This window comes from Clostridium algoriphilum (genome assembly GCF_020443705.1).
Classification (GTDB): Bacteria; Bacillota; Clostridia; order Clostridiales; family Clostridiaceae; genus Clostridium_AD; species Clostridium_AD algoriphilum.
Window position 1 is genome coordinate 1 of the sequence record NZ_JAIZZK010000003.1, and the last position, 115,343, is coordinate 115,343.

General features: G+C 30.2%; 117 protein-coding genes, 4 pseudogenes and 1 other annotated feature (1 of these 122 running past the window's edge). Of the genes and pseudogenes, 28 read left to right on the plus strand and 93 right to left on the minus strand.

Features of this window, described 5'->3' with window-relative positions; all coding sequences use genetic code 11:
* The 4 genes from LGK95_RS03590 to LGK95_RS03605 all read right to left on the minus strand — a co-directional run.
* Nucleotides 1–1,435: transposase (locus tag LGK95_RS03590; RefSeq protein WP_226122321.1), on the minus strand; the 1,435-nt coding region annotated here is incomplete at its 3' end.
* An 8-nt stretch (nt 1,436–1,443) separates the two neighbouring features.
* A complete protein-coding gene (gene tnpA, locus LGK95_RS03595; RefSeq protein WP_226122323.1) occupies nt 1,444–1,845 on the minus strand; it encodes an IS200/IS605 family transposase in 402 nt (133 codons plus the stop codon).
* A gap of 52 nt (nt 1,846–1,897) precedes the next feature.
* Complete coding sequence (locus LGK95_RS03600) at nt 1,898–2,473, minus strand: stage II sporulation protein M (protein WP_226122325.1); 576 nt, start codon at nt 2,471–2,473, stop codon at nt 1,898–1,900.
* Nucleotides 2,474–2,747: 274 nt separating this feature from the next.
* Nucleotides 2,748–2,906, minus strand: coding sequence for a hypothetical protein (locus tag LGK95_RS03605; protein ID WP_226122327.1), 159 nt, complete (start codon nt 2,904–2,906; stop codon nt 2,748–2,750).
* Between the two features lie 455 nt (nt 2,907–3,361).
* Here LGK95_RS03605 and LGK95_RS03610 point away from each other — a divergent pair, with 455 nt between their 5' ends.
* On the plus strand, nt 3,362–3,550 hold the full coding sequence (locus LGK95_RS03610) for a hypothetical protein (RefSeq protein WP_226122329.1): 189 nt from the start codon (nt 3,362–3,364) through the stop codon (nt 3,548–3,550).
* Nucleotides 3,551–4,035: 485 nt separating this feature from the next.
* Here LGK95_RS03610 and LGK95_RS03615 read toward each other — a convergent pair whose 3' ends face one another.
* The 5 genes and pseudogenes from LGK95_RS03615 to LGK95_RS03635 all read right to left on the minus strand — a co-directional run bounded on the left by LGK95_RS03615 (nt 4,036) and on the right by LGK95_RS03635 (nt 6,678).
* The gene (locus LGK95_RS03615) at nt 4,036–4,782 is read right to left on the minus strand and encodes a hypothetical protein (RefSeq protein ID WP_226122330.1); all 747 of its coding nucleotides are present in this window, start codon (nt 4,780–4,782) and stop codon (nt 4,036–4,038) included.
* A 15-nt stretch (nt 4,783–4,797) separates the two neighbouring features.
* A pseudogene (locus LGK95_RS03620) lies at nt 4,798–5,012 on the minus strand (helix-turn-helix transcriptional regulator).
* Nucleotides 5,013–5,089: 77 nt separating this feature from the next.
* Nucleotides 5,090–5,290 carry a PF20097 family protein gene (locus LGK95_RS03625; RefSeq protein WP_226122331.1) on the minus strand — a complete coding sequence of 67 codons (201 nt, stop codon included), beginning with the start codon at nt 5,288–5,290 and terminating at the stop codon, nt 5,090–5,092.
* 105 nt (nt 5,291–5,395) lie between these two features.
* Nucleotides 5,396–5,599: a hypothetical protein gene (locus LGK95_RS03630; protein ID WP_226122332.1), complete on the minus strand. Its 204-nt coding sequence runs from the start codon at nt 5,597–5,599 to the stop codon at nt 5,396–5,398.
* Nucleotides 5,600–5,619: 20 nt separating this feature from the next.
* Nucleotides 5,620–6,678 (minus strand): hypothetical protein, encoded by a 1,059-nt coding sequence (locus tag LGK95_RS03635; RefSeq protein WP_226122333.1) that lies wholly within the window; start codon nt 6,676–6,678, stop codon nt 5,620–5,622.
* Between the two features lie 367 nt (nt 6,679–7,045).
* Here LGK95_RS03635 and LGK95_RS03640 point away from each other — a divergent pair, with 367 nt between their 5' ends.
* A complete protein-coding gene (locus LGK95_RS03640; protein ID WP_226122334.1) occupies nt 7,046–7,351 on the plus strand; it encodes a putative quinol monooxygenase in 306 nt (101 codons plus the stop codon).
* A gap of 55 nt (nt 7,352–7,406) precedes the next feature.
* On the opposite strand, the gene pepF is transcribed toward LGK95_RS03640, so the two are convergent.
* The 7 genes from pepF to LGK95_RS03675 all read right to left on the minus strand — a co-directional run bounded on the left by pepF (nt 7,407) and on the right by LGK95_RS03675 (nt 14,113).
* Nucleotides 7,407–9,212 (minus strand): oligoendopeptidase F, encoded by a 1,806-nt coding sequence (gene pepF / locus LGK95_RS03645; protein ID WP_226122335.1) that lies wholly within the window; start codon nt 9,210–9,212, stop codon nt 7,407–7,409.
* A gap of 53 nt (nt 9,213–9,265) precedes the next feature.
* Nucleotides 9,266–10,876, minus strand: coding sequence for a hypothetical protein (locus LGK95_RS03650; protein WP_226122336.1), 1,611 nt, complete (start codon nt 10,874–10,876; stop codon nt 9,266–9,268).
* Complete coding sequence (locus LGK95_RS03655) at nt 10,866–11,036, minus strand: hypothetical protein (RefSeq protein ID WP_226122341.1); 171 nt, start codon at nt 11,034–11,036, stop codon at nt 10,866–10,868. The genes LGK95_RS03650 and LGK95_RS03655 overlap by 11 nt, the downstream gene beginning before the upstream one ends.
* A complete protein-coding gene (locus tag LGK95_RS22780; protein WP_226122827.1) occupies nt 11,020–11,175 on the minus strand; it encodes a GNAT family N-acetyltransferase in 156 nt (51 codons plus the stop codon). Before LGK95_RS22780 ends, LGK95_RS03655 begins: the two co-directional genes overlap by 17 nt.
* A 491-nt stretch (nt 11,176–11,666) precedes the next feature.
* The gene (locus LGK95_RS03665; protein ID WP_226122342.1) at nt 11,667–12,575 is read right to left on the minus strand and encodes a hypothetical protein; all 909 of its coding nucleotides are present in this window, start codon (nt 12,573–12,575) and stop codon (nt 11,667–11,669) included.
* A 971-nt stretch (nt 12,576–13,546) separates the two neighbouring features.
* On the minus strand, nt 13,547–13,774 hold the full coding sequence (locus LGK95_RS03670; protein ID WP_226122343.1) for a hypothetical protein: 228 nt from the start codon (nt 13,772–13,774) through the stop codon (nt 13,547–13,549).
* Between the two features lie 156 nt (nt 13,775–13,930).
* Nucleotides 13,931–14,113 (minus strand): hypothetical protein, encoded by a 183-nt coding sequence (locus tag LGK95_RS03675; protein WP_226122344.1) that lies wholly within the window; start codon nt 14,111–14,113, stop codon nt 13,931–13,933.
* Nucleotides 14,114–14,197: 84 nt separating this feature from the next.
* On the opposite strand from LGK95_RS03675, the pseudogene LGK95_RS03680 reads away from it, so the two are divergent.
* Nucleotides 14,198–14,590 (plus strand): annotated as a pseudogene (locus tag LGK95_RS03680) (asparagine synthase B); the annotation flags it as partial.
* Nucleotides 14,591–14,962: 372 nt separating this feature from the next.
* On the opposite strand, the gene LGK95_RS03685 reads toward LGK95_RS03680, so the two are convergent.
* The 5 genes from LGK95_RS03685 to LGK95_RS03705 form a co-directional block, all read right to left on the minus strand.
* Nucleotides 14,963–15,256, minus strand: a complete 294-nt coding sequence (locus LGK95_RS03685; protein ID WP_226122345.1) for a hypothetical protein — start codon at nt 15,254–15,256, stop codon at nt 14,963–14,965.
* Nucleotides 15,257–15,315: 59 nt separating this feature from the next.
* The gene (locus LGK95_RS03690; protein WP_226122346.1) at nt 15,316–15,456 is read right to left on the minus strand and encodes a hypothetical protein; all 141 of its coding nucleotides are present in this window, start codon (nt 15,454–15,456) and stop codon (nt 15,316–15,318) included.
* A gap of 328 nt (nt 15,457–15,784) precedes the next feature.
* Nucleotides 15,785–17,023 carry a serine/threonine transporter SstT gene (gene sstT / locus LGK95_RS03695; protein WP_226122347.1) on the minus strand — a complete coding sequence of 413 codons (1,239 nt, stop codon included), beginning with the start codon at nt 17,021–17,023 and terminating at the stop codon, nt 15,785–15,787.
* A 117-nt stretch (nt 17,024–17,140) separates the two neighbouring features.
* On the minus strand, nt 17,141–17,344 hold the full coding sequence (locus tag LGK95_RS03700; protein ID WP_226122349.1) for a hypothetical protein: 204 nt from the start codon (nt 17,342–17,344) through the stop codon (nt 17,141–17,143).
* A gap of 60 nt (nt 17,345–17,404) precedes the next feature.
* On the minus strand, nt 17,405–17,878 hold the full coding sequence (locus LGK95_RS03705; protein WP_226122350.1) for a hypothetical protein: 474 nt from the start codon (nt 17,876–17,878) through the stop codon (nt 17,405–17,407).
* A 393-nt stretch (nt 17,879–18,271) separates the two neighbouring features.
* Between LGK95_RS03705 and LGK95_RS03710 the strand changes: the two genes are divergently transcribed.
* From LGK95_RS03710 to LGK95_RS03720, 3 genes are all read left to right on the plus strand, one after another.
* Complete coding sequence (locus tag LGK95_RS03710) at nt 18,272–19,132, plus strand: ABC transporter substrate-binding protein (protein ID WP_226122351.1); 861 nt, start codon at nt 18,272–18,274, stop codon at nt 19,130–19,132.
* Nucleotides 19,133–19,310: 178 nt separating this feature from the next.
* A complete protein-coding gene (locus tag LGK95_RS03715; RefSeq protein ID WP_226122828.1) occupies nt 19,311–19,922 on the plus strand; it encodes an amino acid ABC transporter permease in 612 nt (203 codons plus the stop codon).
* The gene (locus tag LGK95_RS03720; protein WP_226122352.1) at nt 19,922–20,659 is read left to right on the plus strand and encodes an amino acid ABC transporter ATP-binding protein; all 738 of its coding nucleotides are present in this window, start codon (nt 19,922–19,924) and stop codon (nt 20,657–20,659) included. The genes LGK95_RS03715 and LGK95_RS03720 overlap by 1 nt, the downstream gene beginning before the upstream one ends.
* A gap of 129 nt (nt 20,660–20,788) precedes the next feature.
* Nucleotides 20,789–21,062 (plus strand) — a binding site (T-box leader).
* Between the two features lie 43 nt (nt 21,063–21,105).
* Here LGK95_RS03720 and ltrA read toward each other — a convergent pair.
* Nucleotides 21,106–22,512, minus strand: a complete 1,407-nt coding sequence (ltrA, locus tag LGK95_RS03725) for a group II intron reverse transcriptase/maturase (protein WP_226122353.1) — start codon at nt 22,510–22,512, stop codon at nt 21,106–21,108.
* Between the two features lie 494 nt (nt 22,513–23,006).
* Between ltrA and asnB the strand changes: the two genes are divergently transcribed.
* On the plus strand, nt 23,007–24,596 hold the full coding sequence (gene asnB, locus LGK95_RS03730; RefSeq protein WP_226122354.1) for an asparagine synthase B: 1,590 nt from the start codon (nt 23,007–23,009) through the stop codon (nt 24,594–24,596).
* Between the two features lie 281 nt (nt 24,597–24,877).
* Here asnB and LGK95_RS03735 read toward each other — a convergent pair whose 3' ends face one another.
* The 10 genes from LGK95_RS03735 to LGK95_RS03780 form a co-directional block, all read right to left on the minus strand.
* Entirely contained in the window at nt 24,878–25,681 is an 804-nt protein-coding gene (locus tag LGK95_RS03735) for a PHP domain-containing protein (RefSeq protein ID WP_226122355.1), read from the minus strand.
* A 113-nt stretch (nt 25,682–25,794) separates the two neighbouring features.
* Complete coding sequence (locus LGK95_RS03740; protein WP_226122356.1) at nt 25,795–26,679, minus strand: ADP-ribosylglycohydrolase family protein; 885 nt, start codon at nt 26,677–26,679, stop codon at nt 25,795–25,797.
* 19 nt (nt 26,680–26,698) lie between these two features.
* Nucleotides 26,699–27,466 (minus strand): hypothetical protein, encoded by a 768-nt coding sequence (locus LGK95_RS03745; protein WP_226122358.1) that lies wholly within the window; start codon nt 27,464–27,466, stop codon nt 26,699–26,701.
* A 13-nt stretch (nt 27,467–27,479) separates the two neighbouring features.
* Nucleotides 27,480–27,677, minus strand: a complete 198-nt coding sequence (locus LGK95_RS03750; protein WP_226122360.1) for a hypothetical protein — start codon at nt 27,675–27,677, stop codon at nt 27,480–27,482.
* Between the two features lie 33 nt (nt 27,678–27,710).
* On the minus strand, nt 27,711–28,571 hold the full coding sequence (locus tag LGK95_RS03755; RefSeq protein ID WP_226122362.1) for a WG repeat-containing protein: 861 nt from the start codon (nt 28,569–28,571) through the stop codon (nt 27,711–27,713).
* Nucleotides 28,572–28,678: 107 nt separating this feature from the next.
* Nucleotides 28,679–29,224, minus strand: coding sequence for a DeoR family transcriptional regulator (locus LGK95_RS03760; RefSeq protein WP_226122364.1), 546 nt, complete (start codon nt 29,222–29,224; stop codon nt 28,679–28,681).
* A 156-nt stretch (nt 29,225–29,380) separates the two neighbouring features.
* Complete coding sequence (locus LGK95_RS03765; RefSeq protein WP_226122366.1) at nt 29,381–29,905, minus strand: 3'-5' exonuclease; 525 nt, start codon at nt 29,903–29,905, stop codon at nt 29,381–29,383.
* Nucleotides 29,906–29,971: 66 nt separating this feature from the next.
* The gene (locus LGK95_RS03770; protein ID WP_226122368.1) at nt 29,972–30,886 is read right to left on the minus strand and encodes a hypothetical protein; all 915 of its coding nucleotides are present in this window, start codon (nt 30,884–30,886) and stop codon (nt 29,972–29,974) included.
* 224 nt (nt 30,887–31,110) lie between these two features.
* Nucleotides 31,111–32,817, minus strand: coding sequence for a nicotinamide riboside transporter PnuC (pnuC, locus tag LGK95_RS03775; protein ID WP_226122370.1), 1,707 nt, complete (start codon nt 32,815–32,817; stop codon nt 31,111–31,113).
* 130 nt (nt 32,818–32,947) lie between these two features.
* On the minus strand, nt 32,948–33,343 hold the full coding sequence (locus LGK95_RS03780) for a hypothetical protein (RefSeq protein ID WP_226122373.1): 396 nt from the start codon (nt 33,341–33,343) through the stop codon (nt 32,948–32,950).
* A gap of 67 nt (nt 33,344–33,410) precedes the next feature.
* Here LGK95_RS03780 and LGK95_RS03785 point away from each other — a divergent pair, with 67 nt between their 5' ends.
* Nucleotides 33,411–33,941 (plus strand): hypothetical protein, encoded by a 531-nt coding sequence (locus LGK95_RS03785; RefSeq protein WP_226122374.1) that lies wholly within the window; start codon nt 33,411–33,413, stop codon nt 33,939–33,941.
* A 1,635-nt stretch (nt 33,942–35,576) separates the two neighbouring features.
* Here the strand turns inward: LGK95_RS03785 and LGK95_RS03790 are convergent.
* From LGK95_RS03790 to LGK95_RS03815, 6 genes are all read right to left on the minus strand, one after another.
* On the minus strand, nt 35,577–36,743 hold the full coding sequence (locus tag LGK95_RS03790; protein ID WP_226122375.1) for an AI-2E family transporter: 1,167 nt from the start codon (nt 36,741–36,743) through the stop codon (nt 35,577–35,579).
* A gap of 160 nt (nt 36,744–36,903) precedes the next feature.
* Nucleotides 36,904–38,187: an Nramp family divalent metal transporter gene (locus LGK95_RS03795; protein ID WP_226122377.1), complete on the minus strand. Its 1,284-nt coding sequence runs from the start codon at nt 38,185–38,187 to the stop codon at nt 36,904–36,906.
* A gap of 467 nt (nt 38,188–38,654) precedes the next feature.
* Complete coding sequence (locus LGK95_RS03800; protein ID WP_226122380.1) at nt 38,655–39,344, minus strand: hypothetical protein; 690 nt, start codon at nt 39,342–39,344, stop codon at nt 38,655–38,657.
* A gap of 52 nt (nt 39,345–39,396) precedes the next feature.
* A complete protein-coding gene (locus tag LGK95_RS03805; protein ID WP_226122381.1) occupies nt 39,397–39,555 on the minus strand; it encodes a CsbD family protein in 159 nt (52 codons plus the stop codon).
* Nucleotides 39,556–40,149: 594 nt separating this feature from the next.
* Nucleotides 40,150–41,025 carry a PRC-barrel domain containing protein gene (locus LGK95_RS03810; RefSeq protein WP_226122382.1) on the minus strand — a complete coding sequence of 292 codons (876 nt, stop codon included), beginning with the start codon at nt 41,023–41,025 and terminating at the stop codon, nt 40,150–40,152.
* A complete protein-coding gene (locus LGK95_RS03815; protein ID WP_124997758.1) occupies nt 41,006–41,155 on the minus strand; it encodes a lmo0937 family membrane protein in 150 nt (49 codons plus the stop codon). The genes LGK95_RS03810 and LGK95_RS03815 overlap by 20 nt, the downstream gene beginning before the upstream one ends.
* A gap of 427 nt (nt 41,156–41,582) precedes the next feature.
* Between LGK95_RS03815 and LGK95_RS03820 the strand changes: the two genes are divergently transcribed.
* The 3 genes from LGK95_RS03820 (at nt 41,583) to LGK95_RS03830 (ending at nt 44,307) form a co-directional block, all read left to right on the plus strand.
* Entirely contained in the window at nt 41,583–42,272 is a 690-nt protein-coding gene (locus LGK95_RS03820) for a hypothetical protein (protein ID WP_226122383.1), read from the plus strand.
* Between the two features lie 490 nt (nt 42,273–42,762).
* A complete protein-coding gene (locus LGK95_RS03825) occupies nt 42,763–43,911 on the plus strand; it encodes a helix-turn-helix domain-containing protein (protein ID WP_226122388.1) in 1,149 nt (382 codons plus the stop codon).
* 159 nt (nt 43,912–44,070) lie between these two features.
* Complete coding sequence (locus LGK95_RS03830) at nt 44,071–44,307, plus strand: hypothetical protein (RefSeq protein WP_226122389.1); 237 nt, start codon at nt 44,071–44,073, stop codon at nt 44,305–44,307.
* A 312-nt stretch (nt 44,308–44,619) separates the two neighbouring features.
* On the opposite strand, the gene LGK95_RS03835 is transcribed toward LGK95_RS03830, so the two are convergent.
* Nucleotides 44,620–44,772, minus strand: a complete 153-nt coding sequence (locus LGK95_RS03835; protein ID WP_226122391.1) for a lmo0937 family membrane protein — start codon at nt 44,770–44,772, stop codon at nt 44,620–44,622.
* A 966-nt stretch (nt 44,773–45,738) separates the two neighbouring features.
* Nucleotides 45,739–46,446 (minus strand): hypothetical protein, encoded by a 708-nt coding sequence (locus LGK95_RS03840; RefSeq protein WP_226122393.1) that lies wholly within the window; start codon nt 46,444–46,446, stop codon nt 45,739–45,741.
* 362 nt (nt 46,447–46,808) lie between these two features.
* On the opposite strand from LGK95_RS03840, the gene LGK95_RS03845 reads away from it, so the two are divergent.
* Nucleotides 46,809–47,120 carry a nucleoside triphosphate pyrophosphohydrolase gene (locus tag LGK95_RS03845; RefSeq protein ID WP_226122395.1) on the plus strand — a complete coding sequence of 104 codons (312 nt, stop codon included), beginning with the start codon at nt 46,809–46,811 and terminating at the stop codon, nt 47,118–47,120.
* A gap of 45 nt (nt 47,121–47,165) precedes the next feature.
* Here LGK95_RS03845 and LGK95_RS03850 read toward each other — a convergent pair whose 3' ends face one another.
* From LGK95_RS03850 to LGK95_RS03860, 3 genes are read right to left on the minus strand one after another with little or no spacing between them, the layout of a single operon-like run.
* The gene (locus LGK95_RS03850; protein ID WP_404814403.1) at nt 47,166–49,661 is read right to left on the minus strand and encodes a DEAD/DEAH box helicase family protein; all 2,496 of its coding nucleotides are present in this window, start codon (nt 49,659–49,661) and stop codon (nt 47,166–47,168) included.
* Nucleotides 49,662–49,670: 9 nt separating this feature from the next.
* Nucleotides 49,671–49,799, minus strand: a complete 129-nt coding sequence (locus tag LGK95_RS03855; RefSeq protein WP_226122406.1) for an HIT family protein — start codon at nt 49,797–49,799, stop codon at nt 49,671–49,673.
* A 32-nt stretch (nt 49,800–49,831) separates the two neighbouring features.
* Nucleotides 49,832–51,622 (minus strand): PocR ligand-binding domain-containing protein, encoded by a 1,791-nt coding sequence (locus LGK95_RS03860; RefSeq protein ID WP_226122408.1) that lies wholly within the window; start codon nt 51,620–51,622, stop codon nt 49,832–49,834.
* Between the two features lie 502 nt (nt 51,623–52,124).
* On the opposite strand from LGK95_RS03860, the gene LGK95_RS03865 reads away from it, so the two are divergent.
* Nucleotides 52,125–53,405, plus strand: coding sequence for an HD domain-containing phosphohydrolase (locus tag LGK95_RS03865; protein ID WP_226122410.1), 1,281 nt, complete (start codon nt 52,125–52,127; stop codon nt 53,403–53,405).
* 164 nt (nt 53,406–53,569) lie between these two features.
* Here LGK95_RS03865 and LGK95_RS03870 read toward each other — a convergent pair whose 3' ends face one another.
* Genes LGK95_RS03870 through LGK95_RS03880 form a run of 3 tightly spaced genes read right to left on the minus strand, consistent with a single transcriptional unit; the run spans nt 53,570 to nt 55,017 of the window.
* Nucleotides 53,570–53,929, minus strand: coding sequence for an HsmA family protein (locus LGK95_RS03870; RefSeq protein ID WP_226122412.1), 360 nt, complete (start codon nt 53,927–53,929; stop codon nt 53,570–53,572).
* 43 nt (nt 53,930–53,972) lie between these two features.
* Nucleotides 53,973–54,308, minus strand: a complete 336-nt coding sequence (locus LGK95_RS03875) for a branched-chain amino acid transporter permease (protein WP_226122414.1) — start codon at nt 54,306–54,308, stop codon at nt 53,973–53,975.
* The gene (locus LGK95_RS03880; protein WP_226122416.1) at nt 54,298–55,017 is read right to left on the minus strand and encodes an AzlC family ABC transporter permease; all 720 of its coding nucleotides are present in this window, start codon (nt 55,015–55,017) and stop codon (nt 54,298–54,300) included. Before LGK95_RS03880 ends, LGK95_RS03875 begins: the two co-directional genes overlap by 11 nt.
* 317 nt (nt 55,018–55,334) lie before the next feature.
* On the opposite strand from LGK95_RS03880, the gene LGK95_RS03885 reads away from it, so the two are divergent.
* The 4 genes from LGK95_RS03885 (at nt 55,335) to LGK95_RS03900 (ending at nt 57,570) form a co-directional block, all read left to right on the plus strand.
* Nucleotides 55,335–55,634 carry an autorepressor SdpR family transcription factor gene (locus tag LGK95_RS03885; protein WP_226122418.1) on the plus strand — a complete coding sequence of 100 codons (300 nt, stop codon included), beginning with the start codon at nt 55,335–55,337 and terminating at the stop codon, nt 55,632–55,634.
* Nucleotides 55,618–56,283, plus strand: a complete 666-nt coding sequence (locus LGK95_RS03890; RefSeq protein ID WP_226122429.1) for an SdpI family protein — start codon at nt 55,618–55,620, stop codon at nt 56,281–56,283. Before LGK95_RS03885 ends, LGK95_RS03890 begins: the two co-directional genes overlap by 17 nt.
* Before the next feature lie 189 nt (nt 56,284–56,472).
* Complete coding sequence (locus tag LGK95_RS03895; protein WP_226122431.1) at nt 56,473–56,799, plus strand: hypothetical protein; 327 nt, start codon at nt 56,473–56,475, stop codon at nt 56,797–56,799.
* 477 nt (nt 56,800–57,276) lie between these two features.
* Nucleotides 57,277–57,570 carry a hypothetical protein gene (locus LGK95_RS03900; RefSeq protein ID WP_226122433.1) on the plus strand — a complete coding sequence of 98 codons (294 nt, stop codon included), beginning with the start codon at nt 57,277–57,279 and terminating at the stop codon, nt 57,568–57,570.
* A 197-nt stretch (nt 57,571–57,767) separates the two neighbouring features.
* On the opposite strand, the gene LGK95_RS03905 is transcribed toward LGK95_RS03900, so the two are convergent.
* The 4 genes from LGK95_RS03905 to LGK95_RS03920 form a co-directional block, all read right to left on the minus strand.
* Entirely contained in the window at nt 57,768–58,424 is a 657-nt protein-coding gene (locus tag LGK95_RS03905) for an HAD family hydrolase (RefSeq protein WP_226122434.1), read from the minus strand.
* Nucleotides 58,425–58,468: 44 nt separating this feature from the next.
* A complete protein-coding gene (locus LGK95_RS03910; RefSeq protein ID WP_226122436.1) occupies nt 58,469–58,801 on the minus strand; it encodes a hypothetical protein in 333 nt (110 codons plus the stop codon).
* Nucleotides 58,802–59,098: 297 nt separating this feature from the next.
* Nucleotides 59,099–59,254, minus strand: a complete 156-nt coding sequence (locus LGK95_RS03915) for a hypothetical protein (protein ID WP_226122438.1) — start codon at nt 59,252–59,254, stop codon at nt 59,099–59,101.
* Nucleotides 59,255–59,576: 322 nt separating this feature from the next.
* Nucleotides 59,577–60,971, minus strand: a complete 1,395-nt coding sequence (locus LGK95_RS03920; RefSeq protein WP_226122440.1) for a L,D-transpeptidase family protein — start codon at nt 60,969–60,971, stop codon at nt 59,577–59,579.
* Nucleotides 60,972–61,251: 280 nt separating this feature from the next.
* Between LGK95_RS03920 and LGK95_RS03925 the strand changes: the two genes are divergently transcribed.
* Together LGK95_RS03925 and LGK95_RS03930 are read left to right on the plus strand one after the other, a co-directional pair.
* Nucleotides 61,252–62,007 carry a PHP domain-containing protein gene (locus tag LGK95_RS03925; RefSeq protein ID WP_226122442.1) on the plus strand — a complete coding sequence of 252 codons (756 nt, stop codon included), beginning with the start codon at nt 61,252–61,254 and terminating at the stop codon, nt 62,005–62,007.
* A 146-nt stretch (nt 62,008–62,153) separates the two neighbouring features.
* Nucleotides 62,154–62,666, plus strand: coding sequence for a DUF3189 family protein (locus LGK95_RS03930; RefSeq protein ID WP_226122449.1), 513 nt, complete (start codon nt 62,154–62,156; stop codon nt 62,664–62,666).
* 141 nt (nt 62,667–62,807) lie between these two features.
* Here the strand turns inward: LGK95_RS03930 and LGK95_RS03935 are convergent, their stop codons facing one another.
* From LGK95_RS03935 to LGK95_RS03945, 3 genes are all read right to left on the minus strand, one after another.
* Nucleotides 62,808–63,029: a hypothetical protein gene (locus LGK95_RS03935; protein WP_226122450.1), complete on the minus strand. Its 222-nt coding sequence runs from the start codon at nt 63,027–63,029 to the stop codon at nt 62,808–62,810.
* 89 nt (nt 63,030–63,118) lie between these two features.
* Nucleotides 63,119–63,805: an N-acetylmannosamine-6-phosphate 2-epimerase gene (locus LGK95_RS03940; RefSeq protein ID WP_226122830.1), complete on the minus strand. Its 687-nt coding sequence runs from the start codon at nt 63,803–63,805 to the stop codon at nt 63,119–63,121.
* Nucleotides 63,806–63,820: 15 nt separating this feature from the next.
* Entirely contained in the window at nt 63,821–64,249 is a 429-nt protein-coding gene (locus tag LGK95_RS03945) for a hypothetical protein (RefSeq protein WP_226122451.1), read from the minus strand.
* Nucleotides 64,250–64,593: 344 nt separating this feature from the next.
* On the opposite strand from LGK95_RS03945, the gene LGK95_RS03950 reads away from it, so the two are divergent.
* Together LGK95_RS03950 and LGK95_RS03955 are read left to right on the plus strand one after the other, a co-directional pair.
* Nucleotides 64,594–65,079, plus strand: a complete 486-nt coding sequence (locus LGK95_RS03950) for a hypothetical protein (protein WP_226122452.1) — start codon at nt 64,594–64,596, stop codon at nt 65,077–65,079.
* 339 nt (nt 65,080–65,418) lie between these two features.
* Entirely contained in the window at nt 65,419–65,751 is a 333-nt protein-coding gene (locus LGK95_RS03955) for a hypothetical protein (protein WP_226122453.1), read from the plus strand.
* 215 nt (nt 65,752–65,966) lie between these two features.
* On the opposite strand, the pseudogene LGK95_RS03960 reads toward LGK95_RS03955, so the two are convergent.
* The 8 genes and pseudogenes from LGK95_RS03960 to LGK95_RS03995 form a co-directional block, all read right to left on the minus strand.
* Nucleotides 65,967–66,098 (minus strand): annotated as a pseudogene (locus tag LGK95_RS03960) (DUF3231 family protein); the annotation flags it as partial.
* A gap of 58 nt (nt 66,099–66,156) precedes the next feature.
* Nucleotides 66,157–66,285 carry a hypothetical protein gene (locus LGK95_RS03965; RefSeq protein WP_404814399.1) on the minus strand — a complete coding sequence of 43 codons (129 nt, stop codon included), beginning with the start codon at nt 66,283–66,285 and terminating at the stop codon, nt 66,157–66,159.
* Nucleotides 66,286–66,354: 69 nt separating this feature from the next.
* The gene (locus tag LGK95_RS03970; protein WP_226122460.1) at nt 66,355–67,155 is read right to left on the minus strand and encodes a multinuclear nonheme iron-dependent oxidase; all 801 of its coding nucleotides are present in this window, start codon (nt 67,153–67,155) and stop codon (nt 66,355–66,357) included.
* 42 nt (nt 67,156–67,197) lie between these two features.
* A complete protein-coding gene (hemB, locus tag LGK95_RS03975) occupies nt 67,198–68,169 on the minus strand; it encodes a porphobilinogen synthase (protein ID WP_226122464.1) in 972 nt (323 codons plus the stop codon).
* A 104-nt stretch (nt 68,170–68,273) separates the two neighbouring features.
* Complete coding sequence (locus LGK95_RS03980; protein WP_226122466.1) at nt 68,274–69,461, minus strand: pyridoxal phosphate-dependent aminotransferase; 1,188 nt, start codon at nt 69,459–69,461, stop codon at nt 68,274–68,276.
* A gap of 67 nt (nt 69,462–69,528) precedes the next feature.
* The gene (locus LGK95_RS03985; protein ID WP_226122831.1) at nt 69,529–70,764 is read right to left on the minus strand and encodes a peptidase U32 family protein; all 1,236 of its coding nucleotides are present in this window, start codon (nt 70,762–70,764) and stop codon (nt 69,529–69,531) included.
* Between the two features lie 84 nt (nt 70,765–70,848).
* Nucleotides 70,849–72,465, minus strand: coding sequence for a nitrite/sulfite reductase (locus tag LGK95_RS03990; RefSeq protein WP_226122471.1), 1,617 nt, complete (start codon nt 72,463–72,465; stop codon nt 70,849–70,851).
* 63 nt (nt 72,466–72,528) lie between these two features.
* Nucleotides 72,529–73,731, minus strand: coding sequence for an acetylornithine/succinylornithine family transaminase (locus LGK95_RS03995; protein WP_226122475.1), 1,203 nt, complete (start codon nt 73,729–73,731; stop codon nt 72,529–72,531).
* A 123-nt stretch (nt 73,732–73,854) separates the two neighbouring features.
* On the opposite strand from LGK95_RS03995, the gene LGK95_RS04000 reads away from it, so the two are divergent.
* On the plus strand, nt 73,855–75,192 hold the full coding sequence (locus LGK95_RS04000) for an aminotransferase-like domain-containing protein (RefSeq protein ID WP_226122476.1): 1,338 nt from the start codon (nt 73,855–73,857) through the stop codon (nt 75,190–75,192).
* Between the two features lie 47 nt (nt 75,193–75,239).
* Here LGK95_RS04000 and LGK95_RS04005 read toward each other — a convergent pair whose 3' ends face one another.
* Genes LGK95_RS04005 through LGK95_RS04015 form a run of 3 tightly spaced genes read right to left on the minus strand, consistent with a single transcriptional unit; the run spans nt 75,240 to nt 77,337 of the window.
* Nucleotides 75,240–76,055 carry an ABC transporter permease gene (locus LGK95_RS04005; RefSeq protein WP_226122477.1) on the minus strand — a complete coding sequence of 272 codons (816 nt, stop codon included), beginning with the start codon at nt 76,053–76,055 and terminating at the stop codon, nt 75,240–75,242.
* The gene (locus LGK95_RS04010) at nt 76,039–77,010 is read right to left on the minus strand and encodes an ABC transporter ATP-binding protein (protein WP_226122478.1); all 972 of its coding nucleotides are present in this window, start codon (nt 77,008–77,010) and stop codon (nt 76,039–76,041) included. The genes LGK95_RS04005 and LGK95_RS04010 overlap by 17 nt, the downstream gene beginning before the upstream one ends.
* 48 nt (nt 77,011–77,058) lie before the next feature.
* Nucleotides 77,059–77,337 (minus strand): cupin domain-containing protein, encoded by a 279-nt coding sequence (locus LGK95_RS04015; protein WP_226122480.1) that lies wholly within the window; start codon nt 77,335–77,337, stop codon nt 77,059–77,061.
* A 258-nt stretch (nt 77,338–77,595) separates the two neighbouring features.
* Here LGK95_RS04015 and LGK95_RS04020 point away from each other — a divergent pair.
* Together LGK95_RS04020 and LGK95_RS04025 are read left to right on the plus strand one after the other, a co-directional pair.
* Nucleotides 77,596–77,721, plus strand: a pseudogene (locus tag LGK95_RS04020) (4-hydroxy-tetrahydrodipicolinate synthase); the annotation flags it as partial.
* Nucleotides 77,722–78,142: 421 nt separating this feature from the next.
* Nucleotides 78,143–78,994 (plus strand): CPBP family intramembrane glutamic endopeptidase, encoded by an 852-nt coding sequence (locus LGK95_RS04025; RefSeq protein WP_226122482.1) that lies wholly within the window; start codon nt 78,143–78,145, stop codon nt 78,992–78,994.
* A 196-nt stretch (nt 78,995–79,190) separates the two neighbouring features.
* Here the strand turns inward: LGK95_RS04025 and LGK95_RS04030 are convergent, their stop codons facing one another.
* From LGK95_RS04030 to LGK95_RS04055, 6 genes are all read right to left on the minus strand, one after another.
* Nucleotides 79,191–80,195: a DUF3231 family protein gene (locus tag LGK95_RS04030; RefSeq protein ID WP_226122484.1), complete on the minus strand. Its 1,005-nt coding sequence runs from the start codon at nt 80,193–80,195 to the stop codon at nt 79,191–79,193.
* Between the two features lie 87 nt (nt 80,196–80,282).
* The gene (locus LGK95_RS04035; protein WP_226122485.1) at nt 80,283–81,098 is read right to left on the minus strand and encodes a TIGR03943 family putative permease subunit; all 816 of its coding nucleotides are present in this window, start codon (nt 81,096–81,098) and stop codon (nt 80,283–80,285) included.
* Between the two features lie 14 nt (nt 81,099–81,112).
* Entirely contained in the window at nt 81,113–82,672 is a 1,560-nt protein-coding gene (locus LGK95_RS04040) for a permease (protein WP_226122486.1), read from the minus strand.
* Nucleotides 82,673–82,687: 15 nt separating this feature from the next.
* Nucleotides 82,688–83,680, minus strand: coding sequence for a CobW family GTP-binding protein (locus tag LGK95_RS04045; RefSeq protein ID WP_226122492.1), 993 nt, complete (start codon nt 83,678–83,680; stop codon nt 82,688–82,690).
* 209 nt (nt 83,681–83,889) lie between these two features.
* On the minus strand, nt 83,890–84,702 hold the full coding sequence (locus LGK95_RS04050; protein ID WP_226122495.1) for a metal ABC transporter permease: 813 nt from the start codon (nt 84,700–84,702) through the stop codon (nt 83,890–83,892).
* Entirely contained in the window at nt 84,689–85,372 is a 684-nt protein-coding gene (locus LGK95_RS04055) for a metal ABC transporter ATP-binding protein (RefSeq protein ID WP_226122497.1), read from the minus strand. The genes LGK95_RS04050 and LGK95_RS04055 overlap by 14 nt, the downstream gene beginning before the upstream one ends.
* A gap of 161 nt (nt 85,373–85,533) precedes the next feature.
* Between LGK95_RS04055 and LGK95_RS04060 the strand changes: the two genes are divergently transcribed.
* Nucleotides 85,534–86,451, plus strand: a complete 918-nt coding sequence (locus LGK95_RS04060) for a metal ABC transporter substrate-binding protein (protein WP_226122499.1) — start codon at nt 85,534–85,536, stop codon at nt 86,449–86,451.
* A gap of 232 nt (nt 86,452–86,683) precedes the next feature.
* Here the strand turns inward: LGK95_RS04060 and LGK95_RS04065 are convergent, their stop codons facing one another.
* From LGK95_RS04065 to LGK95_RS04095, 7 genes are all read right to left on the minus strand, one after another.
* Complete coding sequence (locus LGK95_RS04065; RefSeq protein WP_226122501.1) at nt 86,684–87,523, minus strand: MBL fold metallo-hydrolase; 840 nt, start codon at nt 87,521–87,523, stop codon at nt 86,684–86,686.
* A gap of 204 nt (nt 87,524–87,727) precedes the next feature.
* Nucleotides 87,728–88,351 carry a DUF1847 domain-containing protein gene (locus tag LGK95_RS04070; RefSeq protein ID WP_226122502.1) on the minus strand — a complete coding sequence of 208 codons (624 nt, stop codon included), beginning with the start codon at nt 88,349–88,351 and terminating at the stop codon, nt 87,728–87,730.
* 63 nt (nt 88,352–88,414) lie between these two features.
* Nucleotides 88,415–89,221: an Mrp/NBP35 family ATP-binding protein gene (locus LGK95_RS04075; protein WP_226122504.1), complete on the minus strand. Its 807-nt coding sequence runs from the start codon at nt 89,219–89,221 to the stop codon at nt 88,415–88,417.
* A gap of 33 nt (nt 89,222–89,254) precedes the next feature.
* Nucleotides 89,255–89,614 (minus strand): C-GCAxxG-C-C family (seleno)protein, encoded by a 360-nt coding sequence (locus LGK95_RS04080; RefSeq protein ID WP_226122509.1) that lies wholly within the window; start codon nt 89,612–89,614, stop codon nt 89,255–89,257.
* Between the two features lie 58 nt (nt 89,615–89,672).
* The gene (locus LGK95_RS04085; protein ID WP_226122510.1) at nt 89,673–90,518 is read right to left on the minus strand and encodes an ATP-binding protein; all 846 of its coding nucleotides are present in this window, start codon (nt 90,516–90,518) and stop codon (nt 89,673–89,675) included.
* The gene (locus LGK95_RS04090; protein WP_226122511.1) at nt 90,509–91,330 is read right to left on the minus strand and encodes an ATP-binding protein; all 822 of its coding nucleotides are present in this window, start codon (nt 91,328–91,330) and stop codon (nt 90,509–90,511) included. Before LGK95_RS04090 ends, LGK95_RS04085 begins: the two co-directional genes overlap by 10 nt.
* Nucleotides 91,331–91,351: 21 nt before the next feature.
* Nucleotides 91,352–91,714 (minus strand): NifB/NifX family molybdenum-iron cluster-binding protein, encoded by a 363-nt coding sequence (locus LGK95_RS04095; protein WP_226122512.1) that lies wholly within the window; start codon nt 91,712–91,714, stop codon nt 91,352–91,354.
* Between the two features lie 151 nt (nt 91,715–91,865).
* Between LGK95_RS04095 and hisC the strand changes: the two genes are divergently transcribed.
* A complete protein-coding gene (gene hisC, locus LGK95_RS04100) occupies nt 91,866–92,942 on the plus strand; it encodes a histidinol-phosphate transaminase (protein ID WP_226122513.1) in 1,077 nt (358 codons plus the stop codon).
* Nucleotides 92,943–93,003: 61 nt separating this feature from the next.
* The gene (locus tag LGK95_RS04105) at nt 93,004–93,471 is read left to right on the plus strand and encodes a beta/alpha barrel domain-containing protein (RefSeq protein WP_319001894.1); all 468 of its coding nucleotides are present in this window, start codon (nt 93,004–93,006) and stop codon (nt 93,469–93,471) included.
* Between the two features lie 210 nt (nt 93,472–93,681).
* Here LGK95_RS04105 and LGK95_RS04110 read toward each other — a convergent pair whose 3' ends face one another.
* The 11 genes from LGK95_RS04110 to LGK95_RS04160 all read right to left on the minus strand — a co-directional run bounded on the left by LGK95_RS04110 (nt 93,682) and on the right by LGK95_RS04160 (nt 109,384).
* Complete coding sequence (locus tag LGK95_RS04110) at nt 93,682–94,779, minus strand: GGDEF domain-containing protein (protein WP_226122528.1); 1,098 nt, start codon at nt 94,777–94,779, stop codon at nt 93,682–93,684.
* 354 nt (nt 94,780–95,133) lie between these two features.
* The gene (locus tag LGK95_RS04115) at nt 95,134–96,381 is read right to left on the minus strand and encodes a hypothetical protein (RefSeq protein WP_226122832.1); all 1,248 of its coding nucleotides are present in this window, start codon (nt 96,379–96,381) and stop codon (nt 95,134–95,136) included.
* 396 nt (nt 96,382–96,777) lie between these two features.
* Nucleotides 96,778–98,358 carry a bifunctional metallophosphatase/5'-nucleotidase gene (locus LGK95_RS04120; RefSeq protein WP_226122530.1) on the minus strand — a complete coding sequence of 527 codons (1,581 nt, stop codon included), beginning with the start codon at nt 98,356–98,358 and terminating at the stop codon, nt 96,778–96,780.
* A gap of 105 nt (nt 98,359–98,463) precedes the next feature.
* Complete coding sequence (locus LGK95_RS04125) at nt 98,464–98,841, minus strand: HIT family protein (protein ID WP_226122532.1); 378 nt, start codon at nt 98,839–98,841, stop codon at nt 98,464–98,466.
* 823 nt (nt 98,842–99,664) lie between these two features.
* Nucleotides 99,665–99,985 (minus strand): hypothetical protein, encoded by a 321-nt coding sequence (locus LGK95_RS04130; protein WP_226122534.1) that lies wholly within the window; start codon nt 99,983–99,985, stop codon nt 99,665–99,667.
* Between the two features lie 196 nt (nt 99,986–100,181).
* Nucleotides 100,182–101,324 (minus strand): CheR family methyltransferase, encoded by a 1,143-nt coding sequence (locus tag LGK95_RS04135; protein WP_449727676.1) that lies wholly within the window; start codon nt 101,322–101,324, stop codon nt 100,182–100,184.
* A gap of 12 nt (nt 101,325–101,336) precedes the next feature.
* Nucleotides 101,337–104,540 carry a response regulator gene (locus tag LGK95_RS04140; RefSeq protein WP_226122537.1) on the minus strand — a complete coding sequence of 1,068 codons (3,204 nt, stop codon included), beginning with the start codon at nt 104,538–104,540 and terminating at the stop codon, nt 101,337–101,339.
* A gap of 60 nt (nt 104,541–104,600) precedes the next feature.
* Nucleotides 104,601–105,569 carry a sugar ABC transporter substrate-binding protein gene (locus tag LGK95_RS04145; protein ID WP_226122538.1) on the minus strand — a complete coding sequence of 323 codons (969 nt, stop codon included), beginning with the start codon at nt 105,567–105,569 and terminating at the stop codon, nt 104,601–104,603.
* A 12-nt stretch (nt 105,570–105,581) separates the two neighbouring features.
* A complete protein-coding gene (locus LGK95_RS04150; RefSeq protein WP_226122539.1) occupies nt 105,582–106,844 on the minus strand; it encodes a hybrid sensor histidine kinase/response regulator in 1,263 nt (420 codons plus the stop codon).
* A 457-nt stretch (nt 106,845–107,301) separates the two neighbouring features.
* Nucleotides 107,302–107,904, minus strand: a complete 603-nt coding sequence (gene nadD, locus LGK95_RS04155; protein WP_226122541.1) for a nicotinate (nicotinamide) nucleotide adenylyltransferase — start codon at nt 107,902–107,904, stop codon at nt 107,302–107,304.
* On the minus strand, nt 107,897–109,384 hold the full coding sequence (locus LGK95_RS04160) for a nicotinate phosphoribosyltransferase (protein ID WP_226122550.1): 1,488 nt from the start codon (nt 109,382–109,384) through the stop codon (nt 107,897–107,899). The genes nadD and LGK95_RS04160 overlap by 8 nt, the downstream gene beginning before the upstream one ends.
* Nucleotides 109,385–109,970: 586 nt before the next feature.
* Between LGK95_RS04160 and LGK95_RS04165 the strand changes: the two genes are divergently transcribed.
* Entirely contained in the window at nt 109,971–110,210 is a 240-nt protein-coding gene (locus LGK95_RS04165) for an aspartyl-phosphate phosphatase Spo0E family protein (protein WP_226122552.1), read from the plus strand.
* 171 nt (nt 110,211–110,381) lie between these two features.
* Here the strand turns inward: LGK95_RS04165 and LGK95_RS04170 are convergent, their stop codons facing one another.
* The 5 genes from LGK95_RS04170 to araD all read right to left on the minus strand — a co-directional run.
* Entirely contained in the window at nt 110,382–112,961 is a 2,580-nt protein-coding gene (locus LGK95_RS04170) for an HD domain-containing phosphohydrolase (RefSeq protein WP_226122554.1), read from the minus strand.
* A 139-nt stretch (nt 112,962–113,100) separates the two neighbouring features.
* Nucleotides 113,101–113,271: a hypothetical protein gene (locus tag LGK95_RS04175; protein ID WP_226122556.1), complete on the minus strand. Its 171-nt coding sequence runs from the start codon at nt 113,269–113,271 to the stop codon at nt 113,101–113,103.
* Nucleotides 113,261–114,310 (minus strand): hypothetical protein, encoded by a 1,050-nt coding sequence (locus LGK95_RS04180; protein WP_226122558.1) that lies wholly within the window; start codon nt 114,308–114,310, stop codon nt 113,261–113,263. The genes LGK95_RS04175 and LGK95_RS04180 overlap by 11 nt, the downstream gene beginning before the upstream one ends.
* 30 nt (nt 114,311–114,340) lie before the next feature.
* Nucleotides 114,341–114,988, minus strand: coding sequence for a fructose-6-phosphate aldolase (gene fsa / locus LGK95_RS04185; protein WP_226122560.1), 648 nt, complete (start codon nt 114,986–114,988; stop codon nt 114,341–114,343).
* Between the two features lie 132 nt (nt 114,989–115,120).
* On the minus strand, nt 115,121–115,343 hold the 3' end of the coding sequence (araD, locus tag LGK95_RS04190; RefSeq protein WP_226122562.1) for an L-ribulose-5-phosphate 4-epimerase. The gene runs 467 nt beyond the window's last position; 223 of the gene's 690 nt are visible here — the last part of the coding sequence; its start codon lies beyond the right edge, outside the window; the stop codon is at nt 115,121–115,123.

Consider the following 115,343-nt stretch of genomic DNA (forward strand, 5'->3'; position numbering starts at 1 on the left):
TTGCTCTATACTCACTACTTTGCAACCTTAATATTTCCTTGTCATGTAGCATTTTAAAATTATCAAATTCCTTAAAACATAACTCTCTATCTATTTCTTTTAAATTACTTTTAACATTCATTATAAGAAAGGCACTATAACAATCTCTTTGCACTTTAAATTCACCAAAGTCATTCCATCTTTCTGACAATCCTTTTTTAATGTATTTATTTTCTATATGATTATATTGAGATGCTTTCACTATATAAGTGTTTATTTTAATTAATTCGGTATTATACCATTTTAGTTTATTATCTAAAATTGTTAAAAAAGAACTTGGAGCTTTATTTGATAAGCTTTTACCAAATCTCTTCTTTTTATTGAATTTACCGTTTTTATTAATGGTAGTTTCTTTTGATCTTAATTGAAGTCCTTTATAATTCATGGTTTCAACTAGTACTCTATTTCCTAGAGTTATTATATAACTCGCTAATTTCTCATGACTTTGCTTTCTTATACATGCTTGTTTTCTTTGTACTTCCCTCAATTCGTTTTGGGTTTTAATATATTTCTTAGACTTAATCCAAATTAATTTAATGCCGTGTTTAATTGTTCCATTATCATTATAATTATTAGGATTATTTGTTCTTCTTTGCCTATCTAGTTTCCTTTGTAACATTAGTTTTCTATGATCTATATTTTCTATCTCAGAGCATAATTCTAATAATTTAACTTCGTTTTTACTTGATATTGCTAGAGTACGTGTTCCAATATCTAGTCCTACATTCCCTTTACCTATAATGTTTTTAACTTCCCCTGTATCTTTATTATATTTAATTGGAGGTACTCCATCCAATATAAGTTGAATATAATATTTATATTTACCTCGAACAAATTTTCTTGTTATTCTGCAATATTTAATCTTATTCAATAAAGATATTTGTGCATATTCATCATTTTCATTTATGTTAGAATTTATTTCTAATCCATTCCACTTTAATTTATTATCTATAAATCTAATGCCGGTTTTATTTGATTTTCCCTCAACACTATTCACCTCGGCATATTTTTTAAAATAAACTTTATAACATTTATGCAACATTAATTGTTGAAAAGCATTAAAACATCTTGTAGCCATTTTTTGAGAAGTGAAACTATCAATATTTTCTTTGAAATGTTTTTGAATAGTCTTTACATATTTATGAAGTGAATATTCTGTCAAACCATATTTCTTATTAAATTTGTTAAAATTTTTATTACGTTCTTTCCCTTTTATCATCTTAACAACTTTAATATATTCTTTGGATTGTTTCATATGATAATATCTTTTATATAATTCGCCTAAACAACTATTATAAATACTTCTACTTATTTCTAATCTTTTACTTAATATATCTTCTTGATATATTTCGGTATTTAATTTTAATGTTAAAATATAATTTGATATGATACTCACCTCACTTTTTAATATCTAGTTCTTTGATTTTCTACATATTTCTTTACCGCTACACTACTTACATTTCCTGCAGTTGATACAAAATAGCCTCTAGTCCATAGGCTAGGCATCTTCCTTAATTCTAAGAACTCGTCTCTCAAAACTCTGCTTGTTACACCTTTTATTTTCTGCATAATATCTGAAGGACTTAATGATGGAGGACAATTTAAAAACATATGCGTATGGTCTTTATCACACTCTAATGCAATAATTTCAATTTCTATCTCCTCGCATACATATTTAACCATATGTTTAAAAGTTTCTTCAACATTAGGTATTAAGAATATTTTTCTACGATATCTTGGGCAAAATATAAAATGATAATTAATTAAAGAAACCGTCGTTTTAGTTGTTTTATATTTGTTTTCCATAATCTTATTGTGCCACGATTTATGTATGTTTATACTATATTTATACACAATATCAAATATAGTTTATGTTTGTTATGCTATTCATCCCACACCTAAAGGAGTGGGCTTTCCGCACAGCCATGATAATATACGATTCTATTATTGCAACTACTAAAATTAACACAGCCCCTATTGCAATAGTCTTTTTTTCATTCTTTAATTTTTTTAGATTTGTTCCTATATATACTGCTACACAAAATCCTATAACTTCTAAAATTCCGTGTGGTACAATTAAAGTAACCGATTTAATTACTCCAATAGTTGATATAGATATACTAAAAATAAAACCAAACTTAATTAAATTTATCACATATAAACAAAGTGGAACAACTTTATGTACATACCCAGTTAAAATAATAAAAATATACATTAATATATTATTTACAAATATTTTCGAAAAATTTATATTGTTATATGCAGTGTTATTATTAGTAGGCTGATACCCCAGAATTAAACTAAATATTATTGTTATAAGTGGAAATAACCAGAAAGAGAAAAAAAGGATTGTTATTGTTTTCATTTTTTCAGACAAAACCACTACTATCACATTTACACCGATATACATAAGAAATTCACTAATATTAGTCATACTATTAATCAGAATAGTTGTAACAATAATAATACAAATCTGTAGCGGTAATAATTTGTATATAATAGATATTATACAATGTTTATAATCATTAACTAATTTGAAATATGAAAAAACTGCTGATTTTAATAAATATCTTTGATTATATTGAGTAAATAAAAAACTCATAAGTATAACCAAAACTATGTTGTTTTTTCAATAACTTCTTTTATTATAAAATCTCTAACAATAAACTTATACTTAGTTTCAATAAAATGAAGTATTATTCTTGACCTTATCTGTGACATATTATTAAATAGACTCCTAATGCTGCTCCAATTAAGAATGTACCAGTAAATGCTACTCCTAATGTTGCTAAAGATACAAGTACAGTCATTATCACCATTTTTTTTACGTCTAATTTGTTGATATTTTTAATTATTAATGTATTCATGTTTGCCCCACCCCTATTTATTACCACATATAATATATTGTATTAGCTTAAGAAATTGGAAACATTTATAACATTATAATATCATAAAAACTACGAAAAAAACTACATAAAATTACAAAACATTACATTTTACTTGTATTTTTTCTATATTTTTATTAATAAAAGGGAATATAATCAATATATATTGTAGTAATTTAGACTTTGTATGTATCGATTATGTTTCTATGTTGCTCATTACAATATATGGTATAATCGTAATGAGCAATTGTTGCACATTTGTAATTTATTAAGAAGCGAGGTTTTATAATAATAGATTGTATGAGAGTAGGTGAAGTAAGATTATAAACTTAAAGTTAATCGTCATAATCATTTTAAGTATCTCTGTGTTTCTTTACATAATTTCTATATATTATATAATTATTACAAATAAACGAAAAAAAGATTTTCTAATAGATATGCAAAAATTTGCTGAGGACAACCCCGATAACGTGGTTTCAGTTGAGGAAGTTGGTAGAATTTTAAATAAATTTAATAAAACATATATTAAACCATTTAATATTTTAATAGTACTTACTATTATTGCGACATCATTTTTAGTATTAACTACATTGTTAATCCTCTTTGCTATTAGCTATCAATCTTAATTGTTTAAATTTTCAATATAGAGAACGAAGGTTAAGTAAAAGTTTAAATAAAATTAGTTTTGAAATTGGAATGATGAAAAAACAACAAATAACTACAATCAAATTATTAAAACCCGCCACTATATGAAACCATTTAATAAAGGAGTTGAGTTCATTGCAAGAAATATTAAAAATTGCTGGTGCTATGATTGTTAATATCATATTGTTGCTCAACATTAACAATAAAAGGAAAATTTCTTATACTTCTTTAAAATAGGTATTAGTTCATAGCATAAAAATCATCTATATTAATTTATAGGTGATTTTTGTGTTCGTTGGTAGTGTCTCAAGAAACTTGAACCTATGCGAATACGATATTATATGGGCTTATAAAAGAAAGAGGGATGAATATATGAGCAGTATTATAACGAGACAGATTACAGCAATTGAATTTGAATTTAATCCTATTCCATTGGGTTTTAATTCCGAAACAATAACGTAGATGATTATCTATGACTCTCTGGACGCCATCTTCTAACACCATGTTTATTTATTATAATAGTTTTTACATCACCACCTACATATTTTTTATCTTCCTCTACACCTCTACAAAAAACTTTGATAAAATTAATTATCGAATCACAAAGTTTTATACCATCCACCTCGTTAAGATTCTTAATATATTTTTGCCCTATATAATTTAGAGTTGCATTCTCACTTTCCCCAAATTGTTTACGTAGAAATGATTTAGCTTCCTCTTCATATGTACCTTTAATATTTATAGCACCTGGATTATCACGATACCAAAGTGATGTTTTATCTAATTTACCATTACAAAATTTTAAGAAACTAAGATTACATCTATTATTATACCCCCCAATAAAAATCCCTAGTTTATCGAAATCTTTATAAATAATTGGAACTCTTAATTTAAAATAATCAACGGTCTGTTGAAATGTTAATGTTTTTGAATATTTACTATTTGTAAGTCCTAAAATGGATTCATTTATATCTACTACTGTATATAATATATCATCTACTTCATTACAAGACTTACTCATGCTTAAATTACCAACAAAAGAAACAACATTATTACTGGGTAAAATATGAATTTTTTCTTTATCATCATTATAGGCTGTTTCTATTGAAATTGTACCATCATTTGTTTTTAGCATTGCTCTTGTAATTGTTTCTCTACTATCAATTGACATAATTAAGTAATCTTTTCCAATAATATTAACTGCTAATGTCATTCAAAATCCTCCAACCTATATTAGTAATATAATATAATATAGTAATGTAGGTTGAAGATTGTTCCTTTTAATACTTACTACAAGTGCAATTTTATATGCCAACATAATAGATGGATTATACTTCTGTTTTTCAAGAGAGATAATAGTTCTATTTGAAACGAAAACCAAGTCAGCTATTGTTGCTGTGTCATATTTTTGCTTATTCGTAATTCTTTAACTTTATTTTTCAACTACTCACCTGCGCAGAGAAATTTTTCTCTGCATTTTTTATTTATAATGAATAATATATTTGAAGTGAGAACTATTCTTATTGAAGCCCTTCAACAGGAATGTTACTTATGAACTTATTGCAGTGAATACATTTGTAAGTTTCTATTTTAGGGCATCCACTTCTAATTAAAGCATGCATTATGCCCTTATGTGCATCTTTTGCTATCCACTTTAATTCTACTCTATTTCCGTAGAGGTCGCCTTTTAACATATCCTTATCACAATATGGACATTTCATATAGTAATCCTCCTTAGTTTTCTTTTTTTTAGTTTACCAATCCTTTTTCAAAAGAGTATGTCGCACTTTGAATAGGCTCGTATTCTGAAGTTGAGCAAAAAAAGTCTACACTTGTATATTAACACAAAGTGTAGTACTCATAGTAAATTTGCTCATTAATGCAACTTGTTCTGGGTTTTTCTCTTTATTCAAATATTTTAACATTGCTTCAGTTTGACTTCCTAGCCCTTCAACCACAGAAAATTGTCCAGATAATGATTGACCCTTAAAAGCTCCACAAACTAAATGAAGTATTCCCCAATCTCCCATTTCACTAATATTAACATTTATTAATCAAACAACATGTCATTAACTTTAGATATCATATCTTTAGCTGCAGTTTCATATCTCTTTGGAAAATGCATATCGTCTTTTTTAATTTTACTTCGATAATATTTGTAATGATTAAGCTTTTCTACTGCTGAGATATCTTTATTAACAATTATATTATTTCTTAAAATCTCTAATATATTTTCTGACAAATTCGGTATGCCAGGATTCTTTTTAGTTATACTTGTTGGTGGCTGTAAATTTAAAATTGTTTGTTCTTTCTTTGTTACTAGTTTATAGTCTGCTGAAGAAATCATGAGACAATCAGGGAATACACCTTCAAGCATAGAGGCAAGCACTCTATGATGACCATCAAGAATTATCGCATAATTAGAAATATGTTCTATTTCATAAACAATACATCCTAATCTTTTTCCATTTCTTATTTGTTGTCTGTAATATTCCACCCGTTCCTCTGAATACGCATCTACTGGCTGAGAAGCTATAAGAGAGATTACCCTTTTGCTGTCAAAAGACATATTCAACTGTGACCATGGACTCGCACCTGGAAGATAATTATGACTTTGATATTTGTCCCAAGTAAAGTCACCACTTAAATCTCCCATAATACCAGTACCCTGTTCGAATTCGTAGAGTTTTTGTGGAAACATTATCTCCATCAAACCCTCCACTTTCTTAATCGCCACATTAATATCACCATCATAATCATCCATACAAGTTCTCATATCTGCCAATTCATTTAAATTAGGTCTTTGACCCTCCCCATATTTCAAAAATATTTGTAAACATGTATCACAATCTCCATCTTCAGCAGTATATAAAATCACAGGTTTATCTTCTGAAATAAATGAATAAAGAGAGGAAAAAAGAGGTAGACTTCCCCAATATTCGTATTTTTTTGCATCAAGATACTGTGATTTTTCCTCCTTTGTAAGGCAATCATCTAATTGTTCATCGGTAAATCTCATTTCTTTAAAAGAAGTTATAGGATGGTTTCCACCTGCAATAGCAAAACTAGTTTTTTTATCCTTAGATGTATATATTATATTCATGCTCATCAATTCCCCTCCAATTATAAAATTATGTTTGGACACACGATAATTTCTAAATCTAGGATTTTACAATTTAATTGATTGTTTTTATTTCACTATCAAACTCTTCATCAATTCTAGATATTAAATCTATCTTCCCCACTCCTTTATCTTCATTGCTATTTTTAAGTGGAATTTGATAGTCAATTATTTTCCCTAATCTATTAGCAAAACAAATTGTGTTTTCAATTTGTTAATGTCCCCCGGGGAATTATTCGAAGAAGCCTGTGACTGAGGTTGCTAAATAGTCTCGAATAAAAAAGTCTTTTAGGATTGTCTTTAACTTGTCTATGCTATATTATTAGCTTATTAGAATTTACTGGAGGGATGTATAATGATAATTAAAAGCGTAAAAATGTTTATAAAAGAGGAGCGCATAGACGCATTTATAGAGGCAACAATAGAAAATCAAAAGAATTCGATTAAAGAACATGGAGTTATACGTTTTGATGTGTTGCAATGTAAAGATGATCCAAGCAGTTTTATGTTCTATGAGGTCTATAAGAATGAAGAAGCTGTTGATGAACATACAAAAACTAAACACTTTAATATATGGAATGATGAAGTAACACCTTGGTTCGCAAAACCAAGAGATCGTATTCTTTATAGTGCTATAGTTCCAGATGAAAGTGATTTTTAAATACAATAAAAATGCATTTTTTAAGGGATTCCCTATTCAGAAATCCCTTTTAGTTTTACTCCATATCTTCTGTAAGTTTTATTAATTCATCAATTATATTTCCTATATGCTCTATAGTATCTAATATCGGTTTTTCTGTTGTTATATCTACTCCTGCCATTTTAGCAAGTTCTACCGGTGTTTTAGTTCCTCCTGCTTTTAATACTTTTCTCCAGTCATCTACAGCTGGTTGCCCTTCTTTTAAAATTCTGTTACTTACCTGCGTAGCTATTGTAAGTCCAGCACTATATGTATATGGATAAAGTCCCATATAATAATGTGGCTGTCTCATCCATGTAAGTTCTGCACCATCAACAATTTTCACAGAATCTCCCCAGAATTTTTCTAGCACGCCTTTTTTTATTTCATTAAGATTTGTGGCTTGCACACTTCCACCTGCATCTATTATTTTATAAACTTCTCTTTGATAAGCAGCCTCTAATAAATGCGTTACAAAGTTATGGTAGTAAGTTTGGCTAATCATAGAAGATAAAACCCATCTCTTAAATCTAGGCTCATCATTTGTTTTCATAAGATAATTTGACATAAGCATTTCATTCATAGTGGATGGTGCTTCTATAAAATATAATGACGGCTGCGCATTAAAAATATTTTGATTCTCATTAATTAACTGAAAGTGACCTGCATGGCCTAATTCATGAGCAAGTACAAATACTTCTTTCATTTTCTCAGACCAGGATATTAAAATTAGAGGATGACTACCATAAGGAGTCGCACAAAAGGCACCTGTTGATTTTCCTTTGTTTTTAACAAAGTCGATCCATTTTTCATCATAAGCTTTTTTTATCATTTCTACATAATCTTCACCTAATACTGATAATGCTCCCTCAACATATTTCTTTGATTCCTCGACAGATATAGTTGGCTCATAGGTTGGGTCTACTTCAAGCTTTAAATCTGCAAAGGTCATTTCATCAATTTTATGAATTTTTTGGAGCAATTTCACATATTTTCTCATATGCGGTGCTAGCTTTTCCATGATTATATCTATTTGTCTATCATATAATTTTCTCTCTACCTGTTGAGGAAATAATAAACTATCTATAACAGAATCAAATCCTCTAAGTGTTGCTAATGTTTTTTCCTTTTGAACCTGCGTCTGATAAAGTGCTGATACTGTATGTTTATATTCTCCCAGTTTTGAAGAAAAAGCTTTAAAAGCTGCTCTTCTAATTTTAGTATCTGTCTCATATTCCCATTCATCTTCAAAAAGTACAAAACTAAGAGGATATTCAGTGCCATCTACAGTGAAATTTTCAAAATCCATATCACTTAATTTAGTTGTATCATATGTGGAATAAGCAGAATCTAGTGTTCCAGATAAAGCGGATAATACTTTTTCAACTTCTGGGTGTAATGAATGTTTTTTAACTCTTTTTATTTCCCCCAAATAATTGCTGTTTTCTTTCGATTCTTCAATTGCTTCATCAATTATTTTTTCATCTACTTCATTAATTTCGCTTTCTACAAAGCTTAGTCTGCTTTCTAAATCAGATAATATGTTAATAGACTTCATATATCTAGCTTGATTTTCTACATTAGATTGATCTGTAGAAACTGCAAGACTCGCATAATTTGCTACAAGATCTTCACTTTCCATTACCAATCTCATTTTATCCAAGCACTCATTTATAATACTAGCTGAATTTAATTTTTCTTTATAGTTTTTTTCTATCTCTACCGTAAGTTCTTCTAAACCTTGTATAGCTAAATTATATTGCTTTTCTGTTTGGTATAGTGAAGATAAATCCCAAGTAAGCGATTTATCTACATCGTTTCTTTCTTTTAGGGCTGTTTTCATTATAAATCCTCCTTATTTAGTTAGATAGTTTTTTCAATTGTATTAGTATATATTTATGCAATAGCCATATTGTCTGATATATCTTCAAGAACACTTAGCAATTCCTTTTGCATATCTTCCTTTGAAGGCATTCTTATTATTTTACGTTTTTTAACTTCACTCTCAACGTGATTCATCAATAATTTTTCTGCAAATTCATTTCTACTAGAACTTGCAAACATGTCCTTAAGTGTTGAGCCTGTCAAATCACCCTTTAAATTATCTATAATAGCTTCTGCTTCTTTTTGATTTAACAAATAGTCTTCAGAAATTCGAGTAAATACTTTTTCTATAATATTCACCATTTCATTTGCATCATCTTGAATAAATTCATTAAGAACCGTGTTTGATACCTTACTTGCTACACTTCCAGCAGCAAATGAGCCAAGTAATCCTCCTATAAATCCTCCAATTGCAGTCCCTATTATAGGGACAAAGGAACCAGCCGCGGCTCCTGCAGTAGCTCCACCTACCCAGCCTGCAGTACCACCCGCTACTGTGGCTGCTGAAGTTGCAACATTTTTAAACAATTGTGCTCCTGAAATTCTGCCTCTAAAAATGCTAACTACATCCATTGAAGACAATACAACAACAGAAACAGCGCCGGTTATGGCATTACCTCTTAACATTTTAGATGCACTTTTCATAGCTGCAGCTCCATAAATATTAGTTCCACTTCTAAAGGCATTTACTAACATAGCTGATACCTTGGGACCCATAATACTAATAATAGCTTCTGAACTCCCTACTAAAGCACTGTTTAACCCTGCTTTAGATAATTGACTAGCTAAGACAGCTGTAACAAATGTAATTCCGCCGACCTTTAATCCTGAATATGTTGCAGATTTTAAAGCAGTATTAAAGTCATCACCATTCCAAATAGAAGTTGCGAACGTTAATACCGTGCTTATACCAAAAGCAGCAGTTGCAATAATTGCACCATTCACAGCATCAAACGTTATCGATTCCACTGTACCAAACTTTGCAATATTTCTTGCTTGTTCATATGTGAAATTACCTTTTCTAACAATATTTTTTGCCTCATTAGGATCTGTTACTCCATTAACTTCTCCATTCTTAATCCTATTTTCCATCGATTGAACAGCAGCATCATATTTATCAGATGGAACCTCAATTTTCATTGGTGAACCATCTGGATTAAGATATTTGAACTTTCCATCTTGAAAACACTCCTGGATACATTTAGAACCAGAATTGCAATATTTCGACTGAATATTAACGCCATTAACTACTCTGTCTGCACCAAATTTCGCATTATCATCTCCAACAATCTTTGCGTCTTTTCCTGTTAACTTATCATAAATATGATTAGCTCTTTCTGCCGCAAACCCATGTCCTCTAGGGGTATTAAATTTATCCATACCATACAATGTACTTGCATTGCTGACATTTCCATAGATAATTCCACTTGTCCGAGAACCTATTACTTCAATTATTCCTAAATCAATTTTATTTTTAATATCCTTTAGCGTCTTTTCTATATCACGGCCATTAGCTTCATAATATTTTAGAGCTCTTTTCTCATTGATACCAATCTTTGATTGTATCTCTTTAACACATCCATTATCATAATCACTATACATTATTACACCTCTACATTTCATTCATATTTTTATGCTTTTCTTCAACAAATCTATGTTCTTCACCCTTTTTATAAAACCCTCTTTCACTTGGGGCCGTGTCATTATAGTACTTTTCTATTGTCAATTCTATAGTAGTTTTATGCTTTCTTTCTAAGGTATTAGATTTATGTAGCGGTCTCATAGCCTCCTTTAGATACTGTATCTGCAAGTATACTTTCTGTAATAATTCCTGCTTCTTCCTTTATCCTAAGATCTTCGAAAAGATATTTTAACAAACTGCCTCCAACTCCATGACCTTGATATTCAGGATTAACAACTATTGAAGTAAGCTTCTATTTGCTTCTTCATTATAGTAAATTATATCCAACATTTTTTACTCCCCCATTAAATAAAAGACATCACTTTAGATACATGTTAAATATATGTTTAAGCAATGTACAAATATAACCTTTAGATGATTTACCCCATAACTTTCACTCCATAGTTTTATCTGTTTCCTCGTATCTTGTTGTTAAAAGCATTAATCCTCAACTAGAGGAAAAGGCAACCCCATAGATTGTCCCTACTTCAAGTATAATCTTTAAAATTTTCATTTGTTTTCAACCATAAGCTGTTAGATATATTACCATATTCATTTTCGGATACAATGACATCGGCTATAATTTCAGTAGCAAAACAAATTTATCACAATTTGTTCACGGCCCCCGGGGATTTTTATGAACGAAGTGAATTTGCTGATTTTTAGTCATTAATAAATCTCCTTTTATATTAATAGGTATAAAAAAAGGAAGCTATTAGCTCCCTTAAGTATTTATTTATAATCTCGTAGTGTCTTATCTTGAAGTTGTTTAAAAGCTTTGCCTGATGCTTTACTTATACACAAACGCCAAGGAGCTCCTTCTTTGTCGTCTCCTCTAAATTCATTATAAATATCGAATACATAAAAATCTCCACCATTAATTACTACTGTATAATCATATACTGGCCATAATTGAGTAGAAGAGTCTATATACTCACCTCTTAAATTATTGCCTATTTCTTTAGCTTCATCAAGTGTCATTCCTGCCTGGTAAGGTGTTGTGTCAATAGTATTAGAAGATGTAACAGTTGGATGATAATCATATAACTTGCCATCAACACTATACCTAAAAGCTTTACCAGATTTTTTACTTATAGCTAAATGCCAATCATAACCTTGATCTACGTAATTGTAATCATCCATTTCGTACACATAAAATTCACCACCATTAATCCATTCTGTGTTGTAAGACCAAAGCTTCAATACACAATTTTCTCCAGCAACTAATTTGTTACCTAATATTAAAGCTTGGTCAAATGATAATCCTGTATTTAATTTAGCAACTCGTAACTTTTCATCTGATATCTTCTTGTTAGCTATTATTGTAGCTTCTACTTTAGCAGATACTTTATCTGCTATTTTTTTATCTGCAATCCTTTGAGCTTCTACTTTATCTGCAGTAATCTTATCTGCTATTCGTTTATCCTCTATAGCTTTGTCTGCTATAACTTTATCAGCTATTCTTTTGGCTTTTGTTATCTTATTTGCTTGTTCTGATTTGATTTGTTGAGTTTTTTTAACATTCTCTCTGTATTTCACTGTAACAAATGTTGTTGTTCCTATAAGTAATAGTGCCACACTAACGGCTAAAATAATTAACTTAGACTTTCTTCTCATTAATATTTCCATTAATACTTTCATTAATAAATCTCCTTTTATATTAATAGGTATAAAAATTAAGGATGCTATTAGCTCCCTTAATTAGAATAAACTAGATTTATAATTGTCGATCATTATAAGTATTACCAATTCTTGCAATAGAATTTATAACTAAAGCCACTCATATTAATAAGCCAATGCCAAGAATAATGATTGTAGCTGCACGTCAAAGAATGGTAACTCCACTGTTATTGTCTAACCAAAAACTCCATTTCTTTTTAGTTTTCACAATAAAAGCCTCCTTATTTTATTTATATAATATCTTATTCAAAGAGTATCGTTCTCCATTTCAATATAGTATGTGGTATTAATTGTAAATTGGTTCTTGTCATATCATATTGTTACTTGTTATTTTCCCATATTAGCACCCCTATAACTACGCTTAGATTCATTAGATACCATAATGCTTTAAATATCTTCCACCTCTCATTTGACTCTCCTTTTCTATTATTTGTTCAAATATAGTTACTGGTATTGAATTACCAGCTTGCTTATAAACTAGAACTAACGCTTGCTGCAGCTAAGAAATCAGAGTCAGAACACCCCTGTGCTCTCCAGCGTTCGGAGCCCTATCTGTTCTTTGGGTTATGGTATAACAGAAATCATCTATAATAGGTATGCGTCTTAAGATTCCTGTTTCCCAATAGCGTCAAGCATGCTCTTGGCTTTTACTCTATATCAATCTCTACATCTCTATTGTCTTCTAAATACTCTTCTGACACCGTTTTTCATATGGTGTCAGTTTTGTTTTTAGTTGGATACACTCATAGTTGTAGAAATAAATATAATCATCTATTTTTTCCCTGTGATACCATTTCTTTAACTTCATTTATAATTGCAGAACCAAACTGTTTTTTGCCTTTTACTGCTGACATAACAATACCCCCAATCATAGTTTTATTATCCTACAATTGGGGGGGTATTTTTACAATGTCCGTTTTTAGTGGTTCAGTTCATATATTATAGTTATTCCCTTTACAGTTTTTACATAATATGGTATTCTTAATAAGACACCATTTCACAAATTTGAAAAGCAGAAGGTTGTTCTCTATAAACATTCCTTTCTGCTTTTTTTTGCATTTTTCTCTAATTTGAATTGCAGAGTTGTACCCTTGTAACTTTACAATAGCTTTTAGTACAACATTTAAAACTACTGCTGATACTCCCACGCCTAAAGGCATGGGGTTCTTAGATAGATTAACTTCTCCTATACTCTCATTTATTAAGGATCTAATAAATTACAAGATACAAGAACTGATTAATTTTTCTAAAACTTCCACTATCAATTATCCCAATGGACAAATTAACGATAGTATAAGGCTCATATCAAAACCATTTTATTTCATTTTATATTCCCATACTACTTTTGCTCTATACTCACTACTTTGCAACCTTAATATTTCCTTGTCATGTAGCATTTTAAAATTATCAAATTCCTTAAAACATAACTCTCTATCTATTTCTTTTAAATTACTTTTAACATTCATTATAAGAAAGGCACTATAACAATCTCTTTGCACTTTAAATTCTCCAAAGTCATTCCATCTTTCTGACAATCCTTTTTTAATGTATTTATTTTCTATATGATTATATTGAGATGCTTACATAAGTTTATTTCTGATAGTGATTGCAAAATATTGCTTCCAATGTACTATGAATATGGGCTAGATATGTTTTCAAAATTAGATGCAGAATACGCAACTATCATCTACGATGGAAAAAAGAACAGTTTCATTGCAGCACGAGATCCAATTGGAATCCGTCCTCTCTTCTATGGTTATTCCGAATCAGGTAAAATCATATTTGCAAGTGAAGCGAAAAATTTAATTGGTCTTACGTACAAAATTATGTCATTTCCACCAGGACATTATTATGCTGATGGTAAATTTACATGCTATTGCGATATCGCAGCAACAGAGGGTGATTATTGTAAGGATGACTTAGAAGTTATCTGCAGCAAAATTCATGATAAATTCGTAACTGCTATAGAAAAACGTTAAATTCATAGGACTTATCACTACTTCACCCATAAAAAATGTTCTATTTATAATGATTCCTTAATAATTTTATCATCATTCGTACCTCTTGTTTCAATAGATGAAAGAATATAACTGAAATAAATTAATTCTCAGTATTTCTATTAACTTATTTAAATAGTTGCATGCTATGTCATTAACCGATTTTTCACTTCATTTACCCTTTAGCAACTATTTCCAAGGGTCAGGCACCTTACAGAGTTTGGAAGAGAAGCAACAATCTCTGTTGCTAATGAACGAAATGAATTTGCCCTCCTTTAAAAAAATAAATTTATTGTTAAAGTTATGTTAGTAATCCTAAAACGCAACTGATTATAACAACACAAAACACCTTCATAAATAATTAAACTTTATTAATCCCAAATATTCTTTTGCAGTAATTAATCTATTGCCTTTGGGAAGCTTAAATCCAAAAGTATATTCTTTACTAGCATTTAGATTGTTAATAGTAATTAAACTTCTAATTACATCCTTAGTAGGTTGTAATGCAACGTTTGCATTACAATTTGCCTCATTATTATACACAATTGTACCATTTTTACTTATTGCAGGAGTGGTGTTCTTTGCTTCTTTTGGTGATAACATTTCAAAGGAGTCTTTTTTGTTTTCTAGATCAGAAATTTTCACAGAATTATTTCCATTGTTAGGCAAATTAAATTTTGCATTATCACTATAAATATCATCATTCAGTTTTGACTTAACAATATCCGATATACCTGTTTTTCTTTCAATATTACTACTAGGGATGGTTCATTATCTCCTCTCTTAAAAAACGACTTCTGTGAAAAACTTTCAATGTCATCACTTTCTTTAATATCTTCGCTCATGTTAATCCTCCAGTTTATATATTTATTTTCAATTTTACATTGTATGAATATTATTATAAAGATAGTATAAATTATTTTAGAAACTATTTCAAAGGATCAGGCCCCTTACATTCTTTATATAAATTCATACTTACCATTCTTAGACAATTCTCCAATTATATATCTTTATGGGCGTAAAAATGAGAACCGTCATTTCTGACGATTCTCTCTTATTTTACTGCTTTTAATTTTGATATCATTCCAATTCTTTGATGTTATCATTTCTACTGCTGTAATATCTTCTCTAATTCCTTTAACTTTTATTTATCTATAACGTTCTGTTTTCTTTTTACACTCTATTCTTAATATCAATTGATTTTCCTTCTTTACGCCATTTAGCAAATTCAGCTGTTGCTGTGAATAGTGCATCTGTAGATGAGTTTAGTGCCGTTTCGCAAGAGTCTTGTAGAACACCTACTATAAAACCTACACCAACTACCTTCATAGCAATATCATTTGGAATACCGAATAAGCTACAAGCTAGAGGAATCAATAGTAGCGAACCACCAGCTACGCCTGAAGCACCACAGGCGGCCACAGCCGACAGAAGGCTTAGAATAAAGGCCGTAGGTATATCTACTTTAATGCCAAGCGTAGTAACCGCTGCAAGTGTCAAAACAGAAATGGTAACAGCTGCACCAGCCATATTAATGGTAGCACCTAATGGAATAGATACTGAATAGGTATCCTTATCTAACCCTAGGCTTTCACATAAGCTCATATTTACAGGGATGTTTGCTGCTGAGCTACGTGTAAAGAATGCTGTAATACCACTTTCCCTTAAGCACTTAAATACAAGTGGGTATGGATTTTGACGAATATTAACGTATACAATGATTGGATTGACAACAAGAGCAATAAATACCATACACCCAATTAGAACTGCAAGTAAATGCCCATAACTCAACATAGCCTTAATTCCATTTGTAGCAATAGCATCAAATACGAGACCCATGATGCCGAGTGGTGCAAAGTCTATGACCCATCTAACTATTTGCGTTAATGCATCTGAAAAATTAGAAATCATAGTTTTTGTTGTATCAGGCGCATTTTTTAAAGCAAATCCAAGAAGTAATGCCCAAGATAATATGCCTATATAATTGGCATTAAAAAGTGCCTTTACTGGGTTATCAACAACATTCAATAGTAATGCTTTGAGAACCTCTATAATACCTCCAGGAGGTGTCACTTCCTTTGCTCCCATTGCAAGAGTTAGGGTTACTGGGAAAATAAAACTTACAATAACCGCCACTAGTCCAGCGACAAATGTTCCTAAAAGATAAAGGACAATAATAGCTTTCATATTAGTTTGGTGACCAACCCTATGTTGAGATATGGCTGACATTACTAAGAAAAAGACCAATATAGGTGCAACCGCTTTTAAAGCACCTACAAATAAAGAACCGAAAATGATGATTGGTTTTGCTTGTTGTGGAACCGTTATAGCCAATATAATACCAACAACTAGGCCAACAATTATTCGTTTTACCAAACTCATTTGACCCCATGTATTCAATAGTTTTTTCATATTTTTTTCCTCCTAAGTTTAAGATAAAAAAGAAATAGTGCACAGTTTTTATAAAAAAAATTCTAATATAGTGACAAATAAATTACTTACAAAAGTAATTTTACCACAAATGATAACTCATGTTAAGCAAGTAATTTTTTCCTTTAATCCGCCATCCTTTACATAAAGAATTATACCTACAAGGCCAATTGCAATTAGAATTGAGGTTATACCCATAGCAGCACCCCTGCTCTCAATAGGGTATAGCTTTAGTATAATAATTTGTACCAATTGTACAAGAATACCGGCTCCCATTGCCTGAATAATACGTGAAGCTATCATATAAGCAAACTTAAAAACGACCCTACTATTACTATAGTTACAATTATATTTCTTTCTTTTTTACTTATTACCCTCACAAGCATCAGCCCCTAATTTATTTTTCAACTTATTAAATATAGCTATTTCTATTTTTAATGATTTTTCTTTTTCCAAAAATGAGAGCATTGCATCCATAATTAAGGAATTATATAATCCTAATTTAGCTTCTTTTTCTATCATGTTTACTGCCTCTGTTAATTTCTTTTTATCAATACTAGTATCATGTTTTACAATAAGATCTTTTATCTCTTTTATTGTTTTAAAAATAAGCAATCGCTCAGATGAGAATAAATTATCCTCCATATCACCATTCTCAGAGTAAAAAAAAGATTTATCTATAACAGATGGAACTTTTTTCAGCTCCTCCATTGTCATATCGATTATTCGTATAACATAATCTCCAACAAAGTTCGGTTCAAATTCTTCCTTCTTAATCCGCATAATCAAAATAAATTCATGTACTAAACTATCTATTAATAATACTAATTCCCACACAATAGATTCTATTTCATCACCATATAGCGCTGTTAAACTCTTGTGATACTCTGATACTAAATTATCTCTTATTATTTCTTTAAATTTATATATTGGTTGTCCCTCAGTAAGTTATGTTATAATAACTTACTGAGTAGTTTTAACTATTTAAAAATTTCCCATAAACGATTTCTAATTTTACTTAAGGTTCATTTATTGTTTTTCTTTATTGAAAATATATTTAGTAATTCTTCCCCACTGCCATCTATTTTAGGCAATATTTTAACTGTGAATAAAAAGTAATATTGCAAGTAATTGACAGATAATTGACAGATAATTGACAAATTATCCACCGAATGTTATCATATATAAACATATTAATTAAGTTGCTAATTAAATTAAAGGGGAGTCTTAATGAAAAAATTGTTACCGAAGAAATTACTTACAATATTGTTAGTTTCGATTTTTACTGCATCCTTAGTTGGATGCAGTGGCACCAATGTCGAAAAAAAGGACACAAAGGCTACTACTTATACTGGAACACTTGAAGGTGCATTGAAAGATTATACATTTAAAATGGGAACTTCTGGTACATATGCTCCATTTTCTTATTATCATACTGATGGAAAAACCTTAGTAGGTTTTGACATGGATTTCCTTCATGAATTGCAGAATATTTTAGGCTTTAAAATACAAGATGACAAAGTACTGGCTATGGACTATAGTCCGTTGACTACATCCGTTGCTGAAGGCAAACTTGACATCGTTATGGCAGCACTTTGTGCAACAGATGCAAGAAAAAAAGCAATGAATTTTACCGATACTTACTATAATGCAGGCCTGTCAGTAATTGTTAATAAAAATACTAGTCCAAAGGAAATAACAGGAATTGATAGCATTAAGAGTGGAAAATATAAAATTGCAGTACAAAAGGGAGATGCTAGTCATCTGTATCTGACTGGCGCGAACATTCCTTTAGGCAGTATTCAAGTACACGATACTATTACAACAGCCCTCGAATCACTTGAACAAGGTAAGGTAGATTGCATGGTTTATGATGCACCTGGTACTGCCTACTATGTTGAGCACAAAAAAGATACAAACCTTGCATTGGTTGGAGAGCCATTTGCTAAAGATCAGACACCTTATGCAATTGCACTTTCTTTTGATGCTTGTAAAAAAAATCCTGAATTATTAAGCATTATGAACAAAGCAATAAAAAAATTGAAAGATAATGGCACAATTGCTAAATTAGAAAAAAAATGGTGTAATTAATGTATCTACATAAAATTTAGAAATATAGCTTTTTCAAGAAATTCATGCAAATGCTTAAGTTGCATTGCAAATCATGGATTAATTGAAGAAGCGTTTGTTTTAATAAATATCAGGGTAAATTTAATAATTAAGAAAGGAGTATGTTATGGATTTAAGTTTTCTAACTGTATTGTTCCCTATGCTTCTTGAGGGATTTAAAGTAACGCTGGAAATTTCAGTGTTCGGTATACTGATTGGATTTGTGCTAGGATGTGTTTCTGGCTACGCACTTCAGTGTAAAAATAAATTTGCAAAGTTTATCGCCAATGTATATATATGGATTATTCGTTCTACACCTATAATTGTGCAAGCTTTATATGTATACTTTGTTGTACCAAAAATTACAGGTTTAGATTTGGATGCCAATACTTCAGGAATTATAGTTATATTTTTGAATTCCGGAGCATTTATTGCTGAAATAGTACGTGGTGCTCTACAAGGGATTGAACCTGGTCAGAAAGAAGCAGGATTGTCACTTGGTCTTACACCTTTTCAGACTCTAATGCACCTAATTGTTCCGCCTGCTTTTCGCTCAATGTTACCAGCTTTGTTCAATCAGTTTATTATTTCTGTTAAGGACACGGCAATACTTTCTATAATCGTTGTAAATGAAATAACAAAACAAATCCAAAACTATGCAGCATTAAGTTTTAATACGATAGAGGCTTATACTGCGGGCGCTCTCTTCTATATGGTGATAATTTCAGTTCTCATTATCATCCAAAAGCAAGTCGAAAGGAGGATTAGTTGATGGATACTTTACTAAAAGTAAATAAATTATCTAAAAGTTTTGGTGATTTAGAGGTTCTTAAAGATATTAACCTAGAAGTTACCGAGGGGGAAGTTATCTGCATTATCGGTCCTTCTGGTTCAGGTAAAAGCACCTTGCTTCGTTGTATTAACCAGTTGGAGTTACAGTCCGGTGGAAATATCTATTACAAGGATAAAAATATTGGTCGTAAGAATCATGATCTGCGAAAATTTCGTGAAGAAGTTGGTATGACATTTCAAAATTTTAACTTATTCCCGATGAAAAGTGTTCTAAAAAACATTATGCTTGCACCAGTTTTAACCAAGAAGAAGTCAAAACGTGAAGCTGAAAAAAAAGCACTTGAATTGCTTAAAAAGGTAGGACTAGAAGACAAAGCACATTCAATGCCTTCCACACTATCTGGTGGTCAGCAACAGCGTGTTGCAATAGCTAGGGCCCTTGCAATGGAGCCAAAGGTTTTGCTTTTTGATGAGCCTACATCTGCATTGGATCCAGAGCTTGTTGGAGAAGTTCTTCAGGTTATGAAGGACTTAGCCAATGAAGGTATGACTATGATAGTGGTAACTCATGAAATGGACTTTGCAAGAGAAGTTTCAGATAGAGTTATTTTTATGGATGATGGATATATTGTTGAAGAAGACAATCCAGAAGAAATTTTTACAAATCCAAAGAATGAACGAACGAAAGCTTTCCTTTCAAGAATAATTGGAGATTAAAATGCATAAAAAGATATTGTGTAACAAAAAATGAATTTCATTTAAAGAAATAATTCATAAAACTATTGACGAATTATAAAATACAAAGTAAAATGAAATAAATTCAAAACTAAATATCATATGATCAATAGAAAAGCCTTGATGGGAAGAGTAGTTATTATGAAGTAGTCAAAGCGAATCAGTGGTGGTGAGAGACTGATTCGAATCAAATAATGAAGAACATCCCGGAGCTTCCAAGCGAAATTTATTAAGAGTAGTATTGGACGGAGCCAAACCGTTACATCTTGGACAGTATCGAATTAATATTAATTCCGTACTGATTAGAGTGAGCTTTATAAGCTAATTTAGGTGGCAGCGCGAATCGAGTAGGAGCTAAATAATTAATTTATTTAGCGACCTCTCACACCACCGTGCGTACCGTTCGGTACACGGCGGTTCAATAAGAATTACCTAATCATAAATTTTTCAGTTAATGTTACAAACCCTTGTTCTTTAAGGTATTTATTAGTTAGAGTTCTTGCTAGAATGGGGCTGTTGGATATTCTCCAATAGCCTTTTCTTGTATTCGCATATTCCCAAGCTTTATATTCATTAATACCAAGCTTTTTGAGATTATCGTGTCTTGTTTTAATTCTCTTCCATTGTTTCCAATAGCATAAGCGAATTCTTCTTCTTAGCCACTCATCTAAGGTTTTAAGTGCACTTTTCATATCTGCTAATTTAAAATAGTTTACCCATCCAACTATAACTTGTCTTAGTTTAATAGCACGAAGTTCCATACTCATTGCATTACTTCTTCCTGTTATTTCTTTAAGCTTACATTTAAGTTTCTTAACAGAATTTTGATGTACTCTTATTCCCATTTCACCTTTTTTGGGGTAAAATGTAAATCCTAAATACTTCAACTTCCACGGTCTATCGACCTTGCTCTTGTCTTTATTGACTTTGAGTTTCAAATCCTCTTCTATAAACCTTGTTATACTTGCCATTACTCGGAATGCTGATTTCTTTGATTTTAAATAAATATTACAATCGTCAGCATAACGGCAGAAGTGTAATCCTCGCTTTTCTAATTCTTTATCCAGCTCATTTAACATGACGTTACTAAGTAACGGTGAAAGATTGCCACCTTGCGGTACACCTTTTTGAGAGGTATTAAAAATGCCTCTTTCCATTACTCCTGCTTGAAGATATTTTCTTATAAGGGCTATTACCCTAACATCTTTTACTTCTTTATAAACCAAGCCTATTAATTTGTCATGATTTACAGTATCGAAGTATTTCTCCAAATCAATATCTACTGCCCACTTGTAACCTTTATCCATGTATTCTTTGCATTTTAGAATTGCTTGGTGTGCACTTCTATTGGGTCTAAATCCATAACTATTTTCTGAAAATTTCTCTTCAAAAATCGGATTTAAAACTTGAGCGATAGCTTGTTGTACTACTCGGTCTACAGCTGTTGGTATTCCTAGTGGTCGTTTCTTTCCATCAGGCTTAGGTATTTCTACCCGCCTTACTGGATTAGGTTTATACCTACCTTCCAATAGTGATTGCCGAAGGCTGGCGCCATTTTCTTTTAAGTATTGTAGAAGTTCATCTACCTTCATACCATCAACACCATGACTACCTTTATTGGCTCTAACTTTCTTAAATGCTTGATTTAAGTTGTTTCTGTCAATAATCCTTTCAAACAATCCATTGGTGTATTTATTTTCGGCGTTCTGTCGCTTTTCTACCGTCAATGAAATGCTGGGCGCTCCTACATACTCTTCGAGTTCCACTCTATCCTTTTGTAGGTAACCTTCATTATGAAGTTGTCTGCTGTTATCACATTTCTTTGTGTTTTTCAAAGTTTCAAAACCTCCTATCGTTCAGTCCTTCACCTAAGGTTCATGAACCTCCTGCTACTATGACGTCTGCTGACTTCTTAGATTTCAGCTTTACATTACTGCAAAGGTTGTTATTTAAAAATACATTTCAATAACATTTATCTAAGACCTCCCCGGGTAAGAACGCAATCTTTCACTCCATCTATCTGCTACATTTACACCACTTGTTTCGAATAGTTTTGGGCTTCGTTTTGTCTTGCAAACTTACCCACAAGCATATGCCTTATATGTAGTTTCTGTTCGTCAGACCAGAGTTTAGCCGCCAACTTCCTTCAGATTCCACCTCACGGTGGACACCCTTGTCTTAAGCTATGCACTTGGCACTATTAACCCGTGCTAGGGACTTTCACCCATTAGATTGCGCCCATGCCGGGCGCACAAGTATAAGTCTTTCGTCCTATTTTTATAGGATGAAGGGCTTTTTTTTATATTTAAATTTAAGGAGGAATACTAACATGTGTACAATTATGTGTTATACAGGAACAGACATGAAACATGATAAATTTGCAGCGGCATTACAAAGAACCGAATCGAGAGGACCAGATATGACAGAAATTCTTACTTTACCATCTGGTATCTTGGGGTTCCAAAGACTTTCTATTATGGATTTAAGTTTTAGCGGAATGCAGCCATACACAAGAAATACAGATGCATCAATCTGTAATGGTGAAATTTACGGTTTCCGCGAAATTAAAAAAGACCTAATGGAAAAAGGACATAAGTTTATTTCTGATAGTGATTGCGAAATATTGCTTCCAATGTACTATGAATATGGGCTAGATATGTTTTCAAAATTAGATGCAGAATTCGCAATTATCATCTACGATGGAAAAAAGAACAGTTTCATTGCAGCACGAGATCCAATTGGAATCCGTCCTCTTTTTTATGGTTATTCCGAATCAGGTAACATCATATTTGCAAGTGAAGCGAAAAATTTAGTTGGTCTTACATACAATATTATGCCTTTCCCGCCAGGACATTATTATGCTGATGGTAAGTTTACATGCTATTGTGATATCGCAGAAACAGAGGGTGATTATTGCAAGGATGACTTAGAAGTTATCTGCAGCAAAATTCATGATAAATTTGTAACTGCTATAGAAAAACGTATGGATGCTGATGCTCCTGTAGGTTTCTTGTTAAGTGGAGGCCTCGACAGCTCCTTAGTATGTTCAATTGCTCAAAAAATGTATCCTGGAAACCCAATTAAAACCTTTGCCATAGGTATGACTGAGGATGCAATTGACCTTAAATATGCCCAGGAAGTTGCAGATTACATTCATAGTGATCACACCACTATATATATGACAAAAGAAGAAGTGCTTGGATCACTTGAGCAGGTTATTAAACTTCTTGGAACCTACGATATTACAACAATAAGAGCAAGTATGGGAATGTATTTGATTTGCAAGAAAATACACGAGATTTCTGATGTCAGAGTGCTTCTAACCGGTGAAATTTCTGATGAGTTATTTGGATATAAATATACTGATTTTGCTCCAAATGCAGAAGAATTTCAAAAGGAATCACAAAAGAGAATCCGAGAGCTTTATATGTACGATGTGCTTCGTGCAGACCGTTGTATCAGCTCAAATTCTATAGAAGCAAGGGTACCATTTGGGGATTTAGATTTTGTAAAGTATGTTATGTCCATCGACCCTGAAAAGAAATTAAACAAATACAACATGGGTAAATACCTTTTGAGGCATTCGTTTGAAGGGGATTATCTGCCAGATAATATTTTATATCGGGAAAAAGCAGCATTTAGCGATGCTGTAGGGCATTCTATGGTAGACTATTTAAAAGAATATGCAGAAACATGCTATTCTGATGAAGAATTTGAAAAACTATGTAAAAAGTATAAATATAATTCTAAACCATTCACAAAAGAATCATTGTTATACAGAGAATTTTTTGAAAAATATTATCCATTACAAGCAGAAATGATAGTAGACTTTTGGATGCCAAACAAAGAATGGGAAGGCTGTGACGTAAACGATCCCAGTGCCAGAATGTTGTCAAATTATGGTGCCAGTGGTAAATAATTAAGGAAATAAGGGTACCGTTTATATAGGATACCCTTGTTTATTTATATCTGCATCAAATGCACAATTTACAGCAGTATTATTCTAACTCTTTAACCTCAAATTTTTCCTTTGCCATTTCAGCATATATAGTTTAAACCATTCTACTTTTATTAATAACTTCAACTATTTTTTTATATATAAATTATATTATTCTCTTTAATTAACTCACTCATCAAAACACATCCTTCATAAGAAATCACAATAATTAAATTAGCAAAACAAATTGTGTTCTCAATTTGTTAATGTCCCCCGGGGAATTTTTCGAAGAAGCCTGTGACTGAGGTTGCTATTATATCAGCAGATATCTGATCTATCCCAGGTACAATTTCTCCACTAGCAACCATATTTGCAAGTCTTAGCCTCTTTATATTAAAATCATCACTAATTGAATGAGTATCTGTACTTGCTGTTATCTCTATATTTTGTTCCCTTAGCTTTTTAAAAAGCTTGATTACCTGTGGACTATCCCAATTGCCTATTATATAGTCAAAGTATTTATGCTCGGCACGGGTATTTAGTTCCCAAAATATATTGTATTTTTTTAATATAGAAATCACATAGTCCATGCCATACTCTGTTCCTTTTCCCTCACTATATATCTCAGAGAGCTTGAATAAATCAGTATGAGCAAGGCCAATCCTAGAATTTATTTTTTCTACTATTCGTCCAATATCTTTTAGCTTTACATGATATCTATTGGGATCTTCAAAAGTTACCAGCCCGTCAATTCTTTCCAGTAGTACAAAATCTGTTTTGCTTAACTTTTCATATGGTATTCTGCTTTCTCCACCTACCTCATTAAAATTAAGATTTATCTCTATCCCTGCTTTTACTTCTATTTTATCCTTGTATTTTTTCTTCAGATAATTTATTTCATCAATATAATCTTCAAAAGGTTTAAGTTTAGGTTTTTCCATAAAAAAAGCCTTATGATGATCCGAAATTCCAATAACTCTAACTCCATTTTCTATAGAGTTCAAGATTATTTTTTCGGGAGTATGATCGCCATCTGAATAAGTTGTATGAGTATGCAAATCCAGCACATAAAGCCCCCCTTCCCTTTATTTTCTTTATTATAGTAGCAAGTCTAGAAAATTTTGTTTCTTTAATATCAAAATCTCAGCAGTGTATTTTTATATACATGAACTTAAAATTATTATTCTATTCCTACTTCTAACATATTTGCAAGATTAATCAACTTTTCTTTAACGAGTATTTTCTCTCTCCATCTTTCTGGAATAGCACTATATCCATAATAAACTCCAGCGAGCCCTCCAGCTATAGCACCTATAGTATCTGGGTCACCATATAAATTAACAGCCTCACAAATAATATCCTCTACATTTGAATTGTTAATAAAACACCATAATGCACACTGAAGTGTATCTACCACATATCCCGAAGGATTAAGGTTCTCCTTTTTCATATGGAACACCTTTTCATATTCTGCATAGCCTTTTACAACTTCTTTTATTGTCTCTAATTTATCTCCGCCATCTAAATATTTATAAATTATTGTATTATATAATATACAGGCATTTGAGGCCTTTAAATTATAATGAGTCATATCTGATTGAGCTTTTGTGATCTTAACCATTTTATCAAGGTCTCTATAAAATAGTGGAACAGGAATGCATCTCATTAAGGTTCCATTACCTGCATTCCTTCCATTAGAGTATTTGTAGATTTTAAGACTTGCTTCCATCCAGTCTCCACAATGGATAAATCCGTCAATGGCCTCCTGACATGTTATTCCGATATCAATTGGATCCGTTTTATACCATTCAACAAATCTTTTACCTATTGCCGCTATTGGAGACTTGGGATTTTCAAGTAATCCCTCTGCAACCGCTATAGTCATCACTGTATCATCTGTAACATCTCCTGGCCTCAAATGCATTTCCCCTCCACCTATCATTTCTTTGTGATAACCGTACTTTTCTACACCTATATCTTTAGGAGTGAACTCTAGGGTTCCCCCTAGAGCATCTCCGCAAGCAACTCCGAATAGTCCACCTAAAACTCTTTCTAATCTATCCATGGTTTACACCTCCATTATATTAATCTTCTTTAACCGTTAGCAACCAAATTGCATCCTTTTTAATTTTCATATCTTTACCTACAATTAATAAGTTATTATCAAAAAACTCTACTATACCATAGATTTTTATTTGTGATAAAATCTTTTGCTCTCTCACTGCACTAATTACCTTTTGGTACCATGGAAACCTATCTCCCAAATTTTCCTTTGACTCACTATTTAAGGCAAAAGTTTGAATTGATCCTCTATAGTTAACTGTATCATGAATAACTGCGACAGGCCTAATTGGTTCTTCAGTCCTTAAAGTTCTATGATTTTTAGTTCCTTCCTCTAGAAGTTCATACTCACCAGATTTAAGATGTATCTTAAATCTATTTGTTAAAATATAGTCTCCAGCTATAGAACCACCACGGAAACTTATTAAACGTATGTCTTTAACTACCTTTTCTCTACCCTGTCTTATTGCCATCCGTTCTTCATATGAATCCTCATACCAATGTTTCCATAGATATTTACCGTTGTTCATATCAATGCCACATATACCTAAACTCATGGTGCATGGTCCAGGCATTGCATGTCTGTCTGTAATCAACATATGTGAATTTTCAAGATAAATCATGTAACCTAGATTTGAGTGCTGCCAATTTTCCTTCCACAAAAGCTTACCACTCCTATCTATAAGCATTCCACCGTCACCAAGCAAGTATTTATTCTCAATGTTATAGAACCTATTATACCTATCACTACAACCATCAGAAATAAATATAATTTTTAGAGTTAACTCCATTAAAAGCCCTCCTTTATATATTATTTATAAGTGCAACTAACAAATTCCCTCTACCAACTAATTTTCCGTTTCTATCTCTTGTAACATTTGTTTTAGGGTCATATCTTCCAAGAAGCCTTCCATTAGCATCCCTTATTTGATACTCTCCATTAACTTCCTTTATTTTTCCAAGCAGATGACCATTTCTATCTCTTAAATTTTCAGTAGACACATAAACACCTCCCTAAGTAATGTTACCAACTTACTAATCATATCGAGAAAGGGTATTTATCAAAAATACTGCTTCTTTTTTTAAAAGTGATATATCAGTTATCAATCTTCCATCCTCGCAAATTACACCGTACTTACGTTTCCTTTTTAGAATATAATATCTACTGGGTACAGTATTTCTACTATTGTCTTGCTTGATTTCGTGACAGGTAGGTTTGTTATCAAGCTCAGGTTTCACAATCAAGTTACAATTTTTATCATAAACACCCCACTTTAACCTGAAATAGCATGTAGCCTCTGCTTTAACATCTAATAATACTGACATCCTTAGGTCGTATGCACCTACATGAAGTTCACATGCTTCTTTTATTGAACAAAAAATCAAATTGTCATCATAGTGTATCTCCAAATTATTATATTCTAATGGAATAATTGTTACATTTTCATTGTCAATTATCCCCCACTTCTGATTCAAAGCAACCTTGAACCTATCGCAATATTTGAATATATCAGCAGCATCATCATACTTCAATGGAACAATAATTTTACCATTTCTATCAATATAGCCATGCTTGCCACCATGTGTAATTATATCGCCATTATCAATGAACTCTATCTGAGTCTCCATTGCAACATGTGCATATCCGTTATAGAAACGTCCTACATAGTCAAAAACAGGATCTATCTTTATCTCTCCAGTATAAATATCTGCAAACCCCCATTTCCCTTCCACCTCAAACTGAATCAACCCAAATTCACACTCTTCTCTTGCCATAAATATATTTTTCGGGAAACGTAACTTACCATTTTTATTTTGAATATATACCAAACCCTCTTTTACAACTCCATTCACTGGGCCAGAAATCCATGTGTGATAAATTATGCATTTTTTCATATTATTTCACCTCCTAATTTATATTGCAACTTCTTCTAGACTTAGTATCTCTTATCTATATGCTTAATTAGATAAAATAATTTTTATTAACTCGAAATACCACTTTTTTACTTTACATCTCCATATAAATATTCAAGCTTGTATTGAAGTCCTTCTAACCCCTCTGGGAATTCAACAATATAGCATCTGTCAAAACGATCATACTCAACTGAATAACCTATTTTAGTTAGTACTAAAAAATCTCTTTGCATTGTTCGTACACTTAAATTTGGAAACCTATTTTTATACCAACTACTGCAGGTTTCTTGATTTGCAGAATTATCATCATCACATGACAATTCAGTATGATATTTTAACCCTAACATAATGGTTGCTAGTCTTATTAATTTTTCAATGTGCGAATTTTTCGCTTTATTATCTGAAAAAATTGGTACTGAAAAAGGACAGGGAATATCATTATCGAAATGAATATATCCCTTTTCTTTTTTAGAAAATCGAATATTTATAAGTCCTGCATTTTGAAGCTCTTTTAAATCACGAGTTATTGTTTTATGACTTATTTTTATTAAATTTGTAATTTCTATTAATTCTACAACTTCGCTATATAAGAAAATGTGAAATATGGCAAGTTGTCGAAATGTTTTACCAATCATTCCTTTTTCCCTCCTTTAGCCTAGTTTTATTATATATTAGTGGTAGAAGATCTTAAGGACAGTTGTATGTCGTAGGCTTTTCTCGTATAAAAATAACCGTTCAAAGTGTAGCTCAACACCTTAATCGATTATTTTTATAAACTTATTTAATTAAAATTAACTATACATTTTAGATATTAGTTTTCCTTCATTGCATAGATGAAAAAATATTTTTTCACACGCAATAGTATCATCTAAAGCATTATGATGATTGTTTAATGAAATCCCATAATACTCACATAAAGTAACTAACTTATGGTTTTCAGTAGGCAGTTTTAATTTTTTAGCATTCATACATGTACAGACACTTTCTAATTCTCCACATTCAATGTTATATCGTTTAATTTCTCCTAAAAGAACTTTCATATCATACTGAGCATTATGTGCAACTAATGTACATCCTTCAATGTATTTTTTTATCTCTTGCCAGGTATCATTGAAATTTGGTTTATTTTGAACATCTCTTTTTGTAATACTATGCACTTTTGTTGCTCGATACTCTATTTGTGCCATTGGATTTATCATATAGTAATTTTCACAGACCCTCCTACCTTTGTTATAATGAACAATTCCTAAAGACACCGCTCTATTTTCCCTAAAACCCGTGGTTTCAAAATCAAGAAATGTTATTTTATCTTTCATAGCCTCACTAATCCTTTATGCAATATTTAATATTCAAATTGTATTCTAGTGAAAATCTAATGCTCTTTATTTTACTTGGGGATGTGTAAAGAAACCATCAGCATACATATTTTTTCTATCAATATCTACAGCTTTTATATAAGCTAATAATCTTATTTTGTCTTCAATATCAGGATGGTTTATTATCAATTCTGTTATTTGTTTTTGAGCTTTTGCTAAATATCTGCCAACTATAATCATTTCCTCTATTTCATCATCAATAACTATTGTTTCATATTTATAGCTAGGCAATAGACCTAATTGTTTTAACTGGCGGTATTGCTCCTCGTAAGTATGCTTATAACATGTAAAATATTTCTTTACATGATCTGAATAATCTTTGATTTGTCTATATACCTTTTCCTTTAACTCCTCATTGTTGCCAAGTTTAACTTCCATAATTACCATTCTATACAAATTTCCATCTATTTGTTTAAGACCCATCAAGTCCATTCTTTTTCCGTTTGCATATTTATCTGTTATCTGAATATCAATTAAACAATCTTTCTCGTTAAGAATATTATCTGACATAATCAAGTGCTGAAATTCTAGTTCTTCTTTATAACCTACTTTAATTATTTTTTCCTTTATACTTGCAATATAAGTTTTTTGAAGGAGTTTTCTTAATTCGCATTGTTCTATATTAAATCTATAAATTGTTTCTTTTCCTTTAATAGTAAGAACTTTATACTTGTTACTAAAGTCAGGATCATTAATTAGTTCAGTTGGTATAAATTTACTATGTATATCAACCGTATATTTATTTTCAGATTTAAATGATACTTTTGCTAAACTATTACCTCTATAATAAATATTAAAATAATTTTCTCTAAGACAAAGTATTAGCTCCCCTTCTGAATTAATAATATTCTTTAACAGAAATCCGCTCTCTTGCATTAACCTAATAAGATTTGTATCGTTCAAATATCTTTTTATAGCCAATTTTGTCAACCCCTTATTTTATTATTTCAACTCAAATTTTATTAAAAATGTTCCCTTTAATTAAATGCCTAATACTTTAATAATATTACAGTTATTTTAATTTATTTAATTGCTCCCTCCTAAATTAACAAACATTGTATAAGGATCAAACATAAAAGAGCCAGCCAAAGTGAATCTGCATCACCTCAACTAGCTCTTTAAATGTTTCTTAAATTTCTTTCATATTAAGTAAATTTCTTGAATTTACTTAATATCCTATCAACCTTAGCCATTCGTTCTTCCAAGTTTCCACTTAACAAAATATACGGTATTTCTCTTTGTTTCAAGTCAGCAATAATCTGTTTTTGAAAAACCAATCTTTTTTGGTCACCACTCCTATCCCACGTATCATCATAAGGAAAATCAGTATCACACAAGAAAAACAAATCATATCTTTGTGAATTTTCAAATGCTAATTTTGTCAGTAATCTAGGTACTTTTCCATGATAATCAATAGAAAACATATAGGTGCTTATAGCATTCGTATCAACAAACAAATACTTATTTGCATTTATTGTTTCATTTTCTTCTCTTTGTATATGACCAAGTGCTATTTCGTCAAAAGCTTTCAAAGGTAGCCTTCTCTTAATTTGATGTTCTTCCCAATAATCCCTACCATACTCACTGGTAAAGGTAGTTTTATATTTTTTTGCTAAAGCTTCTGTAATAGTTGATTTTCCTGTTGAGGGTGCTCCTAAAAATACAATTTTAGTTATCATATCCCTATATACCACATCTGATATATATTTACGATTTATATAAGCATTTTCACGAATGGATGTACCTGATATTGGCACAACATCTCTTGATTCGTCAACTCGTCTATCTATAGCATTTAACGCCTTACTCATATGCTCACCATAAAATTCACTTGAATAAAAATGCGTTATTTTTTTACCATTTAAAAGACCTTTGATATATGTTTCTTCTGCTATTTGATATTCTCTATTATGTCCCACTCCAACTGGTCCATTCCAAGCTTCAATTACAATTACACATGGATATAAGGTTTTAATCCAGTTTGCTCTCATATTAAGAGGTATTTGTGTTAAATCAGTATCATAAATAATCACAATTAATTCATCTATCTCTTTTAATGCCGTTTCTACAATAAATTGATGCCCTTTATGAAATGGTGCAAACTTTCCTAATATAAGCCCTGTTTTAATCATTATTTTCTTTTGCTCTTTATTCCAAATATAATAACCATAGACAGCATTTATAAGATAAGCACTCCACATAACAATCATCATTGCTCCATCTTGGCTTCCCGCTATTGTTCTCATTGTCCACATAACTATAGTAAATACATTTAATGAAATATATAAAAGCCATTGTTCTTTATATCGTTTCATCATTAAAAAAGTTGCTGCAATGGATAGTATATCAGTTGTTGCATCGATATATGGCAAGTTTTGACCTTTTATTGTGGATAATAAAAAGCCTAAAATTACAATACTTCCTACGCAAATTATAGTAATTATTGCAAAGCTTCTTTTTCTCATCTGTAACATTTTTACCTTAGTACCATTAATGTGTTTTCTCCACATAAAAAAGCCTATAATGCTTGTTGGCAGAAAGAATAATAAATTTAATCCTACCTCACCATATAAACCATTATTATATGCAAGATAAGCGTACCCTATCGTATTATAAATGCCAAATGAATAATTCCATAAGCTCCCTTTAGCAACTAAAACAACGCATAATACTCCCGTTATAAATACTGAAAAACCAAATAAAGTATCTTTCCATATAATTGTTAAGGCAATTGCCACTGCACTGAATATACAAAGCCAGGTTATTTCATAAAATGTCCAATCTTTTAATGTTTTATTTATCATACATCTATAATTACCTCTTTTCTTATCTCTTAATTTAGATTTATTCACATCTAATGTCCTAAACTTAACTGTATATCCTATATCACTATTTTCTCACCAAGTAAAGATGATATAAATAGATCTCGTTTATCTACCATTAATAAGCCCTCTAAAATAAGACTTTAGTTTTACTACAGTTTTATATTTCATAAGGATCAATTATAAACTTATAATCAATAAAGCAAAAAGTCACACCATCTTCTCTTTTAGATAATTCAATATAAACTTCAGTACAAATATCTATAAGAGAGGCAATAGGATTAATTGAATCTCCGTTTCTGTAAAAGCCTATTGAGTTATCATTATAACTGTCAATGTAATCTGCTTTTATCAAAGTCCCATTACAAATGATATAGTCTTTGTCTATGGAAAATTCTAACCTTGGTATTTTATCCATTTCTTCATCATTTAAGTATATAACTAGCCTTCCTAAAGGTTCTTTACTTGCAGCCTTGCTTTTGCTTGTGTCAACCTTTACCCTATTTAAATTAGCAAGAAGAAATTGTTTACAGTTTCTTCCATGGGGTCGGACCACGTTACAGAAATTGGTAATGAAGTGGACAAGTTCTGTTTGCTAATGGCTTAGTGGACATTGGTTTTATGTGTTTAGTTCTAATGATCCAGAAGGAAACGATGATGGAGCTGATTGGCGTTTATGTATTGATAAAACGACTAAAAAAGCTTACATGTATTACTCTAATAATAAATTGGTGGACTTTGGCTCAGATTACACTCCCCCAGAAGCTCCTAGTTCAGTTACTGTTACTGATGCTACTACTCCAGATTACCTTAGTGACGGTAGTGACCGCGAACCTATAATAAGTTCAAATAAGACAACTACAGTAACTTACACTATGGATAATAATACATTTCTAAAGTACAATTATGAAAATGGAACAACATTTAAACTTAAAATAGGTCAAAAAATCAAATTAGACGGAACCGTAACAAATTCAAACTTTAGAACTATGCTTGATAGTGCTGATGATATATTTACTTTTCCAATAACCAATAAAGATAATCCAGATATCACTATTAGAATGGCTAAAGTTGGTACAGGTGATATAGAGGTTGTCCCTAATTATTCTGATTGGGATAGGGCTTATACTATTCACGTAATTGTAACTGATTAATACCTAAGGGGAGTATTCCCCTTACTTTAAAATAACCAACGGAGGTTACAAGTCCTCGTGTAATATTGAGTAAAGTAATAATAAGGAGACAATAATAATGTGTAAAGCTGTAGAACTTATTTAGTATTTCTTCTAGGTTGTGTCATTTGCAATAAAAAAGGCCCTCATATAACTATGAGAACCTTACTATGTGGTGCGTCGGACAAACGTCGATCCTGCGACCAACTGGTTCGTAAATTGGCGTTTTAAGTAATTTTAAATAGCCCTAAAAGTGGCTTAAATGCTCACTTTATTTTTTAAACCATGCTTGTCTATCCCTGTTTATTTTAGACTATAAGGGGCAAAAAAAGGGGCAAAATTAATATACTCCTTTTGTTTCAGAATTTATTATTAATATGTTTTTTGTAATTACTCATACAAGAACCTCCAAATACTGTTTTAGTATTTTTTGAACTCTACAAACTTCAGCATATTTCATTAATTTGTTAAAGTTTCTATCTTTCCTTTTTATATACTCATTAATTGCTTCTTTCACAATATAAATTCCAATTTTATTTCTATATCTTATACAATCACATATTGTCTTTTCTATATCATATATCTTAATTAAATGTTCATCTACTTCTATATTAGTTATACCTATATTTAGCTGTTTTTGTGAATAATATAAAAGCTTAATTGGTGGATACTCTATTATTTATGAATTTTTTTAATATCAATTAACAAAACTACTTCAATAATTTTTACATGCAGTTGTTTTGTTAAATATAGATTAGCAAGACGTTAACATGTTCACCTGAAACCAACTGGTTCGTAAAGTAGCGTTTTAAGTAATTTAAAATAGTCCTCAAAGCGTCTTAAGCACTAACTTTGTTTTATAAACTATACTTGTAATAACCTTTATATATCTCTCTAAAAAGTATTGAAGCTCCTTTGGTGTATATATATAATTTTTACATATCCATTAATTCTTTAATTCTTTAATTATGATAATATCGTAATATCGCCCTTAGCTGCTATTAACGTTAAGTTCGTATATAATTTAATGAGGTTATGAAATCAAGTAATATAGCCATAGTTCGTTTTTAATATTAAATACGAATTTTATAAACTTATAAGTATTAATAGAAACAAAATCACTTCATTACATAATAAAAAAGAACCAAATTTATAATCTTTCTATTATTTAAATTTTTACATAATTTTTAATTTATAATACATTCAACGTAACAAGTCAATACAATATGTTACATTCAAATTGAAATTTTTAAGGAATGAGCAATATAGCCAATGTGAAAGTAACACAATTACCACTGAGTTACTTTGAACTTATTAATTATTTTTCTGCAAAAAAATAAAAAAGAACTAGCTAATTAAAAATTAACACTAATTCTTTTTTATTTTATATACTTATATTTAATTAAAGGGGGACTTTAATTAAAAAAAATATTGAGTTGAGTTGCTATGTATTTATCATAACATATAAGTACTAGGTGCTCCAGTATACTACATATTCAAAGTCATTATACCTCTACGAGTCATCTATTTCAGCTATATTTAGGTCTCTGTATTCAATTATAAATGAAAATTATTTTAAAATATGAAGAATTAATTTATATGTCAAGAAATAGCGTATTAGTTCAATCGTTGCATGTGAGAAGTATACCATCTACTAAGTAATATTTTCAAAGATGCAGTAACCGGTACAGCTATTAGCATCCCTAAAAGTCCACCTACATTACCACCTATAATAATCGCAAGCATAATGAATACTGGATGCAAACCTACACTATCTCCAACAATTTTTGGTGCTAACAAGCTATTATCCACTTGTTGAATTACAAGCATTCCAATTATTATCCATATTGCCTTAATGGGTTGTCCACTTAGTAAAGCAATAATTACTGCGAGAATAGTTCCAATAATAGGTCCAATATATGGTATCATGTTACAAATGCCTGCAATAATTCCTATTATTAAAGCATAATCTATTCCAATGAAATACAGTACAATAACTGACAGAACTCCTACAAAGCAAGCTTCTACTAATTGTCCCCTCATATATTTATAAAACGTACTATTAATAACAGATAGTATTTCTTTTAATATATTTCCTGATTTACTTTTTCCAAATATAAGATTAAAAATTTTATTCCATAAATTCATAAAGTATTCTGAGTCTTGCATTAAATATATACTTAATACTATTGCTATGAAAAATGAAACTATATTGCCTCCTATAGATAGCATAGAAGCTGTCATTACTTCTATGCTTGTCGAAAAATATGACTGAACATAACTTACAACCTGGATAATCTTTTCATGTAGATTTCCTAGCATCGAAATATTCGAACTTTGTAATTTATTAGTAATAGTAGAACTAACTACTGATGTCGGATTATTTAAATAATTATTCAGATATCCTATCATCGTAGATATGGTTATATTATTAGATATTTTTCCACCAATCATAATATATATTCCACTAGTAATAGCTGCAAAAACAGCTATTACTAATATATACATTCCTGAAATTCCCACTACCCTTCTGGGTGTTGCTCTTTTAAATATTTTTTTCTTTTCCAAGAAATTTTCAATACCTTTCACACCCGGCTTCAATAAGTAAACAATTACTAATGCCATAAGAAGTGGCTTTATAATTCCAATAATATCTCCTATTATGATTGATAATAAAGATAATATATCTCTTATATTATTGAAAATTGTTATACTCATATAAATTAGTAGCACGGTTATCGTGGCATATAAGCAGTATTGTAATAATTTTTTATCTATTTTCATTTTCTTCTGCCCTCTCTAACTAGTTATTTTACATTATAATAAATACATAGGCAATGTTATACCTTTTCTATGTTTACCATGTAACTAGTTTTTTTACTCAACCTTAAATATAATTTTATTTTATGTATACCAAATTATAAAAATAATGGATACAGAAGCCCTAAAAAAAGAGGCTAACCAAAAGTCCAATAGAAGCAATTGCCATAATAACTGTTATTATCCACCCCATAATGTTAGAAAAAGTAGAATTTGAGTACTTACCCATGATTTTTTTATTGTTTGATATTAACATAACTAAAACCATTAGTGGCGGCGCAGCAATACCGTTAATAATGGCAGTATAATATAACATCTTAAAGGGTTTAATTGGAAGAAAGTTTATGATAACTCCAATTACCGCAGCTACTATGATTACACCATAAAAGCCAGGCGCTCTTTTAATTTTTTTATTTAGGCCCTCTTTCCAGTTAAAGACTTCGGATATAGCATATGCAGCAGAACCAGCTAAAACAGGTACTGCGAGTAGGCCTGTACCTAAGATGCCCACAGCAAATAACAAAGATGCAAAATTTCCAGCAAGCGGTTTTAATGCTTGAGCTGCTTGGGTGGCAGTGTCTATATGGGTTATCCCATGTGTTTTCAAAGTAGATGCAGTAGTTACAATAATGAAAAACATAACAATATTAGAAAATAGCATGCCTACATTGGTATCAATTTTCATATCCCGTACATCCACTTTTTTTACATCCGGTATACCTTTTGCTGTACCTACAGCTTTTAAACCTAATTTATTTTTTTCATGTCCCTCCTCAACCTCCTGATTAGTCTGCCAAAAGAATAAGTAAGGCGAGATAGTTGTTCCGAGTATAGCCACAATATTTAGAAGATAGTCTTTACTTGTAGAAAAACTCGGCACAAGTGTTGAATAAAGAACTTTCGACCAATCTACTTTGATGATGAAAGCGGTTATAATATAAGTAAATAACGTTAATGCCATATATTTTAAAAACTTAGCATATACTTTATATGTAACAGCTATTTCTAAAATAACTATTAATATGGCTATACCTACCAGCCAAAAAATAAATGGTATTCCAATGATAAGTTGACCAGCAGAAGCCATAGCACCTAAATCAGCTCCAATATTAATTACATTAGCAATTGTTAGTAATGTCACAGCAAAGTATAATATTTTTTTTGAGTAATGCTCTTTTATTACACCGGAGAGTCCTTTCGCGCTTACCATACCAATTCGACCACACATCTCCTGAATAACCACCATAAAAGGAAATGAAAACAGAGCAACCCATAATTGACCGAAACCAAACTGTGCTCCAGTCTGAGAGTATGTTGCAATGCCAGAAGGGTCATCATCTGATGCTCCTGATATAAACCCCGGGCCTAAAATTCTAATTAACTTCTTTAGCTTTTCTTTTATTTTCATTTTTTTAATACCCCCTTTACATTATAAATACACATTTAATATTTTTAACTGATACACCAGACTAAATGATATACTCAATCTTAATTGAACATATGTATTTAATAAAGTCTTTCTAACGCTAATATATGTATTAGAAGTACATATTTGAATTGGATCATTAATTAGCTTCTAAGGCTGATTTTTGAGAGTTGGGAGACTTATTAATGTGATTTATTTATTTCTTACGCCTTTTATCGCCCTCTGGGACAATTCATTTAGATTTTTTTCGGATCTCTTGGCAATCCTTTCATTATTTAACGCTTTAGCTTCTTTATATTTTTTATCGTGCGTCTCTTGTATCACTTTTTTTAATCACTACTATGTAATCACATAATCAATGGTGGCAAATAATAAAAAAAACTAGCTATATAACGGCTAATCCTTAAATCCACCTACATATATTAAAGTGGTTTTTAGTAAATAATAAACTAATCTATCACATATTTTAAGTCTGTAATAATTTTCTTAAAATCGTCATTAAGTTCATCAACATAAAGCTCATCCTCTTTTATATCATATTCATATTTATTCATATCACTATCAAGGAATGACCTACTAAAAACCCTATTTGAAATTTTATTAATGATTTCTTCATATCTAACATTATCAAAATCATCATCCTTTAATATAAGTAATTTGCTTTTGCTTTTTAATTCTTGACCTACTATTTCTAAATCTGTATATAGTTTATATAACTTATCTGTATCTCTAATGTTACGGGAAATTTTAGCAACATTATTTATCCATTCTTTACTAAAAAACATTCGAGTAGGAATATTCATAAATTCTTTATTCTTGCTATTAATATAAAGCCTTTTTAAATCATTTGAGCCCAAAATCAAATCATAATAAATAATTAAACTATTTTCTCTGAGTTCTGATTCTGCTTGAATATTTCTACTAATATTTAAACTAATTATAACAGCTACAAGAGTTGCTAACCCGGAAATTATACCACCTAGATAACTACCTAAAAAAACTAACCAATTAGAACTAGTTATATTGGGTTTATTAAAAACGAAACTATTTAATATAAATGGAATCGCAATACATAGAATTATACTTACAATTATGACAACTATAATATCGCCATTTCTTCGTAAAAATTTAAAATTCACAATTTCACCTCCATTATTATGCTTCTTGTATGTAATTTAATTATTATATATTTTATCTTTTATCAACTTTCTCCTTTATATCACCTTTTTGGTACTGAAGTTTCCCTTTGAGTTCCATCTCTTGACTCGCGGTGGCCCTTCCAGCAGCCTCCTTAGTTTTTCCTGTAACTTTATCCTTTACATTCTCAACTTTATTTTTTAAATTTGACATTTTGCACCTCCATTTATTTTATCCTAATTCCAATTTTATTTAATACATTCATATACTTGCATAATTTTTAGATTAATTATTATATTACAAACTTTATTTTTTTAATTGCTGATCGCTTTATAACAACTAAAAAATATGCAAGACTTTTAGTATTATAATAATAACAACAATTCCACCAATTAATGCTAACATATAATTCACACTCCTTTATGTTTTTATATCGTTCACTTTGCATCACATCTATAGTTCAAATGATTTTGTTAGCAAAAAGACCCGATTATAAGAAGGGTTAGCCCCTCTTTAATTTTTCTGTGTTCTCTTGTAAGTTTATTCTGTCATACTCCTTTTTTTCTCTATCTATTAGTTTTTCTGTAACAAAAAAGAAAACAATTATAATTAATGTATAGAATATTACACCATAACCAATTAAGTTTAATAACAACATGTTAGGGGTCTCTGTAGCAATGAAACAAAAACGGCAATGGTAAATACAATTTATACCATTGCCGTTTAATTAATTAGTTCTTTATTAACATATACATTTACACCGGCATACAGTTATATTAAAAAAGTGTAGATTCTCGCTCACCTGTTTTAGCGTAAATGTTCATTGGAATCCAGTTCATCGATCCAGTATCCCTGTTGATTATAATGTTGATACAGTCCATTCTCGTAATCTCGGGTTAACAGAACTTCATCTGTATATTCCGGTGACTGCTTTATGTCTTCACGAAGAAGAGTGATGAATACTTTAGATTCATCCCAACTAACGCGTTCTATCCATTTTGGTGAAATAAGAACCTTTTTCCCCGGCCACCAATTCTTTGTATCAATGATTAGGTAACGAATCGCCAATGTTTTATCATCGATGATAAAATCCTCAACATGTCCAATCGTGCCATCTGTAGCTTGGATGTCGTACCCAATTACATCGCTAGCGATGTGTAAATGGTTTTCCCACTGTTCGTAAACTTGAGGTGATACCATTAATTTTTCTTGGTCTTGACTACCCTCTATGCAAGGATAAAGTCCATTTGTTCCCCATATGTTTGATCCACTCCAATATACGGGCCATTCATAATATTTATAGTAATCTTCTTCATATTGTCGTGATATAGGTTCATCATTATACAAAGACGGACTGTTTTCAATCTGATTCTTGGTGAGATTAACGGTGATGGATTGTTCTTCTTTATTAACCCCGTCTAATGCATACGGTGAGATTATTACTTGTCTACCAGTTAACCAATTTCCTGTGTTTACAATCAAATAGCGAATTGTCCAAAAGTGGTCATCAAAATAGAATTCTTTGACCTTACCTATTTCTCCGTCTATACAGCTTAATTTGTAATTCTTTAGTGTTTTGGCTTTGTTTAACAAAGTAACATCCCTTTCATATTTTATTTTTTTGTAAAATGGTGCTGAGTTATATTTAAAATAACACTTTCTATTATCGTCCTCTTCTACCAATAACATCAAAAACGAATAATATAACAGCTATGACAATTAATGCGTGTATCAGGCCACCACCAATATTAAGCACCAATCCCAATAACCAGAAAATTATTAATATTCCTGCTATCCAACGTAAGAATCCCATACATATATCACTCCTTTATAAACTATTTTTTTAAAAAAGGTGTTAATACCTAAATTTTACGTCTAATACTACACAAATTTAAATTTGCGGAAAACTTAGAATATTATGATTATATTGTATCACAAATGTCGCTATATTTCAACCTTTTTCAACAATTAATTTAAGTTGAGTGCTTAGTTATGTATACAGGAGACTTGAATAACCAGATTTTTGTTATTATTGAACTACGCTCAAACAAAGTAATTTGTTGATTATTTCGAATAAAAAATTTTTCTAAAAATGTTTCAACAAAACTTTGATATTGGGTATAATATATAGCACGAAGAAATTCTGAGGTGAAGTTGATTTTTGAGCAAAAATGAATCAAGAGTTAGCAATGCCTTAAGTGTTTCCAAGAGTGCAGTAATATAATAATGGAGGTGAAATTATGGATTTTAAATTTTTACGAAGAAATGGCTATATTATAGTTATTCTATTTGTAAGTATAATTCTAAGCATTGCGATTCCATTTATATTAAATAATTTCTTTTTTATTAAACCAAATATAACTAATTCTGATTGGTCAACTTTTCTAGGTAGTTATATAGGTGGTATACTTGCTGGGTTAGCAACTCTTGTAGCTGTTATAATTAGTTTGAATATTAGTAAAAACATTCAAGCAGAATCAGACCTCAGAGAAAATAGTTTAATTGTTTATTATGATTTAATTTTGGGCTCAAATGATTTAAAAAGGCTTTATATTAATAGCAAGAATAAAGAATTTAAGAATATTCCTTCTCGAATGTTTTTTAGTAAAGAATGGATAAAGAATGTTGCTAAAATTTCCTGTAACATTAGAGATACAGATAGGTTATATAAAATATATACAGATTTAGAAATAGTAGGTCAAGAATTAGAAAGCAAAAGCAAATTACTTATATTAAAGGATGATGATTTTGATAATGTTAGATATGAAGAAATCATTAATAAAATTTCTAATAGGGTTTTTAGTAGGACATTTCTTGATAGTGATATGAATAAATATGAATATGATATAAAAGAGGACGAACTTTATGTTGATGAACTTAATACCGATTTTAAGAAAATTATTACAGACTTAAAACATATAGTAGATTAATTTATTATATATTAAAAATCACTCAAATATATGTAGGTGGATTTAAGGATTAGTCGTAGATTATAATAAAAACACTTCACTTACTGATTGAACTGACCCCTGCCAAGTAGACAATGGAAATGATAAGCAAACATAAACTTCCAGTTTATGTAACGACCTCCGAGGTCATAGTATCACCACTAGCTGTTTTGGCAGAAAGTAAACCTGACTGCACGTTTCCAGTGGTACCCTGTGAAATTGTACTCTTAAGCACCAACCAGATTTCAACAATAACTAGTGTTAGTGATGATAATTCATAGGGTGTAGACCATAGTGTTTTAATATTAATTATAGTAAAATAGTTCAGTTGACTAAACGATATTAAAGCAGTAGAAACTTAACTTTACTTAAATTCTTAAATATTTACTTGACAAATACATAATAAAATCGTATAATACATATAAAGAATAAAATTTTTCCTTTGGAGGTGCTAAGGTGAATAATCTTAATAATGAATTTTAACGGAGATCGGTTAAGAATAGCCAGAATATATAGAAACATGACTATAAGTGATTTAGAGAAAGAGATTAGTGTTACTAAACAGGCTATTTCACAATATGAAAAAGGTATAATAGCACCAAAATCAGAGGTGTTATTTCAATTAGTATCCGTCCTAAGGTTTCCATTAGATTTTTTTACTGAAATAGATAATAGGACTACTAACGTTGAAAATACATTTTTCAGATCATTATCAGGTGTTAAAAAATTGGATTTAAATACTGAAGAGATAAAAACAGAAATAATTGTTAGGTTGTATAACTTCCTTAATGGCTATCTTAAATTTCCAAAACTTGAGTTGCCTACCATTGATTACAATAATGTTATAGATATTGAGGAAGCGACCTTAAAGTTAAGGGGTTTCTGGGGACTAAATAATGACCCAATAGAAAACATTGTTGACTTATTAGAAAGGAACGGGATAATTGTATCGGCTTTAGCCACTGTTTCAACCAAAATTGATGCATTTACCCAAATTCATAAAATTAAGGACCATCATCAATTTTGTGTAGTATTGGGGAACGAAAAACAATCTATGGTTAGCAGAAATTTCGATGCTGCACACGAATTAGGACATATTATACTTCACAGTAAATTAAGTAATGTTAAAGAATTATCAAATGAAGAATTCAAAGAACTGGAAGTTGAGGCAAATCATTTTGCAGCATCATTCTTATTGCCAAAAAATGATTTCTTCGCAGATTTAGTAAACCCAACAAACCTTGAAGCGTATTTGCAGTTAAAGAAAAAGTGGAAAGTTTCTATATCAGCAATGGTCATGAGAGCAAGGCAATTAGATAGAATTAGTAGTCTTCAGTATAAAAATCTAATGAAACTATTCTCATATAAAAAATGGGGAAAGGTTGAGCCTTATGATGATGTTTGGAAGATACAACGCCCTCAATTATTTAGAAAGGCTATAAAGATGCTTAAAGAGAATAATGTTCTCACTGGTCAACAATTAATGATTGAACTATCTAAATATAAATTTACTATCAATGTTGAAGAAGTAGAGGTTCTTCTTGACTTAGATCCTGGAACTTTAGTTGAAAAAAGATCCGAAAAAGATAAGGAATTGAAATTATCGATAAAAATAAATTAGCATGTTTATGCATACAAAAAATGATAATTATCACAACAAAAATAAAAAAGCAGAATGTAATTTCTGAGCTACAATTATTTGATACATAATAAATAATCTTTAGATAGTAATTCAAAAATTGTAGGTATTTTGCTTAAATTAGTAAAGGGGTTTTAATTAATGATGTCTAATAATGAACTACTAGTTAAAATGAAAAATGCTGCTAATAACAGCATTGCAAATAGAAAAGGACTTGAAATATACTATATGGGTAAGATGCAAGCTTTTATGGAAGCTTATTCTAAGGATTTGGCTGATTATTATATTTACTCTGATGTATATGATCATAAAGAAATTTTCGATGGTATAAGAAAAGGGGTACTTCCCCCACGTTATATTAAGTCGGAATACAACTAAATTTGGAATCAATAATAGTTAAAGTGTATCATTAATTTAGTAATATGTGGTAATTGAAATAAATGCTTAAATATTATCTGAGTTCAACATAATACGAATTGATTTGAATTCATAGATTATATTTAAAGGGGTTAAAGAATGAACTTTAATCTCAATGTGAAAATAACTCAATTGGTATTGTGTTACTTTCACATATTAATTTTTGCAAGAAAATAAAAAAGAACTAGCTAAGTAACACTAATTCATTTTTAATTTATATATTTATATTTAATTAAAGGGGGCTTTAATTAAATATAAATAATATATAAGCCCTTATCTTATTCTTTTCTTTGAAATCATATCCACTATGAATACTATAACCGCTATTACAAGTAACATATGTATCATACCGCCGCCAATACTAAATATAAGTCCTAAAACCCAAAGACATACTACTATTGCACCTATCCAACTTAATAAACCCATCTATAACACAACCTTTCTTATATTAATCTACTATTATAATTACATTATAATAGTAGATTAATTACTTTAAAAAATATGTTAACTAAAATATGCCGATAAATTTAAGTATTACTATTATTACAACAATTCCACCAATTAATGCTAGCATATAATTCACACTCCTCTAATTTTCTAATTGATATTTTAATACTAATCTATTAAAGTATTCTAATTAAATCATCTTTTATGTGTTAGTACTTTTTTAGAATTTTTATTTACAACTATAAAATCTACGAGGCCCGTTTTTATCGATAAGATCATTGATAACCTTACTTTCTTTCTCAAACTCACTTTCAACAAATATGCTACCTTTATTTTCAAGAGATGTCTGGTCTTTTTTATGCTAATCTTATTATTTATACTGAAATCAAAGTTAAGCATTTAGATAAAGTACTCACAAGCTTAAAAATTAGAAAAGTTTATACTCCAAGAATTTTAAAAGTTATATAAAAAAAGGAGAAGAGAGTGTAATGCACTATTCAAAACGTAAGATAGCTAAAATAATGGTATATGGTTTTGTAGCAGTAATCGCTGGAACACTATTCTTTATAAATTTAGTCTCTTAAGGTATACCTTTCACGATGCATGTCATATTTGTGTATATTTTCAAAATTTATAGATTGAACTGAATCTTATTATGAAATGGATTTGGTACTCCTCCTAGATTTATCTCCTTACATAAGAAGATAACGGTTTCCATTGATTTCTCACCTGCTGGTAGTTCATATTTACCGAGACGAAAAGCATATTTCATCCATTCAGCATGTAAGGGTTGCATCGGATTAGCATATTTGTTCAATAAATTATAAATAACATTGAAAAATCGGTCTATAACTTAAATATCTCATCCTTAATATTAACAGATTAGAAATACTGCACTGGATATCCTTCTGAGTGCAGTATTTTGCTTTACATTACCAAACCACATTAATGACCTTCATTAGTAGAAGGAGTTTTAAAACTTTTATTAAGCCGTTCGACAACGTTTGAATATTTGTCCTTTTGATTGGTTGGATATTTAAATACAAAAGTATTTATTGAACCCTTCCCCACTACTGTTTTTTCATATATTATATCATCGCCTTCTATATAAGATATTACATACCAATCTCCAGATTGTTTTTTATAGGGAAGATTAGAGCTTTGTATAGCTGTATGATACATTGAATCTATAGTTTCATTCAGTATATTGTTGCTACCATATATCGTTAATACAACCTTTCCATCTATTGATTTTAATTCTCTCCCATCACCATTATCAGGGTCATTTATAAGGGTAAGAGTATTAGGATACATAATAGAAAATTGATATCTATAATTAATGTAATTCTTATATATAAATTGTTCAGGTTGTTCCGTTGATGATACTGATGCAAGTGTTGTTTCTTTTGATTTTTCATTTGATATTTTATCATCTGCTGCTATCTTTGCATCTGATATCTTTTTATTTGCTACAATTTCTGCATCAGCTATTTTTTTATTTGCAATAATTTCCGCATCTGCTATCTTTTTATCGGCTATTACTTTTGAACCATCTGTTGTTGAGTCATTTTTAGATTTACTTAAACAACTAGTTAAGCTAAAAATAATTATTAATCCCAAAAGAAGACTTAGGTATTTCTTCATGTTTCTCATTTTAATCCCCCTATATACATTTTTTTCTTTAAATTCATAATAATACTATTATATTACAAAACCCTGCTATAATTCCAACACTTATAATTAAATCTAGTCTGCAAAAAATCTTGTGGATCTTATGCTGATACCCCACGCTATTGAAAAATTTTATATCGATTCAATCACCTCTGGCTTAATTATTGCCGAACTACAGAAGTATAGACAAATACCGTTTTGAATTTATTTTCTATTCAATGTATTTCTAACTTCAGAGGTTATCATTTAATATTCTCATTAGGTTATAATGCATACCCTCTAGTATTGGTTTATTCCCACCTATGCTATATAATAAACCAATACTATCACCCAAGGAGGCCACCATGAAAATCTACAACAAACTAGTACGCGACAAAATCCCTGAAATCATTAAATCTTCAGGTAAAAACTTTGATATTCACTATGCTAAAAAAGAAGAATTACTACCATTACTTGAAACCAAATTAAACGAGGAAGTATCTGAGTATCTAGAAACTAAGAACTTAGAAGAACTTGCTGATGTTATGGAAGTTTTATTTGGTCTTGCAAATGATCTTGGATATTCAGAGAAAGATCTAATTAACAAAAGAAATGAAAAGAAAGAAGAGAGAGGCGGCTTTGAAAAAGGCATAGTTCTTGAAAAAGTTTATGAATAGACAAAACCCTCCATAGTTTTTTCTATGAAGGGTTAATTTATTATATTATTTTTGTAACTTCTCAAGTCTCTCTTTATAAAATCTTCTAGTCCTATAATCAATAATATCTTTAAAGTGAGTTATAAATACAGGATTTTTAATGAATTCACCTAAATCATCATTCATACAAAAATATGATTTATCTCTATAAAAAAACTCTTCTGCAGAATTCAAGAATGCCTTTATTGGATTTTCTGCAATTCCTAGATAATCCTCTTTATTAAAGTTTTTATAGTTTTTAGTTGAGTTATGTCTCAAAAGATCCACTGCATTTGACGGTTTAGTATAGAATTCCCTAAAGCTTTGAAAAATTGTTTCTTCATCTATTTTTAATTTTATATTACCACTATTATAGAAGGCTAGGAGTAATGGCATTTTATAAGTTTTACTTATTGATGTTTTCTCAATGTTATTTAAAAATGCATACGCTTTAGTATTTAAAATCAATTTCTCGCCTTCTGAAATTTCATTTATTTTATTTAGAAAACCTAAATAGTCATTAAAGATATTTAGTTTCCCTCTTGAACTTACCACATTGTAAAGATCATCATCCATGTAAGTATACATTTGAAGTCTACTAGGTCTAGTCAACAAATCTCCTTTTATTCTATTAAAGTCCTCCACTACTAGATCAAATATATTCTTTTGTTGCTGAATCATCTTCTTAAATATATCAATTACCTCAAAGTCAAAATCTACTATGCTGTCATCAGGATACTCTTCTTCTTTAGGTAATTTACCTCCCTTAACTTTCCCTGCAATATCATTTAAATCCCCGCTAAGAAAAAATGGAACCAATTGAGCTTTTTTATAATTACCTATAAAGTCTAATATGTTTACATACATCTTGTCCTTATATTTTCTTAACCCTCTCCCAAGTTGCTGAAGAAAAATGGTAGGAGATTCTGTTGGCCTTAAAAATAAAATCATATCAATTTCAGGAATATCTAAGCCTTCATTAAACATATCCACAGAGAATATAATATTTAGCTCTGCTTTTCTTAACTTATCCACTGCATCACATCTTTCCATAGTAAACTTTGTTTGTTCACCACTTACAACGGCGCATGCCTTAATCCCATTTTCATTGAAATATTTACTCATGTACTGCGCATGTTTTCTGCTGGCACAGAAGCCTAAAGCTCTTCTACTATTGTATTTTTTATAATGTTTTAAGATTAAATCTGCACGTTTATTAATCATTAAGGCTCTTTCTAACTCAACCTCATCATATCTACCATTTCTAAATGATATCTTTTCATAATCTGTATCATCAAAGACTCCATAAAACCTAAAGGGAACAAGCCACCCTTTGTCTATGGCACCTTTTAATCTAACCTCATAAACAATATTGTAATCACAAAGAGCAAATACATCTTTATTATCCATTCTCTCAGGGGTTGCAGTAAGTCCTAGAAGAAATTTTGGAGTGAAATATTCTAATATATTACCGTAATTACCTGCCGCTGCATGATGGAATTCATCAATTATAATATAATCAAATTCATCTTTTTTAAAATATTCATCACATAAATACTTTTTTTGTCCTAAGGTTTGTACTGTAGCAAATAACACATCTTTATTAGTCTCTTTATTTTTACCACTAAAGAGTCCAGTTTTGATATTAGGCCTAATGTTTTTAAAGGAGGTTTCTGCCTGGTTTAATATTTCTTCTCTATGGGCCACAAATAATACTTTATGAAAACCAATTGAATCAAAAGCCGCTAAATAAGTTTTACCTATTCCTGTTGCTGCAACAACTAATCCTTTGTCTAAACCTTCTTCTCTACATTTCTTTAGTTCATATAAAGCTTCAATCTGTGCGCCTCTAGGTTCATACAGAGGAATTACTGTGCCATATTGTTTTTCGTTATCCTCAGCTCTTTCTAAAGTATTAAATATTTTGGGTCTTTTCCAAACTGCTGAATAACGCCTCATCTCATTATCATCAATAATTATAGAATGATTTAAAAATAAGTCTTCAAAAACATTTTTAAAATGTGTAAAGTCCTCCAAGTTTTTATTCTTATTTAATCTATAATTCCATTCAATGCCACTAGTTAATGCAGAACTCGACATATTAGAAGATCCTATAAATATATCTCCATCTTCTTTATATTCAAATATGTATGACTTAGGATGAAATGATTTATTCTTAATATTATAAAACCTTAAATCTACTTTATCTCCCAGAGCATCCTTTACTAAATATAAGGCTTGAGGTTGAGTTATATTTAGATAGTTTCCTGTTAAGATTCTTATTCGAACGCCACTTCCCGCCACCTGTTTTAAATCGTTAATAAGTAATTTAACTCCTGATTCCATTAAAAATCCTACTATAATATCTATAGTCCTTGCTCTTTTTAATGAAGTCTTTAATTTAAGAAGTAAATAATCATTGTCCCCTGTAGAACAGTTTGAATCATCCTCTAAAGTTATTCCTTTAAATTGGACGGAATCACTAGTAATTATTCCTTTGTTAGTTACATCTGTCTTATACATCATACTCAACTAATGCCTCTTCGGTATAATTAAGCAATGACCATCATTTACTGGGAAATAATTAAGTATTACAAAAGCATATGTATTTTCTACTATTATTTCTGATTCTTTAACATTGCAAACTATACATTCTGACATTGTTTTCGCCTCCTTTATTATATTAAGACCTCTCAAGGTAAAATTATTCCCACAGAAGGTTGTCCATCAGAACCTAATTTATATATGTCTGAAAACTCAATTTTTATTCTGTACGCAAGATTGTTTATGCTATTATCAATAGCCTTAATGCTTTCTTCACTGGTATTATACTGCAATACCTTAACCGGAAATTTTATAAAAAACTTAGTACCAACCCCATATTTGCTCTCAACTGTTATTGTTCCACCTTGCATTTCCACCAGTGATTTAACAAGTGATAAGCCAATACCGCTCCCTTCACAATCTCTTGTAAATGATTTATCTACCTGTCGAAATCTATCAAATATAAGATTAACCTTTTCATCCGGTATACCTATGCCTGTATCTTCAATTGAAATAGTTATATATTCTTCACCATCAGATATATTAACAAATATGCTTCCACCAGAAGTTGTAAACTTTATAGAATTGGCTAGCATTTTAAGCATTATTCTTTCAATTTTATCTAGATCGCAAGCCACTATCTTTTCCTCAATATCAGTATCAAATATGAGACTTAAGCCATCATTATTAGTATACTCAGCTACAGCTAAAGTAATTTCCTCCACTATATTAACAATATTACAATTGACCATATTCAGTTCAAAAAGACCTGCATCTAATTTAGTTGAATCAATTAAATTGTTTATTACCTTTAGCAATCTAAAGCAATTATGTTTTTCAATATTTATATTATTAACAATCTTTTCCCTATTGATAAGGTTTACTTCGTCATTAATGCACATTCCAATAATTTGTATTGTACCTAATATTATATTCAAGGGAGTTCTTAGCTCATGAGAAATGTTAGCAAAAAATTCAGTTCTTAACTTCTCAATTTCAACAGCTTCATTCTGCAGTGCTAATTCATTCTGTTTTCTTTCTGTTATATCTCGCACAGTTGCTATAATTATTTCATCTTCATGAATCTTTGTAACATGACTATTAACTTCTACCCAAAACTCTTTATTACTTTTATTTTCCACTATAAATTCTTGTATCAAATGGTCATCATTTCTTTTCTTATTAATTAATGCCTTTATTCTATCAACTTCAGTATTACCAGATTTTTTTGAGATAATATCAACTACATTCATACTAATTAATTCATTTCGTGAATAACCAAACATAGTGGTGGCAGTTTCATTTACATCCTTTATTATTCCATAAACATCATAAATGAATATTGAATCACTTACCGAATTAAAAATTGTATTTAGATATTTTCGGCTTTTTTCAAGTTCATTCTGAGAACTTTCATACGAAAGCTGCCTTAAACCACTTTCAGCCAGCGTCACGATGAGACCTTTATAATACTCGATTATATGCTCAACCTTTTTTTTAGAGTAGACAGGTACCTTGCTTAAAGCTTCTAAATACTCTTTTTCATCAAAACCAAATTCTATTGCTTGCGCCTTAAAATGTTCTTTATCTATTGTTTCATTTTCATAAAAAAATTGCCCTAAAACAATCGTAGCCAAACGCTGTCCTGAAATAACAATAGGTAATGCAATATCCCACATATTATTTAGACATTTATTATATATATATCCACCATCCATAATATGATCACTAATATATTGATCACTAATGGAACATCTCATGCATGTAACTGGATGTACTCTATGAAACTTAGTACATATATCCTGCCATCCTGTTGCAATAATAATTGTGCCGCCTACATCAACAATCCCAATAGGAATGCCTACAGCAGCATAAATATTTTCAGCCATCTTTTTTAGTGAATCAATATTTACTAGTTCTGAAAAAATAACTTTCCTCATGAATAATTCCTCCTAAGTAACCTATTTTCTTATAAAAAATAATCCGATTCACTATACTTTGCTTGTGTAAAACTCCTATTAGGCTTAAAATTTTACATTTTATTTTAAACCTTCATTAAAAACATTATATCATATTAATTTTCCTAACTTTTTATATTGAAAATATATTTCAGGAATCTTTTTTATTGTTAAATTTAACATCAATTTAACTAAAATTCAACTCCCTATAAGTCACGCTACCACTCAATTTGATAAAATCATCAAATTTTTTATCCAATCACTCAAAAATCTAAACGCTTATACCAAAAGGTAAAATAAACTATAGCAGTATTTAAAAATACAGCTGTTTGACCAAATTCGTCTTTTCTTGTAGTATTAATTGGAGTTGCTAATGACTTTATGATAAATAATGTTTTAGAATAACCTCAAATCATTGTCATATATATAAAAAACATGGGTATAACGATACTATGAATAGTTTCAAAATCAGGGGGATGATTTTATGAAGAAACAATTATCCGTAAACTTAGGTAATTTGCTATTATCTTTATCAGAAGTAACAGATTTAGCAAATCCCTTGGTTGCGCAGCATCAACATAGAACAGCATTTATTGCACTTGAATTATCAAAAACAGCCAATTTAGAACCAGAAATTACAGAGAATATTTTTACTGCTGCATTATTACATGATATTGGTGCAATATCCGTGGAAGAAAAAATAGCTATTCAAAATTTTCAAGAAATAGATGAAAATATTCATACGATAAGAGGGGAATTATTATTAGAACAAATACCATGGTTAAGAAAGATTTCAAAGATAGTAAGAAATCATCATAGGAATTGGAATGATTGGAAAGATGGTATAGAAAATCCAGTAGTTTTTTCTTCTCAAATCATTTTGTTATCTGATTATGTTGAGAGATTAATAGATAGAAATAAATATATCTTACATCAAATTAACGATATAGTATCAGCAATAAAAAAATTATCAGATACAGTTATAAATAAAAATATAGTAACTTATTTTCTTGATTTATCTAAAAGAGAGGAATTTTGGTTAGATTTAACTTCTCCTAGGTTACATTCGTTGTTATTGCACAACGGGCAGTTTAAAAACATGCAAATAGAATTAGAAGATGTATCATTAATATCCAATTTGTATCGGGATCTAATAGATTTTAAGTCGAGATTTACAGCTACTCATACATCGGGTGTATCAGAATGCGCAGTAATGTTATCTGAATTATTAGGACTTGCACAGTTAGATGTAAAATCAATGATGATAGCAGGAAATTTTCATGATATAGGTAAATTAGTAATACCAAACAGTATTCTTGAGAAGCCTTCCAAATTAACGGTTGATGAGTTTGCAATTATAAGGTGCCATACTTATCATACATTTAGGACGTTAAATTCAATTGGTGGTTTGGAACGAATAGCTGAGTGGGCAGCTTATCATCATGAAAAATTAGATGGAAGCGGGTACCCATTTCATCTTACTAATGAAGAAATTGGCACCGGTTCCAGAATAATGGCTGTTGCAGATATATTTACAGCCATATCCGAAGATAGACCTTATAGAAAAGGAATGGATAGAAACGAAATTTATAAGATTATAAAAACACAAGCAAATGATAATTTATTGGATAAACGGATTGTTGAATTACTATTCGACAACTATGAAGTTATAAATACACAAGTAAAAATAAGACAATCAAAAGCGTTGAATTTTTATGAAACACGGTTTTTATCAATAATTTATGAGAGTCAGCGTAAGATATAAATCATTTTGTTATAAATCTTTAATAGGCTTTTGATATTTCTTCAATTGCCTATTATCTCATTAAACACTATATTTCCTCTGTTTTTTATGTCCTTGCTCACATATTAATTGGCCTTCCATAGAATAAATCGCTAACTTTATTTCATTAGAGTAACCCAGAAGTTTTACATATGTGTAGTCACACCCAGAATATAAGAAACAAGCCAAATACTCCATGCAAATACACTAAATCTATAGAACTTATTAAGTAAATTTTTATATTTTTTTAATACGAATACTGAACCAATTGCATTAACTAACATAAATAATAAAGCAATAAATCCTAATATATCATGAATTCCTAACCTAACCATACTCCCACCAAGCTCATACATTATTAAAGTTCCTAATATATCACAAGCTAAACCTATACAAAACATAACAACATGCCAAGGAAGCAAAGTTTTTCTTTTGACTTCATTTAAAATAGAAACTGTATAAAAAATTAATGCTAAATTCACTAAAATTATTGAGATAACTAACATTTTTCACCCCTCTTAAGAAATTATTATATAATATTGTATTAGACTATACAAAAACTATCTGAATTGCAATCATATATATAGCCGTTCCACCTATTATACTAATTAAATTATTACGCTTCCATATGTGCAAAGCTGCTACTACAACAACTCCAATTACTTCAGGCATTCCAAAAGGGAATGCAGATAAATGAACATTTCTTAAGCAATAGATTATAAGCATAGCCATAATTGCTGGTGGTAAATAATTTCCTATGTACACTATATATTTGGGTGTAGGTTTACCTTTTCCAAATAAGATAAAGGGTGCTACTCGCGTCCCAAATGTAACAACTGCGATAACTAATATCGCACTTAGTGTATAGTTTACGTTAACATTCATTCTTTATCTCCTCCCTACTTAATTTATAAGTGCTCCTAACTATTTGTTTCTTGAATAACATTAAAGCTGCTGTTATAAGTATCATAGATGGCAAAATTAAATTATTAGTTCCAAATATTAAGAGTGATAAACTAGTAGCTGAAACCCCAATTAGTACTGGTAAATGCGTTTTGTAACTAGCCCACTGTTCTACAAAAATAACCACAAATAAAGCTGTCATTGCAAAATCAATTCCCTTTGTATTAAATGTAATCAGTGACCCTGCAATAGATCCAATAAGCGTACCAATTACCCAATATATTTGGTTTAAAAATGATATACAAAATAAAAATAAATTGCTGTCGACACCCTCAGGTGCTTTTGCAGAGCATAATAGTGAGTAGGTCTCATCAGTAAGCGAAAAAATCATATACGTTTTTCTCTTTCCCATGGCTTTGAATTTATCTATAAATGATAATCCGTAAAAAATATGTCTTATACTCACAAACAGAGTCATCAAGGCTATTTCAATAAGTCCTGCCCCACTTGTTAATAAGTTAATAGCTATAAACTGTGTAGACCCTGCATATACAATTGTACTCATAAACACTGTCCACAAGAAATTATATCCAGATTTTTGAAATAGCAATCCAAAGGCTAATCCAACTGATAAGTATCCTACCATAACTGGAATCGTTACTGGAAATGCTGCTTTTAGTGCTTTCTTCATGTTAGTTCCACCATCCTTTGGTCCATAAAAGTAATCATAATTATGTATATTATAGTATAAATTTGTCTAATAATCAAAGTTCAGCTCTAGAAATCACATAAAAAAACCATCTTAATGTGCAGGTTTTTATTTTTAAATCTGTCTACTTTAAGTAGAGCATATCACTATTGTGTTACATTCACATTATTACTTACCGACATAAATAACATAGAATTTATAAAAATAAAAGATTCACATTTTGAAAAATTAAGAATATAATACAATTAGATAGTTAGACGATTATCTAACCATCTAATTAAATTTAAGGAGAAGGTAGTATGTCAATTCTAAATTTACCATTTAAAGCACTTGCAGATCCAACAAGAAGGAAAATTATTTTATTATTAAAAGATGGTGATTTGACTGCAGGAGAAATAGCTGAGCATTTTGATATGACCAAGCCAAGTATTTCTCACCATCTCAATGCATTAAAGCAATCATTGCTTGTAACTGATCAGCGCAAGGGTCAATATATTTATTATTCGCTTGATACTACAGTATTCCAGGAAGTTACTAATTGGTTTTTTAATACAGCACATGTTAATAAAGGAGGAGCTGAAAATGAAAAAGATAACTAGTTTTATAAAAAAAGATTGGCTAATTTTAATTCTTATTGTATTAGGATTTGCACTTGGAGCATATTTCTATCCTTCACTTCCCGATAAAGTACCTATACACTGGGATTTACAAGGACAAGTAAACGGATATGGAAATAAATTTATGGGAGCTTTCGCCATTCCATTAGTGAATTTAGGAATTTATTTATTATTTATTGTACTTCCTTATATAGATCCTAAAAGAAAAAATTATGATAGCTTTCAGTCAACTTATCAGTATTTAAAATGCCTATTAGTTATATTTTTACTTGGAATACAAATGACTATGTTTTTAATAGCTAGAGGTGTTGTAATAAATCAGTCAGTTTTTATACCAATATTGGTTTCATTGCTATTTATTGCAATAGGAAATGTTATGGGAAGATTCAAATTCAATTACTTTGTAGGGATAAAAACTCCTTGGACGCTCGCTAATGAAGAAGTATGGAGAAGAACTCATAGGATGGCCGCGCCGATATGGGTTATAGGAGGTATCTTAAATATATTATTAACTATTACCGGAATGAATTTCAATGGAATACCTTTCCTTATTATTCTAGTAGTAATTATTGTTATTCCGACTGTATATTCATATGTTACTTATCAAAAAATTGATAATGTAAACAAATAAGAATATTACAGATTGTCAATGCAATATATTTATTAGTAAATACACGTTCACCACGTTACAACAATAAGAAAGATATTAAAAAGTGAACATTATATTCTAAATATATGATAAATGGGTATTACTTAAAGAGAGGAGTAGATAAATCACTTTTAAAATATCTAAATTAATTTTTTATAAGGGGGTATAAAAATGTTTTGTCCAAAATGTAAATGTGAATATAGAGAAGGATTTGATTTCTGTTCCGACTGTAAAATCCAATTAGTTGAAGAATTGCCAAGTGAAGAATTGGAGAATGAAGAATTTGAGTATATAGAACTTATTACTATAGCAGTAACAAGTGACCTTTGTATAATACCTATAGTTAAGTCAATTTTAGATTATGGTGAAATAAAATATTTTATTAAAGGAGAGAAGATTAGAAATATTGCTGTATTTAATAATATTATGGAAATACAAGTTCCCTTAGAGGATGTTCAGAATGCAAAAGACTTACTAAAGGACTTGGATATAAAGTAAAGAGCCTATATCTGTTGGAATGAGTTTACAAAAAAATCTCCAATTAAAAATTATAACTATATTATTTTGTGTATTACCGCAATAAAGGCACAATATTCATAAAATGTGTATTAAGGGGAGCATATCATTTTGCTTCCCTTAATAACTGTCATATTATTAACACTGTTCTTGATCATCGCCTTTATTTATAAGAATCTCTATAATGCGAATATGTGTTCCCATTGTGGTAATAATATTATTATAATATATATTATTTCAGTGTAAAATTTGATATACTTAGGAGAGTGAAAATGAGCTTTAAAAAAGATTTAAACAATATCTATGACCAAAGTTAAACTGGTACTAAAAAATGGATTTATTAGATCAATTTATAAATGCACTGGCATTTTGGAAAGATTAAAGAATATAGTATTTAATATTAATAACTACAACTTGTTATAAATTAAGATGATATAATCTTTTAAGGTGGTGAAGTAGATGGAAGATAAAATATTTGATTTAATGAGCAAAATGTATAAAGAAATGAATTCAAGATTTGATGAAATGAATTCAAAATTTGATGTAATAGATTCAAAGCTTGATAAAAAAACTGACAAAAATGATATTGTTCGACTTGAAGATAAATTAGATAATAACTCTAAAGCTTTATTTGATGGGTATAAGCTAACTTATGAAAAATTAACTGAAATCAAGAAAAAGTTAGAAGATGTTTCAATTAAGGTAGAAAAACAAGATATTGAGATTAGGGTTATAAAGAATATTGCAAATTAATTTTAAAGGTGCCCTATGTTACAATAGAACACCCTTTTAGATTTTTCATGTGTATCACTCTAACCTAGATTTTAAAACCTCATCAGTGAAATTTTGTTAACCTTTTTATTGATTAAAGCCTTTGAAACTTCGTAAGTTATATAAATAAAGCCCTTTAAATATACAAATCATTGAATTCCTCATGGCATCTTTCTAAGTCAATTCCTGTTTGCTTCTAACAAACATTCAAAAGAATCTATATGTCTATCACAAAGTAGCTGCATTTCTTCTTTTGATTTATCTGCTGATTCATCATATACTCCAATGGTATAAAAGCCTGCATCTTTTGCCGTTTTCATTGCATAATCGGCATCTTCATAAACCACAACATCTGATACATCTGCTCTCATTTTCCGCGTCGCAAGATAATAGCTATCCGGTTCACTCTTGCCAACTCCAACCTCATCACAACATACCACAAAAGAAAAATATTGTAACACTTCAACACGTCTTAGTGCTGCCTCTGCTAATTGTAATGGTGTAGCTGTGACCACACACATAATTACGCCATCTCTTTTTAATTTTGAAAGATATTCTTTCACATATGGTTTTAATGGCATTTCATACTTGTACTTATCCTCAATTAATCCATTAACATCAGAAATAACCTGCTTCACGCAATCTATGATTCCGAATTCTTTTCTGAAATAATTTGCAGATTCTGTCATAGACATTGCACTTATGATTTCACTTAAATTTTCCGGAGCTTTAATTCCTTTTCCTATCAAATAATCCTTTCCAAGATTTTTCCATGCAGGCATAGAATCCATGATGGTACCATCCATATCAAAAATAGCATGTCCATATTTTCTCAATATTCCCCTCCATTTATAATTTCTGAAGTCATATCACTTATATATTATTTATAGGTCTTACCAATTTTGTAGTCTACATATCCCTTCGTTTTACTTTTCATTATTAGTAAAAGATTAATAAACGGGAATGGCAAAAATCCCACTATAAAAAACACCTTATCTAAATTAAATATGTATAATGATATTCCGTATATAATAAGATATAGAGAATTAAATATTGAAAACTTTAATTGCAACCTAAAAAATTCTCTTGGTCTTATAACTGTCATTTCACTTGTTCTACTGTATTCCCTAATAAAATAAGTAACTTTATCTCTACATAAAATACAATAAATTAAATAAACTACTCCTAGTAATACATATACTATCTTATTCATGTCGTTTCAGCATCACCTTTCAAAATCAAAATTTATTGTGTCCTTATTCAATTATACTACATAGTAATGTAATTACTTAGATATTTAACATAGTTATATATAAATTGACATTGACCTTCCATAGAATAAATCGCTAACTTTATTTATCATTTTTATTCATAAATTTCAATTGAATATTAGGATTAGCCCATATTTAATTTTTTCACTTTTCCCTTGAAAATTTCACGGCCAAATAGGACAAAATGAAAAAATACACAGAGTAAAAGCTTATCGAACAAGTATATGTTCGATAAGCTTTTATAGATCTTTTTCATGCAAATTATCTAACCCTACTTTTTTGGATTTTAAATAATATGTTACTACACCTGTTATAACAAATATAAGTAAACATAATAATATAATACTTGACTCCAAAATTATATTTAGCATTTTTAATAATTCCATTTCTGGCATATACTTTCATCTCCCAAATAATACATATTTGAAAGTATATCCAATAAAATACTATTTAATCATATTCTTAAACATAATAGAGGCACTTAATTTATTAATAGTTCATGTTTAGATTTCTTTTTTAATAGAACATAAAGAAAATGTACTCCCCTTTGATTGCAATTTTTGTTTAATAATTCCTCTAAATAGTGATTCTTCTGTATATACAACTATAAGAGTAAATATTATAATAATTATTACTTCAGATAATGATAGTTCCAACTTCTTGTAGAACACCTTGTCGGTATCCTCATCTTTTATTGATTGTAGGTAACCCTTAATATTACTGCAAATAACAAATAATTGGAGTATTAACATCAATATTATCATATATCTTTTTTGCCAAACTAGATGGTGAATTTATACAACCATGAGAACCATTTGTTTTGTATATACTCCCACCAAACTTATTTCTCCAAGTTGCAGGATGTATACCAATTCCACCATTAAAGGGCATGAATTCACTTACGGGCACACTGTAACCCTCACCCTTTAGTGTGGCATTTTTTTGTTTGTATTTTAATTTATAAACCCCTGTTGGTGTTCCATAATCTATGCTTACATTACCAGTGACAACATCTCCTTGTACAACAAGAAATCCATTCTTATAAAACCATAAATGCTGTTTTGTAATATTAATTTCTATGTAGGTATTCCCGATATCATTAACATTATGAGATGTAGCGGTTTGAGTAAAGCGGGGCTCCTTTGTTATGGTTTGCCCACTTTTTATAGCAACAATTAAATCTTTGACTTCTCCTGCGCGGTCAACCAACCATCCATAATCGCCACCACTGACCTTTACTGTTGCTCCTACTGATGTAGCAAAATTTCTTTCCTTACCAATTGTATTATAATTATCGTCCATTTCGCTTACATATTTGTCCATTTTGTTTTTATCAAATGTAATTTCAAGTTTTTCGTTAACACCAAGCCAGTTATGTATTATAGAACCATCTAAAACTTCCTTACCTCCAGTAAATGTATAAGTAATTCTTGAAGCTACATATTTATTAAGCAAAATTTTGGTGTCTATAACTTTTGCGGAAGTTGAAGTGAATTTTGGACTTATGTAATAATTTTTAGTATTTAAATTTATTGTTGTTTCTACCTTAAGGATTGCATTTACTACATTTGCATACAAAAGCCTTCTATTTACTTTATTTCCCTTAACTTCCTTTACAATTATATAGCCCTTATCTGAATATTTAAAGCTAGCATTTTGAGGTTCAATTATTTTCTTGCTATCAAAACAAGAGAGCTTGTCAAAATATTCTTTTAATAGTTTATTATCATAGGTCACTATGCCATTCATTTCATAGGTTTTAGATTTAAAAAGTGCAAAAAAACACGTATAAGAATTCTGATTGTCTTTTAAAGCTTGAATTTTACCCTCTGCATTATATTTCAAATTAATGTCACTAGCCTTGACTTGTTCACTCACACCGTTTCGTTCTTTAAGTTTCAGTGTATATGTTTCGCTTTTCATTAATAATTCTTTATCTACTTCCACTACGGTTTTACCAGAAGCATTAATGCCATTAATTATAGAACCATAATAAAAACGATTGCTAAAATACATTGATATACCCAAATATAGAACGAGAAAAATAGAAAAAGAAATTATACTAACTTTTATAGTTTTTTTGTGATTGTGTATTGTTGTTTGTATTTGCATAGGACACCTCTTTTAATTTAAGATTGCATGTAATTATATTCCAACATATAATAAATTATGAAATAATAGGACAGAATTTAGAATGTGTAAACTATCGAAATTTGTTTTTAGGTGGTCTTTTATCACCACCAATAGGAGGTAAGTATTATCCAGTAATATGGGCATAATAAAACTGGATGATAAACATGCCATAGGAAATTTACATATGTGGATACAAGAAGCTTTTCAATTTGATAATGAAGCAGCTAATTAAAAGATATTAAACCATGGAGGGGATAAAATGAGTTTTAAGATTATTGCAGACTATCATACTCATACTAATATTGCAAAGGGACATATTCCCTTTCTTAATATTATTTTGGGAGAACATGGAAAAGGAAGTATTGAATCAAATGTTAAAGCTGGAATAAAAAGAGGATTAAAAGAAATTGCCATAACAGACCATGGTTATAAACATATTACCTTCGGGATGAAACTAAATCAATATGAAAAATCACGTAAATTAATTGATGATCTTAATAAGAGCTCATTATTGAAGGAGAATGACTTTAAGATTCTTCTTGGCGTGGAATGTAATATTGTTACTAAAAAAGGGGATATAGATATTAAAGATGAAGTCATTGATTACCTTGACATAATTTGTGTGGGTTATCATCCTGGAGCAGTACAAAATCCATTTTTATTGAGGAATTATACAGAAGCTGCAATTAATGCTATTAAAAAATATGAAATTACAATATTAAATCATCCTTTAGAGCATGTTAATCCAGATATTATCGAAATTGGAAAGGTTGCTGTTGAAAGAAATACTGCTTTGGAAATTAACAGAGGTCATAAGAATATGGATATTGAAACAATAAAAAAGTTAAAGAATATGGGTGTTAAATTTTCATTGGGAAGTGATGCACACAAATCGGAGGATGTAGGGGATTTTGGTAAAGCTTATAATATTGCAGTTGAGGCAGGCCTTACAGATGATGATATTGTTAATGCTGATGGAAGTGCACATAGATCAATGAAATCATTGAGAGATTAGGTTTGGTAGTGGTAACAAAAGTATAATTAAAATAGATGTATTGAATTGTAATGGTAAGATGAAGCGTGTTCAAAGAATGTTCAATATCAATGTTTAATGCATATACTACAATTTCAAACTAAAAAATAAGAAATCAGGTGATTTAAATGATTTACATATATAATTGTTATGGAGGAACCCACTCATCTATTTTAGCAATTGCTTATCACTTAAAAATGCTGGATGAAACCCGAGAACCGACTAAGGATGAAATATTGGAATTACCTAACTTTAATAAGTTAGTATATGGAAATTGTGGAGAACTTTTTTATTATGGAAGTGATGAAGATGGAAACGAAGTCTATGTTGTAGGTAGGGGACGTTCAAAGGTTTTAATTCCAGGATTATATAATTTAGCTTCTATGCTTCATAAACAAAATCTATTAAATGAGAAAATTATATTTTCCAATACGTCGCCAACTGTTCCATTAACAATGACCTTTGGTGGATTATTTTCTAGGTGGCTAAAAATTGATTTTATAGGAGTGCCCTTGCTTGTAAAGGGAGCAAAACAATCATACAAGAACGTTATAAAACTTGTAAATCATACAAAGAAGGCAACAAAGGAAGATAAGTCAGGGGTTATTATTTTAGATAATAAGGAATTTAAGAAAAAATGATTTTTAACTATTATACGGGTTACATCAACTAAAAGCTGATGTAACTTTTTATCTCAAAACTGAAAAGTAATTGATAATGTTATGCCCTTTACAATTGCCCTTTTATTTTTACATATTTGTTTGGCTAAAAATTCATAATTCCTAAATGAATATTTTATTAACCTTAACTCGTTTATAAAAATTACAATTACTGCATTGATATATATGAACACAAAATTGATTATTATCACTAATCTCCATATTAGCAGTGTAATCGTCAAAAAATTCTTGTATTATACCTTTATCGTTCATTATAGTACTACACTTTTCACAATTACAGATAATCCTTTTTACATTATTACAAACTGGACATATTTTATCCATTATATTACCTCCACATTCGTTATCATATTTATTTTTACCAGTTTTTAAGATAATAATCTTAATGTAAAAAATATAGCATAAAGACCGTTTCACCTCTCTCCTATCTTATTTATTTCATGCACAAATTTTTTTGTAATTATTTGTGGTCTAGTAATAATTGAACCTACTACAACACTATGACATCCTAATTCTAAAACACGACGTGCTTTTTCAGGTGTATCTATGTTTCCCTCAGCTATTACAGGCTTTATAACTTTAGCTAATATATTTCTTATTAACTCAAAATCATTTTCCTCTATTTGTATACCTTTACTTTGTTTTGTATATCCTACCAATGTAGTTCCAATAAAATCAAAACCCAATTCATCAGCATGGACTGCTTCTTCATAATTTGAGCAATCAGCCATCAATAGTACATTAGGATATTTTTGCTTGATTTTTGAAAAGAATTCATCTAAATGTACACTATTAGGTCTTATAGAACTTGTAGCATCAATAGCTATAATATCAGCTTTTGCCTCTACTAACTCTTCAACTTCAGCCATAGTTGCAGTAATATAAACTTCACTATCAACATAATCCTTTTTTACTATACCGATAATAGGTAAGTCAACATTTAGTTTAATCTCTAGTATATCTTCTTTTGTATTAGCCCTTATTCCTGAGGCACCACCTTCTTTAGCCGCTAATGCCATTCTTCCCATTATAAATGGAGAATGTAAGGGTTCATCAGATAAAGCTTGACAGGAAACTATTAGTTTATTTTTTATATTAATCAAATTATCACACCCTTATATATATGTTATGTATCTATTATATAAATAAATGTTTGTATTTTCAATATCATTACACTTATTAGAAACTCCTTTCATCCATTGTTGAATAGTACTTAATATAATGAAAATGCCATATGAATCGCATATTTCTATGCTATTTATATGGCATTTAACACTCAACCTGATCTCTATTTTTATGCTTACTTTTACTGCTTGTACCCTAAAACTTATTTTAATCTTATCCTTATTTGAAACGATGCTTATGACTTTGTTATTTTTTGCAACAATTATCATGACGATGTTGATTATGACAACATGGATCACTCCAAGGTTCACACCAAGGATCACAGCAATTATTAGAATCATTTTTACAACAATGATTACGACGATTATTGTTACAACAATGATTACAACGATTATTGTTACAACAATCGTTGTTGTCAAATAGTAATAATAATAGTATCCACCAACAACCCATACATATTTCACCCCTTTTAAGGCAAATATTTTTCATTTTATTTTTTCATAAGTTTGTCCCATTAATAATTCATTTGCTAATATATAATATTATGCTTATTATAAAAATGTTACAATTAACTGTCATATACATATGTATTATTTTTTTATATAAACGTTGTTTTAGGTTCACATCTGGAACTCCAGATGCTTTTTTTGGTTCACTATAAATAATATTATGTTGAATGATAATTAAGTGTTCTATATGCTTAGTCACATTTTTATTGTTTCTACATACTATAAAATGTAATCAATTTTATGGAGAATTCTGTATGAGCGAAATAAATGAGCAAGTACCAAGTACCATATTACCAATAGAAGAAGAATACAATTATTGTATGTACTGTCCAATGATGTGTGCAAATTCTTACATGCTACGGGACCAAATGATGCCTGAATACAATAGTGAAGATTCTGAAGATGAAGAAGGATATCGCCCTGGACCAGGTCACGGACCTGGAGGAAATCCTGGACCAGGTCACGGACCTGGCGGAAATTCTGGACCAGGTCACGGACCTGGCGGAAATTCTGGACCAGGTCACGGACCTGGAGGATATCCTGGACCGGGTCACGGACCTGGAGGATATCCTGGACCGGGTCATGGACCTATTCACAGACCTAAGATATGGCACGGACATGGAGGATATTACAATCATAAATACTATAAAGATATTAATTATTTTTATTATCTTAACTCCCATTATAATTTTTACTATCCGTATGATCCCTACTTCGATTATTATTATAATACCTATTAAGAAAGGTTGGCTGTACCCTATAGAACATAACGGTTAACAATGCTATTAATTTATGCAATAACCTTGTGGTATAGCCATATAATTGAGAAATGTGGAAGTTCTTAGAAAATAATTTATATAAATAAGGAAAAAACAAAATAAAGCTTAGCGTAATTGCTAGACTTTATTTTGTTTTTTGGTAGACTATATAACCTCCTCTAACAATCTTTAGTATTATGAGCTAAATAAATTAAATATAATAATTTCTATAAATAAAAATCACATTATTTTAATAATGAATGTAAATTTCTAAACTTACATTCATATACTAATCTATAACACTTTGTATGGAGAATAGTAATGTATAGATGTGATTGCCTACCAAAGGTTAGTACGCCTTCAATTAAAGGACCATTATATTGGAAAGCTCCTAATTTTATTCCGTCAATATATAAAGCAAAAGCTGTTGGTAATACAAAAATTCCTGGTACAAATATTTTTAGCTCATCAACTATTAATAACTGTATGAATAAATACACGTATTTTTGGTTGAATAACGGTACCGAATTTTGGTCAGTACCTATATTACTAAAAAATAATTATGCTTATTTATGGATTTGGAACAATGTTTCATGGATTTATTTAAAATTGTCTATAGATGATATAAATTGTTTTATGTGGTATTGGACGTAGATAGGTAAATATTTATTAAATATTTTGCCGAATGTTACCTAATATTAATTGAGTTACATTCACATTATGGATATTTCTTATTCTAGTGTCTTAATTTTAAGGATAGAAAAAAGTCCTATTAAGTATAGTAATGTAGCCTATAGAATATTAAAAAAAGTCTACCATATAGGCTATCTTTGAGACGTAACTAACAGTTAGTCTTATCTATCTTAATTTTAGATTTCCACCAAATTTTTATGTTCTACTGATTGTGGTGGTTGTTCTAACCAGATATTATCAATCATAATATCTGCACCATCTTTTATAAATTTCATAACTTCAGGCGTAATTCTCATAATCTTCATTTGAAGGTCATTCTTAAAATCTCTGCCAAAGCCATACCGTCATTTTCTATTGACATAGTACCTACTGATTACATTGACCTGTTAATGAATTTGCACCAGTTCCTTCTCTACCAATATTTCCAGTCATAAGTGTCAGGTTAATTATTGATTGTGCTGTTCTAACCCCTTCATATCCTTGATTAATACCCATTGTCCACCAGAACTAATGTATAGAAAAATATTAAATCTACCTTTGGCTTAATATCTATTACACTTTCACTTATTGGGTTGGATTACATATGTTTTGTATTTCATTTAGCTGTTTTTCTAAAGAACAAATAACTGTCTCCTCATTTTCTGACTCTACTCCATTATATTCCAATGAAACTATACTGGGATTTGTATAATTTAAAACCCATTCTAACAATTTGTAATCTTCATTTTTCATAGCTTGATGTGTATCTTCTGGAAAACCATCTTTATCATAACCAGAACCATTTATATGTATTTCTGCAACACGATTAAGTGGTAATGCTCGAATGTAATCTTGAATATTCCATTCGCGATATTGTGCAGTAATCTTCGCGTGGGAAATATCAAGCAAAAATGATATATCATTATCTGTAAACAATCGACTAATTTGTTCTGGCATAATATAGGGGTAATGATCAATCGTTATTCTATGCTCTTTCGGTGAATCAGCAATATTTTCAAGTAATAATGGTACTGTTAATTTGTTTTTAAAAATCTGAATCTGTTTAGACATACGTTCATATATATTTTCATCAGTCATACCAGGATACATATCTGAATTTTTAATGGAAAGATGAATGCCATAATGCGGAGAATTGCACTTCTTTATGAGATTATTTGCAGAATTAAAATCTATGATTTCTATATTTTTCATTCCTGTTCGCTCAAAATATCCTAGACCATGGAGTAGAACTGGTCGCATTGAACGCATGGTTGAAAACTGTTCATTAAACGTCCCATATGCGCCTGTCTTAATATAATCTGCACTAACAGCTTCATTTTCAAGAAGAAATTTCAAAGGCTTTGACCAATTGCATCCAATATACATATTTTGTAACACACTCCTATCACATCTAAATAAAAATAACTTTTACATTTTCTCTCTAAGCCACCTACATAAATCAAGTGCATAATAAGTAATTATCATATCTGCTCCTGCTCTTTTCATAGAAAGATGCATTTCCATAGCTATAGCTTTCTCATCAACTAAACCTTGTTTTGCAGCTGCTTTTACCATAGCAAATTCTCCACTAACGCTATAAGCGGCTACTGGAACATCATGTCTATCTCTAGCCCATCTTATTACATCTAAATATGATAGTGCTGGTTTTACCATTATGATATCTGCACCTTCCTCAATATCACAATCTATTTCTCTCATGGCTTCTCTGATATTGGCTGGGTCCATTTGATATGTTTTTCTATCTCCAAACTTCGGCGAGGAATTAGCTGCTTCTCTGAAAGGCCCATAAAATGCTGAGGAATATTTTGCACTATAACCCATTATCGATATATTTGTGAAGCCATTATCATCTAAAATTGATCTTATTGCAGCAACATGTCCATCCATCATGTCAGATGGTGCTATCATGTCAGATCCAGCGCGCGCTTGAGACAGTGCTATTTCTGCAATATATTTTAAGCTTTTATCATTATCCACCCTTGACCCTTCAAGTATTCCACAGTGTCCATGACTTGTATATTGACACATACATACATCTGTTATTATAAATAAATCTTTTGATATTTCCCTTACCTTTTTAACAGCTCTTTGAACTATGCCATCATTATCGTAAGATCCACAACCAACCTCATCTTTATGGTCTGGTAATCCAAATAATATTACTCCACGCAACCCAGCCTCTTCAACCTCTTCTATAACCTCATGAAGTCTATCTAATGAAAAATGATAAGTCCCTGGCATTGAAGATACTTCTTCTTTAATGTTTTCACCTTCTACTACAAAAATAGGAAATACAAAGTCTGCTGGTGTTAATATTGTTTCACGTACTAAATCTCTTATGTTTCTTGTTTCTCTTAATCTTCTATTTCTTTTGAACATTGTTATCCACTCCTAGTTAAATAAATAATCTTTATTTTTAGTGACAATCATCCTTCGCAACCCTTCTATATCAAGGTTCTCACGAGCTTATATTTTCTCTTGCCTTAATTTTCAACAAAAGTTATTAACCTTTTAATCCCCTCTTTAATGCTTCCTATAGATGTTGCATATGAAAGTCTTATATAACTACTTGCACCAAAACCATCCCCAGGAATAACCGCTACTTTTTCTTTATCAAGAATTACATTAGCGAAATCTATTGAATTATTAATTAGAGTACCATCTATTACCTTACCAATCATTTTAGAGATATTAACCATAATATAAAAAGCACCTGCCGGTTTTACACATGAAAGCATATTGCAATCGTTTATTTTTTTAACTATATAATCTCTTCTGATTTTGAATTCTTTAAGCATTAATTTTACTGAAGTCTGATCTCCATTTAATGCCTCAACTGCTGCATACTGTGCTATAGAATTAGGATTAGCCGTGGTATGACTTTGTATATTAGACATTAATTTAATAATTTTCTCATTTCCAGCGGCATACCCAATTCTCCAACCAGTCATTGAGTATGTTTTAGAAACACCATGTATTATAATTGTTCTATTATAAGAATCATTACTTATATTCGCTATACTTGTATATTTAGAACTGTCATAAATAAACTTCTCATATATTTCATCAGATATTAATATCAGATCGTGAGCTTTTGCAAAATCTGATATAACTAATAACTCATCCCTACTATATACTGCACCCATTGGATTATTGGGACTATTTATAAGAATTGCTTTGGTTTTCGGCGTCAAAGCTCCACTTAATGCTTCCTTTGTATATTTAAAGTCATTTTCCTCTCTACCTGATACATACACCGGTACTCCATCTGCAAGTCTAATTAATTCAGGATAACTAACCCAATATGGTTTAGAAACAATAACTTCATCTCCAGGATTTAAAATAGCTTGAAATATATTTGCTATACATTGTTTAGCACCAGTTGAAATGATAATTTGAGACTTAGTATATATTAAATTATTATCTCGCCTAAATTTTCCACATATCGCAGTTTTTAATTCATCAATACCTGATGCCGGTGTATATTTTGTACACCCTCTTTTAATTGCTTCTATAGCTGCATTTTGAATGTTTTTAGGTGTATTAAAATCTGGTTCACCTGCACCAAATATTATTACGTCAATTCCATCTGTTTTCATTTTCTTTGCTCTCGAATTAATATCTAGGGTTATTGATGGTAAAATTTGTTCTGCTTTCTTTGAAAAAATCATATTAAAGACCTCCACATATATAATTTTATCCACAGAATCACTTTAATAATTTCTGTGAATAAAACAATTAGCATTCATTATTTTTCACCTTAATTTTAATAAGTATATCATCTGCCTTAAGCTCTTCATAACATTCTATTGTGAAAATCATTTGTGCTGAAGGTGCACTATCTATATCTTCTCCACTTTCTTTTTTCATACTTTGAAGTTTTATAATCTTGTTATCTCCCTTTGGAACTAAAACTTCAACAAAATCACCATTGTACACTTTATTTTTTTGTTCTATGGTCGCTATATGAGAATCTTTGTTATAATTTCTCACAATTCCAACAATATCATAATTACGAATGTATGCTGAACTTTCATAATTCTGCTTTATCTCCTCATCAAAATAAAAACCAGTAGTATAAGGTCTGTGACTAGGTTTTAGGAGATAATCTGCCCATTTAGAATCAAAAACATATTTTTTAGGATCTTCTATGTATTTATCAATAGCTTCTCTATAAGCTTTTACAACAGATGCAACATAATATACACTCTTCATTCTTCCTTCAATTTTGAAAGAATTAATTCCAGATTCCATAAGTTCAGGTATATGTTCTATCATGCATAGGTCCTTTGAATTCATTATATATATTCCATTACTATTTTCAGTAATTTCATGATATTCTCCAGATTCGTTTTCTTCTATTAGATGATATTTATATCTACATGGCTGTGCACAAGCACCTCTGTTTGCATCTCTACCTGTTAAATAATTTGATAACATACATCTACCTGAATATGCCATGCACATTGATCCATGAACAAAAGCTTCTATATCACAAGTTTCGGGAAGTTTTTCTCTCAAAATTTTAAAATCACTTATGTTCATTTCTCTCGCCATTACCACTCTTTTAACACCTAATTTGTGCCAAAATAAAGCAGATTTATAATTTACACAATTCGCTTGAGTACTTAAATGTATCTCAAGATTTGGTACTACCTCTTTAGCAGTTGCAATAATTCCCGGATCTGCAACAAGTATTGCATCAACCCCAATGTCATATAACTCTTTAAGATAATCTTCTATTTCTGGTAAATCATCATTGTGAGGAATTATGTTTAATGTAACATAAATCTTTTTACTCCTAGAATGTGCAAATTCTAGCCCCTCTTTTAATTGTTCAATATTGAAATTATTTGCAAATGCTCTTAGATTCAATTTACTTCCACCAAGATATACCGCATCAGCACCAAAATTTATAGCTGTTTTAAGTTTTTCTAAGTTCCCCGCTGGAGCTAAAAGCTCTGGTTTAGTCATAACTGATTTCTCCTCATCTTTTGAATTAATATTGTTTATAACATTACAAACCTTACTTTTACTTAACTTATCATAATAATTCAATTAGAAATCTGAGTATAAATCTGGATTTTCACTAAAACTCTCTATTGAAGAGTATTTAGAAACTAACGTTCTTACTCCTGCTTCTTTATTTTCTATGAATTCAATAAAATTTATATAACCCGAATTAACTTTTAACTGAGCTAACGCTAAAAGAAACTTAACTATTTTCTTAGTAGGAATTTCTCCATAAACTTCTCCAAACTTCGCAACTCCCGGACCTACTTTCCCATTAAAAGATATAGAATATACAGGAACTAATCCACTATCCGTACGCTTCTTTTTTCCAAGAAATCCAATGAGACCTTTCTGAGGTTGTGCACAGGAATTGTGACATCCAGATATAAGTATTCTTGGAAGTGCGCCTTGTATATCAATAGGTGTATCTTTAAAGGCCTCAATTATGTTATGAAATAGACCTTGAGAATTATTAATACCAAATTTACAAACCTTAGGACCTACACATATTACAGAATTATATATATTAAATGTAGACGAAAAAGTAGATGTTGTTTCTATCAAACCTTCTATATCATTCTCTTTTAAATCTCTCACAAAAAAGCCTTGATTCATAGTAAGTCTTATAGATGTTTCATAATTTAAGTTTGTTATGTAATTTAACACTTTATCAAAATCATTAATGCTAATATCTCCATTTTGAGGATGTACGTATAAAGAATAATACCCTAATTGCTTTTGAGGATATATTATATTTTCATATTCCTTTTTACATTGTAATTTATTATCTTCCTTATTGTTTTGTATCACTTCTTCCTTTGACTCTACATTGAGTTTTAGGTCCTGCTCTGTTTTCAATTTATTGAGTTCACTTCTAAACATTTTAATAAATCCTTCTTCACCTAATCTTTGAACAACAAATCTTAATCTAGCTTTCTGCCTATTAGTTCTGTCACCTTCTCTCTCAAAAACTTGTTTCATAGCTTGTACATAATATAATGCCTCTGTATCTTCTATAAAATCTTCTAGTTTCAGAGCTACCATAGCACTGCCACCTAATCCACCACCACCATAAACTTCGAATCCTCTTTTACCTTCAACTATTTTTGCTATGAATCCTATATCTGTAATAGTAGCATTAGCAGTATCCTCTTCACTATTGGAAAAAGCTATCTTATATTTTCTTGGTAATTTAAGATTAGCAGGATCTTTCATCATATAATTTGTAACCTCATTCATATATGGTGTAACGTCAAATACATCATCCTTAGAAACTCCAGAAAGAGGGGAACATGTGATGTTTCTTATGCCATCTCCGCCAGCACCTCTTGTAATTAATCCAGCTTTTGCTAATTCATCAATTATAATATCTAAATATTCCAATTTCACTGAATGAAATTGAATATCCTGTCTTGTCGTAAACCGTATCTTGACAACTTCACATTTCTTAGCTATATTGCTTATAGCCTTTAATTGTTTAAGTGTTGTGACCCCACCAGCAATTCTTGGTCTAACCATATATGTATCATTCAACCTTTCCTTATAAACTCCCATAATAGAACTGAATGATTTCATATTTTCTAATTTGCCTTCTTTGTATTGTTGTAATTTATTTTTAAAATCTTGAATACTACTTATAATATCTTCTGTAATTGTTATCAATTTAATCTCCTTTCAAAACTTGTCCACGCTTATGGATCTCTCAAAGTTTTTCTTTACTCTTGTTTACAAAATTGTATCTAATACTTTGGAGAGTATATCGACCATTTTGTCCGTATCTTCTTCAGTAACTATTAAAGGTGGCATTAAACGAATAGTAGATGGTTTGGGTGAATTTAATATAAGTCCTTCATCTAGACATTTATCAACAATTTCTTTTCCATTATCTTGTGGAAGATCAAAAGCAAGTAATAATCCTTTTCCTCTTATATTTTTTAATTTATACTTATCTTTTATTTCAATTAGTTTTTTTATTATATAGTTTCCCTGCATTTTAGCATTGTATGATAGATCTTTGTTAATAATTTCGCTAACTACAGCTATTCCTACAGCCATCCCAAGCGGTTGAGATGAATAAGTTCCACCTTGATCACCAGGCTCAAATATATTGAGTGCTTCTTTTGTTAATAATGCAGATAATGGATATCCACCACCTATACCTTTTGCAAGTGTCATTATATCAGGCTCAATATCATAATGTTCATAAGCAAATAATTTTCCAGTCCTACCAAGGCCTGTTTGAACCTCATCGAAAATCATAAGAATCCCACGTTCCTTACATATATCACTTAAAATTCTCATGTAATTTTTATTTACTTCATAAACTCCACCTTCTCCTTGGATAGGTTCCAGCATAATCGCACATGTCGAAGATGTTATGCAAGCTTTAATACATTCTATATCATTTAATGGAACATGCTTGAATCCAGGAACCTTTGGTTCATATAATTTCTCCCAAACTTTCTTACCGGATGCAGACATTGTAGCAAGAGTTCTACCGTGGAAACTATTAGTAATGGTTATTATTTCGTAAGCACCATTAAGAAACTTAGCCCCATATTTCCTTGCTAACTTTATAGCCCCTTCATTTGCTTCAGAACCACTATTCGTAAAAAACACTTTGTTAAAACAAGAATTATCTGTAAGAAGTTTTGCAAATTCAATCATTGGCTTATTATAAAATGAAGGACTTGCATTGATTAATGTGTTCCCTTGATTTATCAATGCTTCTTTAATAACATTTGGACAATGTCCTAGGGCATTTACAGCCCACCCACCCACAAAATCAAGATAATTTTTACCTTCTGTATCCCATAAATACATACCTTCCCCAGATTCAATTACTATGCTAGGACGCATGGTCGTAAATAAAATAGAATTGCTCGCTTCAATAAGCAATTCCTTTGTATTGTTTAATTCATAACCCATAAATTTAGCCACTCCTTTAAAATTCAATTTTTCACTATACAATTAGGTTAATATAGTTTAATCTATATATCAACAAACAAAATTATAATCTGTACTAGTACAATATTAAAGGAGGGTCTTAATTTGTTGAAATACGAAGAAATTATAGAATACATTAAAAATAATATAAAGTCCGAGGAACTCAACCATTCAAATAGATTACCCTCTATAAGATCAATTCAAAAACTGTTTCAGTTTAGTACTGGCACGGTTTTAAAAGCTTATGAAAAACTTGAGCAAGAACACATTATATATTCAGTACCTAAAAGTGGATATTATGTAGTTGATAATTTTCACAATCAAAATTCTTCTAAAAATCCTATAATTGATTTTTCAGCTGTAAATATAAATGTTGAAGCTTTTCCGTATAAAAATTTTCAACATTGTTTAAATAAATCAATAGACTTATATAAAGAGAAACTTTTTACATTTTCGGATCCCAGAGGATTAAATTCATTAATTAGTGTGTTATCAAAACATATTCAAAACTATCAGATATTTACAAACCAAAATAACATAGTTATTACATCAAGCTCTCAGCAAGCATTAAACATATTATCAATTATGCCCTTTCCGAATGGTAAATCTAATATTCTCGTAGAGCAACCTACATATTACGGGATGATAAAATCTCTAGAACTTAATAATATTCCTACTCTAGGCATCAATAGAGATTTTAATGGAATAAATTTAGATGAATTAGAGAGATTATTTAAATATGGCAATATTAAATTTTTTTATAGTATCCCTAGGTTCCATAATCCCACTGGAACTTCATACAATAGACATGAAAAACAAGAAATTATCAAATTAGCAGAAAAATATGATGTCTATATTGTTGAAGATGATGTTGCAGCTGATTTAGATATGAATAAAAAAAACGACCCTATGTTTTCATATGATACTTCATCAAGAGTAATATACCTAAAAAGTTATTCAAAGATACTTATGCCAGGTTTAAGGGTTTCTTTACTTATATTACCTGACTTACTAATTGATAAATTTTTACAATATAAAAAATGGACTGACATGACCAGCCCAATACTATCTCAAGGAGCGTTAGAAATATATATAAAAAACGGTATGTTTGATACTCATACAAAACAATTAGTTAGTTTATATAAGAGTCGTATAAATTGCCTGAAAAACACTTTATTAGAATGTACTCACCCAAACATACAGTACAATATTCCTGAGTCTGGCTATTTTGGTTGTATTTATGTAAATGGTTCTTTAAATTATGATAAAATAGTTGCGTCGCTACATTCTAATAATATAAAAATATTTAATACAAGTGAATGTTTCCTTAAAGAATATAAGTGCAATAATTATTTTAGAATTACCATTAGCAATGTAAATGAAAAACAAATAACTAAGAATGTTCCTATAATACTTAATACTATTGAAAAATACTTGAGCTAATAGCGACTGCAGTGCTTTTTAGTTCTGCAGTCACATTTTCACCTCCTTTAAGCACCTTTTGCCATTCTTATAAATCGCTTCGACCCAAAATATCCCATAATTACTATACTTAAGACTATCCCTAATATACTATATTGAATAGGCATATGAGTAATTTGAGGTGTTATGACAGCTCTGAGAGACTCATTTACATATAACAATGGATTTACCAATACTAATATTTTAATTATTGGTGTCGCACTTAAATCATTCCACGAGAAAAATATTGCACCTAGGAATACCATAGGCATTAGAAACCCCGGAAACATAGCTGCGATTTGACTTGGCTTGATTATAGTTCCAACCAAAAGTCCTAAGGCTGCTGAAGAAAGAGCTGCAAGTAACAATACAGGTATTAAAACCAGTATACTTTGAGGATTAATATTCAAGTTCAAATTACTTCCCATTAATATCAGGGAAAGCGGTAAAACAATTAACCCACCAATCCATGACTCAATGATACCTACAGACATTTTTGCTAAGGCAACAGTTCTTACATTAACTGGAGCCATCAAACGATCTTCTATTTCTCTGGACATATTAAAATCCATAGTAAGAGGAACTGCAGTACCATGTATACCTGTAACAAGAATACTCATCCCTACCATGCCTGGAAACATCTGAGTTGGAAAGGTTTCCGGTACCAGACCTAGTCTTGGTAATATATAGCCATATAACAAAATCAGCATGAAGGGTAACATTGCTACACGAAAAACAAATTCCCATTTATCGCGAGTTTGAATGAGCAAGTCTCGTTTCACCATAGTTTTAAAAGCTATCCATGTTACATTTGAATTTGTATCCGAATTATTTCTTTTCATCATTGCTAATACTCCCCTTTCCAGTTAAATGTATGAATACATCATCAAGTGTGCTTGTACTCAAACTTATGTTTTGTAATGAAGTATCTAAAGTTTTTACCCATTCAAGAATTTGATTGAAATCAGGATGTTCTTGCTTCATATATAGAAGCAGTAATCCATTCTGAATAGCGGCATTTTCTACTTCAGGTAAAGTTTTAGCCTGTTCAACAAATTCATTCTTAATATCGGATAATTTGATAGAGATAATATTATTAGTAGGAATTAAAGCCTTTAATTCCTCGCCTGTACCAATCGCTTTCATTTCTCCTTGATCAATGATGGCAATCCGATCACATAATTTCTCAGGTTCTTCCATATAATGAGTTGTTAGGAATATGGTAGTGCCCGCTTTGTTTAATGCCAACATTTGTTCCCACAAAACAGCTCTGTAGCTAGGGTCTAGGCCTGTAGTAGGTTCATCAAGGAATAATATGTCCGGGTTGTGCATAATTGCTCTTGCAATCTTCAATCGCTGAGCCATGCCTCCTGAAAAACTTCTCACGTAATCGTGTTGTCGCTCGGTTAACCCAAATTTTTCTAGATATTCATCTGCTCTTTTATTTGCGGTTTCATCATCTATTCCAAAATATTTAGCATGATAGATGAGATTTTCTCGTGCTGTTAATCCTCGATCTAAATTGTTATGCTGAGCTACAACTCCAATTTTCCTTCTAGCCTGAGCCGGATTATCTAAAAACGATTGACCATCGATAAGTATTTCGCCCGATGTGGCTTCTTTCTGTGTTGTAATCATACTGATAGTAGTACTTTTACCTGCTCCATTTGGTCCAAGAAACCCAAATATCTCTCCCTTCTTAACTTCAAAACTTATTCCATTTACCGCTTTAATCTTTCGTTCTTTGGATAATTGGAATTTCTTTGTTAAATTCTTTACTTCCAAAATATTGTTAGACATTACTTTGCACCTTCCTCATTTTTAATAGTAAAATCAAGAAACTGAACCTTAAGGCCACCAAATAAAATTACCAGGACCATAACAACCGTCCTCAGTTTTTAATGTGCCTTCCATAACATACATACCATGTGCACAATGATGTGTGTGCCACGGAGTAACATATCCTGCAGGATAACGATTTATTCGAATCATTATATTGGTATCCGGATCTACCATTAGCATTTTTCTGTACATAAAAAATTGTGATTCAGCATTAAACCGTTTTTCCCAAGGCATCATATTAGTGTTAAATAAAATTGCTTTTTTTGATTCTGAAAAATTATTCATTTTATCACTCCTACTCAAATTAATATACTAAATTATGAGATCTTATGATTTTAACAGAATAAATTACATATCTTGACTCACATCCATAGTAGTATAGTAGAATTTATATATCAATAAACAAAAGTCTCATCTATGCTAGTACAGAATTAAATGAATTGTTTAATTCTGTACTAGCTATGAGTAATTTATTGAATGGATTAAGAGTGAAATTCCAGATGTAGTTTTAACTAATAGAAGGGGTTACATGCGTTTATTGATAATCCAGCACCTTTAAAATATTATTTAAAAAAGCTAGGGTTAATAGATTCTTCAGAGATTAGATTACCTTTAGTAGAAATTACAGATAAATTAGAAAAGAAACTAGATACCATATCTGAATTTTAATTGTAAAACAACAAAAACAACTTTATATTCTAGTTTATGTTAAATTATTAACGATACATAAATACTGTATATGTATCGTTTTTAGGACTACAAATAGGAATAATTAAAGTATATAAATTACATATCATGGAACCTTTTAAATGTGTTATTAATATAATACAATGTGTGTTATTAATATAATACAATGTGTATTATCCTCATTTGTATCAACTACAAGATAAATAAGTAGTATTAATATTATTTGAGTTTATACAATAGTAAAAGCTGATTTACTTAAAACAAATTTACTATCCTTATAGTAAATAATTGAACGTTAATTACCATTGTTTTCGATGTGTTCGCTTGGGCGATTATTAAACATCCCTGGAGAATGACTTGTAGATATGAGAAGTTCATATTATTCATAAAATGGAGGAAATCTATGAAAGAAAAAAAGTCTGTTATTGCGTTTTTGATTATTACGTTTGTGTTGAGCAGTATCGTCTATGTTATCTGGATTAGGGGCGGAGAGGCAGCTACCAGAACCGGAATATCGGCCATATTGATGTGGTGTCCCGCAGTTGCTGCCTTTATTGTCCGTGGTAAATATTATAAAAAAGAAAAATTACTTGGAATGAATAAATGTAAGTTATCTTTCATCCTGGCTGCAATTGCTGCACCCATCATATATTTAGGTTTGTCGTATGGTATCTATTGGTTGGTAAACAGAGGATCATTTACAGGTGATTTATACTCACTATCTTCGATTTCTTCATCATATACAGCTAAATTAAATCATCGTTCTGTGGTTACAGTGATTACATTGATTATAGCGATTTTTACATCAATTATAGCGGCAGCGGGAGAAGAAATCGGTTGGAGAGGCTTCCTTCTTCCACAAATGGCGAAAATCTGGAACGTTAAGGTAGCAGTTATTGTAAGCGGACTGATTTGGGCTGTATGGCATATGCCGATTATGATTGCAGGATTATATCTGCCGGGAACCCCGCTATGGTATAAATTGCCAATGTTTGTGATTGAAATAATTGCCATAACAGTAATAATGGCGGTTTTAAGATTAAAGTCTAAGAGTGTCTGGCCTGCCATTTTACTTCATGCAAGTCATAACTATTTCGATCAGGCTATCTTTGGGACCTTGACTAACAGCATTAACAAGGTCTATTATGTGGGAGAAACGGGCATCATTACGGTCATAGCAATGATACTTGTGGCAATCGGCACGGTAATGCTTTTTAGAAAGAATATGCAAACTGGTTTGCAGAAGGTATCGTGAATAAATTAAGAGCTATAAAGAGAATTATGTATTATACTGAATTTAATGATATTTAACGTGCTTTATAATTATGTATAAATGGACTCAAAAAATAATGGATAAATTATATACTAATGTATCCATCTTTTTTTCACTTTAATTGTAAACCTCTAAAGGGGTTACATACTTTTCAAATTTAGTCTTATCTATCTTAATTTTAGATTTCCACCAAATTTTTATGTTCTACTGATTGTGGTGGCTGTTCTAGCCAGTTATTATCAATCATAATAACTGCACCGTCTTTTATATATTTCATAACTTCAGATGTAATTCTCATAAACTTCATTTGAAGGTCTCTTCTTAAAGTCTCCGCCAAAGCCATGCCGTCATTTTCTATTGAAATAGTACCTACTGAAACTATTAAAAACATCATTAATTTTTCTGAAAAAGGTGCAACTGTAGAATTAGTAACAAATGAATATGAAGTAGATGGAATAGGAATATTTTCACTTGTTAAAATTGATGTAAATATATCAATTTTCTTTGATGAAATATCTCTTCCCCTAAACATATAGTCAGCAATTTTTTTTGACTTAGAAACCTGACCAAATCCTGTTATTATTGCCCTTCCCAATATATTTGCTAAAATTACAATAGAAATATGAGTTATTTCTCCTGCAAGTAAAGGTCTCTTTTCTCCACCCCAATCTATACTAAATTTTTTACTTTTTATATATTTAACTGTTTTTGGTACTTCTACACAAGGAAACCTTGTAAAAACCCCCTTAGATAATCTTACGTCTGTAACCTTATTATAGAGGTCAGTTGATTCAATGGTAAGTTTCGTGAAAAGCTCTCTTATATCTGAGCGTGCGCAATTACTTAAAATTTGAGTATAGTTCAACATATGCGCTCTTGCTAAGTTTGACAAATATAATAGATAAAATTCGTCTGTAAATAAACGTGGTACATCAACATAGACATCATCATCAGTAAAGCCATCTGGTATTGGAATTGACGATTGGGTAAAAATATTTTCCAATGAATGAATATTACGATAAGTTAAATCTAAAACATGCTGTAAAATAGAACATGTTTCAATATCATCAACTCTATTTACAAAAAAAGTAAGCAAACATTTTGTTGCACTACTTGCCATATAAGTATTCCATAGACCTGATATTTCAGATGAAACTAATGGTATTTTTTTTATATCACCCACAAATAAAAACCTCCTTGTATAAAACTTTAATAAAATTAGTATTCCCAATATGTATTTTTTTATAATTTCATACACATAATTTGGTTTTTAAAATGGATAGACATATTCCTTCTTTGGTTTTTCTGTATTCTTTATACTTTCGGTTATAATTATAGGGCTTTTTTCACCGTTATATTCTAATAATTTTATTGTACCTTTAACAATTATCCAAGTATCCTGTTTTAGATCCTTGGCTTTATCATAATGAGCCAAAAGGCCAACTGGTACCAAATCTGCAGCGCAGCATGTCATCATAAGCCTAGCTGGGACAAACTCATTATCTTTAAATCCATCAGCTTTAAACACTAACCCAGTTAGTTCAATTTTCTTACCCTCATATTTTGCCATATTATTAGAAATCTCTTCTGTCCATTTTCCGAAATTGTTATCACTTACTACTATGGTATTCTCCTTCATTTCTAATTTTACATCTACTTTACTTGTATTTGTTTTGGTAGTTGTAGTATTATTACCTGTAGTTTTATCTTGATTTGTTATATCTGTTACATTTTTCTGTTTTGTATTATCAGTTTGCTCCGCGCTTTTAGCGCCTGTAAGTGACATTGACTTTGAACTAACTGATGTTGATGGTGTCATAGAAGCCATAAACAAAGGAATAATAAAAAATAAGTAAGGTTTTATATTTACTTTTCTTTTTGGTTTAAATAAATCCCGTACAATGAATAAAGAAAGTGAAATCATTGCTACAATTCCAAATTTTATATATGGAATAATCCTAGGATTAACATAAAGTAGCACTTTCCCAGTTTTTATAATGTCATAAAAGAAAAATGCAAATCCAATTAATATTATTAGTTTTAATAATACTTCTATGTTTATTTTTTTTAGTTTTATTAACTGCATAACTTATACCCCCATTAGAATAGTGTTGCGAACACAATTAATATCGAGAATGAGATTAATAATATTACAATTACAAGTTTAATTACAAATCTTTTCTTAAAGTTTCCTAGTAGCATAAGCAAGTTCTTTATATCTAACATAGGACCAAGTACTAAAAAGCCCATTATTGCTCCTATAGGAAATTGATTAACAAAAGTTCTTGCTATAAATGCATCGGAAGTTGAGCATACTGAAAGAATAAATGCAAATAACATCATTATTAAAAGTGAAATTATAGTTCCTCCACCTAAGTTTGCAAATAGTTCTTTTGGGATTAAAGTCTGCATTATACTAGAAAGAAGTGAGCCAATAATTATGAATTTCCCTATTTGGAAAAATTCTGCTCCTGCATGTCTAAATATTGCATCCACATTTCCTAGAATACCTTTTTTATTATTAAAATCCTCACTACAAAACCCACAATCACAAGTAATTTCATCTAAATTGCTAAATAACGTAACATCATTTTCCGGAGCAAAAATAAATACTACCCCAACAAAAAATGCTACAGCAATGCCTAAACATACCCTATATATAGCTATGGATGGTTGATTGGGAAATGCATACAATGTAGAAGCAATAACAATAGGATTCATTATTGGTGCAGCGAGCATAAATGTTACAGCAGCTGGCAAAGGAACACCTTTTTTAACAAGTCTTGCACCTACTGGTACAATAGCACAATCACATACTGGGAAAAAAAGTCCTGCAAATAAAGCAACAATAAATTGTAAGGCAGTATTTTTCGGAAAAATATTAGTTATTTTTTCACTTGATGCATTTACTTGTATTATAGCAGAAACAAATACACCAAATAATATAAATGGAAAAGCCTGAATCAAAATACTTAGAAATACTACTCTAAAACGTTCTAGCCAAGAGTAAAAATTATGTGTTATATCAAGACCTATTACAGAATACACTAAATAAGCTATAGCGAAAACTAATATAGCCGCGAGAATCAATATTTCATTATTCAATACCTTTGGTTTAGCTAAAATAGAAATTCCATTACTTATTTTAGCGGACTTGTTTATTCTTTTTAGAGTACTTTCAATATTCTTTAATTTCTCACCATGAAACCCAGCTGTATTGTTTAGAATAATAAAATCACTATTGGAAATCTGATTTACAAGTATACCACCCATATTTTTTATAAAGACATCAAAAGTTGAAGCATCAATGGTATGGACAATTTCGTTTATGAAACATTTTCTACTTATACTAAGATAATCAAAAATTTCTAATAAACTATCAATTTTTTTCATACCATTAGCTTCTATAATAATTTTAGTTGGATTATATTTTTCAATAACATGCTTTATATATTCTTTATCTAAAGTATTTTGTTTATAAGCATTTTCAACAAACAAACGCTTACTCTCGATAATAGAATCTATATCTGTTTGTCCTTTTTCGCATTGTATTATTACTATAATATCTCTTTCAGAAACCTCATTTTTGAGCTTATTATTTATAAGTTTAGTCTTACCTGACCCTAAAAAACCAGTTACTATGTCTACTTTTATTTTCATAACTTATAACCCCATCTATACTGTTATATTAAACAATTTACAGAGTTTGTTTTCATTTAAGTTTTTACCTATCATACACAATCTTCCTGTATAATCAGGGCTTATATTCTTGACTTCAAATTCACCAGGTACATAATCAAATTGTAACCATTTATGGGTATCACTCTGCAGTATACCTTTCCCTCTTAAAACAACTCCATAAGTTTTATCATTTTCTATAATACTCACAATTTTTTTTAATTCTTCTCCCTTATATAAATTGAGAGTTTCAACTCCCCAAACTTTAAAGACCTCATCCGCATTATGGTTATGGATGTGATTCTCTCCATTTTGGTTCCCTTTATCATAGGCATGACCCTTTATAGAAAAGTTTTTTGCACTTTTTATCTGTTTTTCTAGTGATACTGAGTCACTTTGCTCTGCAACATCAATTATTAGATTTGCATTTATGCTTTCTAAAGCAGTTGTTATTATATTACATTTACTATTTAACTTACGTATAGAATTAACAACAAAATCTATATTTTTTCTATCAGAATTTTCTGTTCTACTTAAAATAATTGTTTTTGCGTTCTTTATTTGATTTTCAAAAAACTCACCAAAGTTAGTTATATATACTTCATATTTCAATACGTCTACAACAGTAATAATCATATTAATCGTTACTAGATTTTGCAATTTAGCTGTACCGCATGCTTTAATTACATCTGAAAGTTTTCCAACTCCAGACGGTTCTATAACTACTCTATCTGGTTTATACTTTTCTATAACTTCTTCAATAGCTTTTCCAAATTCACCTTTAAGAGTACAACATATACATCCCGAATTAATTTCTTTTACTTTTGCATTTGATTGTTTAAACAAACTTCCGTCAATGCCAATCTCACCAAACTCATTTTCTATTATAACTAGGTTCTCGCAATGTAATTTCTCTTTAAGTAACTTTTTTATTAAAGTAGTTTTCCCAGCGCCTAAAAATCCTGAAATTATATCAATTTTTGTTTTCATTTTTTATGCCTCCAAAATATAAAGTTTTATTTGTTATCTGCATCAATAGCCGTGTCATACCAAATATTTTTCATTTAGAGAATATTTCTATTTTTGTTCCTTACTCAAATGCAAACCATTCGCATTTATTTTAGATTATATTACTATATGTTAAAAATTGCAATTTATGTGTAAGGTACCAGTTAAGATGACGCTTTTTTCTGTTTGATTTATGACGTTTTTTTGAGAATACTAACTCTACATTTTTTTACACATATAACCAATGCAAGTAATATAACTGAAATCAGCGCAGTTATTCCTCCTGGCGCACAATTCATATAATAAGAAATAAACAGAGAAAATAATATATCAACAATACTAAATAGCACTGAGTATAAAAGAGTTGTTTTAAACCCCTTACCCAGCTGCATTGCAGTAGCAACTGGCAAAGCAATCATTGAGCTTAAAACAAGTACCCCAACAATTCTCATGGAAACAGATATTGTAGCAGCAACTAATATAGAAAATATATAATTGATTGCTTTAACGTTTATTCCCGAAACTTTTGCTGCTTCTTCATCAAATGCTATAATAACAAGTTTATTATATAAAAATATTAATGTTACTATCGATATAAGACTTAATGCTAAAACCGAATATAGATCTTCTCTTGTTACAGTTAACACACTTCCAAATAAAAATGAGTTAACATTTGCATGTAATTCTCCAGAACTCATAATAGTAATGGCAATTCCAACACTTAAAGATAAAACCACAACAAGTATTAATTCAGCATATTTTTTAAAATAATCCCTTAAAAATTCAATTAGTAACCCACAGAACGATGTAAATATGAATGAACTTATTATGGGGTTTCCATTAAATAAAAGCCCAATTGCAACCCCTGCAAGTGAAGCATGAGCTAATGTATCACCAATCATTGAGTATCTTCTCAGTACTAGGAAAAAACCAATGCACGGGCAAAGTATAGAAATTAATATTGAAATCATAAAGGCGTTTTGCATAAAACTATATTGAAACATTGAACTCATCCCCTTTATTTGATTTTAAATATTCTTTAATATAGATATCAGGTGTACATAAATGACCATTTCCGTTAGATATATGATAAATAAGGGACGAATTCCTCATAGCAGCATTAAGGTTATGTTCAATAGCAATAACCGTTACTTTATTAACTCTGTTTAAATTTTTAATTAACCCATAAATATCTTTCTGACTATTTAAATCAACGCCAGTTGAAGGTTCATCTAAAATTAACAGGCCAGGGCTTCCGAGTAATGCTCTTGCAATAAATATTTTTTGCCGTTGCCCTCCTGATAATGTTCCTATAAGTGAATCTTTAAAAGGGAGCATATTAATAATTTCTAAATTTTTAATTACTAAGCTCTTATCTTTTATTTTAAGTACTTTTCTGTAGCAATTAAGCATCTCATATACCGTAATAGGAAATTGTGAATTTAGAAAATCAGACTTTTGAGCAACGTAGCCAATATTTTTGTTTGAATTTACTATAGAACCTTTAGTAGGAGTCAAAAGATTTAACATTAATTTTACTAGAGTACTTTTACCAGAACCATTATCGCCTAATATAGATAGGTACTCACCCTCATTTATTGTTAGACTGATATCATTAAGTATATATGGTGCTGCATTTGTATAAGAAAAAAATAAGTTTTTAATTTGTATCACAATTATCCTCCGATCAATATATAAATTTACCACTTTGTCAAAATATGAACATATAGTTTGGGAAAATATGCTATTAAGGTTATTGACAAATGGCTCTTATACTTATATTATATATGTAAATGCGAATGACTTGCAAGAAGAGAATTCAAGGAGTGATAAAAATGTTCAAAAAATTAATAACTTTTGTTTTGCTTAGTGCCACAATACTAACCTTTACAGCATGTGGTAACAAAAAAGCAGTAGAAAATACCAATGTGAAGACTCAAGGAAAGGTAAAAGTTGTAGTCACATTTAATGCAATGAGAGAAATTGCCGCTGCAATTGGAAAAGACAAGGTTGATATAGTAACTATTATACCTAACGGTACTGAACCACATGATTTTGAACCAAAGGCAAAAGATCTAGAGACCTTAAGTAAAGCTAAAATATTTGTGTACAATGGATTCGGTATGGAATCTTGGGTGGATAAGGTTTTAGAATCGGTAGACAATAAAACTTTAATAACAGTTGAGGCGTCAAAAGGTTTAAACCCCATAAAAAATACAGATTCAGCTGAAAAAGAAGAACATGGACAATATGACCCGCATGTATGGATTAGCTTAAAAGGTGCAGAAAATCAAGCTAAAAATGTAAGAGATGCTTTAATAAAAGCAGATTCATCTAATAAAACTTATTATGATAAAAATTACACTGATTTCACTTTAAAGCTTGATGCTCTCTACAATGAATATAACGAAAAATTTAAGACCGTTAGTAACAAAAACTTTGTAACTGGACATGCCGCTTTTGCATACCTTTGCAGAGACTTCGGACTAAAGCAAAACAGTGTAGAAAATGTTTTTGCAGAAGGTGAGCCAAGTGCTAAAAAGCTAAAAGAATTAACAGATTATTGTAAATCTAATAAAATTAAGACTATATTTGTTGAGGATATGGTAAGTACAAAAGTTTCCGATGCTCTTGCTAAAGAAGTAGGAGCTAAAGTTGAAAAAATACACACCATAGAGAGCAAAGAGGATAATAAGGATTATATAAAGTGTATGAAAGAAAACTTAGATATGATATATAATAGTTTAAAATAAGATCTATTGAATTACTTTCAACTTGTTTCTAGACAATATTAAACATTGAAACACATTGAAAGCGAGGTGTTAGGCCCATGGGATTAAACCTATGGACCTTTTTATATTAACCACATGAGGTTATCCTATGATGCCTCCTTCATATATTAAAAGGAAATGATCTGCATTAAGCTGGTAGTACCCTATATAAAATAATAAAGCACAATAAATATATTGCTATTTTCTATAACTTTCATACTATTTTAATAATATTCCCAGTATTGTTATATGTGAATTTATCTTTAAATTCATTTTTAATCTTTTCTGTAGCATATTTCCCGGTGCAATGAGACATCGCCAAAAGGTAGATATCCTTTTCTTTAAAGTAGTTAATTGTATTTTTTAATCTTTGCTCATTTGCTTCAACTAAATGAGTTCCCCCAACAATGCCATAGATTGTCATACCTGTACGCTCTATAATCGTTTCTAAAATATTAACTATGCCTACATGAGAACATCCTACTATAACTATCAAACCTTTTTCATTCTTAACTACTAATACTATTTCATCAGAGAAATTATCCACTACATAGTTTTCATCTTGCTTTACTTGAAATATCTTGTTTGTCTGATCAATATCATTTCTTGTTTTAAAATTAGAAAATATCATTATGTTTTCAGTAATATAAAATACATCTTCTTCAATATATTTTACTTGAATATTATTTTGACGAATATATTTCTTATCAAAGGAATTACCAATATGCTTATAATTATCTTTTTCAACTAATTTGTATTTATTGTTAAAAAAGTCTTTCCCTGCAATTAACTTATATGAGTTGCCAATTTTATCGACAAGCTTTCTAAATCCTCCAGTATGATCATAATGTCCATGACTTAACACAACATATTTTAAATTACTCAAATCTACATTTAATTTTTCAGCATTTTTTATAAAATCTCCACTTTGACCAGTATCAAACAAAATCTTCATTTCATCAATTTCTATATATAGAGACAACCCGTGTTCACTGAATAAAAGATTATTATCATCAGGATTGTTTTCAATAAGCGTTGTTATTTTCAAATTCATCTTAATCACCAAATTCCAATTATATTTTTCAAATATACCTAAGTATTAATTTTATATGAAATCAATTTTAGAAAAATCAATGCGCTCTGAAGCATCAACTATATCTCTATTGCAATGAAACATATTCAATTTTGCCTACAAACATTTCATGTGAGCCGGTAAAATTTCATATCACCTTGGATTTTACTCATAATAATTCCTCCATTATTTATACAACTTATTTTTATAGTAACCATCTGAAAGATACAATGCACCTATAGGATTATGTGCAAGTACTCTATCCTTAACTGCAAAAACAGTTACAGGGGCTTTAGAATATTTTATAAATAGTGAATCGTGCCCTACGCATAATCCCAAAATTATATTTAAGTCTGTTTCGGCTTTATTTAAAAAAGTGGCCTGTCCGATAGGGTTACACATTGATTCATAAGTTCCAGGTCTTACTTTTTCATCTTCTTTAATACCTAAAAATTCTTTCGGTATACTTCCATTCTTGCATACTACTGAATTAACCTCAAAACCATTATGTTGTAGTATTGAAGACAATATTTTTGCCTCTTTGCTTAACCCAACGCAAAAAGCAACTCCTAGCTTTTTAAAGTTACACTTATTTGCAAAATCAATTGTCTCTTCAAGTCTTGTTTTTATACAATATCCTTCTGCTTCTACTAGCGCGGAATTATATGCTAATTTATAATTTTCATCTTCAAGATATAATTCCTTTATTTTTTCTTGTTCTTCTTTTTCATTACATGGACAATTAAGTGGTAATTTCTCAAGTTCTCCCGTTTTACAATTATGTTCACTGCACATAGCACAAGTATACATATTCACACCCCTAATTTTTTTATAACATATTTTATAAGTTAAAGATTAGTAAGTTAAACATTCTCATCTATTGACATCCTCCTTAAAATTAACAAAATCTATTACTTTTTCAGTCAAAGCTTTAAATTTATCATCTAATACCTTACTTATCTTACTTTTATTATTTATAACATCTATTATTTCTTTACTCATTGGAAGCTCTCCAATAAGTTGTATATTCATTTTATTTAAAAATTCTTGTGTGTTACTGTTATCAAAAAATCTTATTTCCTTTTCACAATTAGGACAAACAATATAGCTCATATTTTCTACTAATCCTATTATTTTAACATTCATTTTTTTTGTCATATTAATAGCTTTCGCCACTATCATAGAAACTAAATCCTGAGGAATTGATACCATTACTATGCCATCAATAGGAAATGACTGCATAGCTGTAAGTGCTACATCTCCAGTACCAGGTGGCATATCAATAATTAAATAGTCAAGTTCTTCCCATAAAACATCTGTCCAAAACTGTTTTACTGTGCCTGCTATAACAGGTCCTCTCCATATTGCTGGTTGTTCTTCATCTGCAATAAGTAAATTAAGAGACATCACCTTAATACCATCGTGAGTTGTTACTGGCCAAATACCTTCTTTAAACATTTCTGCTCTCTCGTTACCTAAATTCATCAATCTAGGTATGCTTGGGCCTGTAATATCCGCATCTAGTATTCCTACTTTATACCCTTTTTTATTTAGTTCTTTAGCTAATAAAACTGAAATTGTTGATTTACCTACTCCACCTTTACCACTCATAACACCTATTACTTTCTTAATATTATTAAGTGGATTATTTTCAATCTTAAAATTTTCTTCATCAGACACTAAAATCCCTCCCTCTACTTTGATATATATTTTTTATTTTACATAATCTTTTAAGACAGTATAAGTGTATTCTATTATTTCATTACAAGAAACGCCTTGTTTCTTTAATTGTAAGCATTCAAATGTACCATATCTTTCTTTTACTTTATTCATTATTTCCTTTGTATGTTTTGTTGATTCATTCTTAGCCGTCGCTTCTTCTCTTCCTTTTAATGCTCCTAATGCCATTAGTGCTCCCGTAATTGCTCCACAAGTACTTCCTACCATCATACCTGTGCCAAAAGGACTAGCAATGGAAATTGGAATATTAAAATCATTTTCTTCATTGAATGCTTTTATTACAGATTCCGCACAATTATATCCTTGCTTACGGTATTCTAAAACATCTGTCATATATGTCTACCCCCTATTTGTTAGCTACAGGTAAAATACCTGTATTTCTTTATTGATTTTATATAATATTTTTTATATTACTCCACATATTTTCAATAGCCTTTTCTGCTATGCTATCTTTATAATAAGTTATAGGTTTTAGTTCATTTATTGATTGCATAACAATATCATCATATGGAATTTTACCTACTAATTTTAAACTCTTCTCAATAACAAAACTCTCTATTTCTCTAGATACTTCTTCATTTATATCATATTTATTTATACATACCATGGTAAAAACTCCAAAACATTCACATAATGTTACCACTCTCATTAAATCTCCTAGACCTGATTTTGTAGGTTCTGTAACAATTAATACCGCATCGCTACCTGTAATTGAAGATATAACAGGACATCCGATACCAGGTGAACCATCTATTATAGTTAACTTCTCATTACCATTAAATTTTTTGCCGTTTTTCCTTAAATAAGCTATTAATTTTCCCGAACCATCGCTTCCTATTTTCATTTCTGCCCTTGAAATTATCCCATTATCTAGTTTAGTAATAAATGTATCTGCAGTTTTTTCAGACTTTAATTTTATAGCATTTTGTGAACATACTAAAGTGCAAGCGCCACAACCTTCACAATCAAATGGGTTTATCGTAAAATTCTTTATAGCATTGAATTTACATATAGTTTCACATATGCCACACTTAATACAAAGTGATTCATTTATAATAGCTTTTTTTCCACCAATAAATTCATTTTTTTCAATATCTAATCCTTTGTAAAACATATAAAGATTTGGTGCATCTACATCACAATCTATTCTTATAACATCTTTAGACAGTTCAGCTAATGCTGTTGCGATTGTAGTTTTACCTGTTCCGCCTTTTCCACTTAAAATCGCTAATTCCAAAGTAGCACCTCCTTTGAAATCTTATCAAATATTGCTTTATGATGTATTTCATCATATAATATTTCTCCCTTAGAATAAAGAATGGCAGTATCTTTGCTATAAGGTATAGTCTCTATTAACTTTATTTCTTCTTGTCTGCAAAATTTTTTTACTATATTATCTTTTCCATCATCTTTATTTATAACTATACCAAAAGGTATCTTATACATTTTTACAAGTTCAACAGCCATTTTTAAATCATGTAGCCCAAACTCTGAAGGCTCCGTAACAAGTATTGCTGCATGTGCGTATTTTAAAGCATTTACTACATTACAAGAAGTCCCAGGTGGGCAATCAATTAAATTAATGTTGCCGGATAAGTTTTTAAGGAGTTTTCTAATAACGGGTACTGCCATAGGTTCACCTATATTTAAAACTCCTCTGCTACAATTTATGTCTCTTATTTTGCCACTTTCAATTTTTCCTGTTTCTCTTTTCTTATAAGCTATAGCATCATATTGACATGCAATCTCACAAGCTCCGCAACCATGACATAATTTTTCAAAGAGTATAATTTCCTTATTTACTTTTGCAAGAGCATTAAATTGACATACATTTACGCAAGCTCCACAGGCCGTACATTTATTATCATCTATAATGGGATATTCCACCATAACCTTTTCTGTTTTATTTATTTTAGGTTTTAAAAATAGGAAACCATTTGGTTCTTCTACATCACAGTCTATATAATTTGACTTTAGTGCGAGGGCAAGATTTAACGACACTGTAGTTTTACCAGTCCCTCCTTTTCCACTAAGCACTGCTATATTCACTATATACTCATCTCCGATCTACTAGTTTGCTCCATGGTATGCAGGACCAGACATTTTTATTTCTTCAAGTTCTCCATTGTTATATTTCTCCATTACTAAGCTTATAGCTATATTCCCACACTTATACGCTCTAATTCCTGCTTTTTCAATAAGTTCATAGGCATTAGGTCCAAGATCTCCAGTAATAATAACGTCTACCTTTTCTACGTTTAATTGATTAGCTGCAACAATACCTGCTCCACCACTTGAATTTTGACCTTTATTTTCTAAAATTTTAACTTCCTTACTCTCTGTATCATGAATTTGAAAATATTCACACCTTCCGAACCTCTTATCAAGTAAACTTTCACTAGTTTTTCCATTTGATGAAATTACTATTTTCATTAAAACTCCTCCTTTATTTAGATATTGGCATTTGCTAATTTCATATTACTCTTGTTTTTTGTTATTGTCAAATGCCAATAACAATAGTATAATTAAATAAAATCAATCAGTGTACAAACAAGTGCGCTAGATATATAAAGGAGCATTATAAATGAGCAAATATTGGAGCGAAACTACAAAAAACATTGAACCTTATATACCAGGAGAGCAACCTAAAAATAGGAAATATATTAAATTAAACACTAATGAAAATCCGTACCCGCCTTCTCCAAAAGTAATTGAAGCAATTAAACAGGCAGCTAATGAAAATCTTCAATTGTACCCTGACCCAAACTGTGATGAACTTAGAAATACATTATCAAATTATTATAAATTATTACCGAATCAAGTCTTTGTTGGAAATGGTTCAGATGAGGTTTTAGCTTTCTCTTTTATGGCATTTTTCAATAAAGAAAAACCTATCCTATTTGCAGATATAACCTATAGTTTCTATGAAATTTATGTTAATCTATTTAAACTAAAACATAAATTAATCCCCCTAGACAATAAATTTAATTTGCCTCTAGATTCCTTTTGTATTGAAAATGGTGGAATTGTAGTAACAAATCCAAATGCTCCAACCAGCAAATATATATCAGTGGAATCCTTAAAGAAAATTGTAGAATACAACATAGAAAGTGTTGTTATAATTGACGAAGCATATATAGATTTTGGTGGAGAATCTTTAGTTGATTTTGTAGATGATTATCCAAACCTATTGATTATCCAGACGCTTTCTAAGTCTAGGGCACTAGCAGGTTTACGTGTTGGTTATGCTTTTGGACACAAAGATTTGATAGAAGGCCTAAATAAAATTAAGAACTCAATAAACTCTTATACAATTGATCGGCTTGCTTTAGCCGGTGCAAAGGCATCTTTTGAGGATGAGGCCTATTTTCAGAGTACTCGCTTAAAAGTTATAGATACAAGAGAAAAAGTAATCCCTTCTCTTAGAGAATTAGGTTTTATTGTATTAGAATCAAAAGCTAACTTTTTATTCGCACGTCATAATACAATTCAGGCGAAAATAATATTTAACGAATTAAAAACTAGGGGAATTCTTGTAAGATATTTTAATAAACCTAGAATTGATAATTTCCTAAGAATAAGTATAGGCAACAATGAAGAAATGGAAGTACTTATTAGCAAATTAAGCGAAATTATTCTAAAAATAGAAACATCAAATTAATACGGATTATTCCTGAATACGACGAGTTAAACGTGATTAAAATTATTAAGGAGGGCTAATAATGATGTATATAAATGATGAAACAATAGAAAATATTATAAAAGAAGATATCCCTTACATAGATCTGACTTCATTAGTCTTAGGAATTAATAGTCAAAAAGGAGAAATAAAATTTATCTCAAGAGGAAATGCAGTGATAAGTGGTTCTGAGGAAGTGGTAAGAATATTTAATAAGTTAGGTATCGAAAGCAAAACCTTTCTCTCTTCTGGAACTCTTGTTAAGTCTGGAGATGTAATTGTTCATGCACAGGGTAATGTTGATGCTTTGCATATGGGTTGGAAGGTGTCCATGAATATTTTAGAATACTGCTCTGGAATTGCAACAAGGACAAAATGTTTGGTTGATAAAGCAAAAAATATTAATCCACAAATTGAAATTGTAACTACAAGAAAGATATTTCCAGGCACAAAGGAGTTTTCTATAAAAGCTATTATAGCAGGAGGTGGTGTTACAATAACAAAACAATAAACTATAGATAAAGTTACCTCTAGACATTATTGATTTGGAGAAAAAAGAAGCTAAAATTGGTCTTCTTTCTCCTTATTCAAACTTAACATATTATCATTTAACTCTCAAACCTGTCACATAAGTACCTATTGTGTTACACTCTTTGATTAATACTAATTAATAGTATAATTTACATAAGAATTAATTAACCTGAGTAGAATATTGCGAAGCTTATTGATGAATACATATTTCACTACCGCAAACCCTATTACGTCCACTTTTCTTTGCTTTATAAAGAGCCATATCTGCTTCTTCTTTTATAGCTTCCAAATTAGACGTTGTATCAGGATAGATTGCAACTCCAATAGATACTGTAATATTTATGAATTTGTCTTCACCTATATTAAATCCATATTTTTCAACAGCCTTATTTATTCTCAATGCTATTGAAAAAGTTTGGTCTTTAGGACAATCAAAAAGTAAAACACAAAATTCTTCACCCCCGATTCGCCCTACAACATCAATCCTTCTGCAATTCTTTTTTAATATGTATGCTAATTCTTTAAGGACTATATCACCTATCGAATGTCCATAAGTATCATTTACTTTTTTAAAATGGTCAATATCTATCATAAAACAAGATAACTTCCCTTTATTTTCTAATACTCTTTCAAAAGCCAGGTTAAGCATTTTATCAAATTGCCTTGTATTATAAAGTCCTGTAAGAAAATCCTTTGTAGAGTCTTTTTTATATATCCTATATAATTCATTTGAACCGTGAACATACTCTAATAAGAAATACTCTAATGCACCTGCAAATGTAGCTACTAAAAAGTATTCAAAACATATTATTTGAACATTTTCTACATTCCTTAATAGATAATAGATAATTGGTATTAATATAACCAATGAAATTAAAGTTTTTAAAAACCACTTTTTCCATTCTGCTTTAATCTTTTTATCAATTATATGAAAACATATTATAAATAACAGTATTTGGAAAAGTGCAGCAATACAGGATATATTTATACCAAAACGTACTGCACGATATATCCCTATAATAATTCCTGAAACTATAGTAGGTATAATACCACCTACATAAGAAACCATCATAATTGCAAAAAATCGCAAATCAAGTATTGTGGTAGTTCCCGTAACTTGAATTGTATATATCATTAATAAAATGCCCATAAGTCCACCACCAACACCCACTATTATCTTGCCATATAAAGTAATAATAATTTTTTCAGGTACGTCTTTTAAAATATGGCCAGCGACGAAAGTAACGGCTATGAGTAATAAAACGTTTATAAATAAATCATTTAGCACATTTCCACCCCCTTTAATCATTCTTGTTTTTATATGATTTTTCGGAATAAAGTATTTTGATTACTTTGTCCTAAAATACGAGTACGACATAAACATTTACTTAATTATACTATTTTTACCGTAAATTTTATATATTGAATGTTAACTCTTAATTGTTGAAAAGGATACATTATCGTATGCAGGTGCAGGTGGAAAATTAATGATTAAACATAAATGGTTGGAGGAGCCTCCACAAATGGATGACCGAAATGAACTTACTAAATCAAATGAAAATTAAATAAATTAAAAGTCCCCTGTAGTTGTACAGAGAACTTTCGATATTATTTAACTTTTTAAGATCTTTAGATATTTCTTCTATTCACCTGTAGTTCCGGTTGTTGTTCCAGTTGTTCCTCCTGTTGAACCTGCAGTCCCAGTTGTTGATTCTGTCGTTCCATTTGTTGTTCCTGTTGATCCTGTTGTATCTGTAGTCCCAGTTGATGTTCCTGTTGATGTTCCTGTTGATTTTGTTGTATCTGTAGTCCCAGTTGTTGATCCTGTTGATTTTGTTGTATCTGTAGTTCCTGTTGTTGTACCTGTTGATCCTGTTGCATCTGTAGTTCCAGTTGTTGATCCTGTTGAATTTGTTGCATCTGTAGTTCCAGTTGTTGTTCCTGTTGATCCTGTTGCATCTGTAGTTCCAGTTGTTGTTCCTGTTGATTTTGTTGCATCTGTAGTTCCAGTTGTTGTTCCTTTCGATTTTGTTGCATCTGTAGTTCCTGTTGTTGTTCCTGTTGATCCTGTTGCATCTGTAGTTCCAGTTGTTGTTCCTGCTGTTCCTGTTGAACCAGTGGACTGTTGGGGAACAGTAGTATTTACAGTGGGCGTTGTTGCATTAGTAGACGTACCTTTGAAATAAAATTTTCCTAAAACTCCCACAACCATAACAAAAATAATTGATACAGTAATTATCATTGCCTTTTCATTCTTACTAGGCTTCTTATTTCCAGAGATTACTTGTCTATCTTTTTTATTTGTTGTTTGTTTATCAGTTGTTGCCTTACTCATAACCGTTGTAAAATCATCTTTTTTATTAGAAACTATTGCTATGACTCTTTGCATTGCCTTCAAGATTACCTGGTTTATATTTTTAGGTTTATTAAACCATAACGATCGACTTCCCTTTTGTTCTAGAGAGTCTACCTGATTAAAATTTTCAGGTGATCTAATTACAAGAACAGGCTTATTATGTTCTTCAGATTGATTTTCTTCATATACAGTAACTGAAAACTTATCACCCTTACTTAAAAAAGGGATATAAACCTCTAAAATATTATCCTTTATTGAAGAATCAAATTTTAAACCTTTTGTTATTGTAGCTCCTGTACTCTTTAAGTTAGTTTGCGAGCTTTGTATATTTAAAGTTAACTCATGAATTGTTTTATTTGATGGGTTTTTAACAGTAATAATGTATGAACATTTTTTTTTGCTATTCATTTCTATTGGTTTACCATTTCGTACATTGCTTAATATTTTAGGTGCTAGATTCTTATAATAATCTAGCATTAACCCAGATGTAATTGATATTATTAAAGTTATAAATGCAGGTATAATAAAATTCATCAAAATAATTCGCTTCCTTTTTTTTAAAAAATTACATTCAACTACAACATATCTTACGAGTAAGATATAAGACATGTATCTAATTATACTATTAAAAATGTAGATTACAGAGATATAGGGTCTATAGTGTAAGTGTTTCATGTAATTTGATATGTTTTATGATCTGTTTTTTTAGTGAGTCTGTGTAATTATCGCATAATTGTATTTGTTTTCCTTTATATCCGAAACTATAGTATACAACAATTTTAAGTAAATTGAAATAGCATAATATCGACATTATCTGATTATCTATACTAATTCTCAAATCAATGCTTAAATTTCTAAATCTACCCAATAATTTCACTCATAATTTTTATGGGATTATTTTTTCTTTTCCAATTTAATACAACGCCACACTTAGTATATAACTTTCCAATTATCATTCTCAACTGCTTTAATGGTTTTTCTTTCAAGTATATAATTTGCAATTAGTTCAGCCATATCTATAGGTATATCTTTAAGGACAGGTTTCCCCTTAAACATTGAATAATCTCCACCACCACCTGCTCTGTAATTATTCATTACTACAGCATAGTCCCCCTCCATGTTAAGAGGACAATTTTTATAATTAATTTTCGTAATTCTATAGTTTATGGATTTTGAAACATCTATTATATACTCTATGCCTTCCCACATATCATAATTATAGTGGTGAAGTTTAGGATAAATACCAACCTTGCTTACTTCTATTTCGCCGTTAACTATACTAAAATATTGAGCAGTTTTTTCTAGAGCAGCTTTAATATCAGAGCCTTTTAAACTAATTACCTTTAATGTGTTTGGGTATTTATAATTTGCTATGATATCTCTCATCGTAACATTGCGCTCGAATCCCTTGCATTGGTTATCAAAAATAGCAGTATTTGATATATCAACCTTTGCTGCCTCCATCTGAACATTATTTATAAACTCAGTATAAGCATTATCTTTAAGCCTTGCTTTTAAAGGATCTTTAATAAGCATGTCACCTTCTATGTTTCCCATAGGAATATCAAGCCATGCTTGTGCCTTAGTTTCTATGTTACTTATAGAATCCAAAATTCTTTTATCAACATCAGTTGCATTTGCATCAATAATTGAGGATTTTTTATTAACTATGGACCATTTTCTAGAGTTCTTTACCAAATCAATAGAAACTTTGCCAATGCAATTACCGTTGTAACCTGGTTGCACAACTAAAACACCATTTACCGATAAATTTTTTATAACTCTATGTTGATGCCCCGTTAAAAGCACATCCATATTTTTTACTTTCATGCATAACTCATAGCCTTGATTTTCTCCTGTGAGTTTTTCCATCGGCTTACCAGTTTCTAAATCTCTTTCAAACCCACCGTGATAGGCCACTATATTTATATCCGTAGCTTCTTGCTTTTTCATTATCTCAATCCATTTATTGGCACTTTCTACAACATCTTCGAAATTTAAGTCTTGGATTGTTTCAGGATTTTCCCAGTTAGGAATATACTTAGTGGTTACCCCTAAAATACCTACTTTTAAACCATTATCAAAGGTTTTAACAATGTATGGCTTATTAGTAAAGCTTTCCCCTGTAGTTTTTTTTGTTATATTAGCGCATAGCCATGGAAAATTTGAAGTTTTTATAGCATTATTTAAATACTCCCTACCGTAATTAAATTCATGATTACCAATTACAGCAGCATCATATCCCATAAGATTCATAGCTTCAATCATTGGATTCGGCATATTATTATTTATTTTAGCATGGAAATATGTAAGTGCAGTACCTTGAAGCATATCCCCATTATCTATAAGTAAAGTATTCTGATTTATTTCTCGCTCGAGAGTAATTATAGTGGATAAAGCTGCAAGACCACAGTTGGCATAGGAATTATCCGAATAATTTATAGGTAATACAGTTCCATGAACATCGCTGGTTTCTAAAATTGTTAGTACAAAATTTTCGATAATGCACATATTAAACTCTCCAATCAAAAGATAAATAATTTTAATAATGAAATCTTCTTGTCCTAAAATGCAACAGAGTCACTACTGATTATTTCTTTATTGTTTACATTAACTTTAACCATCATATTCAACCATTGCCTCTTTCAAATTTCTTACTCCACCCCTTGGATCATCTACATCCCCTATATATCTAGGAATTAAATGAACATGTAAATGGTTTACGGTTTGCCCGGCATGAGTTCCTACATTAATTCCTATGTTATATCCCGCTGGTTCATATTGAATATCAAACATTTCTTTTACCTCGTGCAACAATTTATATATTGCTTTAATCTCTTCCTCTGTTGCCTCAAAAAAGTTAGCAAAATGCCTCTTCGGTATAATTAAGCAATGACCATTATTGACCGGGAAATGATCTAATATTGCAAAAACTAATCTATTTTCTACTATTATCTCTGATTCACTATAATCACAAAATATACATTCTGACATTTTTGTTGTCCCCTTTATATATAAAGTTAATTTACATATTAATTTACATTCTTCTTTTATTTTACCATATATAAAGTAAAAGTAGTAATCACTTTACACCCATTTTAAAATTCACATGTATACTGTTAACAAGCTACTGTTAAATTTAATTAGATTTAACAGCATTATTAACTACAACTTAACTCCATAAAAATCAGTGGTTTCAGTATATTGATAGATACTACAGTTATTTGTTAAATTAGATTTTCATTAAATTTTATAAGATTCTAATTAAGTTCAAATTAATAATAGCATATAAAATCACTTGAACTGATATTCCAAATGCATATGTTATTGTTCTATATTATTTATAACTTTTGATTTAGTTTTAATGAAATTTGGTACTATTAGCACAATTAGAGCTATAATCCTATTAATAAGCTATTGTTAAATTTAATTAGATTTAACAGCATTATTAACTATAACTTAAATCCGTAGAAATGAGTGGTTTCAGTCTATCGGTAGATACTGCAGTTATTTGTTAAATTAGATTTTTATTAAATTTTACAAGATTCTAATTAATTTTAAATAAATTCAGCTTACTTTTCAATTTCTTTATGATGCTCAAAGTATTTTAAACTTAACAAATATTCCATACCTTTTACATACCTTTTACATTATTTCTACACAATTATATGTTATTATATAAGAATAGATTAATTAATTAATTTATTAACTAATTAAATTAGAGTCCCCCTTTAATTTAATAATAAAAGCTGTGAAGTAATTAAACCCTTCACAGCTTTTTCTTATTACACTACTATGTAATTTTGTGCAGAATAAATCATAAATAATATATTGTTCCAGTGTAATTTATTTCTGATCCTTCTTCATACTCTTCATAATCAATATATGCACCTTTAAAATCTATAACATCTTCAAGAATACCAAATCCTTCTATGCTTATTGACTCAATTACATTATTCTCATTAACGCATGTAGCCACTGTATAATAAAAATCTTCTTCTTCATTATATATAATTGCTGTATTTAATATTCTAAAACTTGCTTTTCTTTTAATTCTCCTATTTTCATTTAAGATTTCCACAAACTTAATTTTTTTCCCACCATCATTATTCTCTTTTTCTTTAAATTTGAAACTCATGCCTATTACTCCTCTTCAACTTTATTAATTTTCTTTCTTTTCCCACTAAATCCTTAATATATAACTCACTTGTACATAAAACTTATTTGTTGTTATATTTATATTCATAGCTATGCACAAGTTAGAATGTCCAGTGGTTAAGTTTTTAAATTAATTATAGAAAAGCACATAAATTTAATAAGCACTAATATGTTTACTATTTTTTCTTATAAACCTTTAATATCCCATCATACTTACAAAAATATTTTCCTCCGTTGTTTCTTAGAATTCCTTCACTCTTTCCCAAGACTAAAAACCCATTATTATCTAAAGAATTATAATAGTTTTTTAGCATTTTCTCTTGTAAACTTTCATTAAAATAAATAAATACATTTCTACAAAGTATGAGATTAAATTCATTTAACGTTCCATTACTAAGCAAACTATGCTGGAAAAATAATATGTTTTTCTTAAGTTCTTCTTTAACTTTTATGTAGCTATTATTAATATCAAAATATTCAATAAAATTTTTCTCGCCTCCAGCATTTCTGTAATTACTTATATCTTTATCTAAGGTTATCGAGGAATACATTCCGTTTTTTGCCTCTTCTATAACATAAGGATTAATATCTGTAGCATAGATTTGGGTTTTGCTTAATATTCCTGCTTCTTTTAACATTATAGCTAAGGAATAAACTTCTTTTCCATTGGAACAACCTGCACACCAAATTTTAATATGATTATAGGAATTTAAATAGGGCAATATTTTTGTTTTAATTAAAGCAAAAACCTTAGGATCTCTAAAAAACTCCGTAGTATTTATTGAGAAGTCAAGAAACAGGTTGTTAAAAAAAATTTCATTATTTAAAACCTGTTCTCTGAATAAACTAAAACTTACGATACCCTCTTTTATCATAGTTATGTTTATTCTTCTCATTATGCTATCTATTTGATACTCAGTGTAATCATAGCCGTAAGTAATATTTAGTTCATTCAAAAAACTATATACTTCTTCTTTATTTAGAATTTTTTTTATATGGGATGAATTTTCAGTTAATCTTTTCAAAGTGAAATTTTTTTCAATGTATTTGCACTTTATACCTATATTCTGTAAGTATGAGTATAAGTATCTCTTTAAAACAAAAATTGAACACTTCTCCCGCTCCTGAAAACTAAAAAGTTTCTCTACAACAATTTTGGGAATTACATTTGCTCCTAAAAAAGTTATATTAAAATTTTGCATATCTTGCAAACTTAAAAGTTCTATTAGTTCGCTTACCTGTTTATGATCTTCAAATTCTCCCATAACAACAATATTTGCTTCTATTTGGTCGTGAATTATTTTAAAATCCAAAATCATCCTCCATTGCTTCTAATCTTTGTTAATCCAAGCTTTTACTAATGTTATAAGAACATCATAATCAATAGGCTTTGCAATGTAATCATCTGCTCCAGCTTCCATACACTTTTCGTTATCACCCTTTAGAGATTTTGCTGTGGTAGCTATAATGGGTATGTGTTTTATATTATCAGTATTTCTTATATTTTTAATTGCTTCATATCCATCCATAACAGGCATCATTATATCCATTAAAATTAAATCAACAACTTCATTTTCAAGCTTTTCCAGCGCAACCTTTCCATTTTCAGCTTCAATGATTTCTGCACCGTAATCTTCTAATGCAGCTGCAAGCACAAATATGTTTCTTGGATCGTCATCTACAATTAGTATTTTTTTATTATCAAGATTTAATGCTCTATCCTTATTAATTTTGGAAGTAATAATATTTTTATATTCTTCTTCCCTTTTAACCTTATGACGTATTAAAGTTAATTCATCCAGTAGCCTTTCATAAGAGTTTGTAGTCTTAATAATTATGATGCCATTATATAACTTTATCTCTTTTTCCTGTTCTTTACTCATTTCAATATTTGTATAAATAATAACAGGTACTCTTAAGTTTTTTAATTTTAAAACGTTATTAATTTCTTTAAGCAACTCAATTTCGCTTTTATATGGCAAGTCTAAGTCCAATAAAATGCCATCAAACTCTTTTTCCTTTATAAGTTTAAGCCCGCAAGGTCCACTATTTGATGTTAATGTTGCAAAGCCTATACCGTCCGCGATTGCTTTAATAGACTGAATTAATTTTGTATCATCCTGAATAATAAGCAAACTTTTATGTTTTACATTTTTTATCTCTTTATTTTCGACCATTACTATCTTCTGCTGTTGATTTCCAATAGTAACTGCTGCCTCTTGCTCCGCGATAGCCTGCTGTGAAACTGCACGTGGTAAATATAATATGAAGGTGCTACCCATCCCAAGCTCACTAGTTACTTTTATTTTCCCCTTCATAAGCGCGCAAAGCTTGTTGCTTATGGATAGGCCAAGTCCCGTACCACCGTATCTTCTTGAAATAGAGCCATCGCCTTGCTGAAACTCTTCAAAAATAGAATCTAAATTATTTTTATGTATGCCAATTCCTGTATCCATTACAGAAAATACTACGTTATTTTCACCCTTGGTATCCATTTCAATTTTTAGTTTTACGCAGCCCTTATCTGTAAATTTAAATGCATTAGATAAAAAGTTTCTTACCACTTGTGAAATTTTTTCTTTATCACCATAGATATTATCTTTAAATTGATCTTCCAATATAAATTGAATGTTTTTCTCCGTTGCAGTTCCATTAAACAGATCACTAAGCTCGCTAATAAGCTCACTGGAATTAAAATTTCTGTAGTTAATGTCTATTTTACCTGCCTCTATTTTTGATAAATCTAAAAAGTCATTTATCAAACTAAGCAAATGTTGCCCTGAGTTAAATATAACTTTTATTTTTTCTTGTGCATCCTCCGTAGTAGTATCTTTACATCTTCTTATTAAGAGATTAGATAATAATATAATAGAATTAAGTGGTGTTTTAAGCTCATGAGAAACATTTGCTAGAAATTGCGATTTATATGTATTTGCCATTTCATAATCTTTTGAGCGTGCCAAAATCTCTTCTCCAGATATCTCTAATTCTTGATTTTTAATTTTAAGAAGTTTAGACTGTTCTTCTATTTGCACTTGATCTTCCTCTAGCTGAGCGTTAGTTTGTTGCATCTCTTCACTATGCTGTTGAAGTATTTGCTGCTGTTCTTCAAGCTGAGCATTAGTCTGTTGAAGTTCCTCAGTTTGAACCTGAAGTTGTCCTTGCTGTTCCTCTAATATTTCATTTGCATTTACTAGTTCAAGTGATATTTCTTGAGATTCTTTTGTTGCTTTTTCACTTACTTCCAATAGTTCTTTAATTCTTTGATTTTGAAGGGTAGTGTGTAGGTTTATAGCAATTATGTTGCTTGCCTCTTCTATAAATTCCTGTTTTAATTTGTTAAAAGTTTCAAAGGAGGATAGTTCAATAACTCCATATAGTTCATCCTCATAAATTAATGGAAAAGCATAAACATTAAGAGGAGCTTCATATGTTGTTCCAGTACAAATTGCTGCTTCTGATTTACGTACATTTGTAAGAAGTATAGGCTTTCTTTCCAAAGCTACTTGTCCAACTATTCCCTCACCAAGCTCGTATATATTAGATAATCTTTCTCTTTCTGTAAAAGCGAAGGAGGAATTTAGCATAAGTTTATTTGTTTTATCATTATGTATATAAAATGTTCCATTTCCAGCATCTAATGATCTAGCTAAAAAATTCATTGACCTTTGTGTCAATTCTTTTACAGATAAGCTGCCATCCATTTCATCATTTAATGAATTTAGAGTATTATTTCTCCAAAGTTTATTCTTTAATTTATTTATCAATATATTATAGTTTTTAGCCATTTCCGCAATTTCATTTTTTTGATTGATTTCATATTCTTCTAAATTTCCTGAATTTGTTGTTTTAATCATATGTTCTTTTAATCTGTTAATAGGAGTTAAAATGCTTGTCATCACCATTATAAATGCTAATGTTAGTATACTTATTAAGATTACTAAAGTTAAAATCAAGGTTATTCTCTGTGAAGATTGCAATCTATCTGATTCTTGTATTAAACTCACTTCACTATTTAAAGAACTTAAATATATATTATTAAGAGTAAGTCCAAGCTGATCAATAAAATCTGAACCTATTCCTTCAGATATAACTATTGCATCATCTTTTTTACCTGCTAACACATCATTAATAATTTTCTCTCTTTGTGGCTTCCACCATTTCGAAAAAAGATTATTAGCATCTTGTAAATTTCTTTTAGTATTAGAATCAACGGAATTTTGTCCTATAGTATCTAAGTTTTTTTGCAAATCGACTTCATATTGGGTAACTTTATCTATTTCTCTTTGAATCTCATCCTTATTTGACGATAAAATTACACTCTTTAGAGAACTTTTAATTTCAACCAAATTTAATTTCCCTTTGACTGTAGCATCGGAAACCCTTGATGATTGATTATATAAATTCTGAGTTACTCGTGCCAAGTTATTAAGCCCACTTAAAGCATAGGTTCCAAATCCAATAAATGTTGTAATACAAACAAAAAACAATACAAAAAATTTTTGCTTTATATTAACATTTTTAAAATTAATCATAAATTCCTCCTTAAATCATCACCTGCGGTGCTGCTCATCTTCTTTGAAGTTGTAATATTTTTATTTATTCCATTTAGCCATATATTTAACTGCATCTTTTGGAGCAACTAATCCATTTGAAAAAATCATCGTTTTCTCTACACTTTCACCATTAGCTACTTTAACTGCAGTTTTTATAGTACATTGACCCATTTCTTTTGCATTTTGAAATACTGTAACAGCTAATTTGCCACTTTTTAAATAATCAAGAGCTTCAGGGGTAGCATCTATACCACCTACAGTTATTTTTCCAAGTTTTCCAGCGACTTCTATAGCTTTTAATGCTCCTATTGCCATTTCATCATTGCTAGCAACTACAGCGTCAATTTTTTTTCCAGATTGAAGCCATTCTTCCATTAAAGCCGTGCCTTTATCCCTATCCCAGTCAGCTGTTTGCTCCGCAATAATTTTCATATCAGGATATTTTGCTATTACATCATGATAACCTTGAATTCTGAATCTCTGTTGTTCTTGACCCATCGTTCCCATCATAATTGCTACGTTACCCTTAAAATGCATTTTCTTTGCAATATATTCCATTTCCAATTTAGCAGCTTGTTTTGAGTCTGAGCTTACATAACCTACTGCATCATTTTGATTTTCAAATGGCCTGCTAACGCTCATGATTGGAACCTTAGCAGCTTTCGCAATGTCTGTTAAAGGCTTTGTTAAATCCGTATCAACTGGTTGAACAACGATGGCATCTACTTTTTGAGATATGAATTTTTCAACCTGTGATAATTCTATATTAGAATCATTTTTTGAGTCAACATATACTACTTCAACATTCTTTAAAGACTTGGAGTAATTCTTCATTTCATTAAGCAAATAAGACGTAAATTTGTCATTAAAATTGGAAATACAAACACCAATCTTAATCTTTTGGGAAGTCATTGATGTGTCATTTATTTTCTGTCCACATCCAGTAAACAAAGACATTGTCATAACAGTCACAACAGTAATAATTACAATTGGTAATTTTTTTTTCATTTAGTTTCCCCCTTAAAAGTAGATGTCAGAAAATTCTATATCCGTCTTTGAGATTACATTACTGAGAATATTAATTGAATCATTTCGAGGGATTTGATCATTACTGGTTTTGCTAATAGGAAGTTTAACAATGAATTCACTTCCATTTAGGTATTCACTATTAACTTCGATAGTTCCATCATGCATTTCAATTAGAGATTTCACAAGGTTAAGCCCAATACCACTGCCCTCACAGCTCCTTGAAAGGAGCTTGTCCGCTTGCTCGAATCTTTCAAAGATCATCTTGTGTTTATCTTGAGAAATTCCTATGCCTGAATCTTTGACCCTAATTTGAACTAAATTATTAGAAATTCCAATATTCACAAAAATATTTCCATCTCGAGGGGTAAATTTTATAGCATTGGATAAAAGATTTAACACAATTCTTTCAATAGCATCTAAATCGCACTCAATCATTACCTCTTCAACATCAGTATCGAATATTAGTTCAATGTTTTTTAATGCCGCATAATCCACTACAGAATTTACAACATATTCCACTATCTCAGTAATGTTATATGTTGATATATTAAGAGGAAAGTTGCCAGCATCTATTTTTGTAATATCGATCATGTTGTTAACTAGTCTTATTAGCCTATAGCAATTTTGAATCTGTGTATCTGCTTTCCCTTTTATTTTTTCCCTATCTAATACTTTATCATTTTCAAGATAATATTTTGTTATTTGTGTTGCTCCAAGCAGAATATTTAAAGGGGTTCTAAATTCATGAGATATATTTGCAAGAAACATATCTTTAGCCTCATTAGCTGCTTCAGCTACATCCTTTGCTCTTTTTAATTCTTTAGCTTGCTCTTGCAGGCGTATATTCATTTTTCTTTCTTTTTCAATAAGCTTTAGGTATACATTTATTCTATTTATAAATAAAAAGTCATCAATAGGTTTAGTAAGATAATCTACTGCTCCTATTTCAAAACCTTTTCTCTTAAACTCCTCATTTATACAAGCTGCCGTTAAAAATACAATGGGAATATGTTCTGTTTTTTTTCTACTTTTTATAATCTTTGCCAGCTCAAAACCATCCATCTCCCGCTCCATATGCACATCTAAAATAATTAAATCCACGGAATTTTTTATTAGAGCTTGTAATGCTTTTGTGGAAGTATCTGCAAGTAGCACTTTAGCATCTATATACTCTTCAATAAGAGCCTTTGCAGTAAATAAATTATTTGGATAGTCGTCAACTACTAATATTGTATACAAATTACTTGTTGCCATATTTGAAAACCTCACCTCATTTAACCACATAATAATATTTAGCTAAATTTTCATTAAATAAACGAATAAAAACTTAGCTAAATTTATTCAGATTTTTATGCTTTTAACCAGTATCTTTGACTGATATTTCAACAAATTCATTCTTATCATTGATATTGCATATCAAATAACTGAGCCATTGAAAAATTACATTTAATGGTATTTTAGATTTTATTGTAAAAAATAAACCCACTTCATACAAAATAAATATAGGATGTGTTTGCTTTTACATATTACCATATTTTACTTCATATTCATACACCTTTTATTACCCTCTATACGACATTTTTTTACATTTCCATAAAATGCAAAGCTGATATAATGTAGGAATAGTTACATCATATCAGCTTTGTTTGTAATATTTAAAATCATATTTTTTGCTCATAGTTACCTTTTCTTCGGACTTCCATAAATCATTTTATAAATACAATCCTTCTTTTTTTATGTATTTTATTATTTCAATAGTGGTTAAATGGCCTATATTTCTTTTGTTTTTAATATTTTCCCTGATTATTGTTGAACTGATATTTGATTGTATAAGCCCAGCAACTTGTATAATGTTTTCTTTATAACTTTTCATAATAGGGTTATCATCGAGGACCTTCCAAAGTCTGTCTTCGCCTCTATCTATAGCAATTATTTTATAGTTAGTTAAAAGCCTTTTCCAATCTTTCCAATTAAGTACATCCCTTAAATTATCACTACCCATTACGAAGCATAAGTCATCACCTGGATACTTTTCTTTTAATTTGTCTAAAGTTTCAATTGTGTATAGTTTTCTTTCTGTATCTATTTCCATAGTATCAACTAATAATCTTCTATTTTTATTGCAAGCAAGTTTTAACATATTAACTCTATGATATGCTGGTATTAGCCCTTTTTTATTATAATGATCGCCTACAGGAACAAATAATAATTTTTTAGCTCCTGTACTTATAAGAAGTTGGTTAGCTAATGTTATGTGAGCTAAAGAAGGAGGGTTAAAAGATCCCCCGTAAATTATAATTGAATTATTATTCATCTATATCTTCTGCATTTCTATATCTTTGAATTAATTCCTGCTTAACAAACCAAAGTTCTTGTGATAAATCAACAAAGTATTTTTGTGGGTTAGAAAATCTCTTAACTTCTCCCCATAAACTATCTACTTGCTCACTACAATATATTCTAATCTCTTCAATAGTTGGTAATTTATAAACGCATTCTCCATTATGGAAAATTGATATTTGAAGTTTTTTAGCGTAGAAATTAGTAATCTTTTTCTTTTTCCAAATAAAAACTGGATCAAATATTATATAAGGGTGAGACTCATCTATCATATCATCTGCTAATGTAATAACATCTGCAATTGCCTTATGCGAATCTTTATCATATAATCTCCAAACCATTTTATATCCTGGATTAATTATTTTTTCCTCATTTTCACTTATTTTTATTCTTGGAACAACTTCCCCTTCTTCTTCAACAGCTACTAATTTATAAACCCCTCCAAATACTGGTTCTGATTTAGCTGTAACCATTCTTTCTCCAACACCAAATATATCTATCTTAGCATCCTGGCTTAATAATTCAGTTATTATATATTCATCTAAACTATTTGAAGCCACTATTTTGCAGTCTGTAAGCCCAGCTTCATCAAGCATGTTTCTTACTATTTTTGATAGATAAGCAAGGTCACCACTATCTAGTCTAATTCCTTTTAATCTTTCTCCAATTGGCTCTAATACATTTTTCGCAACCTTAATTGCGTTGGGTATACCTCTTTTTATAACATTATAAGTATCCACAAGCAAAGTACACGTACTTGGATAAGTTTTTGCATATATTTCAAACGCTTTATATTCATCTTCAAAAAACTCTATCCAAGAGTGAGCCATTGTGCCAAGAGCAGGAACTCCAAACATTGATTCAGCCATAGTAGTCGCTGTACCATTAACTCCTGCTATATAAGATGCTCTCGCTCCCATTATAGCAGCATCAGCACCTTGAGCTCTTCTAGCTCCCAGTTCTAGGATTGGTCTTCCTTGTGAAGCCCTTACAATTCTATTAGCTTTGGTTGCGATTAAACTCTGATGATTGATTGTTAATAATAACATAGTTTCGATAAGTTGTGCTTCTATTACTTTTGCCTTAACTGTTACAAGTGCTTCATTGGGAAATACTACTGTTCCTTCTGGTATTGCGTAAATATCTCCTTTAAACTTAAAAGTTAGTAAGTACTGTAAGAATTCTTCAGACAATACGCCTTTCCTTCTTAAAAAGTCAATATCCTCTTGGGTAAATTTCAAATTTTCAATAAAGGTTACAAGTTGTTCAAGTCCTGCTACTATTGAAAAGCTTGCATCATCTGGGTTTCTCCTATAAAACATATCAAAATACACTACTGCATCTGAAAATCCATTTTGAAAATATCCATTTGACATGGTTAATTCATAGAAATCCATTAACATTGAAAGGTTTCTTTCCTCTTTAATATTAAAATTGTTGATTATTCTACTCATTTTGATTGCCCTCCTTTAACATAATGATTTTATGGCTTAACCAATAATACTAAATCCATACTGCATTCTTGATCTAGTTTCCTTTAATATTGTTTCTATATAATAGAAACATCATACCACTCTATCTACTCAACTCGACAATTTAGTTAAGAATTTTCTTAATTTATGTTATAAATATCTTTATTTGTATACTATAAAGATATTTACATTAATTCACATAAAATTTATAAGCAATAAAAGGCTGATTTTTATCGAAAATTGCAAAACGAAATATTTATATCTTATTGTATTCTTAATATGATTCTAAACAATATACTTTTCATCATATTGTAATTTTGTAATTATATGACAAGAAATTAAGACTTTTTTCGTCATTTACATATTATAACATATGGCTCAATTAAACGTCTTTATGATGTTTTATGTAATATTTTACCATGTTATAGTGATTCTTCTTGTTAAATTATAGAATATTTTGTAATTTATTATGTTTTATTGACTAACGAAATAGATAATACAAGCTGAATAATATGGTATCATATTGTTCTATCTAATAAACAAAATAAATAAGAAGAGGTGTAACTATATGAATATTAAACTGAAAATTATAAAGATACAATTAGAATTATTAAGAAGTATATTACATTTTCTACTTAACTTCAAAAAACCTTCGGATAAAATAGTTATACTTTGCAGTCAGCAATTAGATGAAGTTATAGTTTTATATCATAAAGTTATATACGCTTCTGATAAAGTGGCTTCAACTCATAATAGAGCGTTATCAGGCAATACATTGAGCCCATTCTTAAAAACTCTAGATTCATAATATATTAGCACTGACAAAGCATTAAATTCACAAAAAAAATAGAGAAAGCCTAGCAATTATGCTAGGCTTTCTTTGTATTAATAAAAAAATAACCATCTTAAATCAGTATGTTTTTTAGTGAAATCTTAAATGAAGGAGCGGAGCTTTGGTTTCTTATTATTTCTCTACCTGCTATGATTTGTTTAATACCTTTTCTACAAATATTTTTGTGAGTTCAGGATCAAACTGTGTACCAGCGTTTTTTAAAATTTCTATTAATGCCTCTTCTTCACTCAGTGCATTTCGATATAGTCGAACACTAGTCATTGCATCGTAGCTGTCAGCAAGAGCAATAATTCTAGCCATCAAAGGAATAGCTTCACCTTTTAACCCTTTTGGATAACCAGTACCATCCCATCTTTCATGATGTGCTAATATATAATTTGCTAATTCTAACATGTTATTAGATGAGCTTAGTATTCTATATCCGATATCTGGATGCCGATTTATTTCATTCCGTTCCTGAACAGTAAGCTTTCCTGGTTTATTAAGTATCTTCTCTTCGATTGCAATTTTTCCTATATCATGAAGTAATCCTGCAGCTTTCAGTTTACGTATTTCAATTTCTGGAAAGTTTATTGCTTTTCCTATTTCCTGGCATATTTCACTTACTCTTTTAGAGTGTTGTTCTTCTCGTGGGTTTTTTTCATGTAAGGTATTTGCTATTGTGTTTATTATATTATCCCTCATACCATCACTTTCAATAACCTTACGTTTATACATATGATCTTCAGCATTTTTTAGTACTTTTAGTATATTTTCATCAGTCTTTATTTTTGTATCCCAACCAAATGAGATAGTAAAACTTAAAGTACTAATACGTTCCTTTGAATATAGTACTTTTATTCTATCAATAATTTCTATTACTTCTTCAGTTTTAGTTTTTGGCAAAAGAATGACAAATTCGTCCCCTCCCCAACGGGAAACTATATCATCATTTCTGCACGCACTTTGAATAGCTGCTGCTGCCTTCTGTAAAAGTTCATCTCCTTTAAGATGACCAAAAGCATCATTTACAAGCTTTAGGCTATTTACATCTCCCATAATTATTGAAATAGGTAAATTTCTTTCGGTGTCTAACCTTTTCAGCTCTATTTCATAGAATCTTCTATTATAAAGGCCTGTTAATTTGTCATGATAACTTAAATAACATATTTCCTCTTCCCGTTTTGTTCGCTCATTAATTTCTTCTTCAAGCGTAGTATTAAATTGTTTAAGGGCTGCAGTTGTCTCCTCAAGTTGTTGATTTCGTTCTATCAATTGTTTTCGCAAATCAATATTTTCCTTGATTAATTTTATGTTATTCTGCTTTATAAGTCTATGTTCTGGATGTATGCAGGTATATGCTTCTTCTTTATAATTGGATTGTTTGAATACATTATTTTTAAAAACTAACATAGTGGATGTCTGGTTTGTAAACCCGATATGACCCTCCCCGTAAGTAGAGAAACCAATGGTTGGTATATCACTAAATATTTCTCCATACTGCTTAACTAAATTCTTTTTTTCTAGTTCAAGTGTTCGATTGATACAATCAAAATTAACAATTCCCTCTATCCTACCAAATTCATTGATTTTCTTATCTAGAAGGTTCTTTGTGTCTTCGACAATATTAGTTGATTGGAGTAATCTAACCTCTGAGCCTTGTATTATATTACAATTAAATTCAATGTTTGTACCTTTTTTTTGCCGAGGGCTTCTTACAAATATATCATTTTCTCCAATAACAAGACCTACAGGATGTGTCGGAAAATATTTTGATGCTTCTTCAACTGAAAACGCGCCAACAGCATTTGCATAGGCTGTAATTGCAGGCATGTTATTGAATTCAATAACTTCTCTGGTTACTTCATTGACCTTATTTGCAATTAACACATGATCTAAAGCTTTAAAACTTTGAGTATTAATAATATCAAACTCGGCATTAGCGCTCATTTTTAGCAAAACAATGACCGCGGAATTGCTATAAGCCTTACCATTTGCACAAACAAATGTTTTAACGAATTTTAGGTCATCCCCAGCGGAACCTTCAATAAAGTAGACATTTGTCCTATTTCCAATTTGATCCATTAGCTTTTCTTCTTTCATGCTTACACCATCGATTAACGCTATCCCAACATATCTTGTCGTGTCCATGGTGTAAGAACTTTCATTAAAGTATCTCTCAAAAGATGTAAATGCTGCCTCGACGCTTAAATTTTCATTAATCTGTTCAAGAACTTCCACTTTAGCATCTAAAATTATATTTGAATTGAAAGCCATTGCAACAACAGAGTTTTTTAATAATTTTCCACTGGCGATTTCTCCAGCGGTAGAACATCCAAATACAATACAATCCTTAAAAACTTTTTGCATCTGATTGCACAGCTTGTTCTGGTCAAAGCTAGAGGAAGCAAAAAATATTATTAGCTTTGCACCGAAACCATTTAACTGATTTTCGATATCTGCCACAACTTCTTTTTCAATAGATTTAGTTGAATACACAGATTCTATATTACTTCTCTCACATTCCAGTTCTTTAAAATTCAACTGTTTAGCAATAATCCTAAGCTTTTCAATAATTATCGGATCATCTGTAGAGTATTTGTCAAATTTATTCGGATTAACCCCTTTTAGAATAAATTTAGCTTTGGTCATTTCTGCAATAGCAGGGTTACCTTTTGATCGTTTTAGAATGATGGTGTCAATTATTTCTTTTATTTTACCAGTCAAGAATATACCCACCCCTTTATGTTCTACAAAGCCCTATTAATTATTACTAAGGAACTTTAATTTTCAATAATTTTGTTTTATATTTTAAATTACAAATATGTACAGAAGTACATATTTCTATAATATTCTACATGAATAGTTAATTTACCTCTTTTAATATTTTCTGCCCCATACCTCTAAGATTTATCATTCTATTTCTATGAATAACAACCAAAAACGGACCACCCACAGGTCGTCCGTTTTTGTATGATTTATAAATTTTTTCAACCACTTTTCCTAAAGAATGATTCTTCTCCTCTTTAAGGTTCAATCGTGTACATAGCCACTTCATCAATTTCACGGTTTGTAGCTATAATAATATCTTTATTATCTTTTACATAATGATATACATTGGCCGGTCCACACCCTGTGTCAATATTTTCGCATTGTATCTTTCCTTTTTCAGTATCATACGTAAGTGCAAACAGGGATTTCTCACCTTGTCTATGTCCAATTACAATAGAAGGCTTTCCGCATAACTCCCCTCCATAAAGGGCATGGGTAAATTCTACCGGCTCGTGATGTGCATACATTTCTTTGTAAGTTCCTTCTGTCTTCTTATATATTCGTACAGTCTCGCCATGAAAAGGTGCAAGTACAGCCAATTCCATTTCCCCGTCACTGTCAATATCCACTAGTACTGCATCGCTTGAAGGAGTATTTATTAGCTGCTTGATTTCCCATTCTGTCTCTTCTGAAAATGGAGGTACAAACTGAAAAACTCCGATTTCAGAAGAAATTACAGCTGTCTCTACTCCCTCTTCCATCACTTTATAATATCCGTGATTCTTTAACATCCCATCCTTTATTACCTTTAGCTTAAGCTGATAATCCTCATTAAAGTTGCTTAAATCATTTGGAAGCTTAGCCGCATATACTTTTCCAGGGCTTGACCAGTCATCTTTATATTCATGCCCTGATTTTAAAGTGCATGCTATTAGGTATATATTACCATTTCGTTTAATCAAGTCGAATCTGTGGACATGGGGAAGATTCACTAAAGTTTTAACACTCCATTTGCCGTCCTTAACAGGTGTTGCTATTACAATTTTCGCTTCTTTTGAATCATTCGGTGAGTAAAACTTATGGGTTGCCAAAAATTGTCCACTAGATCCCGGCACCTGAACCATACTCATAACACCGCCAGGTTCATTCCACACTGTTTCAATTTCATTTCCTTCTGAATCAAAAAGTATGCAACGGTCAACTTTTTCAGCTGCTACTAAAAAACAGTTTGTACCCTTATATTTTAAAGGAGCTACCGAATAGCATTTTGTTAAATTTGCAATAATCTTTTTATTAATCTTCATATTTTCCACCTCACTCAATTATTTTCCTTCTTATTTGGTAAAAGCAGCTTTCCAATCTTTTAAAAATTTTTCTATTCCTGCATCTGTAAGAGGATGCTTAGTCATTTGCATAATTATATTATATGGTACTGTAGCTATATGACATCCAAGCATTGCCGCATCATTAACATGCATAGGGCTCCTTATACTTGCTGCAATTATCTCAGTCTGGATATTATGAACCTTGAATATGGTTACAATTTGCTTAATAAGCTCCATCCCATTAGTTCCGATGTCATCTACTCTTCCAAGAAATGGGCTTACATAAGTTGCACCTGATCTAGCAGCCAGAAGTGCTTGAACTGAAGAAAATATTAAAGTTACATTTGTTTTAATGCCTTCAGACGAAAGAATCTTAACAGCCTTTAATCCCTCAACAGTCATTGGAATTTTAACAATTATATTTTTATGAAGTTTTGCAAGCTCCCTTGCTTCTTCTACCATCTTAGGTGCTTCCAAACTAATAACTTCTGCACTAATAGGACCATCTACTATAGTTGTGATTTCTCTTATTACATCTTTAAAAACCCTTCCTTCCCTAGCAATAAGGGATGGATTAGTTGTAACTCCACAAATAACCCCCATTTCATTAGCTTTACGAATTTCTTCAACATTTGCTGTATCTATAAATATCTTCATTTACAAAACCCCCTATTATATTTATAATTAATTACTGTGTCACTATATTCTATATAATATATCGTTTTCATTTGATATTTTATTAACCTATTTATATGTTAAACACTTGTCCCATATATTTATTTATTCATTTTATTTTTGTCCATAATAAGCATTTTCACCATGTTTTCTTAAAAAGTGCTTGTCCAGGAGATTATTGTCAATAGATTCAAGTTTCTTATTTAAATTAATACTTCTATAAGCCATTTTTGCAACCTCTTCCATTACAACAGCATTATGCACTGCGTCCATAGCATCTTTACCCCAAGCGAAAGGGCCATGGTTATTTACTACTACACCTGGAACAAATTCCGGA

What these genes read in the sequence shown, in the direction of transcription:
- tnpA (WP_226122323.1), bottom strand. Translation starts at nt 1,845, where the DNA reads ATGGAAAACAAATATAAAACAACTAAAACGACGGTTTCTTTAATTAAT.
- LGK95_RS03600 (WP_226122325.1), bottom strand. Translation starts at nt 2,473, where the DNA reads ATGACTAATATTAGTGAATTTCTTATGTATATCGGTGTAAATGTGATA.
- LGK95_RS03605 (WP_226122327.1), bottom strand. Translation starts at nt 2,906, where the DNA reads ATGAATACATTAATAATTAAAAATATCAACAAATTAGACGTAAAAAAA.
- LGK95_RS03610 (WP_226122329.1), top strand. Translation starts at nt 3,362, where the DNA reads ATGCAAAAATTTGCTGAGGACAACCCCGATAACGTGGTTTCAGTTGAG.
- LGK95_RS03615 (WP_226122330.1), bottom strand. Translation starts at nt 4,782, where the DNA reads ATGACATTAGCAGTTAATATTATTGGAAAAGATTACTTAATTATGTCA.
- LGK95_RS03625 (WP_226122331.1), bottom strand. Translation starts at nt 5,290, where the DNA reads ATGAAATGTCCATATTGTGATAAGGATATGTTAAAAGGCGACCTCTAC.
- LGK95_RS03630 (WP_226122332.1), bottom strand. Translation starts at nt 5,599, where the DNA reads ATGGGAGATTGGGGAATACTTCATTTAGTTTGTGGAGCTTTTAAGGGT.
- LGK95_RS03635 (WP_226122333.1), bottom strand. Translation starts at nt 6,678, where the DNA reads ATGAGCATGAATATAATATATACATCTAAGGATAAAAAAACTAGTTTT.
- LGK95_RS03640 (WP_226122334.1), top strand. Translation starts at nt 7,046, where the DNA reads ATGATAATTAAAAGCGTAAAAATGTTTATAAAAGAGGAGCGCATAGAC.
- pepF (WP_226122335.1), bottom strand. Translation starts at nt 9,212, where the DNA reads ATGAAAACAGCCCTAAAAGAAAGAAACGATGTAGATAAATCGCTTACT.
- LGK95_RS03650 (WP_226122336.1), bottom strand. Translation starts at nt 10,876, where the DNA reads ATGAAATGTAGAGGTGTAATAATGTATAGTGATTATGATAATGGATGT.
- LGK95_RS03655 (WP_226122341.1), bottom strand. Translation starts at nt 11,036, where the DNA reads ATGAGACCGCTACATAAATCTAATACCTTAGAAAGAAAGCATAAAACT.
- LGK95_RS03665 (WP_226122342.1), bottom strand. Translation starts at nt 12,575, where the DNA reads ATGAAAGTATTAATGGAAATATTAATGAGAAGAAAGTCTAAGTTAATT.
- LGK95_RS03670 (WP_226122343.1), bottom strand. Translation starts at nt 13,774, where the DNA reads ATGCCTTTAGGCGTGGGAGTATCAGCAGTAGTTTTAAATGTTGTACTA.
- LGK95_RS03690 (WP_226122346.1), bottom strand. Translation starts at nt 15,456, where the DNA reads ATGAGCGAAGATATTAAAGAAAGTGATGACATTGAAAGTTTTTCACAG.
- sstT (WP_226122347.1), bottom strand. Translation starts at nt 17,023, where the DNA reads ATGAAAAAACTATTGAATACATGGGGTCAAATGAGTTTGGTAAAACGA.
- LGK95_RS03700 (WP_226122349.1), bottom strand. Translation starts at nt 17,344, where the DNA reads ATGATAGCTTCACGTATTATTCAGGCAATGGGAGCCGGTATTCTTGTA.
- LGK95_RS03710 (WP_226122351.1), top strand. Translation starts at nt 18,272, where the DNA reads ATGAAAAAATTGTTACCGAAGAAATTACTTACAATATTGTTAGTTTCG.
- LGK95_RS03715 (WP_226122828.1), top strand. Translation starts at nt 19,311, where the DNA reads ATGCTTCTTGAGGGATTTAAAGTAACGCTGGAAATTTCAGTGTTCGGT.
- LGK95_RS03720 (WP_226122352.1), top strand. Translation starts at nt 19,922, where the DNA reads ATGGATACTTTACTAAAAGTAAATAAATTATCTAAAAGTTTTGGTGAT.
- asnB (WP_226122354.1), top strand. Translation starts at nt 23,007, where the DNA reads ATGTGTACAATTATGTGTTATACAGGAACAGACATGAAACATGATAAA.
- LGK95_RS03740 (WP_226122356.1), bottom strand. Translation starts at nt 26,679, where the DNA reads ATGGATAGATTAGAAAGAGTTTTAGGTGGACTATTCGGAGTTGCTTGC.
- LGK95_RS03745 (WP_226122358.1), bottom strand. Translation starts at nt 27,466, where the DNA reads ATGGAGTTAACTCTAAAAATTATATTTATTTCTGATGGTTGTAGTGAT.
- LGK95_RS03755 (WP_226122362.1), bottom strand. Translation starts at nt 28,571, where the DNA reads ATGAAAAAATGCATAATTTATCACACATGGATTTCTGGCCCAGTGAAT.
- LGK95_RS03760 (WP_226122364.1), bottom strand. Translation starts at nt 29,224, where the DNA reads ATGATTGGTAAAACATTTCGACAACTTGCCATATTTCACATTTTCTTA.
- LGK95_RS03765 (WP_226122366.1), bottom strand. Translation starts at nt 29,905, where the DNA reads ATGAAAGATAAAATAACATTTCTTGATTTTGAAACCACGGGTTTTAGG.
- LGK95_RS03790 (WP_226122375.1), bottom strand. Translation starts at nt 36,743, where the DNA reads ATGAAAATAGATAAAAAATTATTACAATACTGCTTATATGCCACGATA.
- LGK95_RS03795 (WP_226122377.1), bottom strand. Translation starts at nt 38,187, where the DNA reads ATGAAAATAAAAGAAAAGCTAAAGAAGTTAATTAGAATTTTAGGCCCG.
- LGK95_RS03805 (WP_226122381.1), bottom strand. Translation starts at nt 39,555, where the DNA reads ATGTCAAATTTAAAAAATAAAGTTGAGAATGTAAAGGATAAAGTTACA.
- LGK95_RS03815 (WP_124997758.1), bottom strand. Translation starts at nt 41,155, where the DNA reads ATGGGATTCTTACGTTGGATAGCAGGAATATTAATAATTTTCTGGTTA.
- LGK95_RS03820 (WP_226122383.1), top strand. Translation starts at nt 41,583, where the DNA reads ATGGATTTTAAATTTTTACGAAGAAATGGCTATATTATAGTTATTCTA.
- LGK95_RS03825 (WP_226122388.1), top strand. Translation starts at nt 42,763, where the DNA reads ATGAATTTTAACGGAGATCGGTTAAGAATAGCCAGAATATATAGAAAC.
- LGK95_RS03830 (WP_226122389.1), top strand. Translation starts at nt 44,071, where the DNA reads ATGATGTCTAATAATGAACTACTAGTTAAAATGAAAAATGCTGCTAAT.
- LGK95_RS03835 (WP_226122391.1), bottom strand. Translation starts at nt 44,772, where the DNA reads ATGGGTTTATTAAGTTGGATAGGTGCAATAGTAGTATGTCTTTGGGTT.
- LGK95_RS03840 (WP_226122393.1), bottom strand. Translation starts at nt 46,446, where the DNA reads ATGAGAAACATGAAGAAATACCTAAGTCTTCTTTTGGGATTAATAATT.
- LGK95_RS03845 (WP_226122395.1), top strand. Translation starts at nt 46,809, where the DNA reads ATGAAAATCTACAACAAACTAGTACGCGACAAAATCCCTGAAATCATT.
- LGK95_RS03850 (WP_404814403.1), bottom strand. Translation starts at nt 49,661, where the DNA reads ATGTATAAGACAGATGTAACTAACAAAGGAATAATTACTAGTGATTCC.
- LGK95_RS03855 (WP_226122406.1), bottom strand. Translation starts at nt 49,799, where the DNA reads ATGTCAGAATGTATAGTTTGCAATGTTAAAGAATCAGAAATAATAGTA.
- LGK95_RS03860 (WP_226122408.1), bottom strand. Translation starts at nt 51,622, where the DNA reads ATGAGGAAAGTTATTTTTTCAGAACTAGTAAATATTGATTCACTAAAA.
- LGK95_RS03865 (WP_226122410.1), top strand. Translation starts at nt 52,125, where the DNA reads ATGAAGAAACAATTATCCGTAAACTTAGGTAATTTGCTATTATCTTTA.
- LGK95_RS03870 (WP_226122412.1), bottom strand. Translation starts at nt 53,929, where the DNA reads ATGTTAGTTATCTCAATAATTTTAGTGAATTTAGCATTAATTTTTTAT.
- LGK95_RS03875 (WP_226122414.1), bottom strand. Translation starts at nt 54,308, where the DNA reads ATGAATGTTAACGTAAACTATACACTAAGTGCGATATTAGTTATCGCA.
- LGK95_RS03880 (WP_226122416.1), bottom strand. Translation starts at nt 55,017, where the DNA reads ATGAAGAAAGCACTAAAAGCAGCATTTCCAGTAACGATTCCAGTTATG.
- LGK95_RS03885 (WP_226122418.1), top strand. Translation starts at nt 55,335, where the DNA reads ATGTCAATTCTAAATTTACCATTTAAAGCACTTGCAGATCCAACAAGA.
- LGK95_RS03890 (WP_226122429.1), top strand. Translation starts at nt 55,618, where the DNA reads ATGAAAAAGATAACTAGTTTTATAAAAAAAGATTGGCTAATTTTAATT.
- LGK95_RS03895 (WP_226122431.1), top strand. Translation starts at nt 56,473, where the DNA reads ATGTTTTGTCCAAAATGTAAATGTGAATATAGAGAAGGATTTGATTTC.
- LGK95_RS03900 (WP_226122433.1), top strand. Translation starts at nt 57,277, where the DNA reads ATGGAAGATAAAATATTTGATTTAATGAGCAAAATGTATAAAGAAATG.
- LGK95_RS03910 (WP_226122436.1), bottom strand. Translation starts at nt 58,801, where the DNA reads ATGAATAAGATAGTATATGTATTACTAGGAGTAGTTTATTTAATTTAT.
- LGK95_RS03915 (WP_226122438.1), bottom strand. Translation starts at nt 59,254, where the DNA reads ATGCCAGAAATGGAATTATTAAAAATGCTAAATATAATTTTGGAGTCA.
- LGK95_RS03920 (WP_226122440.1), bottom strand. Translation starts at nt 60,971, where the DNA reads ATGCAAATACAAACAACAATACACAATCACAAAAAAACTATAAAAGTT.
- LGK95_RS03925 (WP_226122442.1), top strand. Translation starts at nt 61,252, where the DNA reads ATGAGTTTTAAGATTATTGCAGACTATCATACTCATACTAATATTGCA.
- LGK95_RS03930 (WP_226122449.1), top strand. Translation starts at nt 62,154, where the DNA reads ATGATTTACATATATAATTGTTATGGAGGAACCCACTCATCTATTTTA.
- LGK95_RS03935 (WP_226122450.1), bottom strand. Translation starts at nt 63,029, where the DNA reads ATGGATAAAATATGTCCAGTTTGTAATAATGTAAAAAGGATTATCTGT.
- LGK95_RS03950 (WP_226122452.1), top strand. Translation starts at nt 64,594, where the DNA reads ATGAGCGAAATAAATGAGCAAGTACCAAGTACCATATTACCAATAGAA.
- LGK95_RS03955 (WP_226122453.1), top strand. Translation starts at nt 65,419, where the DNA reads ATGTATAGATGTGATTGCCTACCAAAGGTTAGTACGCCTTCAATTAAA.
- LGK95_RS03965 (WP_404814399.1), bottom strand. Translation starts at nt 66,285, where the DNA reads ATGGGTATTAATCAAGGATATGAAGGGGTTAGAACAGCACAATCAATA.
- LGK95_RS03970 (WP_226122460.1), bottom strand. Translation starts at nt 67,155, where the DNA reads ATGTATATTGGATGCAATTGGTCAAAGCCTTTGAAATTTCTTCTTGAA.
- hemB (WP_226122464.1), bottom strand. Translation starts at nt 68,169, where the DNA reads ATGTTCAAAAGAAATAGAAGATTAAGAGAAACAAGAAACATAAGAGAT.
- LGK95_RS03980 (WP_226122466.1), bottom strand. Translation starts at nt 69,461, where the DNA reads ATGATTTTTTCAAAGAAAGCAGAACAAATTTTACCATCAATAACCCTA.
- LGK95_RS03985 (WP_226122831.1), bottom strand. Translation starts at nt 70,764, where the DNA reads ATGACTAAACCAGAGCTTTTAGCTCCAGCGGGGAACTTAGAAAAACTT.
- LGK95_RS03995 (WP_226122475.1), bottom strand. Translation starts at nt 73,731, where the DNA reads ATGGGTTATGAATTAAACAATACAAAGGAATTGCTTATTGAAGCGAGC.
- LGK95_RS04005 (WP_226122477.1), bottom strand. Translation starts at nt 76,055, where the DNA reads ATGATGAAAAGAAATAATTCGGATACAAATTCAAATGTAACATGGATA.
- LGK95_RS04010 (WP_226122478.1), bottom strand. Translation starts at nt 77,010, where the DNA reads ATGTCTAACAATATTTTGGAAGTAAAGAATTTAACAAAGAAATTCCAA.
- LGK95_RS04015 (WP_226122480.1), bottom strand. Translation starts at nt 77,337, where the DNA reads ATGAATAATTTTTCAGAATCAAAAAAAGCAATTTTATTTAACACTAAT.
- LGK95_RS04025 (WP_226122482.1), top strand. Translation starts at nt 78,143, where the DNA reads ATGAAAGAAAAAAAGTCTGTTATTGCGTTTTTGATTATTACGTTTGTG.
- LGK95_RS04035 (WP_226122485.1), bottom strand. Translation starts at nt 81,098, where the DNA reads ATGCAGTTAATAAAACTAAAAAAAATAAACATAGAAGTATTATTAAAA.
- LGK95_RS04040 (WP_226122486.1), bottom strand. Translation starts at nt 82,672, where the DNA reads ATGAAAATAAAAGTAGACATAGTAACTGGTTTTTTAGGGTCAGGTAAG.
- LGK95_RS04045 (WP_226122492.1), bottom strand. Translation starts at nt 83,680, where the DNA reads ATGAAAACAAAAATTGATATAATTTCAGGATTTTTAGGCGCTGGGAAA.
- LGK95_RS04050 (WP_226122495.1), bottom strand. Translation starts at nt 84,702, where the DNA reads ATGTTTCAATATAGTTTTATGCAAAACGCCTTTATGATTTCAATATTA.
- LGK95_RS04060 (WP_226122499.1), top strand. Translation starts at nt 85,534, where the DNA reads ATGTTCAAAAAATTAATAACTTTTGTTTTGCTTAGTGCCACAATACTA.
- LGK95_RS04065 (WP_226122501.1), bottom strand. Translation starts at nt 87,523, where the DNA reads ATGAATTTGAAAATAACAACGCTTATTGAAAACAATCCTGATGATAAT.
- LGK95_RS04070 (WP_226122502.1), bottom strand. Translation starts at nt 88,351, where the DNA reads ATGTATACTTGTGCTATGTGCAGTGAACATAATTGTAAAACGGGAGAA.
- LGK95_RS04080 (WP_226122509.1), bottom strand. Translation starts at nt 89,614, where the DNA reads ATGACAGATGTTTTAGAATACCGTAAGCAAGGATATAATTGTGCGGAA.
- LGK95_RS04095 (WP_226122512.1), bottom strand. Translation starts at nt 91,714, where the DNA reads ATGAAAATAGTAATTTCATCAAATGGAAAAACTAGTGAAAGTTTACTT.
- hisC (WP_226122513.1), top strand. Translation starts at nt 91,866, where the DNA reads ATGAGCAAATATTGGAGCGAAACTACAAAAAACATTGAACCTTATATA.
- LGK95_RS04105 (WP_319001894.1), top strand. Translation starts at nt 93,004, where the DNA reads ATGATGTATATAAATGATGAAACAATAGAAAATATTATAAAAGAAGAT.
- LGK95_RS04115 (WP_226122832.1), bottom strand. Translation starts at nt 96,381, where the DNA reads ATGAATTTTATTATACCTGCATTTATAACTTTAATAATATCAATTACA.
- LGK95_RS04120 (WP_226122530.1), bottom strand. Translation starts at nt 98,358, where the DNA reads ATGTGCATTATCGAAAATTTTGTACTAACAATTTTAGAAACCAGCGAT.
- LGK95_RS04125 (WP_226122532.1), bottom strand. Translation starts at nt 98,841, where the DNA reads ATGTCAGAATGTATATTTTGTGATTATAGTGAATCAGAGATAATAGTA.
- LGK95_RS04130 (WP_226122534.1), bottom strand. Translation starts at nt 99,985, where the DNA reads ATGAGTTTCAAATTTAAAGAAAAAGAGAATAATGATGGTGGGAAAAAA.
- LGK95_RS04135 (WP_449727676.1), bottom strand. Translation starts at nt 101,324, where the DNA reads ATGATTTTGGATTTTAAAATAATTCACGACCAAATAGAAGCAAATATT.
- LGK95_RS04140 (WP_226122537.1), bottom strand. Translation starts at nt 104,540, where the DNA reads ATGATTAATTTTAAAAATGTTAATATAAAGCAAAAATTTTTTGTATTG.
- LGK95_RS04145 (WP_226122538.1), bottom strand. Translation starts at nt 105,569, where the DNA reads ATGAAAAAAAAATTACCAATTGTAATTATTACTGTTGTGACTGTTATG.
- LGK95_RS04150 (WP_226122539.1), bottom strand. Translation starts at nt 106,844, where the DNA reads ATGGCAACAAGTAATTTGTATACAATATTAGTAGTTGACGACTATCCA.
- nadD (WP_226122541.1), bottom strand. Translation starts at nt 107,904, where the DNA reads ATGAATAATAATTCAATTATAATTTACGGGGGATCTTTTAACCCTCCT.
- LGK95_RS04160 (WP_226122550.1), bottom strand. Translation starts at nt 109,384, where the DNA reads ATGAGTAGAATAATCAACAATTTTAATATTAAAGAGGAAAGAAACCTT.
- LGK95_RS04165 (WP_226122552.1), top strand. Translation starts at nt 109,971, where the DNA reads ATGAATATTAAACTGAAAATTATAAAGATACAATTAGAATTATTAAGA.
- LGK95_RS04180 (WP_226122558.1), bottom strand. Translation starts at nt 114,310, where the DNA reads ATGAAGATTAATAAAAAGATTATTGCAAATTTAACAAAATGCTATTCG.
- fsa (WP_226122560.1), bottom strand. Translation starts at nt 114,988, where the DNA reads ATGAAGATATTTATAGATACAGCAAATGTTGAAGAAATTCGTAAAGCT.